Source organism: [Muricauda] lutisoli (nom. illeg.) (assembly GCF_017313105.1).
Classification (GTDB): Bacteria; Bacteroidota; Bacteroidia; order Flavobacteriales; family Flavobacteriaceae; genus Flagellimonas; species Flagellimonas lutisoli.
Window position 1 is genome coordinate 516,850 of record NZ_JAFLND010000001.1, and the last position, 115,343, is coordinate 632,192.

Sequence of the window (115,343 nt, forward strand, 5' to 3'; positions counted from 1 at the left end):
CATTGGAGATTTTAGAAGCCTCAATTAATGGGACAATTTTGGAAGTGAACCATTCGTAACCTGTGGATTTAGGGTAAGGTAACCGATAGTATTCCAAATTGTTGAGTTGTTGGAGTAGCGTGGCGTCCAATTTTCCGGATCGGGCGAGCCTTCCGTCTTCATCATAAGCTAGACCCATTTTATGCGTAATGTAGTTCAATGGCATATTTGCCAATCCAATATCATAGGCAATTCGTTCACCATCTTTTTCAAAAGAAATATTACTGATTCCCCCTAAATTCAGACAAAAATCATATTCATGGAACAACAATTTATCTCCAATTGGAACCAAAGGGGCGCCTTGTCCCTTAAGGGATACATCTTTGCTCCTAAAGTCGCAGATTACCTGTTTGCCCGAGGTGTTTGCCAAAAACTGACCATCGCCCAATTGAAATGTAACGCCATCCTTGGGTCTATGGTGCGAAGTATGCCCATGACTGGCAATAAAATCAACCTCTTCGCCAAGCTCATCAATAAATAATCTGCACTGTTGCCCCAACCAAATCCCATAATCTTTGTGCAATTGTGCATGGTCTTCTTCAGAAAGATGAATCGCATTTTTGAGATATTCCCTCATGTTGTCCGCATAGTCAATTTCTGCGGTTTCGTGGATAGAGAAATTCCATTTTCCATCTTTTTCCCAAATATGGCAATAGGCGATATCCAGTCCATCCAAAGAGGTTCCGGACATTAGCCCCAAAACTTTGTAAGTGCTCATACCTAATAATTTTTGAGACTTTTAAAAATAACGAATTATAGTTTCATGGTTGAAAGGTTTTTAGTTGAATCGGAAGTTTCCCCTGTGCTTTGATTTTGCCGGAGAAGTGCTCAAAGGCGACTTCTTGAAATTCTACAAAATCTTGATAAACCAATACCACATTGGATGATTCCTTTAATTGTAAGATGTCCAAAACGTAAGGGTTTCCGAAAAGATAAATGAGCGTGTTTTTATCTTTGATCAATCTATGAATAGAACCCAATGTGCTCTTATCAATTCCAAATTGGTTTTTTGGTTTTATGGCAGGAGGAATTAGGCTCAGTACAATATTTTGATTGCTGGAGGTTAATGCAGTGTCCAAATCCATCATTTTCACCCCTAACTGAGATGAAATTTGTTCCGAAAAGCTATTTGTTTTGCCCAAGCTCGGCGAAACATTGAAAAAGTCGGAAGATTTTATTTTCGCTACGATTGATGCATCTCCATACAATTCCGTGATGCTTTGCTCTGCAATTTCACGGTTAAGTTTGCTGTGAGCATTGGGCTCAGGTTGATTCAACTGCTTTTTGACGGAAAAAACCTTTTGTTTCAAAGCCCAAACCCTTTCAAAACTCTCTTGAATCCGTTCCTTGGATGAATGGGTCAAAATTTTATCGATACCTTCTTTTACATGTTCGCTAAAACAGAGCACATCCATTCCAGCATTAAAAGCAGCTTGCTCCAAATCACCTTTTTTGGGGAATTTCTTCGAAACCGCATGCATGTTAAGGGCATCCGAGATAACAATCCCGTTAAAACCCAACTCTTTTCTGAGTAGGCCTGAAATAATTTTGGCAGAGGTAGTGGACGGATTGTCTTCATCTAGCTGGGGTAGGAGCAAATGACCTACCATAACGGAGTCAACTCCAGATTCAATCAATTTTTTAAAAGGATAAAGCTCATTTTCCATAAGCTCCTCTTTAGATTTATCGATAATGGGCAATCCCAAATGAGAATCCGTTGTTGTATCGCCATGACCTGGAAAATGCTTTATGGAATTCAGGGTGCCACTGTTCGTCATCCCTTTTAAGAATGCTGTGGCTTTTCCAAATACGCGCTCCCTATCATCGCCAAAGGAGCGATAACCTATTACCGGATTTTCCGGATTGTTGTTGATGTCCACTACTGGTGCCAGATTCCATTGTATCCCCGATCGCCTGCAATCGTTACCGATAGCATTGCCCACTTGATGAATAAGGTTGCCCCCGTTGGTTAAAGCTCCCAGTGTTATGGCATAAGGGTACTGTGCCGTGTTTTCAATGCGCATGGCAAGTCCCCATTCTGCGTCAATTGCCACCAACAAGGGTACACTTGCTGCTTTTTGGTACCGTTCAATAAGTTCGAGTAGACGATCATAGCTTTTTTCGTTGTGTACTATCTTTTTCTTTCCTTCAAAGTTGGTCGCCGCACTCGCCCTACTATGAAAGAAACAGATGGAGCCAACATGACATTCTTTTATGAGTTTCTCCATTTGCTGAATCTCTTCTTCGGTGTCATTAATGAAAACAGCGGGCATAAAAAATTGACCTACTTTTTGCTTTAAGTCCAATGCTTCTTCAGGAAGGGTATATGGGGTGTCGCTATCAATCATTTGATTCTACTGTTTTTTTACCATAGTCCGCCGGGTATTTTAAGTAGCGAAGCACTAAAAATGCGGGCAAGGCCGCTATTACCACCCAAATAAAGAAACCGTCGTATCCAAGCCATTCCTGAATATAACCGCTCAGCATACCGGGCAGCATCATGCCCAAGGCCATAAATCCTGTTGCAATGGCATAATGTGATGTTTTGGAAGCTCCTTCGGCCACATAGATGAGGTACATCATAAATGCGGCAAAGCCGAACCCATAACCAAATTGTTCAATCACTACTGTACCTACCACAGCATAAATACTCGTGGTTTGGGTAATGGCCAACAAAGCGTAAAGGGCATTGGGCAGATTTAGCGATAGCAGCATGGGCAGCATCCATTTTTTAAGGCCGTCCCTGGAAATCAAGATACCGCCCAATATTCCTCCAAGGGATAACATGATTACTCCAACCGTACCATAAATAGTGCCTACAGCTTCAGTGGAATAGGCCAAACCGCCCACCTCTAGCGTGTCCAGAAGAAAAGGAGAGGCCAGTTTTACCAATTGTGATTCTCCCAACCTGTAAGTAAGTATAAAAAGTAAGGCGACCCCAATCTGATGTTTTTTAAAGAAAGTGGCAAATACTTCAAAAAATCCTGCTGGTTTTTCAGCTGATTTTGAGTTTGATTCCTCAAACTTTGGTGCGGTGAAAAAGTTGGAAATGGTTAGGGCAATCATTAAAACTGCTGCGCTTATCATGGTTATGGACCATGCCTTTGTGTTGTCTCCATATTGATTTTCCAAAAAACCGGCAAAAATCACCAAAAGCCCTTGCCCTGTTACCATCGCCAGTCGATAAAAGGTGCTGCGAAGGCCGATGAAGAAGGATTGCTTTTTCTGGGTAAGGCCTATCATATAATAACCATCCGAGGCAATATCGTTAGTGGCAGAAGCAAAAGCCGCCATCCAAAAGAAGGCCAGCGTGATGATGAAGAACGAATTGGACGGCAAAAAGAGTCCGATGCCCAAAAAGGCCACAGAAATCAAAAGTTGCATGCTCAGAAACCATTTTCTCTTGGTGCCTTTTAAATCAACAATAGGGCTCCACAAAGGTTTTATCACCCACGGTAGATAAAGCCAGCTAGTATATAGTCCTATTTCTGCGTTACCAATGCCCAATCGTTTGTACATGATTACGGAAACCGTTACCACCAAAATGTATGGAATGCCTTGGGTGAAGTACAAAAAAGGAATCCATAGCCAAGCGTTTTTATCTTTTGGAGCTACGTTCATTTGGGTTGGTTTAAAAGGTTTGTATAAATACTTTTTCCCTTTTTGAGGTATGCGTGGATTCTAAAAGGTGATACATAGAAAAAGCGGGAGTCATGTTAAAATAGATTCATTTAAGCGAAAAAAAGGCCTACTTATGCACTAAATGTAGGCCTTTTTGCTAGATTAAATTAAACAACTAACAACTTAAAATGAAATATTTTGCTATTCGAAATGGTATCTTACAAAGCCTTCCATTGCCTCGTATTCCGCCATTCCAAGCTGATTGTATCTGTTTGCGGTATCCTTATTTCTTTGTTCGGCACGTTGCCAGAATTCCCTTTTATCGTTTCCTGGGAACATTGCACTGTCCTTTTGGGACTGGTGTTTAAATATGGCATTGATTTTTCTAGCCATATCCTTTGGTCCGATCGGTACGGCCATTTCCATATCTGCAATATCCCATTCTTGCCATGCTCCTCGGTACAGCCATACGTAACAATTTCGAATCCAATCGGAACCTTCATCAAGTAAGCGCTGAATTGCCTTAAAGATTACATCCAAGCAAACCCTGTGGGTTCCATGTGGGTCTGAAAGGTCTCCCGCAGCAAAAATTTGATGGGGTTTTAGTTTGTTTAGAAGGTCATATGTTATTTGTACGTCTTCCTCGGAAAGCGGTTTTTTTCTCACAGCCCCGGTTTCGTAGAACGGAAGGTTCTGAAAATGGGCGTTTTCTTCTGGAACTCCACAGTATCTGCAGGCGGCCAAGGCTTCACCTTTCCGGATGAGACCTTTGAAATTCTGCACTTCTGGGCTGTCCAATTCTCCCGGTTTTTTACTGGCCAGGAACTTGCGCACTTCCTTAAATTTCTTTTGAAGCTCTTTATTGTCTTTTTGGACATCTGTTGCAAAATCGAGGAAACGTATTACTTCATCATCAAATACAGCAATGTTTCCTGAGGTTTGGTATGCCACATGAACATTATGTCCTTGATCGACCAATCGGAGCAATGTACCTCCCATGGAAATCACATCATCATCGGGGTGCGGGCTAAAAATCAAAGATGTTTTTGGGTGAGGTTGGGCTCTTTCAGGTCTTTGGCTATCATCCGCATTTGGTTTGCCCCCTGGCCATCCGGTAATGGTTCGTTGCAGTTGATTGAAAACGGATAGGTTGATTTGCTCTGCGGAACCCACTTCGGCGATGAGACTGCCCATGCCGTGTTCGTTATAATCTTCGTTTGTGAGTTTTAGTATCGCCTTATCCAGTTTTTCTGACAACCAAATTGAGGCAGTCTTAATGAGTTTTTCATCCCAATCGCATTCGGTGACCAACCATGGGGTTTTAACTCTTGTCAGGAATGAAGACGCAGCTCCGTCAAGTACAAAATCACAATTGTTATGGTGTTGCAAAAAAGTTGCTGGTACCGATTCCTTTATCTTACCTTCCACGGCTTGTTGTACAATTGGAGCTTTTCCTTCGCCCCAAGCCATAATTATGATTCTTTTTGCCTCCATAATGGTACCGACCCCCATTGTAATGGCTCTTCTCGGAACGTTTTCTTCTCCAAAGAAATCACTGGCTGCATCAAGCCGGGTTACACGGTCCAAACGAACCAAACGGGTTTTACTATGTAGGGATGAACCTGGTTCGTTAAACCCGATATGACCAGTTCTTCCGATTCCAAGAACTTGTATGTCAATACCTCCAACATTTTGAATTTTCTCTTCATAATCCAGACAATACTTTCTGATTTCCTCTTTGGATAGACTTCCATCTGGAATGTGAACGTTGTGAGGGTCAATATCGATATGATCGAACAGATGTTCATTCATAAAGCGAACATAGCTATGGATGGAATCCGGGGACATTGGAAAATATTCATCCAAATTGAAAGTAACTACATTTTTAAAGCTAAGTCCATTCTCTTTATGGAATTGAACCAAGTAGTCATAAACTTTGGTTGGAGTTGACCCTGTGGCCAATCCAAGAACGGCTTTTTGGCCCTGTTCTTGTTTTTGCTTGATAAGACTGGCTATTTCATTTGCCACATACCAAGATGCGTTTTGTGAATCCTCGTAAATATGAGTGTTGATTTTTTCAAATTTCAAGGTTTCCATGTCGAGAGGCTCGTTTTTTAAAGGATTTTCAGCTAAATCTTGCATGTTTTTGTCAGGTTTAACAAATTTTACAAGGCAAATATAATCAAAAAAGCATAAAAATGCAAAATATTGCAATACATTTGCATTAGTTTGCAAGTTTTAAGAAAAGTTGACATTGCATTTATGCCCAACAGTTTTTTCTGCAATTGTTTTCTACTTTTGAACTTGGAAGAAAAAGATGTTAAATGTTAAAAGAAGAAAGACAACATTCCATTTTAAATGAAGTAGAGTTGCATAACAGGGTGCTCTTGACAGACTTGGCGGAAAAGCTTAATGTTTCAATAGATACCGTAAGGAGGGACGTTAAGGAGTTGGACGACGAAAATCTATTGGTCAAAGTACATGGGGGAGCCGTTTCTTTAGGTTTTGCAAACCATAGTCCACAAAGGAACAACAATGTGTATGCCCTGGACAAAAAAATGGCCATTGCCAAGAAAGTCTTGACCCTTTTGAAGAACAACAGTGTCATTTTAATTGATGGAGGTACCACATGCTTGGAACTGGCTAAATTATTGCCTCCAAACATCAAGCTTACTTGTTTTACGCTGAGTTTGCCCGTAGCAATGGAATTGTTGCGTAAACCTAATGTCGAAACCATTTTTATAGGAGGTACGCTATCAAAGGACTCCCAGATAGCCATGGGACCGAGCACAATAAATGCTTTATCAGAGATTAAGGTGGATTACAGTTTTATTGGAACAGGTTATGTGGATACTGAATTTGGATTGACGGAATTTGATTGGGATGTGGTTCAAACAAAAAAAGCCGTTATCAATGCTTCAAAGAAAACGGTACTTTTATGTATTTCGGAGAAGTTGAATTCCCAACATCGTTTTAAAACATGTTCTTTGAATGTAATCAATACTATGGTCACAGAACTGGAACCATGGGACACCAAGCTTGATGCATTTAAAAACTTGAACGTACAAATATTATAAAGTAGTGGCGGAAAAACACATCAAAATTACCGAGGAACCATCCAATTACAATCGTTTGGATGAAATGGATAGTTTGGAGATTGTTTCCAATATCAATAAAGAGGACAAAAAAATTGCAGAGGCTGTGGAGTTGGTCTTGCCCCAAGTGGCCCAAGTGGTGGATGAAACGGCCAAGCGTTTTGAAAATGGGGGGAGGCTCTTTTATATAGGAGCTGGCACGAGCGGAAGATTGGGTATTCTGGACGCCTCCGAAATACCACCCACTTTTGGAATGCCCCATGACAGGGTGATTGGATTGATAGCCGGGGGAGATCAAGCTATTCGAAAGGCCGTTGAGTTTGCCGAAGATGATACAGAACAAGCATGGAAAGATCTTTTGGAATATAACATAAACGATAACGATGTTTTGGTCGGAATTGCTGCCTCGGGTACAACACCCTATGTCTTAGGGGGAATCGCCGATGCAAAGAAGAATGGTGTTTTAACGGTAGGGATTACCAATAACCCCGGTTCTCCTTTGGCACAGTCTGCGGATATTCCAATCGAAGTAAACGTGGGACCGGAGTTTTTAACGGGAAGTACCCGGATGAAAAGCGGGACCAGTCAAAAATTGGTGCTCAACATGATTTCGACAGCATTGATGATTCGCGTGGGCCGTGTAAAGGGAAACAAAATGGTGAACATGCAACTGAGCAATACTAAATTGGTGGACAGAGGAACTCGATACATTATGGAGGAGCTTGGTCTCGGTTACGAGGAGGCTGAAAAAATACTGAAAAAGTACGGCTCCGTTAAAAAGGCTATTGATGCCCTTAAACAATAATTGGTTGACTTATTTTGGAACAAGTCGGTAAATTCCTTTGCCCTCAACACTAATATAAATATAACCATCGGGGGCTTGGCGGACATTTCGCACCCTTCCTATACCATCCAATAATTTCTCACGATAAATAACCTTGTTATCCTTTAGCTCCAAACGCTCCAAATATTGAAAGGCTAGCGAACCGACCAATAAATTGCCTTTCCATTTAGGGTATTTGTCGGAAGTGACAAATGTCATCCCGGATGGTGCGATCGACGGCGTCCATTGGTGAAGAGGTTGTTCCATGCCGGGCCTGGAGGTTTCATCTGTTATTTCGGTGCCGCTATAATTAATTCCGTAGGTTATTATGGGCCAGCCATAATTTTTGCCTTTTTGTATAATGTTGATTTCATCTCCGCCCCTTGGTCCATGCTCGTGCTCCCATAAAACACCGGTTGTTGGATGTAATGTGAGCCCCTGTGGATTTCTATGGCCATAGCTCCATATCGCTTTTTTGGCACCTGGCTCATTAACAAATGGATTGTCGCTCGGGATGCTACCGTCATCATGAAGCCGATATATTTTTCCGCCATCCCTGGAAATGTCTTGAGGGTTTACATCCCTATCGCCTCTTTCACCAATGGAAAAGAACAGGTATCCGTCTCTGTCAAATTCTATTCTTGATCCAAAATGTTGTCCGCGAGTGGAGTTGGGGGTCGCTTTGTAGAGCACTTCCTTGCCCACAAGTTTGTTGCCGGATAATTTGGCTCTCATTATTGCAGTATTACCTCCCTTGCCCTCTCCTTCCTCAGAAGCGAAGGAGAAATATATCAATCCATTTTTAGCGTAATCAGGATGTAACTCAATATCCATTAAACCACCTTGGCCTCTATTGTATATTTTAGGGGTATTTTCTACTTCAATAGTATTTCCGGATTCGTTAAGTAGCAGTCTACCAGACTTTTCGGAGATTAAAATTGCCTTGTTCGGCAAGAAAACCATACCCCAAGCATTCTGAAGGTTGCCAACCACTAATTCCTCAGTAAAATCAATGGTTTCGGGAGTATTTATCTCGTTGTCTGTGTTTTGAGCGCAGGATGTACTGAGCAGTACAACGAAAAAATATGGTAATAAGAGACTTTTTTGCATAATTTTACGTTGAAATAACATGTTTTATAGATGAACGGTAACTTTTTGGTTATCGGGTGTATTGAATATAATTAGAATTTTATAAGAACAGAAAATTACTATTAAGAATATTAAGGTCCCAAATCTGACGTATTCTTCCAATCAAGACTTAACCCTATGCTCCCACAAAAAACAAGGCATTTGCTATATGTCGTGTTGTTGGTGTTCATATCAATCTTCGGTTCCACGGTATTGGCAAAAACTCATGTTGCCCGGATTCTGACCCATACGGTTTCCGAAAAAGCTGAGTCCGATACCCAGAAGGATTTTTCTGATGCAGCTATTACAGAAGTATCGGTCGAAGAAAATGAAGCCTTTACATCAACGGCTATGTTTGCAACCATCATAAACGGCGCGAACGAAGAAGTGGTGTGTTCCAACGATGGGAGTACCTTGGCAAAATTCTTTTTGTGCGGTACCAGCGATGTTAGAACCCTAACCTTAAGTCAGTCCGGAAGTTCTTATCAATGGCAGCAGCTCGACCCGAACAGTTGTGCACCTACAGTAGTGGATGATTGTCCTACCATTAACAATGCCTGTACATGGAACACCGTTGGAACTGATGCTACTTTTGATTTGTCCACAGCAGGAGAGTTCAGGGTCCGTGTAAATTCAGGTCAGTACTATTATTTTAAGTCCACGCTTAATCCGTTGAACCCTCAACTGATCAAAGAGGATATTATTTGTGGCAATCCTGGTAGGGTGGAAGTAACCAATGTCCCCGCTGGTTATGAATACAGTTTGAACAGCGCTGCAGGTCCTTATCAAGATGACCCATTTTTCGATATTACCGCTTCAGGCGACTATCGCGTTTATGTAAGATTGAAAAATGTTTCAGAGTCTGCCTGTGTATTTCCATCTAATTTGGTGACAGTGGATGATCTTGACATCACCGTAGATGTTACGGCGAATGATATTTTATGTAGTGGTGAACTGGGAAGTATTGATGTTGCCGTATCGGGTGTTCCGGGCTTTTATACCTACCGATTGGTGAAGAATGGTATTACGGTAGATACTTTTGGTCCCAACGGATCGGATAATTACACTTTTGCCAATGTAAGTCCAGGAACCTATAATATTCGAGTGGAAACCAATACTTGTTCCGAGACTATAACTACTGATATTGAGGGCGACCCTATTGTAATAGGTGGGGGGATAAGCCCATTGGCCGTTTCGGCAACGGCGTCCGATAGTTTTGGTTGTGGAGCCTCATCTGTGGATGTAAATGTCACCACAAGTGGTGGCACTGCACCTTACCGATTTAGTGTCGATGGAGGTCCATTTGGTTCAACGTACTCAGGTACGTCCACATTTACCGTTTCAACGGCAGGAACCTATAACATCTTGGTCGAGGATGCCAATGGCTGCCAAAGGACTGCGGCGGTGGATGTTGAAAATATACCACCACCCCTCTTTAACTTTACCGAGGAAGATGCTAATTGTGGTGGTGCCAACGATGGTAGGATCACAGTAAACGTGACCAACGGATATGGTTACGAAATACAATATAGCGTTGATAACGGAGCAACTTTCCAAATCAGCAACACCTTCTCAAATTTGGCCCCGGGCAACTACGATGTGGTATTGCTTTACGAGCAGGATTCTTTTACCTGTACGACCACTCCGCAAGCTGCGACCATAGGTACGCCATCTACAATTACGGCTACCGCAACACCCGATAGCGCCCCGACCTGTATGAACGAAAACGGTGGACAAATCACCATATCTGGAGTTTCAGGTGGAACGGCGCCTTATGAGTACAGTGTGGGAGCTGGCTTTAGTAGTAACCCCGTGTTTCCAAGCCTTGGAGTCGGAACCTACACCCCGATGATCCGTGATGCCAACGGATGTGTACAAGCACTTCCGGATATCGTTTTCAATAGCTTGAATAAACCAACGGATTTGGATTTTACTATTTCCAGTTTGGATTGTATCACGACCACGGCATCTTTGGATTTGAGTGTAACCGGTGGTTCAGGAACATACACCTATGAAATTATTGCCCCAGCAGGTAGCGTTGTGAACAATGGAAACAACAATACGTTCACAGGTTTGGGATTGGGAACCTATACCTTCAGGGTAACCGATGATGAAGGTTGCTCCTATGAAGAAAACTATGCCATCACCGATATCAGCTCTATTGGGGTACAAGGTCAGCAGACCCGTGTGGTAACCTGTGTTGGTGATGCTGATGGTGAAGGTCGATTTTTGGTGGATGGATTCAATTCCACCTACAGCTATAGCATTGATGGCGGACCTGTTTCTACGGGACAAAACAGTAATATTGTTCCATTAACAGGGTTGGCAGCCGGAAGCTACGTGATTTCCGTAACCGATGAAGAAACCAATTGTACCGATACGGCCACATTGGTCATTGAGGAGCCATCGACTGCTTTCGCCATTTCCAGTTTGGATGTAACAGCAATGAGTTGCCAAAATGGTAATACAGGGGCTGTACGCATCAATACCATAGGCGGATGGGGCGGTAACAGATATACCTTGACCCAGCCCGACGGTTCCACAAGGGGACCTAAAAATGGAAGTACGTTCTCCAATCTTTCACAAGATGGTCCTTATCAGGTTAGTGTCACCGATGCCAACGGGTGTACCGTAACGGATAGCTTTACGTTGACCCGTTTGGATGCCCCGACTTTGACCTTGGATACAGGAGCATCAGACTTTTGTTACGATAACTTTACGGCTGCTACACTGGTCGTAAATGCTACGGGAGGTTTGGCTCCGTATCAATACCGAATCAATGGGGGAGCTCTGGGTGCTGGTACTAGTTTTAGTGGTTTAACACCTGGAACTTATACTATCGAGGTCATAGATGCCAATGATTGTAGGGATACCGTGACCGCAACCATAGAGCCACAAGTAATAGCAAATGCTACCACTATACAGGAGTTGGACTGTGCAGGCCCTCCCGGTCAGATTCAGGTGAACATTAGCAATGGTTATACATTATCAGGCGATTATGATATTTACGAAGTCAGTATCAATGGCGCGCCATATACTTCTAATAACAATAACATTTCTGGAAATTCCTTTGTGTACAGTATTCCCAATGATGGCTCCATTATTTCCGATACCACATTCCAGTTTATGATCACCGATGCTAGGGGCTGTACTACGGAAACCAATACAGTGACCATTTCTCCACCGGAGACCATTGCAGGTACCGCTATTGCAACAGATACTCAATGTGGGGACGATTCCAGTGGTGTTGTAGAGCTCATCCCTGACACCACGCAAGGTGTTCCTCCTTATGAATTCAGCAATGACAATGGAGCAACTTTTAGCACACAAAATATATTCTCAGGATACGGAGCGGGAACCCATGGCGGTTTTATTATTCGTGACAGCAGGGGTTGTGTGAGTCCTGCCTACTCCGTGACCATTGGCTCCAGCGACCCTTTGGATGCCACCGCAACACCAACAGATGCCGTTTGTTCCATAGGATCGGTAAATGGCTCCATATCCGCTACAATAAACAATGGGGTTGCCCCCTTCGATTATGTTTTGGTGGATGAATTTGGAGGTATGGTAGCTTCATCAACCGGAACAGCAAGCACAACGGTAACCTTCCCAAACCTGCCATTGGGCAACTATACCGTTATTACAACCGATGCACAAGGGTGTGAGGATAGAGATCAAGTGGTTATCTATCAAAATCAATTGGATTTGATTCCGTTGGATCCAGACCCTGCAGTTTGTTCTGATACCTCGTTTCCGTATCGAGTACAAGCCACCGGGGGATTGGCACCTTATGAATTTAGACTGGTAGGGGAGCCAATTTTTAACCCTGCTACTTCCGGAGGGGATACCTACGATTTTACCGGTCAAGTGGTACCTGGCGTCACCTATTTTGTTGAGGTAAGGGATGCAAATGGCTGTACCTATATTGAAGAAATAGACCCAATAGGACCCAGTAATCCGGTTTCGGTCTCCGCAACATCATTGGCGGCTTCCTGTAATGTAGCCGGAAGTGGTTCCATAGAATACGAAGTTTCCGGAATTTCAGCACCGGGAGATTTTACCATTACGGTTCAGAATACCGATACAGGGGCAATGGTCTCTACACAATCATTCACTGGGGAGGCTATGCCATATACCGGTATAATTACTGGGTTGGCACCAGGAAATTATCAACTAATTGTAAGGGACGATACAAATGGATGTAGTGGAAGTACGCTCGCCTTTATCGATATCAGTTCAGTGTCCATTTCCATTGATAATTTTGTAGAAGCTACCTGTAATGTAGGCGCTTTAGTTACTGTCCGAGGTTTTGGAAGTGCAGCACCCTACAACTATGCTTATGTACCTTCTGGAGACCCAGCGCCAACTTCTTTTGTTTCCGAGACAACTTTTGAGATTCCGGGACCTTACCCAGCGGATTACGATTTTTATGTTCAGGATGCCAATGGATGCACGGCCTATACTACTTTGACTGTTACCCAAGAAGCTGGGGTTCCCGATCCGGTTATTGACGTAGTGAACCAATGTACGGCAACGAGTGGATATCAAATTGATATGGTATCGCCACTTTCAACAGGTTCAGGACTGCCCGATGAGACTTACCAATACGATATTGGAAGCGGTTTTCAAACCGGAACAACTTTTATTGTGCCCAATCCGGGAAGTTATGTAATAACGGTAAGGGATGGCAACGGATGTACCAACACCGTAACTGCAAACGTCTTCGACTTCTTTGCCATTTCGGCTGATGCAACATCATACCCAACCTGTAATGCTGGCGACGGTGAAATTACCGTAAATACTACTGGAGGTAGTGGTAATTTTGAATATCAGCTTAGGGATGCAGGCACTTTGGCCAATATAGGATCCCCTCAGAGTTCCAATATTTTTACAGGTGTAGCCCCAGGCGATTATAATATTTTGGTTACCGATCTGGACTCCAACACCGCACCTTTATGTTCAGATGAAGCCATTGTGAACGTTTCCACGGTAAATTCACCCTTAATTACGGCCACACCAAGTAGCGATGTAACCTGTTTTGGATCTGATGATGGTACCATATCGGTGGAATTACAACCAGGGACAGATACGGATACGCCTATAAACTATGTTTTGTATCAAGGTGCAACAGCTACAATCATAGCGGGACCACAAGGTTCTCCGGTATTTGATGACCTTCAACCAGGTACTTATCAAGTAGAGGCCGTATCCGATAGAGGATGTACGGACCGGTCCGGAAATGTTATCATAGATGAGCCAACACAATTGATGATGAATGCAGTGAACACGGAGTTCAGTTGTAATCCATCAAGCAATCAATTTAGCACGGCCACCATCACGATTTATACCGATGACAATGGCGATGGCACAGGAACACCTACGGGTTCGGGCTCGTATACCTATAGCATGAACGATGGTACCCCTCAATTTGATGGTACCAATTTCCAGACCAGCAATACCTTCGAGGTAATTGATAATGGAACCGATCAAACAATAATTTTGACGGCAAGGGACCAAAACGGATGTGAGCAGACCGCAACGGTGAACATCAATACACCTACGGACATTACTTTTAGTTACAATGTGAATCAAATTACTTGTGATGCTTCCGGAACTGGCGTAAGCCCAGGTTCCATTGATATTATCGTAAATGAAGGACCGGGAAATTACGAAGTCGAAATTCTTCCATTGGGCTCGGAACCTGCCCGAAGTTCAGGTGGCACTGACCGAGTAACCTGGGATATTGCTACACCTGGGGATTACATTTTTGCTGTAACCGATGTTGGCAGTGGTGGTTGTACCTATTTGACTACTACCATCAATATGCCGGAGTACAATAATATCGAAGCTGTTATTGCCGAGGTGGAACCTGTGACCTGTTTCAACGGTTCCGATGGTGTCATCAGTTTGGATATTGCAAATTACAGCGGCACATATAATTATGAGGTGTTCTCCAGGGACAATGCCGGGGTCGAAACGTCTACTGGGATAACGGGTAGTTTTGATACGAACGCTCCGATAAATTCGCCGGAAATTATTGAAAATGTACCAGCAGGTAATTTGGTAGTAAGAATTGAAGCTTTGGATGCTCCATATTGTGATGCAGTGAGCAATGTTACAACGGTGCGCTCTCCTGATAGACCTTTGACCGTGGATGCGGTACAAACATCACCAGTAACATGTAATGTGCCCGGATTCGGTGAGATTACAGCTTCGGGTGATGGAGGATGGGGAACCTACGAGTACCAATTGGTAGCTTCGGATGGTACGGTATTGGTGGATTACCCTAATACCAACCCTGTTTTTGAGAACCTTTCGACCGATACGTATACCGTTAATGTAAGGGATTTGAGGGGATGCGAATCCACTATCAATATTGATTTGCCATTGCCCACACCAATTTCAGCGGATATTCAGGTAGTGAGCCCATTGGCCTGTAATAATGATAACGATGCCATTATCGAAGCATACAATGTGGTTGGCGGACAAGGTCCAGGAAACTATCTGTATCAATTAAACAGAATTACGGACGGTACCAATAGCGGTCTTCAAACAACCACTACCTTTGCAAATTTATCCGCAGGAGCATATACCATTACCATTTTTGATGGATGGAACTGTAGCTTTACTACAGCTCCTATTACAGTCCAAGACCCAGAGATTGTTGTTGCTGAACTGGTTGAGCTTCAGCCCCCGGGATGTGGGGACTTGGGTAGAATGGAGCTCACGGTGACCAACCCGGAACCGGGAGTGGATTATTTTTACCGAAGAGCTGGTACCACAGACCCGTTTATGCCTTTTGGAGCTGGTATGACGAGTGTGGAAATTGCCGCGGACATTACCTTAGATCCCGGACCCTTCCAATATGATGTGCAGAATTCCAACGGTTGTCCGTTCGAGAAATCAAATCAGATTTCATTGGACCCCGCAGCCCCTTTGGTGATTGCATTGGATTTGACCAACGCGACCATCAATTGTGCGGGCGAGGCAACGGGAATTATCCGTTCCGAAGCATTCGGCGGAATCGGAAATTATGTCTACACCTTGGTGAATTCCAACACTATGCCACCAACAGCGGTATCGATAGTGCGTCCTGCCCAAAATTCTGGAATTTTTAGGGAATTGAATCCCGGCACCTATTATGTGTATGCGCAGAGCGGTGGTTGTGAGGCTATTTCCGACCCTATTGTTATAGAACCAAAAGATCCATTGGTGTTGGATTATTTGGAAGCAGTTCCTGTGGTTTGTGCTGGCGACATGAACGGACAGATTATCATAGAGGCCAGTGGAGGTACTGGTCAAATTAGATATTCCATTTCCGATACATTGAGCGAGTTTTTTGAAGCTGATGATCCTGATAACCCCAACAGAAAAACCTTTACAGATTTGGCACCGAGAACCTACGACATCATTATCCAAGATGATTTGGGATGTACGATCACCAGAACCGTGGAGATTACCCAACCCATGGAGTTGGTTGCGGGCGTTGTGGAAACTACCCCTGAAACCTGTATGGGCGATGGGGATGGCACAATGACCATCGAGGTTACTGGTGGAACAGCACCATACTATACCAGTGTGAATTCAGCGGACGATGCCGATTTTGTGCAAAACGATGATTTATTCTTTGACAACCTTCAAGGAGGTGAAACCTATGTTGTGTTCGTTCGTGACGCCAATGGCTGTCAGACCAATATAATCGCTGACATCGGCGTGGGAGTGGATATTGTTGCGGAACCTATTGTGGAATATGGTTGTGAAGGCATTTTTCCCAATAGTACGGTCACCATAAATATTGAAGATAGTTCCCAATTATCCGATTTGTTGTTCTCCCTGGATGTGGACGATGTGATGATGGCGACCGAACAACGTACCTTCGGGGATTTGCCAGCAGGAGAACATACCGTATTTATTTACCATTCCAATGGTTGTGTCACTTTTGTGGAATTTGAAGTTGACGCTTACGAGCCACTGACCTTGGAAGCAACCAAAACGGGCCCTGGGGAGGTTACGGCAGTGGCATCTGGCGGATTCGGTGGTTATGAATATTTCTTCCAAGGTGAATCCTATGGTGAGGTCAACACCTTTAGCATCACACAGGATTCCAACATTAATATTATGGTTCGTGACCAAAACGGTTGTGAGGCAACTTTGGTAATGCCGTTCAATTTTGAGGGAATGCCCGAAATGCCAAACTTCTTTACACCGGATGGCGATAACCTTAACGATTACTGGTATCCTGAAAACCGCGAATACTTCCCCTTTATAGATGTAATTATTTATGATAGGTACGGCAGGGTTGTGGCTCGTTTGGACCAAGTGAAAAAATGGGATGGCACCTATGAAGGTAAACCTTTGCCAACCGGAGACTACTGGTATGTAGTAAATGCAAACGATAACGAAAAACAGCAGTTTGTAGGTCATTTTACGTTGTATCGATAGCAAATCAACACAAACTACGTATACTTTTCAAACTCCAGTAATTCGGTTCTTTTTCATAATCAGCATAATACCAAGAGCAGTGACAGAAAAAGGTGTTTAACTGATTTAAATCATTGTAAACCAGATAATAGTAGGGTAAATTGTGTTGCTTGTGAAAAATGGAGCTCCAAGATCCTTTTCGTAAGGTTATTAACTTAAACATTAAGATCATGAAAAAGCTATTATTGGTTCTTTTTGTGCTGGGGTTGGTAGCACCTATGCAATCTCAAATCATTAAGACAGAGGAATTATCAGAGGTAGTTGTGTATGCCACAAACTACAAGTATCTGAACAGCATTGATACTCAGGAAGAAGCTTCCGTGCCAGTAGAAATGCTTAGACGTAAAGTAGCAGCTTTCGATGTAAAGAACTCAGAGTATTATCAAGATGACTATGATGTTTACAACATTAATTTCTATATCCCAGAGGGTAAGATTTTAGCTGCGTATGACAAGGACGGAAAAATAATCCGTACTGCTGAAAGATTTAAGAACATTAACCTGCCCAATTCTGTGAAAGCAGCTGTCGTGGACAGATTCCCTGAATGGACCATCACCAAGGACACTTATATAACACATTATTACGATAATAAAGGTGTTACCAAAAAGTACAAATTGAAATTGGAAAATGGAGATAAGGTGTTGAGAGTAAAAGTGGATGAAAAAGGTGAATTCCTGTAGCGGGTAAGTTCCTAATGTTCATTAATGAACAATAAAATTAGTTACAATGTCTGTATTAAAAGTTATTGAGATTTTAGGTAATTCTACCGATAGTTTTGAAGATGCCATTCAAAATGTAATAAATGAAGCATCTAAATCGGTAAGGAACATTAAGTCTGTGTATGTCCAAGATATGCAGGTTAGCGTTAAGGAAGGTAAAATTTCAGAATACCGTGTCAATGCCAAAGTTACCTTCGGTATTGTCGGTGAATAAAGTTTTTCTTTCCTAGGAATATGGTCCAAGCAAAGTTTTGTTTTGGACCATATTTTTTTGTAAAAATTTAGAAGTCTATGGGTTTACTCCTTTGAATTAAAGGATTTACGTGTTTTTTCCAATAATTGGATGGCCTCTTCATCCGAAACCTCCCTGAATTGGTTATAAAACTGTCCCACCGCATGAAAGTTATATGGTGTTTCCAAGCAGATTACTTCATCAATATAATTGGAAGACCCCATGTTTTCAATGGCACTTCTTGGGGCAACAGGGATAGTCACGACTACTTTTTTCGGGTGTTTTTTATAGACCATTTGCGCCGTGATCATGATGGTGTTTCCTGTGGCAACACCATCATCCACAATAATTACGGTTTTCCCTTTTAAATCCAAAGGTGAGCTATTCTGGTAATATTGGTTGTATCTTTTTCTTAGTTTTTGCCGTATGATTTCGGTTTCTTCAGCAATATAAGATGGGTCTATTCTGGCAGAATCGCTCAGGATGATATCATCTAAACTTACTGCACCAATCGCATATTCCCTATTATACGGATGGCCTATTTTTTTTGAAAGGGCCACATCTAACGGGGCATGAAGAGATTCTGCAACAATTGCTCCCAAAGGCAGTCCGCCCCTAGGAATAGCAAGGACCACAACATTTTCTTTTTTAAACTGCCGTAATCTATCTGCCAATTGTAGGCCGGCATCTGTTCTATCTTGAAACATTTTCCTTTGTTGTTTTAAACCATTTATCAAACCATTCAGCCGCTATATTAGCCACTGTTTCAAGCTTTCCAGGCTCTCCGAACAGATGGGTTGCCCCAGGGATTATTTCCATTTTCTTTTGGCATTCAAGCTTTTCATAAGCTTTTTGGTTCAGCCAGATTACCTCGGTATCAAGCCCGCCTACCAGCAATAGGGTGGGGGCTTTTACCATATTGAGTTCATCAAGGGCAAGGTCGGGCCTGCCCCCTCGTGAAACTACTGCACTAATGGAGTTTCCAAAATGGGCGGCAGCCCTAAGTGCAGAAGCTGCTCCCGTACTGGCGCCAAAATAGCCCATGGGCAATTTTAAAGTATTATGTTGGTGATAAGCCCATTGGGTGGTTTCGATTAGCCGCTTGGTAAGTTTATTGATATCAAAGCGATTTTGATAAATCCTGTCCTCTTGCTCGGTCAATAGATCAAATAACAATGTGGCTATTCCCTTAGCTTGAAGAATATGGGCCACAAAGTTATTTCTGGTGCTAAATCTGCTGCTTCCGCTCCCATGGGAGAAAATGACCAATCCTTTGGGATTGTCGGGTATGGTAAGGTTGCCCGCTAAGGTGGCATCTGTTACATTGATGTTTATTTCCGGGGTCGTCATTATTTCCTTCGATTTATACGTGTCCTCAATTGATGAAGCTAGGAAGATTCCTTTGGGCGGACAATGACGGGAATCATGTGAAAAAAATCTATGGAGCTGTTAATTAATGGTTTAAATGCTCCCTATGGTTTTCTTGTATATGGGGGAATATTTTAGGATAATTTTTTTCTGGACAGCAGAAAACCTTTGTTGGCCAAAAAACGATAAAAGTTTTAAGTACTCTATGTTTAAATCTTGTCAAAATTTATATTTTTGCAGTCCCTTTTCGGGATGTGGCGCAGTCTGGTAGCGTACACGCATGGGGTGCGTGTGGTCGCTGGTTCGAATCCAGTCATCCCGACGAACCGGTAAAACAAAGTTTTGCCGGTTTTTTTTATCTTATCTTGAACGGGGACATGAATGTAATTTTAGTTAGAGCTAAGCATTCTAAACTCATTTTTGGAAATACCTCATTTCTCTGCAGATTTACATAATCGGATGTTTTTTTCTATGTTTAGAATACCTCGCCTAAGGACTTAAATTTCAAGGTGATTATAAGATGTTGATAACCAGTTGGTCAAATCGAATTGGGCTAACCTGTAATAATGGTAGGAACATCCGTAACTTGGGTACAGGGGATAACGGTTCGGCCTGTTATTTTTGTAGTATATAATTAGCTAAACGATCAAAGTAAAGTAGGATGAAAATGAATGTGAAATGGGTGCTGGCCATTTTTGTTGTTGTTTTTTGGGGTAAATCCTGGGGGCAAGATTCCCCTAAAAGTGTTACGGCAAAATACATCGATCAAGAAATTACTTTGGATGGTGTACTGGACGAACCCATATGGCAAACAACAGAGATAGCTGGGGATTTTCAACAATTTTTTCCATCGGATCAGGTTGCGGCGGAATATCCTACGGAAATTCGCATCCTCTATTCCGATACCCATTTATATGTTGGTATCTATGCGGAAAAACCACCTGGGGATTATGTAGTATCAACTTTAAGAAGGGATTTTGGAGCACTTTCCAATGACAATATTTCATTATTGTTCGATACGTTCAGTGATGGTACTACAGCATATTTTTTTGGGGTGACACCTTATGGCGTACTTCGCGAAGGGTTGGTTTCCGATGGAGGGAATGACTTTAACAATACTTGGGATATTAAATGGCAAGCAGAAGCCACCCGATTTGATGACCACTTTGTTATAGAGATTGCCATACCCTTTACTTCATTGAAATTTGTTGAGGGATCCACAAGCTGGCGTTTTCGTCCTTACCGATGGAATAATCAAGCAAATCAACAGGATACCTGGGTAAAAGTGCCCCAAAATCAAAACTTATCCAGTTTGGCCGATATGGGGGAACTGTACTTTGAAAAACCTTTGGGCCGTTCAAGGACCCCGTTTGCCATAATTCCCTATATAAATGCACTGGCGGAAAAAGACTATGCAGTCGATGATGCCAAAACTAAGTTTAAAACAGGTGGCGATGCCAAAATAGCCATTGGTAACGGTATGAATCTGGATTTGACGTTAAACCCTGATTTTTCAAACGTGGAAGTGGATGATATTTTTACCAATCTAACTCGATTTGAAGTCCGTTTGCCCGAAAAGCGACAGTTTTTCATTGATAATAGTGACCTTTTCGAAAATTTCGGCAATACGTTTAATGAGGCTAGACCATTTTTTTCACGAAGAATAGGATTGGCCCGGGATACATTGGGCAACCTTATTCAAAATGACATTATAGCAGGTGCCAGATTGAGCGGAAAATTGGACAATAATTGGCGTTTAGGTTTTTTAAACATTCAAACCGCTAAAGACGCAATCAACGAAATTCCTTCCAACAACAATATGATGGTGACTTTGCAAAGAAAAATAGGCAAGCGTTCAAACATTGGAGCTTTTTGGGTCAACCGACAGGCTATGGGAAATGATTCTTTTCTTGAACCCGGTGAAGAGTTCAATAGGGTTTTTGGAGTAGATTACAATTTGGCCTCTGCGGATAATATTTGGAACGGGCGGTTCTATCTCCACAAATCATTTCAGCCCAACGACCGTGTGGGAAATTTTTCCTCTCAAGCTACGGTAACCTATAATCCCCGCCATTGGGACATAACACAGGACCTGGTATACATTGACGAAGACTTTACAGCTGATCTTGGTTTTGTGCCACGTACCGACAGATTGAAGTGGGGCACTGGGATCAACTATATAATTTATGACAATTCAAAGGTGTTCAACACGCATTCTCCCGGTTTTTTGGGCATTACTTATTGGAGGCCAAGTCTGGATTACAAAAAAACCGACCATATGTATCGTTTTGGTTGGGAAACGTTCTTTAGAAATCAAGCAAGGGTAGAGGCAAGGTTCTCTAATAACTATATCTATTTGTTAGATCCTTTCGATCCCACTAGAACACCCGGAGCTGCACCCTTACCGGGAGACACTGGATATTACTTTAACCAGTTCAACCTTGCTTACGAATCCAACGCGACAAATGTATTCACGTATAATGCAGAAACAACTTTTGGACGGTTTTTCAATGGTGATATCACCGCTGTAAGGGGAGAGCTTGGTATACGTATACAGCCCAAAGCACAATTCAGTTTGGGTTTTGATTATAACAATATAAGGTTGCCGGGACCTTATGCCGAGGCGGAGATATTTTTCACGACTTTCCGTGCGGAAATCTCCTTTAGCAAAAAGCTTTTTTGGTCAACCTTGGCGCAGTATAGTGATCGCCAAGAAAACCTTGGTATAAACTCCAGGTTGCAATGGCGATTTGCTCAGCTTTCTGATTTATTCCTTGTATACAACGACAATTATTTTACCGGGGATTTTGGTCCCCGTTTCAGATCAATCAACCTAAAACTGACGTACTGGTTGAATTTATAGTGCTAGGTATGATAAACTATTAATATTTAACATATTAAATGGAATTCTATTTATCATTTACTTGAATTGAATAAAGTTTTCTTTGTAATTTGACACAAACACTTAAATAATGGCAAAATATACACTCAATATCAACGGCGAAAACCATGAGGTGGAAGCAGACCCATCAACTCCCATGCTTTGGGTACTTCGTGACCATTTGAACCTTGTGGGAACAAAATATGGATGCGGTATCGCGCAATGCGGTGCATGTACGATCCATTTGGAAGGTACTGCTACCCGCGCCTGTATGCTTACGGTGGCTTCTGTGGGAAATCAACAGGTCACAACTATTGAAGGTTTGTCCGAAGAGGGCGATCACCCCGTACAAAAAGCTTGGTTGGAAGTGGATGTGCCCCAATGTGGATATTGTCAGGCCGGGCAGATTATGACCGCCGCGGCTTTGCTGGACAAAAACCCTAACCCGACCGACAACGAAATTGAGATGGCCATGAACGGCAATATCTGCCGTTGCGGAACCTATACCCGCATCAAAAAAGCTGTGAAATTGGCCGCCAGTTCTAAATAAGAACTGATTTAATCATCTAAAAACTACCACAACATGTCACAACAAAAAAATATCAATACTCTTGGGCGTAGAGCCTTTTTGCGCAACTCCAGTTTGGCAGGAGGCGGACTGATCTTGGGCTTTAGCTGGCTGAATTCCTGTAAACCCAAACAGGTTACTGAAGCAGCGGTCATGGAAATGCCCGAGGAGTGGTTTGAAATCAATGCGTATTTGAAAATCGGAGAAAATGGGGTAGCCACCATTTATTGTCCAAATCCTGAATTTGGACAAGGAGTGATGACTTCCATGCCCATGTTGGTGGCAGAAGAACTGGATATTGCTTGGGAAAAGGTGATGGTAGAGATGGCACCTTATGATGCAGAAATCTATGGTAGACAATTTACAGGGGGCAGTCAAGGGATACGAACAAGATGGGAAGGACTCAGAACAGTGGGTGCTTCGGCCAAGCAAATGCTTAAAGAAGCTGCTGCGAAAAAATGGGGTGTGCCCGTGTCGGAAATATCCACTGCTGATGGGGTGTTGACCCATGATCCCACAGGAAACACATTGGGATATGGAGAAGTGGCTGCTGCAGCTATGGACGTTGCTGTACCTGAAGAAGTTACCTTGAAATCTCCAAAAGAGTTTAAGATAATCAGCAATTCCAAAAAGAATGTTGAAGGCAAAAAAATTGTGACCGGTAAACCCATGTTCGGGGTGGATTATCAATACGAAGGTGCTTTGGTGGCCATGGCTGCCCATCCACCTGCATTTGGGTTAAAATTGAAGTCTTTTGATGCTACGCAGGCCAAATCCATGCCCGGAATTGTGGATGTTTTTCAAATAAAGACCTATGCCGAAGATTACCAACGAAATTTTTTCGATACCAATGCCTTTACGGAATTGGTCGTGGTGGTCGGGAAATCCACATGGGAAGTAATGAACGCCAAAAAGAAATTGGATGTGCAATGGGAGCCTTTTTCCGATTATGAATACACAGCAGATAGATTTGGCAATAAATCTCAGGTAAAAGTTCCCAGTGGTCTCGAAAGTACAGAGGCACATTATGCCAAAATGGAAGAAATGGCTGCAAAACCAGGACAGGTGGTCCGTAAAGATGGAGACCCTGACAGTGCATTTAAAAACGCGGCAAAAGTTATTGAAAGAAGTTATACCTGCCCATTTTTGGCACATAACTGTATGGAGCCTATGAATTTCTTCGCTCATGTTACCGATGATGGCGCAAAATTGGCTGGACCCTTGCAAGCACCCCTATTAATTGAAGGGGCCATTGCAGCAAGTCTGGGCCTTCCTCCAGAAAAGGTGGATATTGAAATGACCCGAATGGGAGGCGGTTTCGGAAGAAGGGCCTATTCACATTACGCCATAGAGGCAGGGCTCATTTCCAAAAAGGTAAAAGCTCCGGTAAAATTGGTCTATTCTCGTGAAGACGATATGACCTTTGGTATTTACAGACCATCTTACCAAGCCACGTACAGAGCCGCTTTGGACGAAAATAATAATTTGGTTGCCTTCCACGTGAAGGCCGGCGGAATACCGGAAACACCCATTTTTGCCGATAGATTTCCGGCAGGGGCAGTAGACAATTATATGGCTGAGCAATGGGAGCACAACTCCAATATCACCATAGGTGCTTTCCGTGCACCAAGGTCAAATTTTATGGCCGGTGTGGAACAGGCCTTCTTGGATGAGGTTGCCGAATTGGCCGGGAAGGACCCGATCTCTTTCAGATTGGAGCTTCTGGATAAGGCAATGACCAATCCGGTAGGGGAAAACAACGATTATGAAGCGGATAGATTGGCCGGTGTATTGGAATTGGTCAGGGACAAATCCGATTGGGGCACCGAAAAACAAGGTGTATTCCGTGGTGTAGCGGCATACTTCTGTCATAATACGTACGCGGCACATGTTATTGATGTGGTCAAGGGCAATGATGGAACCCCTCGAGTGGAAAATGCAGTGTGTGCCATGGATTGTGGTATTGTGGTCAACCCCGATGCCGCTGCGAATATGTGCGAAGGAGGTATTGTGGACGGTGTTGGTAATGCCATGTATGGGGGACTTACTTTTAGAGATGGGGCAACCCAACAGGATAATTTTGACAAGTACCGTATCATTAGGCATAGCGAGGCACCTAAAAACATTGAGGTGCATTTTGTACAGAATGAAATTGACCCTACAGGTTTGGGTGAGCCACCTTTTCCACCAGTGATGGGAGCTTTGGCCAATGCCCTGTACAAAGCAGAGGGAAGACGATTGTACAATCAGCCCTTTATTGCCGATAAGCCACCCATTGTTGGTTAATTGATGGAATACTGTTTTAAGTGACCTTGAGGTGTGTGAAAATTTGTTTTTTGGTCTTTGTGAATTTTGTAAATAATACTGGTTTTAATAGAAAAGCCCGTAATTCTCAACAGTTACCATTTCAGATTGGCTAGGTATTTAGTAGATTTGGGAATAAACCAAACTATCTAGCTGACTCATGACCTCAAAACAACGCTCATTTTATTTTCTTTTTACGTTTTTATTGACTTGTGCAACCTTTGCCCAAGATTTTGAAGCCTTGCAATACCGTACCATTGGACCTGCTCGAGGAGGTAGGGTAACCACCGTCACGGGAACGGCAATGCTTCCCGGTACTTTTTATTTTGGTGCTACAGGTGCCGGTGTATGGAAAACCGAGGACTACGGGACTAGTTGGCACAATGTTTCCGATGGATTTTTTAAAACACCATCTATTGGGGCCATCGAAATTGCTGCCAATGATCCGAATATCATTTATGTAGGTACAGGTTCCGATGGAATTCGCAGTAACATCATTCAAGGGAAAGGCATGTATAAATCCATTGATGCTGGAAAAACATGGGAGCATATCGGATTGGAAAACGCAGGTCAGATCGGTGCCGTTGAAATAGACCCTACCAACAGTAATATTGTTTGGGTGGCGGCTATAGGTAATGCTTTTAAACCCAATAAAGAACGCGGTATATTTAAAACAACCGATGGCGGTAAAACTTGGGAAAAGGTATTATATGTTTCCGAAGAAACCGGTTTTGCCGATTTGGAACTTCTTCCGGGCAATCCCAATGTGGTGTACGCTGCGGCATGGAAAGCACGTCGTACACCTTGGACCATCGATTCTGGAGGAAAGAACAGCGAAGGAGGTATTTATAAATCCATTAACGGTGGAAAAGACTGGGAAAAATTGGAAAAAGGTCTTCCCGAAGGATTGATCGGAAAGATTGATCTGGCCGTATCGCCCATCGACTCCAAAATACTTTATGCCGTTATTGAAGCTCCAGATGAGGATAGAGGACTTTATAAATCCATTGATCAAGGTAAATCCTTCACACATGTTTCAGATGACATAAGGTTGGTGAACCGGCCTTTCTACTATACCAATATTGAATTGGATCCTACCAACCCGGATATTGTCTACTCCAATGCCAATCCTTTGATAAAATCCACGGATGGAGGAAAAACATGGACAAGGATGAGTGTTCCCCATGGGGATAATCACGATATCTGGCTCAATCCGGACAATCCCGATTTGTTGATTCAAAGTAACGATGGAGGTGCCAATGTATCCCACAATGGTGGAAAAACATGGTCAACCCAATACAACCAACCTACAGCTGAAATTTATCAAGTAGCAGTGGATGACCAATACCCATATTGGGTTTATGGAGCGCAGCAAGACAACACTACCTTGGCCATCCCAAGTATGGCCCCAAAGGCAACATCTCCAGCGAACGGAAGTGTAATGATGGCTGTCGGTGGTTGTGAAACAGGTCCCGTAATTCCAATGCCCGGCAATCACTATATTGTTTATAACAACTGTAAGGGTCGCTTTAGCGTGTACAGCAAAAAAACAGGACAAAGTCGTGAGTATTCCATTGGCGCATCCAATATTTATGGGCACAATCCAAAGGATTTAAAATATAGATTCCAGCGTGTGGCCCCCATCCATGTTTCTCCTTTTGACCCTGAAGTGGTGTACATGGGTTCTCAGTTCTTGCACAAAACCAGTAATGGCGGTAAAACATGGGAAATTATTTCTCCAGACTTGACAGAAAATGACCCTGATAAACAAGTAATTTCAGGAAAACCGATCACAAGGGATATTACTGGCGAAGAATATTACAGTACGCTTTATTCCATCCGTGAATCCAAAATAAGCAAAGGTGTTATTTGGACGGGATCTAACGATGGTGTTATTTCCATTACCAAAGATGGTGGTAAAACATGGGAAAATGTTACACCTAAAAAATTACCTAAGGGAGGGAGAGTTGAGTCGATAGAGCCATCTCAATTCAATCCTGAAAAGGCCTACATAGCGGTAGACCGCCATTTGTTGGGAGATACCACACCCTATCTTTATAAAACGGATGATTATGGCAAAAGCTGGGAATTGATCAGTACCGAATCCAACGGGATACCATCCGACCATACCACAAGGGTGTTACGGGAAGACCCGGTACGAGAAGGATTGTTGTATGCAGGTACCGAGTACGGAATGTTCATATCCTTTGATGATGGCGGAACCTGGAAAAAGTTTCAACAGAACCTACCGGTGACCCCCATAACGGATATCACCTTGTTCCGAGGTGATTTGGTGTTGAGTACCATGGGACGTGGGTTCTGGATTTTGGACAATATTACCAGTCTTCAAGATGAAAACATTACGCAGTTGGGAGACACTCCCGTATTGTTCAAGCCGGATGATACATACAGGTATCAAACTCCAAGGGGAGGAGGCGATTTCCCATCGTACCCATCAACCAGTGTAATTATCGATTATTACCTGCCAGCCGATAGCAAAGATGGTGTGAGCCTTCAAATTATGGATGCTCAAGGAAAAGAGGTCGCGACCATTGTGAGCGACTCCACAAAACTGAAATCCACTACTGAAAAAGTTGAGGACATGAGCCTTAGTATGACTTTTGTTTATATGGATGAAAAGTTGGAAACAAAAAAGGGATTGAACCGTTTCAACTGGAACCTGGAACAAAAAGGTGCTTGGGCAAAGAACAAAAGAAGACGCTACAGAAACGGACCCATGGTATTGCCTGGCATGTACACCGCAAAGCTAACGGTCGGTGATCAATCCTTCGAGAAATCTTTCGAAGTCCTAATGGATCCAAAACTCGAAGAGGATGGGGTTTCTTTATCCGATATGAAAGAACAGCAGGAATTTCAGTTTAAAATAATTGATTTGTTGTCCGAAGCAAGGATGCTTCAAGATAAAATAGAGGATAAAATCAAAGAGCTTGAAAAATCAAAGGTCGGAGAAGCCAAAATCAAGCAGTACAAAGATATTTTAAAGGAGCTCAAGAATGATGAAGGCGCCTATCCCGAAGTGGTGATGGTGTCACAGATTTCGTATCTCTACTATATTTTAAGTAGTGCGGATAAGGTTCCGGGCCAAGAGGAAAAGGACCAGTACCAAGCTTTGTTGAACCAGTTTAACCAGCTTAAGGAAAAAGCTTCTGGTATTTAGTTTTGGATTTATTTGCCAATGAATTGGACCCCAAACAAAACTTGCTGCCCAAGGATGGTATTGTAAATTATTTTGGTCCTATGGTAAATCAGAATCAAGCTGATTTTTACTTTGGACAACTCAAAAAGACCATACCCTGGGAGCACGATGTGATCCATATGTTCGGCAAGCGAATCGTGACCAAACGAAAAGTGGCCTGGTATGGGGACAGCCCCTTTGAATATACCTATTCCAAAAGCACTAAAAAGGCATTGTTGTGGACACCTGAGCTAATGGAACTGAAAGAGCTTGCCGAAAAACTCACAGAGGAGACCTATAATTCCTGTTTGCTCAATTTGTATCATTCGGGAGAAGAAGGTATGGGTTGGCACAGCGATGATGAAAAAGAATTGAAACGGAACGGTGCCATAGCTTCTTTGAGTTTTGGGGCCGAGCGAAAATTTGTTTTTAAACACAAAACCACCAAAGAAAAAGTGGAGTTACGTTTGGATCATGGTAGTTTATTGGTAATGAAGGGTACGACCCAAGAGCACTGGCTCCACCGTTTACCACCAACAAAAAAAGTTGGAACACCAAGGATAAACCTTACGTTTAGAACCATTGAAACAAACTGAATTTGGGTACCTTAAACATTTGGTAATTCGATTTGGAGCGTATTCATTGAAATGGTCTCTATATTGCAACTTGTTAAGTTACTTTAAGTCAATGAAAGACCTATTCCTTATCCTTTTCGCCATCGGGTCTTTGCTGCATTCTTATGGACAGACCATAGACGTTATCTCATATAATATCCGGTATGATAATCCAGATGACGCGCCAAATAACTGGGACAATAGGAAGGACTTTTTGATTTCCCAACTCAAATTTTACCATCCCGATGTGTTCGGTATTCAGGAAGGGTTGATTCATCAAGTGAAGGAAATTGATAACGGATTGGAAGAATACGCTTATTTTGGTGTGGGCCGAGACTATGGTGATGAAAGAGGGGAGCATACCGCCGTTTTCTATAATGAACGAATGGTGAAACTTTTGGAAGAATCTACATTTTGGTTATCCACCACATCGGAAAAACCATCTAAAGGGTGGGATGCCGCTCTTCCTCGGACTTGTACTTATGGAATCTTTGAAAACAAAAGTGATGGCGAAAAATTCATGGTCTTCAATACCCATTTCGATCATGTTGGGGTAAAAGCACGTGAAGAAAGTTCCAAGCTTATCCTTAAAAAGATAAACGAATTGAACATTGAAAACTATCCTGTAGTGTTAATGGGCGATTTTAATCTGGAAAGTGATAGTCCGGGCGTACAGGTGATTTTAACCGAAATGGCAGACGCCCATATTGCCGCCGGAGAAAACGCTTTTGGTCCAGAAGGAACTTTTAATGGCTTTGAATTCAATAAACCTGTAGTAAAAAGAATCGATTACATTTTTGTCTCCTATGACTTTGAAGTTTTAAAAAGTGCCATCCTGAGCGATTCCAAAGATACCCGATACCCATCGGACCACTTGCCCGTTTTTGCTCGATTGAAATATTGAAGGAAGTAAATCAACCATGGTCTTTACTTTTATTTTTTAGCTCAGGGGCTTCTTATTATTAGTATTGATTTTAAGTAACTCGAAAAAACCCAAAAACAATGTTAATTTTATAAAGATGTTCGAGGTAATTATTCAGATTGTTAACAGAAATTTTTAACTTGAAAGGGAATTAATCAACATTATGGCAACTTTTACACTTAACATCAACGGAACAAAACAAGAGGTCGATGTAGATCCGTCTACACCAGTCCTCTGGGTTTTACGAGATCACTTGAATTTAGTCGGAACAAAATATGGCTGTGGAATCGCGCAATGCGGAGCCTGCACCATTCATTTGAACGGAACAGCGACAAGAGCTTGTATGCTTACCGTTTCATCCGTAGGGAACTCTGAAATCACAACAATAGAAGGATTATCCGAAGAAGGTGACCACCCGGTCCAAAAAGCTTGGCTGGAAGTGGATGTCCCTCAATGCGGATACTGTCAAGCAGGTCAAATTATGACCGCTTCCGCCCTTTTGGAGAAAAATCCAAATCCAACGGACGAAGAAATTGAAATGGCCATGAATGGCAATATCTGCCGTTGTGGAACGTACACAAGAATCAAAAAAGCCGTGAAACTAGCGGCTAAATCATAATCCATAAAACTAGTATAATGACACTTGTAAAGACAAAAATAGGACGACGCGCCTTTATTAGGAATACAGGATTGGCTAGTGGTGGACTTGTTATTGGGTTTAGCTGGTTAGCTTCTTGTAAAATGACTCCTGAGCAGGTAAAAAGCTTGCCAGATGAGTGGTTTGAACTTAACGGATATCTAAAAGTAGGGGACAATGGTATGGTTACGATCATGTCACCGAACCCAGAAATTGGTCAAAATGTAAAAACTTCCATGCCCATGATCGTGGCTGAAGAGCTCGATACAGCTTGGAAGGATGTGATTGTGGAACAAGCACCACTGAACACCGACATTTTTACACGCCAACTGGCAGGTGGTAGCCAATCCATTCGACAAGGATGGGAAAGTTTGCGAATGGCGGGGGCCACTGCAAGACATATGTTGAAAGAAGCCGCCGCACAAGCTTGGGGCGTTTCTGCAGATGAAATTACCACCAAAGATGGTGTGTTGACCCACGAAGCAAGTGGGAATTCAGCTGGCTATGGAGAAATGGCCTCTGCTGCCACTGGCATTGAAGTGCCCGAAGAGGTGCAGTTAAAAGACAATGGAAACTTTTCCATTATTGGTACGGACAAGAAGAATGTGGATGGTAAAAAAATAGTTACCGGTAAACCACTTTTTGGATTGGATGTGTATAAAGAAGGAATGTTGACAGCCATGATTGTACATCCGCCAGCTTTTGGAATGAAATTCAAAAGCATGAATGCCGAATCGGTAAAATCAATGCCTGGAATAAAAGATGTATTCCATTTTGAGGCGTATCCTGAAGATACAGAAAAAAGGTGGTCGGATGGAGGTGCCATTCCAGAATTGGTGGCGATTGTTGGCGACAGTACATGGGAGTGTATGCAGGCCAAAAAAGCTTTGGATGTAGAATGGGAAGAGGTGTCCAAGTTGGAAAGTACATCATACCACGATCAAGCCCTTGCATCACTTTTGGAAAAACCACAAGAAGAGCCCGCAAGAAAAGATGGGGATGTGGACGCAGCTTTTGCAAAAGCCGCAAAAATCGTTGAAAGTACCTATTCAGCACCCTATTTGGCCCATAATACTATGGAGCCCATGAACTTTTTTGCACATGTTACGCCCGAAAAAGCTGAGTTGCTCGGTCCAATACAAACCCCGGAGTTTTTAGAACAAACTTTGGTGTCCAGGTTGGGAATGCCAGCGGAAAAAATAGATGTAATGATGACCCGTATGGGAGGTGGTTTTGGCCGTCGCTTATATGGAACTTTTGCTGTAGAAGCAGCTGCGATTTCCCAAAAAATGAATGCCCCCGTTAAGTTGGTGTATTCGAGGGAAGATGATATGACACAAGGTACTTATCGTCCATCTTACAAAGTAAGATATAAAGCTGGTTTGGACGAAAACGGAAACCTGATAGCATGGCATGTTCGTGGAGCAGGTACCAATGATGATTTAATTTTCGAAAACCGCTTCCCGGCAGGAGCTGTGGACAACTATTTGGCGGAAAAGCATAGTTTGGAAACCAACGTAACTACGGGAGCTTGGAGAGCGCCACGTTCCAATTTTATCGCCGGTGCCGAACAGGCATTTATGGATGAGGTGGCAGAAGCTGCCGGTAAAGATCCATTGGAATTCCGATTGGAACTTTTTGATAGGGCCATAAATAATCCTGTGGGTGACCCAGAAAGAAACGATTACGATCCAGAACGCTATGCTGGAGTATTGAAGCTTGTTAAAGAAAAAGCCAATTGGGGCTCCGAAACCGGCAAAGCCCGTGGCGTAGCAGCCTATTACTGCCATAATTCCTACGTAGCTCAGGTTCTTGAGTTGGAGGATGGTGGCGACATGCCAAGAGTTGATAAAATAACTTGCGCTGTGGACTGCGGTATCGTGATCAATCCGTTGGCTGCTAAAAACCAGATAGAAGGTGGTATGATCGACGGTATTGGCCACTCAACCTATAGTGCCCTCACCTTTGAAGATGGAAGGCCGGAGCAATCCAATTTTGATACCTACCGTCTCATGCGTCACTCCGAAGCACCCAAAAATATAGAGGTACACTTCGTGGATAATGGCATAGATCCAACGGGTCTGGGAGAGCCTTCTTTGCCACCCGCAATTGGAGCCTTGTCCAATGCGCTGTACAAAGCAACCGGAAGACGTTATTACAAACAACCTTTCATTAATGATAAGCCGCCATTGGTTGGCTAAATCATATCGATTTAAAAATTAGAATTAACAACTGGTCAGTAGATGCTTTTTACTGGCCAGTTTTTATTTGTGTCTTTCACTAATTTTAATTTTCTACAATAAGTATCTGAAAAACAATATTTTATATTAAATAAAAATTTTTATAAAAAAAGTTGCAGTATTGGTTTTTTATTTATGTTTGCCCCATAAATGAGTCCAACTAATTTGGACGCATTGCCTACAAGCTTTGAAAACTTTTTTCATGTTCGGGCTTTTGGGGATAAGAAAGTCTACCCAAAAAGCCGTCTTAAGATTAAGACACCGGATACAAGGGCTGACTTTCGAAGAACTACACCATTTTAACCGTGATTTTTCACGGACTCCTTACTTTGTACCGTATACCGTATTCGAATTTCGTATCTGAGAACCATCAGTTCTACAGACCTCTTTTTAGCTATCTATAATTATAACATTACGAAATTTAAATGAAAACGAAATACATCGATTTAATCGAGCAGACTTATGATTTTCCCCAAGAGGAATTTGAGTTAAAGAACAATACGCTTCATTTCCACGGGATAGACCTTAACGATTTGGTGCAACGCTATGGTACACCCTTAAAGTTCACCTATTTGCCCAAAATATCGGACAACATACAAAGAGCGAAAGGTTGGTTCAACTCAGCTATTAAAAAACACAAATATGCTGGGAAGTACCACTATTGCTACTGCACCAAAAGCTCTCATTTTGAGCATGTACTGAACGAGGCGTTGAAAAACGATATCCACATCGAAACTTCTTCTGCTTTCGATATCAATATTGTGGAGCATTTAAAGAAGGCGGGCAAAATAACAAAGGACACCTATGTGATCTGCAATGGTTTTAAGCGGGATCAATACATTCAAAACATTGCCGGACTGATCAATGGAGGTCATCGCAACTGTATCCCCATTATTGATAATTATGAGGAAATCAACTTGTTGGGCGAAGCCATTGAGGGTAAATTCCAGATCGGAATCCGAATAGCCTCTGAAGAAGAGCCCAAATTTGAGTTTTATACTTCTAGATTGGGTATCGGGTACAAAAACATTGTTCCGTTCTACAACCAGTCCATAAAACCGAACACTCAAGTACAATTGAAGATGCTTCATTTCTTCATTAATACTGGAATTAGGGATACTGCCTACTACTGGAACGAGCTTTTGAAGTGTTTAAAAGTATACATCGCCCTAAAAAAAGTATGCCCAACCTTGGACAGCCTTAACATTGGAGGTGGTTTCCCCATCAAAAACTCACTGGCCTTTGAATATGATTATGAGTACATGGTGGACGAAATTATCCATCAAATAGGTCAGGCATGCGAGGAAGCTGGGGTGGAGGTGCCCAATATCTTCACGGAGTTCGGAAGCTTCACAGTAGGTGAAAGCGGTGGAAACATTTACGAAGTACTTTATCAAAAACAACAGAACGATCGCGAAAAGTGGAACATGATCAACTCATCTTTCATAACCACAATGCCAGATTCTTGGGCCATTAGTAAGCGATTCATCATGTTGGCCATCAACCGTTGGAACGATGAGTACGAACGTGTGCTTTTGGGTGGTCTAACATGTGATAGCGACGATTATTACAATTCGGAGCAGCACATGAACGCCATTTATTTGCCCAAATATAAAAAGGACAAACCCCTGTACATCGGGTTCTTTAACACGGGTGCTTACCAAGAAACCATTGGTGGATTCGGTGGATTACAGCATTGTTTGATTCCCAACCCCCAACATATCCTTATTGATAAGGATGAGGAAGGGAACCTGAACACTCGAGTGTTTGCAGAGCAGCAAACAGCAGGAGAGTTTCTCTCCATACTTGGTTACGGTAACAAAAAATCTGCTGATGTTATGGTAGAAGCCGATGATTTACCAGTGCCTAGCAATAATTGAAAAAGGAAGTATTGAAAAAAATGAAAACAGAAAGAACATATGCCGGTATTCCAAAGGAATACGGCTCGCCCGAAAAGGCAAAAGTAGTATTGTTGCCAGTTCCTTACGATGGCACCAGTACTTGGGGAAAAGGAGCGGATAAAGGTCCGGATGCCTTTTTGGAAGCCTCTGAAAACATGGAGGTATACGATATCGAAACCGATAGCGAAGTTTACAAGCAGGGAGTTTATCTGGCCGATACCCTAGATGGTTTTGAAACACCCGATGCCATGGTAGAAGCGGTACACACGACAGTGAAAGAGTATATTAACCGCAACAAACTTGTGACCATGGTAGGTGGGGAGCATTCCATTTCCATAGGAGCAATCAGAGCCTTTAACGAATGTTTTGAAGATCTCACCGTACTTCAGATTGATGCACATGCCGATTTGCGCAAAGAATACGAAGGCACAAAATATAACCACGCCTGTGCATTGTACGAAGCCAACGAGACAACCAATTTGGTACAAGTCGGTATTAGAAGCATGGATTACAGCGAAACATTGGTGATGGACAAAGATCAAGTGTTTTTTGCCCACGAGATGATTTCCGATGATTTTTGGATGGATTCCGCCCTGGATTTGATGACGGACAACGTTTACATCACTTTTGACCTGGATGCTTTTGACCCCTCTATCTTGCCATCAACGGGAACACCGGAGCCAGGGGGACTTCTTTGGTACGAAACCCTTGATTTTTTGCGCAGGGTTTTTAGAGAAAAGAATGTGGTCGGGTTCGATATTGTGGAGCTATGTCCGAACGATATCGACAGGTCCTCCGATTTCTTGGCAGCAAAGCTTTACTATAAAATGTTGAGCTATAAATTTTCGAACAATCACGAATTTATGGAAGAAGGTTTTGACGATGATGTCGACGACTTTAAAAGATCCAAAAACAACTTAGATGATTACGATGAGTAACAAAGGAGAAATATCACAATTTATACAAAAATACTTTTTGCACTTTAACTCCGCAGCTCTTGTGGATGCCGCTAAAGGTTATGAGGACCAACTGAACAAAGGTTCCAAAATGTTGGTTTCCTTGGCTGGAGCGATGAGCACGGCCGAGCTTGGAAAAATTTTCGCTGAAATCATCCGTACCGATAAGGTCCATATTGTGTCCTGCACGGGAGCCAACTTGGAAGAGGATTTGATGAATCTGGTGGCGCACTCACACTATAAGCGTGTACCCAACTACAGGGATTTGACCCCACAAGAAGAATGGGACCTGTTGGAAAATGGCCTCAACCGTGTTACCGATACCTGTATTCCCGAAGAGGAAGCTTTTAGGAGGTTGCAAAAACACATTTACGACATTTGGAAAGAAGCAGACGAAAAAGGAGAACGCTATTTTCCGCATGAGTTTATGTACAAGTTGTTGCTCTCCGGAGTGTTGGAGCAGTACTACGAAATTGACATCAAGGATTCGTGGATGTACGCTGCTGCAAAGAAAAACTTGCCTATTGTGGTTCCTGGTTGGGAAGATAGCACCATGGGAAATATTTTTGCCAGCTACGTGATCAAAGGCGAATTAAAGGCCAGCACGGTAAAATCTGGTATTGAATACATGACCTTTTTGGCTGATTGGTATGCTAAAAACTCTGAAAATGGTATCGGATTCTTCCAGATCGGAGGAGGTATTGCCGGGGATTTCCCTATCTGCGTGGTACCCATGTTGTATCAGGATTTGGAGCAGACCGACACCCCGTTTTGGAGCTACTTCTGTCAAATCAGCGATTCCACCACAAGTTATGGTTCCTATTCGGGAGCAGTTCCCAATGAGAAAATAACTTGGGGCAAATTGGATATCGACACACCAAAATTCATTGTAGAATCGGATGCTACCATTGTAGCACCTTTGATTTTCGCTTACTTATTAGACATGTAACCATGAGAAAGGGACAAACAACAGTTTTAAAAAGAGTGATCGTTGATTACAAAAAGTTGGATAATACCATGCTCAACCTTCTTGTGGAGAAGTTTCCAGATGGTTACGACGATGATGATATCGTAACCTACAGGAATGCTAGTAACGAAGTCGTGGAGTGTGTTGAGGTAAGGACCGAGGATACCGCTTATTTGGTTAAAGTGAGCAAACGTTTGGTCATGGCAATGGAAGATTTTGACGACTCGGATACCGACGAAAGCGAAAACTCAGATTTGGACACCGAGGAATTGGAAGGTTCCGAGGAAGAATAGATCCACCACCTAACCTATACTAATGGAATCAAAGGCAATGGCTCTTCACTTGGCAAAAAGTATTAATATACCTGCCTGTCGGAGAGCTTTGAACATGGAATTGATTTATGGCGATAGGGATGAACTTTTTTATTCCGATGCATCACGTTACCTTTATATCTTCAGATATGGTGTTGTATCCTTTTTTGGATACAGTGAGGCGGAGATATCGCAACTTTTGATGGAAATCAAGCCATTTTGTGAAGAATGGAGGCAGTCCGATATTACCGAGACCATGGAAATGGAATTGGTCTCCGACCACGAGAAGTCTGTTATAGATCAGGATAAGGTAATACTGTCTAAATCCAATGTGGAAGGTATAAGGCTGGCGTTGTTGCACTTATCGCAATCCGTGGCCTTGGACCATTTTGCGGGGCTATCGGAACAAGCAATGAAAGAGACCCGTCGGCACACTACCTATCTAGAGTTAAATGGAAGGTTGGACATAGGAGGGAAGAAGTTGAAAAAACACATTGCAAAAGTGTTGAACATTAACAACCAGATCTCTGAAAACCTCTATATTTTTGATTCTCACGAAGTGGTATGGGAAGATTTGGAACTCGACCGATTGGATAAAGGTCTAAAACAGATTTTTGATCTAAAGGAACGATACCGAAATATAAAGGAACAGGGCATTGTGATCAAGGAAAACCTAAGTCTGTTCATGAATATTATGGACCATAGGGAGAGCAGTAGGCTCGAATGGATCATTATTATTTTGATTTTGGTCGAGGTTGTTGACTTGTTCATTATGCGATTAATCAGTTAAATACATATAAGTTTTGAGCGATTTTAAAATATTGGGTAGCGAAGAATGGTGCCAATTTGATGATTTGAGAATTCCGGCCATCAAGGCCAGGGTGGATTCTGGAGCAAAAACATCATCTATTCAAGCCAGTAAGATTAAAATTTTTACAAAAGGATTGGAAGAGTGGGTACGTTTTGAGGTCAACCCCGTTCAAGACAATAGAAGTATATCAATTTTATGTCAGGCCAAATTGGTCGATGTACGACATGTAAAGAGTTCGCAAGGCATTTCGGAAGAACGTCCCGTAATCAAGGCCAATGTGAACATTTCGGGCAATATATTCGAAATAGAACTGACTCTTGCGAACAGGGATACCATGGAGTATCGCATGTTGTTGGGCCGTGAGGCTATTAATGGCAGGTATTTGGTGGACCCTTCACAAAGTTTTGTGCAAGGTGGCGATATTACAGATGAAGAATTACAGGAGAAGTATGAACCTTTTACCACTGAGAAAAAGGGTCTTAGAATAGGTCTTTTGGCGAGTAACCCCAACCTTTACAGTAACAAAAGGATAATTGAGGCTGGTGAAATGCGTGGACATAAGGTAGTGTTCCTTAATGTGGAGCACGTTTACATGAAACTCGACGCCGCTACGCCTGAAATCAGGTATCGTGGGGGAAATATGTTGGACAAGTTCGATGCCGTGATTCCAAGAATTAAGCCTGCGGTTACTTTTTATGGATGCGCGCTTTTGCGGCAGTTCGATACCTTGGGTGTGTATTGCTTAAACTCCGCCGATTCCATAGGTAGGTCACGTGACAAGCTTTTTGCCTCCCAACTATTCTCCAAAAACGATATTCATATACCCACAACAGGATTTGCCAAATCCCCAATGGATACCAAGGACCTTATCCGTATGGTAAGTGGCGCCCCATTGATCATTAAGTTGCTAGAGAGTACCCAGGGAAAAGGCGTAGTGTTGGCTGAGACCAATAAAGCCGCAGAGAGTGTGATCAACGCCTTTAAAAGTGTACAGACCAACATTTTGGTGCAAGAGTTCATTAAAGAAGCCAATGGTCACGATATCCGCTGTTTTGTGGTAAATGGTAAAGTAGTGGCCTCCATGCAAAGAACTGCCCAAAAAGGAGAGTTCAGGGCAAACATTCACCAAGGTGGAGCTGCAGCAAAAGTCAAGATAACCCCAGAAGAGCGAAAATTGGCCATTAAATCTGCCAAGGTTTTCAATTTGGATGTAGCAGGGGTCGATTTGATTCGTTCCAATAAGGGACCTTTATTGTTGGAGGTAAACTCTTCACCAGGACTTCAAGGTATTGAGAATACCACGGGAAAAGATATTGCCAATGTAATGATCGAGACCATCGAGAAAAAATTGAAATACAAGCAATAATCTTGAAGGTGTGTTTCAATTATTTGAAATTCAATTGGTTGTCTGTTTTTCAGAAATATTTTCCTACAGAGGGCTCCAAAATCACGAGTATAAATTTAAAATGGGCATCCGTTAACGGATAACGCCCATTTGTTAATTGTACCCTTTCCAAGTCAAGAGACCGTGTTATGTTTGTCTCAGTTAACGAAAAGCAATACAGCTTAGTTAAAACCTTAAATAGGATGGGGTGATTATAGGGTACTTTGTGTTCTTTACCTAATGTCTTATTATTACAAGGTTTACGTTGCTCCAAGGGGTTTTTGAGGTTGAGCCCCTTGGTTGTAACGGTTTTCAAAAATCAAATTTGTTCCCATAAATTTGACCTACTTTTCGGAAAAGAGCCGTTTTTTACGGCTCTTTTTTATTTGAGACTCCTTCAAAAACTATCCGAAGGTCAAGTCATTCACAATTGTTCACATCTTTTAAGAAAACCAGAAAAGTCTAAGGTGTAAGTTTTTGGACAAAAAACCTACTTTTGTAATATAACATTTCAGGAGAAGATTTATGTCAGAACAAGTGGAAAGAATCAAAACATTGATTATAGGATCAGGGCCAGCAGGATATACTGCGGCAATTTATGCCTCAAGGGCAGATTTAAAACCGGTTTTGTATACAGGAATGGAACCTGGTGGTCAGTTGACCACAACCACCGAAGTGGATAACTTTCCAGGGTATCCAGAAGGTATTGATGGGCCAGCCATGATGATGCAGTTGCAACAGCAAGCAGAAAGGTTCGGTACACAGGTTCGAATCGGTATGGTGACCGCCGTGGAATTAAGTGATGAAGTAGGCGGTATACACAAGATTACTGTAGACGATTCAATACAATTGGAAGCAGAAACCGTTATTATTTCCACAGGGGCTTCGGCCAAATATTTGAATATACCAAGTGAGCAGCGTTTAAGAGGTGGTGGTGTATCTGCCTGTGCTGTTTGTGATGGATTTTTCTACAAAGGCCAAGATGTGGCCATTGTTGGAGCAGGGGATACCGCTGCTGAAGAAGCATCTTACTTGGCGAATATTTGTACTAAGGTGACCATGTTGGTGCGTAAAGATTATATGCGTGCTTCCAAAGCCATGCAACATAGGGTAAACAGTATCGATAATATCGAAATCAGATACAATACCGAAGTGGATGAAGTACTAGGTGATCAAGTAGTGGAAGGTGTACGTGTTGTGAACAACGAAACTGGTGAAAAAGAAGAAATCCCAGTAACAGGATTGTTTATAGCCATTGGGCACAAACCCAATACAGATGTCTTTAAAGGACAATTGGACATGGATGAAACAGGTTATATTATCACCCAACCAAAATCCACTAAAACAAACAAACCTGGGGTTTTTGCCAGCGGAGATGCACAGGATAAGATATACAGACAAGCAGTTACCGCTGCTGGAACCGGTTGTATGGCCGCTTTGGATGCAGAACGCTATTTAGCCTCGGTGGAGAGCAAGGAGATGTTGGCATCATAGAAAAATTGATATTATATTACAAAAAAAGGCGCTGTATTCAGCGCCTTTTTTTGTGATTGTTAATCAATCAATCCGCTTGTAATTCTCTGAAAATGTTCTGTTCCCGTCTTCGTCAACCGTAATTTGACTGAACGAATCCTCGTTTAGAATCAGTTCAAAAGTAAAATTGCGCATTGTGTCCAAAGCTTTCATCATATCATCATCACCATATTCTATGACTTCCACTAACGAATTGTCCGTTACTTTGTAAGAGCCATAACCAAATCTTCCGTGGGGGTCATCTGGCACATATCGGGTCCACATAATTTTTTCTTTGGAATACATTTTAACCTGTCTGTAGCCATCCGATTTGTTAATGGTGTCTATTATATTTTCTCCATCATAATTGTAAAAACTTTGTAGTTCCCACGTTCCTACAATTGTTGGACTGTTTGGTTCGTGATTCTTAAAGCTCCCTACGATTAAGAAAACAAAGATGAGTGTGAAAAGTAAAACTGATTTTTTCATAATGCTCTACTTTTTAAATTATTAGAATATTTAAAAGGTATGAATAAAATTTAACAATATTAAATTTATAGCTTTCAAAATCACCTCTCTTTCAATTTTGATATTAAATTTCTAAAATATCCATAATCGTCTTTTGTTTGAAGAACAAAGATGGTGATGTGGCGAATACATTCTTGATGGAAGCTGTTTTAAACAAGCTTGTTTATACAGGAAATTAATTTTTGGACATCTTCTGTTTTATGGTAGGCACTTAAGACAATGCGACTAACTATAGGACCATTTTTATCAGGATAATTGAAATTGGTGAAAACAAACCCATGTTTTCTCAAGGCGGAAGCTAATGTATCATTTTGAAACTCAAAGGTGGGGTGACCATCCATATTATTGAAAAATGATGGTTTTTCCAGTTGGGACTTGAAGAGATGATAGTTGTTTTTCAGTAATTCCAATCGTTCGGAATACATATCGCTTGCCCCTAGAAGCGTTCCCATAAATGCAGGAGAGGTAGGGCTTGCCCCACCGTAAAAAGGTGTGGCTTCCAACATTTGGATATCCTCTTTGTTCCCAAAAACAGCTCCTGCTTGTACGCCCAATGCCTTGCCAAGAGAACAGCAGACCAACAATTTGACAGGTTCCAAATCCTTGAGCATGCTGTAACAACCACTCCCATTGGCACCTACAACGCCAATGCCATGTGAGTCATCTCCGATCAGGACAATCTTGTCCAACGGAAGTTCGCGGAGTCCATCAAAGTCTGGGAACTGTTTGCCGGAAAAGTCGATGGTATCAAATAGCACGACAGGTAGTCGATTTTTATCCAATTCCGCCGCTACATATTGATACAATTCATCCGAACTGGATGCAATTTTTACGCCATTGACCAGAAGCGCTATATGGGCGTGTGGTGCGGCAATAATGGGATGACCTAGTTCCAGTAGATGGTGCACCACCAATTGGGCGGCCAAGTAACCGCTGGACATGGTTAAACAGTCATCACTGCCTACCCAATGGGCCAAATGCCTTTCTGTTTCTCTATATATCTCCAGCGCAATATTCGATTTCCGGGAGGCACCGTAGTGCATTCCGTACTTGGTCACGTTTTTTAAGTACAATTCTTTGAAAGGCCCATAATTTTGCACTCCCAAATAGGAGGTTCCCCCAAAATACAAATGGGGTTTGCCATCAATTAAGATCTCTCTATCGGGTATGCTTTGTATCGGATAGGCCATTAGAGCAATTCTATTCCGCTGCCAGGCAATTTTGGGAATATGACTTTGCCATTGTCCAAAATCTCGACTCCCTTCGCAATATCCCCTTTTAAAAGCATGGCTCCGTCCATATCCACATAATCCAACTGGGGCAACAATTGTGCAATGGCAGAGATGCCCACGGTGGACTCTGTCATACAACCTACCATAAGCTGTAATCCCAACTCCCGTCCTTTTTTTATCATGCGTCGGGCAGGGGTAAGTCCCCCGCACTTGGTCAGTTTAATATTAATGCCGTGAAAATAAGGCCCACATTGTTCCACATCGCTTTCTATAATGCAACTTTCGTCTGCAATTACAGGAAGAACGGATTGCGCCTTTACCTTGGACATTCCTTCCCAGTCATCAGCTTTGAGAGGTTGTTCCAGGAATTCAACTCCCAAATCTTTCAGTAGCGGAGCATTTTTTATGGTTTCCTCTGCGGTCCATGCCGTGTTGGCATCAATCCTAAAAATACTATCGGTGTGCTTTCGCAATTCCCGAACAATGGCAACATCGTCAGGGGTTCCCAATTTGATCTTGTAAAGAGGCCAAGGTTTTTCCTGAAGCTTTGCGACCATTTTTTCGATGGTATCTATACCTATGGTATAGTTGGTCATCGGATATTTTTCGGTGGTAGTGCCCCAAAGCTCGTATAGTGGTTTTCCCTTAAGTTTACCATAGAGGTCGTTTGCGGCCAGGTCCAAGGCGCAAAGGGTGAATTTGTGAAGGTCAAGTGACTCTAAAAACCCATAGAAACTTTCTGGAGAGTCAAAATCATAATTTTCAATTTGATTTCTGACGCCTTCTATTTCGGCCATCATTCCCTCCAAGGTAATTTTATAATAAGGATTGGAGGTAGCCTCGCCATAACCGGTTTTTCCATCCAAAGAGAGACAAACGATCAAGGTATCCTGCTCATCTCGGGATTCTCTGGAAATGGTAAAAGTATGGGCTAATTGAAGCGTGTATTTTTTGAGCGCTATCTGCATAGTTAGTTAGGTATTGCGTCTTGCTAAGATAGGGCTTCGGATAAACATAATAAAGACAAAAGCCCACTGAAAAATCAGTAGGCCTTTGCATATTTAAAGGGAATTGGATTAATATTTACGAACGCTTCCCGAAACGGATTTTTTGGTTTCAACGCTGGCATCGCCGGTGTATTTGATATCCGCTCCGCTGCTAGCATCTGCGACCAAAGACTCCGAAACATTCACGGAGATATCGGCACCGCTGCTGGCGTCTGCGTTACATCTTTTTACTATAAGGTCCTGAGCTTTAATATCGGAGCCGCTACTGGCATCGGCAAATAGTGCATCTGCCTGTCCTGATACCTTGATATCGGCACCGCTACTGGCATCGGCGGAAACTTCGCTCGCCACAACCTCTACATGTAGGTCGGCACCACTACTGGCGTCCAGTTCAATGTTTTCGGCCTTAACCACGTTTTGTGCAATAAGGTCGGCACCACTGGAGCTTTCCAAAGCTGTGATCTCTGGTAAGGTCACGTAAACGTTTTTGGTAGCTCTTCCAATATTTTCAATGGCGTGTATTTTAAGTCTACCATCCTTAACATCCGTTCCAATTAGGTCAATAATGTTTTCGTCGGCCTCAACCGTAATGTTAAAGTCAGAGCCTTGAGTTACGAATACATCTATTCCTTCTGAAGCGGATACGATGTCAAAATCCTCTTTTACATCGCGGCTTTCTTCCACGACTTCGCCGTTACCGGTTTTTCCGTTGCCGAAGTTCATATTCATCATGCATGAGGATGCAAAGAGAGATAGGAGTGCGGTGATTGCTAATCTTGCTAGTGTTGTCATGATTGTTGTTTTATTATTGATTGATTTATGATGTCTACTGAAATTAATCAGTGTAAATGTCTGTTTTTATATATGTGTTTTAAATAATGATCTACTGAATTGACGAATTAGGGGGTTCAATTGTTACTTTTTTCTTTGGCTTTAACCTTTACCCCATCTTCGTTGATTTTCATTTCAAAAGAGTCTTGGTCGTCCTTGATGTCGATATCGATACCATCTTCATTGATGATGATCTTGCCATTACCATCGGATTCCTCATCATCATCTTCGGGGCAATCCAAGCATTTCAACTCTCCGTCATCCTTCATCAACCAGTACTGACCCGCCATACCGCTTCGGTAAAAACCTTGATCGTTGTCGATTCCCCTGCCAATGTATCTGGTAGTGGAGCTGTCAAAATAAACCGTCATGGATTCTGGTACATAAATGGTTATGGTCACCTCCTGGTTTCTGGCTTTGTTCGATGTTTCCGTGGTCAAATATTTGTCCAGTACAATTTCATTGCCATCAATGGTGTAAGCATATTCAATGTTCCTGGCGCGGTCACGAGCTGCCGGTGTTGAACTTCCATCCGCATCTTTTCTAATGTTGATGCTGATGGAGTCTGTATCCGACTTTCTTACTTTAACGTCGACTTCATCAGACATTAAAATACGGTTGTCGTTTTCGTCATAACCAAAGGTCATCCTACCAAAATGGATGTCGTCCCGATTATAATCCATTTCGCCATCCTTCATTGTAATGACCAAAGTATCAGAAGGCATTTCCATTGTTAATTCTGTTCTATCGTTAACGCTTCCGGTATAAGAGAATTCCGCTGCCTGGCGTATACCAAATACGATCAACAGTCCTACGGAAATCAACCAAAGGCCCAACAAGGAGAATTTGGCAATGTTTCCGATGGATTTAAGATTGTTCACCAATATCTTCAAACCTAAATAAAGCAGGAAGAAGAACGGAATACCCACGGCGAAGAACATTAAAATGGATACCACCCATACAGGCGCGCCCGAAGTGTTCACGATCTCGTAAAAATCTATACCGGGCACATGTACCGCATCGAACATACCCACGGTGAATAGACCGAAAAACAATCCTACCAAGGTAGATGCACCGATGATGATCAACAGAATGCCTATGAACTTACCGAATACCTTGAAAAGGAACAGGATAATGTCCCCAATGGTATCAAAAAAGGTCTTGGAGCCGCTTTTGACCTTGTCGCCCACTTTTTCGTAGTCAACATTTTTTACTTTGTCCGCAACATCATCAAACCCCTCTTTAACTTTGCGTTCTATATTGCTGATGTTGACGGGCTCTCCCCGCATATCCAATTTTTGGGAGGTTGTGGCGGCTTCGGGAACCAAGATCCAAAGTAGGATATAGGCAATAAAGCCAAAACCACTGGTAAATACGGCCAACAATATAAATATGAGCCTTATCCAAAGGGCATCGATGCCCAAATAATGTTCCAAACCGGCACAGACACCACCAATGTATTTGTGGTCGATGTCCCTATACAGCTTTTTTGCCCTGTTCGTAGAAGATTCGGCGTGGCTCTTTTTGGGTTCGTCCTCAAAAATATCCTCGTCCACCATGTAATCTTCGGGCTGCCCCATTACTTCGATTACTTGATCAACTTCTTTGTGGGTGATTACCTGTCTCTCGTTCTCCATTTTCTCCAAGAAGAGTTCGGCAATCCTTGCCTCGATATCGGCAATGATCTCGTCGCTTCCCTTGGTACCTGCAAACGACCGTCTAATGGACTCCAGGTACCGTCTCAGCTTGTTATACGCGTCATCGTCTATGTGGAAGAGCGTATTTGCTAGATTTATATTTACTGTCTTGTTCATTTTTTGATTCTATTTTGTGTTGGTTACCAGATTGACTGCATTTCTTAGTTCGTCCCAGGTGCCGTTGAGTTCGTTTAAAAACAATTGCCCCGTTTCTGTAAGAGCGTAATATTTTCGGGGCGGTCCCGATGTGGATTCTTCCCAACGGTAGTTGAGCAATCCAGCATTTTTAAGCCTTGTGAGCAAAGGGTATATGGTACCTTCCACTACTAACATCTTTGCGTCCTTTAAGGCTCCCAGAATTTCTGAGGCATACTTGTCGTCATCCTTTAGGATGGACAGGATGCAATACTCTAGAACCCCCTTGCGCATCTGTGCTTTTGTGTTTTCTATGTTCATAATTTCATGGTTCTATTAAATTAACTGTTCGTTTTTGTTCTTCCAAACTTTGTTTGGTGACGCTTCCACTCCATTCCCCTGAATTGGGCAGGGGAGTGGAAACGGTTCTTTGATTGATGATTGTTTGATGTTTTTCGTTTTTTGATTGATGGTTAAACTCCTTTTTCTTTGATTGATGATGAATATTGCGGAGGTGATTAAACTCCTATAGTTATTTGATGAATTTTATAGTGAACGGGTATTTGAAATATTCCCCCTCATTGGTTCTAATGGTGGCCAAAATGGTAAATACAATGTTTACAACGGCCAGGGCCACCTGCAAAAATCCTGATATGCCTACAGGCCATATAAGTCTTCCTAACCTAAAATCGTCGCTATCGATGTGAATGTTTAGGTTATTGAGGTCGCTCAACCCATGGAACCCGAAAAAGTTCCAATCGAACAAGTCTGGCCAAAATCCAATAAAGAATGGAATGGTGACCAAACCTGCCACGATGGAATAAAGCAACATACTAATTTGAAAATTCAGAGCCTGTTTGCCGTTGTAATCGACAAACGCATGCTCTTTTTTGTTGGCTGTCCATAAGATCAATGGAAGTATAAAGTTTCCAAAAGGAATAAAGTACTTCGAGAACATGGACGCGTGGATGATCGCGGATAAATTTCGTTCGTGTTTGGTGATTGTAGTTGCCATTTTTTGATTGATGTTTTTTGATTGTAAAAGGGTTAACCTATTAGCTTACCATGCAAATATATATCCAAAAGATGGTACTATGCAAAACAAAGTACTATAATTTAACATAAAATTAACAATATCAGGTAACATCTTTTTACCTATTTTTAGGCAGACTTAAATAAAGTATATGGCACTTACACCCAGTAAAATCAATATGTTCACTTTTATGAAGCTCCCTTCGGCATGGTGGTGCGGGGTGCGACTCAAGTATATTGATGATAAAAAAGCAATGACCACGGTAAAACATAAATGGATTAATCAAAATCCATTCAAATCCATGTTTTGGGCCGTTCAAGGGATGGCTGCCGAGCTAAGTACGGGTACATTGGTCATGAACGAAATACAAAAAAGCGGCAAAAAAGTGTCCATGCTCGTAGCGAACAACAAAGCCACTTTTACCAAAAAGGCTACGGGACGCATCAATTTTACCTGTGAGGACGGGGAATTGATCGCCGATGCCATTAACAAAACCGTGGAATCCGGTGAGGGGCAAACCTGCTGGATGAAAGCCGTAGGGGTCAACCAAGATGGGGTGGAGGTGTCCACCTTTCATTTTGAGTGGACCGTGAAAGTCAAGGCGTGATTTTGGTATAGGGTGAAGGTGAAAAAATTATAAATCTTCGTTGCTATAGAATTCAATTTCTTTTTTATAAGGAAATGTTTGTTCAAATATCTTTTCGTTTGTATCATGAAGGTCCTTTTCTAAAAGGGTATAATTGTTTTCAATTTTTTCAAAAATCCTGTAATTGTGCTTTTTGGTTTTTGGGTTTATTATTGAGTATTGTATTATTGTGCTGTGTCTACTCGTGGTAATAATTTGAAGGTTAATATTGTCAGCACCAACTTTTTTCGTAAAGTTTATTGGTCTTATTTTTCTTGAATTAATTTGTTTATTGCCATATACTTTTGTTCTTTCTTCCCAACATTTGAATAAAAGCTTTTCAACTCCATCCACCATCTCTTTAGGACAGTTTTTAATTTTTTCTAAATCTATTATCCTAATTTCAGCATCATAAATAGGGTAATTGGACATGCTTTCAGCTATTAATCTTATTTTATCTGTTTGGATTTGATGGACTAAGACTCTAAGATACCCCGAGCCCATAACTCTCTTAATAGTTTCACTTTGTAAATGATCTAATTTTTTTTGAGCCTCAATTAATTCATTTGCTAAGTCATTATTCTTTTTTTGTTCAGCTATCAATTGACTGTCCTTTTTCTGTGATTCTTTTTGGGCTTGAACCACATCCTCAGTTTTGGTTAAAACTTTTTTTTTGGATTTTTGAAAGTTCGATTTGGAGACTATCGCTTTTTTGGTCTGATTTTTTCCCATCAATATATTGCCATGCAGATACGATTCCTGCTAGTAATGCTACCAATACAATAATAATGGCAACCAAATAGTGTTTTGCTTCCAAAATGGAGTAGTTTTTTCGAAATTAACTATTTTAAAAAGATTTGCTGTCTTTGATAATGAAGTAGTTGTCAACTATTTTGTAACAAAACCTAAAACAAAACAACAGATAAATAAAACAACATTTAAAAAGCAATCAAAAAATGAACGCACACGAAATAGACTACCACATTTACGGCGAGGAAATGCAATATGTGGAAATAGAACTGGATCCACAAGAGGCTGTTGTTGCCGAAGCAGGGACTTTTATGATGATGGACCAGGATATTAAAATGGATACCATCTTTGGGGACGGTTCCAATCAAGATACCAGTGTTTTGGGCAAAGTATTCTCCGCAGGTAAGCGATTGCTCACCGGCGAGAGCCTTTTTATGACCGCTTTCTTGAACGTAGGTCAAGGTAAAAAGTTGGTAAGCTTTGCTTCGCCCTATCCCGGTAAAATTGTTCCCATTGACCTTTCCGAAAAAGGAGGGAAGTTCATCTGCCAAAAAGATGCTTTCCTGTGTGCTGCCAAAGGTGTTTCCATAGGCATCGAATTCTCCAAACGCTTGGGACGTGGTTTTTTTGGTGGAGAGGGTTTTATAATGCAAAAACTGGAAGGTGATGGAATGGCCTTTGTTCATGCCGGTGGGACCATGGCCAAAAAAACATTGGCACCTGGCGAGACATTAAGAGTGGATACCGGTTGTATTGTTGGTTTTTCCCATACCGTGGATTACGATATTGAATTTGTCGGGGGAATCCGAAATTCTGTTTTTGGTGGTGAAGGACTGTTCTTTGCTACGCTTCGAGGACCTGGAACCGTTTATATTCAATCGTTGCCATTTAGCAGGTTGGCCAGCCGTGTTTGGGCCGCTGCACCTCGAGGTGGCGGAAAAGACAAGGGTGAAGGCAGTATTTTGGGTGGTCTTGGGGACTTGTTGGACGGGGATAATAGATTTTAATCGTCAGGAGTCAGGAGTCAGGAGTCAGGAGTCAGGAGCCAGGAGCCAGGAGCCAGGAGCCAGGAGCAGCAGAGCGAGGCTCAATGTCATTCTGAACGAAGTGAAGAATCTCACCCGATATCTCAAATCTGAAATCAGAGATCTGAATTTTAAGTCTGAAAAAATCACTTCTTTTGTGCATATGAATTTCAACGACCTGTTCCATTTTCTGGAAGAATTGCAACAAAACAATAACAAGGAATGGATGGATGCCAATCGTAAATGGTACAAATCCCTTCGGAACGATTTCATTGCTTGGCTTGACGATTTGGATATGACCATGGCCCAGCTCCATGATGATTATTACCCAACTCCTGGTAAAAAGGGCATCAACCGAATCAACAATAATTTGATGTTCCACCCGAACAAGCCCATTTATAAGGATCATTTTGGTGCTGGATTGGACAAAGCGCCCAATTCTGCAGATTTTTATATCGAGATTGGATTAAAACATTGTTTGTTGGCCGGTGGTCGCTGGCGACCCGATTCCAAAACCCTTCGCAGTATCCGCGATGCCATTGATTACAATGGGGAGGAACTCCAGAAGATACTGGACAAGCCGTCCTTTAAAAAAATGTTTGGTGGACTGTACAAAGACGAAAAACTGGTGTCATCTCCCAAGGGCTTTTCCAACGACCATCCACATATAGAATTGCTTCGCAACAAAACCTTTGCTGTGGAGTACGGGTTAACAAAGAAGGATGTGCTTAGCAATGATTTCAAGGAAAAAATCGTTGAAGTTTACAAGGAAATGCTTCCCTTTCGTCAATATTTGAACCAAGCCGTTACCGTTTAATCCAACTCATCTGAAGCCTTGATTAATCGTGCCGACAGGTCAGGGCGTTCCATATCCTTATCATAAGGGAACATGGGCCTCATGATTCTTTTGTGGCCCAAGCGTTCTAGGTCTTGGTCGACCCCTCCAGGAGTCAATGCCATGATCCAGTCGCCTCTCATATTGTAAAGTTCGGGCACCAAATAGCCAATTTTAACCACGATGATGTCGGTTTCGCTCGGGATAAGCCCTAAGTCGGTAAAATCGGATTTCCTGTGATAGGGCTTCCTTTTTTTCGTCACGATAACATGTGCATTATCTACTTTTACCACGACCTCGGTTTCCGCATGTACATCACCCTGTTTAATGGCGGTAACTTCTCCAGTTAACATAAGAGGTGGAGCATACCTATCGTCTATTTCGGCACCAACAGGTGCACTTACTTCTCCACCCACACCGACTTTTATGGCTTCTTCTACCAATTTCGGTCCGGGAATGGATGCATAAATCAACGATTTTCCATCTGCGGCATGGAATTCTTCTCGTTTTAAAAGTTCCGTTAAGGTCCAGGTAACATCGCCAGCACCGCCTGCGGTGGGGTTGTCCCCCATATCACTTAACATAAAAGGTTTTTTATTGCTCGCAAGGGCAAGTTCCAACGCTTCTTCATATGATTTTGTGGGGGCCACGAACTCAAATTTTTCGCGGACATCCCAAAAACTATTGGCCAGTTTTTCTGCTCCTTTGGTTATCTGCTGTTGGTCGTCTCCTGTTACCATGACCACGGCATGGTTTCGCGGTTCATCGGCCCACGCGTAGCCTATCCATATGGCTGCATCGATAACACCTTCTTTTTGCTCCACTTCGGGCACTTTGGCATACAGACTTTTTCCAGGCTCTACTCGGGTACTCGTTTTTTCTCCAGGCAGTAAGATGGGCACTGGAATCCACGCTTTATATTTTGGTTTACCTTTTCCGTTTTCCAATCTGGTGACCAGGTTTTCCACGGCCCGTTTGCGCGATTCCGTGGCATCCTCGTGTGGGGCCATACGGTAACAAGTGATCAAATCGGAGTGTTGTGCCAATCGTTTGGAAACATTTCCGTGCAGGTCCATGGAAGTGGATATCAGTACATCAGTTCCCACCACTTCGCGGATTCTTTTGATTAGATCCCCCTCTGGATCGTCCAGTCCAACCACACTCATGGCGCCATGAATATCAAAAAATAATCCATCGTAAGGCATGTTTTCTTCCAACATTGTCAATGTTTTGCCCACCAATGACTCATAGGCTTCACGGGTAACTGTCCCTCCCGGCAACGATTTTCCCACTAAAGTGGGAACCCACTCGGCCCGTTGCCTCAAAGAAGAATCTGCCTCCATAAACGGGTAACGGTTAAATATGGAATCCCCGATTTTGGGATGAAAGGCTTCTTCATGGGTAAGGGCGGGCGAAAATGTACTGGATTCAATGCCCAGCCCTGCAATGGCTATACGGGGCAGTTTTTTTTCAGTGTTGTTCTTACAGCCTATCAGGATAACAATAAGGAATAGATAAACTAAGGGGTTGCGCATGGTTTGTGGTTTGGTTGGTTTCATCAAAGTATAAATATCGACATTATTGTGATGGTGTCAAAAGAAGTGCTTAATTCAGAATGATAAATGGATAAGGCCTATATTTAGAAAAAACTTATTCATTTTGGCCAACGACAGAATCAGGAACATACAACGGGAACTACTATCGGACAACTGGTATTCCCTTGAAAAAATCACTTTTGAATATTTACGTGACGATGGCATTTGGGAAAAGCAAATTCGCGAGTCTTATGACCGAGGCAATGGTGCAGCCATTCTTTTATATAATATTGAAAAGGGAAAGGTGGTACTAACGAAGCAGTTTCGAATGCCAACCTATGTAAATGGCAATGCCGATGGAATGATGATCGAGGTTTGTGCGGGTCTTTTGGAAAAGGGCAATGCCGAGGAAACCATTAAAATGGAGGTGGAAGAGGAGACAGGCTATAAAATTGACAGGGTTAAAAAGGTTTTTGAATCCTATATGTCACCAGGTTCGGTTACGGAAATACTCCACTTTTTTATCGGGGCTTATGAAGATGGCATGAAAATCGGCGAAGGTGGCGGTGCTGAAGACGAAACAGAGAACATCGAGGTGTTGGAGCTGGATTTTAAAAAAGCCATTGCTATGATGGAATCCGGTGAAATCAAAGATGCGAAAACTATCATGTTACTGCAATATGCCCAAGTTCAAGGGATTTTTGATCAGTAGTTTTCGTACAGTTTTTTTAAGGTAGTGTAGATGGTTTCCCTGATTTTTATGGAGGGTACCCTAAAATGGTTGTTCATAAAACTAAAGATGAGTAGTTTGCCCGATTTCGTTTTTACATACCCGCTTACATTGTAGTTGTTGCCAACAGATCCTGATTTGGCAAAAAGAAAAGCTTCTGTGGTCGGGTCTTCCCATTGTTCAACGGTGCTATCGGGTCCCCACATCGGAAAAATGGCGAATAGGCGTTCTTCCGGAATTTCCCTGTGTAATTTTTGAAGGATCTGTACAAAGGACCTTGGTGTGAACAAATTATATCTGGAAAGCCCCGAACCATCCACCCAGCGAGGTTGGTGTTCCAAATCCTTTAAGTGGTTTTCCAACATATAGCCAATGACTTTTTTAGTGCTCAGTGTATCGGAAATCATACCGGAGGCAGCCAACAATAGTTGTTCGGCCAAAAAGTTATCGCTTTCAAAAAGCATGCGTTTGTAAATGGAGTCCGTCTCAATGCCGTATAAAGTTTGCTTTTCGCCTTCGGGGACATGTGGGGTCAAGAAAATCTCATTTCCCGTGGCAGTTTCCAATAATTGCTTTATTAAACTATCGCTGGTCACATAAGGAACCTCCAAAGTATCTTGTTCCATTGGGGCAATGTAAAATTGATTGTGGAACTCTTCTCGTTTTATGACGGTATCCTTAACGGTAATTTGATTTTTGAAATTCTCGGGAGAAATCTTCAAACTGTCGTTGTTGGAAATGGTGACTACATTGCCGTAAAGTGGTATTGTAGATTTTTCTGGGGAGAAATAGGTGTCGTAATCTTCCCATGCCCAACCAGGTCCATATCGCTCTTCGCTATGGTTTTTGGTATAAAGTGCTATGGTTTCTTGATTTTGCAACCAACGTATTGCTGTACTGTCTTTAAAATAAGGATGCAACCAAGATGGGTCACCGGTTCCTTCTACAAATAACGTATCGTTGGCCACTATGTATTTTAAGGTCGGTATGTTTTTGGGGAGTAGTTTTAGGCCTGTATATAAGGTTGAAATCTTGGTATTGCTGGCAGGAGTAAAATATTTATCGCCATTACGGTTATAGATTTCTTTTTGGGTATTGGCATCCGTTATTACCAGACCATGAAATGAGTTCCCCAGATGATTATTGTTCAATTGGGAGTTGACCATCTTTTTGGTGGAATTACACCCAATCAAAAGAAATGAAATCAATAATAATTTAAAAATCAACAAGTTATATAGGTTCCTGTTTAATGGGTACATATGTGCAGTTCATCGATTTTAACAACAAGTTGTTCAATTTTTAACTGGAAATTGAGCTATGTAAACGGCTTTTTTAGTAATTTTAAAAACAACCTAATACCCAATTTAATCAAATTAGTATGCCTAGAGCTATGTTAGATTACACCAAAACAATCCTTCAAAAGGTGAGTTTTGATGTTAAACTCTTCGCTAGGGAACTCAAGAAAGCTATTTCGAGATTATTACCCAGTGAAGTGAACGAACTTAGAATCTGGTTGCAATTTTTTATTGTGGACAAACCAGAATTACAACCAACATTATTACTATTAAAAGCCTAAAACACTACCGAGAGCCGCTGAAAAGCGGCTCTTTTAATTTTTGGCCAAGGGACTGATGATTTTCACATCCTGAAACGCAATGGCACCACGAACAATACTTGAGATAACTTCTCTCAAAGCATCTGTTATTTGTATTTTCAGTTCACTTTTATGGTAGATCAAACTTATTTCCCTAGCTGGTACGGGGTTTTTAAAAGTTTTGAGGTTTGCTTTTTTGTCCTCTTCCAAATGAAGGGTGTTCAAATACGGCAGCAATGTCATGCCCATCCCTTCGTCGGCTAAACTCACCAAGGTCTCAAAACTTCCGCTTTCTATTTTAAATTGCTCTCCAAGTCTACTTTTTGAAGCTTTGCACAAGTTGATTACCCCTTCACGAAAACAGTGACCGTCTTGCAAAAGCAGGATATCGTTCACATCCAAATGTTCCGTGGTCAATTCAACCTCGGACGCCAATCGATGATTTTTAGGAACATAGCCCACAAAAGGCTCATAATACAAAGGGCGTTCTTTGATGAACTCGATTTCCAACGGAGTGGCCGCTATACCGGCGTCTAAATGTCCGTCCAAAATATTTTTGATCATGGTTTGCGTTGATTGCTCCTTAATGATCAGGTTTACTTTGGGGTATTTTTTAATAAAGGCATTTAAGAACATCGGGAGCAATGTAGGCATTACGGTAGGGATTATGCCAAGCGTATAATCGCCTCCAATGTATCCTTTGTCTTGGTCAACTATATCTTTTATGCGTTCTGCTTCGGCGACAATGTTCTTTGCCTGTGCCACAATTTTTTCACCAACCTCTGTAATGGATATGGGCTTTTTACTCCGATCAAAAATCAGTACGTCCAACTCATCTTCCAGTTTTTGCACCTGCATGCTCAGGGTAGGTTGGGTAACAAAGCTCTTTTCCGCGGCCAGAGTAAAGTTCTTGTGCTCGGCAACGGCTAGCACATATTGAAGTTGGGTAATCGTCATTCAAGTATAAGTTTATGGTATAAAAGTATAAAAAACTATCAGGCTAATCTATAGAAAAAAGGGAATCCTGAAAATGTAAACAGGCATAAAAACAAAAAGCCTGCAAACGGCAGGCTTTCTTTTGATTGATGATTTTTTTTGACTAGAACCGGATATTCATTTCCAAATCCTCATTGCCCACGGTAAACTTCGCACTATTAAATGTGGGTGGACCCATTGCCATATCGTTACCGGACATTCCATAGCTTTCTTTCGGCATTCCATTGGACTGATAATCCATACGGTTGTTTTCATTGGCATCGTGCATTGCCATAATGGCATAATTGCCAGGAGAGACATTGGTAAACGTCAAGGTTACTTTTCCATTTGTAATGGCACTTTGAAGGTTTTGTAGCCCCTGTCCTTTCATAAAGGTATCTTCGGTATGAAGGCCGGCCAATACTTTACCTTCATCGCTGGTTATGTTGTCAATGGTGATCGTAATGTCGATTCCTGGTTTTTCTTGTGCCATGGCGATGATACTCACAAAGAAGAAACTTAATGCTAGTGTTACAGTTTTCATAATGTTTGTTTTTGATGTTTTATATGCTTCAAAATTCATGAAGTAGCTGATCTTATAAAATTTCATCCTACCGAAATGTTGATTTTTTGGAGTGAACTGCAAAGTGAAAATTGCAATTCAATTCGGTTAGAAAAAACTACAATTGGGTATTTCGTTTTGGTTTGGCTCAATGCTGAAGGGGAAATTTGTGGCATCAATCAAAAACGAACGGTCATGAAAATCTTCAGCAATCTAATCACCTTATTACTATGCACGGGAACTGTTTTTTCGCAACAGTCCATAACAGGAAAAGTTACCGATGCCAAAAACAACCCGATCGAAGGGGCCAACATTTATCTGGAAGGTACTTACGATGGTGCTTCTTCGGACCCCAATGGAAACTTTAGTTTCGAGACTACCGAAGAAGGACTTCAAACGCTTATAGTTTCCATGTTATCCTTTGAGCCCCACCGCGAGGCCGGTGACATTGGCTATTTCAAGAATCTGCACATTACATTGATGGAGTCCGTGAATTCGTTGTCGGGAGTTACCTTGACGGCAGGTACTTTTGAGGCAGGGGATAATTCCAAGGTGTCGGTACTGAAACCGCTCGATATTGTTACCACGGCTGGGGCTGCTGGGGATTTTGTGGCCGCTTTGCAGACATTGCCCGGCACCACAACGGTAAATGAGGACGGCCGTTTGTTCGTTAGGGGAGGTACCGCAGGAGAGACACAGGTTTTTATAGATGGGCTGCGCGTTTTTCAACCCTTTAATGCGACACCGAACAACACACCTACCCGTGGTAGGTTTTCGCCCTTTCTTTTTAAGGGGATTTCCTTTAGCACTGGTGGCTATTCGGCCGAATATGGCCAAGCCCTCTCCAGTGTGCTATTGCTGAACACCACGGATGTACCTTTACAAGAGAAAACGGATGTTTCCATAATGAGTGTTGGCGGTGGTGTTGGTCATACAAGAATTTGGGGTGACCAATCGTTGAGCATCAACACGAATTATTTGAATCTTGCCCCATATGAAGCGTTGATTCCCTCTACCCAAGGAGTCCGTTGGAACAGTCCGTACGAATCTGTCTCTGGTGAAGCGGTTTTTAGGAGCCGAGGAGAAAAGAGCATGTTCAAATTGTACACGGGATTCAACCACACCAATTTGGATATTGAACAGGAGGATATCAATTTTGAAGATTATGTACGTTTCCGGCTCAAGAACAATAACCTATACTTTAATTCGTCCTATAAATACTATTTCGCCAACGACTGGAGCTTGACCTCAGGAGCTTCCATAGCTTGGGATTCCAATGATATTGAAATTGAGGAGGACAGGGTGGATATCGGGGAAACATCAATGCACCTTAAGGTAAAGGCCCGCAAAAATTTCAGTAATCGGTATGATTTGAGTTTTGGGGCGGAATATTTCCATACCAATTTTGATGAAACCTTTACCGATACGGATGTGGATGCTTTCAAAAGCGGATATTCTGATGGCCTGTGGGTGGCCTTTGCGGAATCCGATATCTTTTTGAGCAATAAATTCGCTATGAAACTGGGCGTTCGGGCCACCCATAGTAGTTTGTTGGATGGTTTTGAAATGTCACCTCGCGTGTCCTTGGCCTACAAACCAGGAGAAGAAGGCCAGTTTTCCTTGGCTTACGGCGATTTTTACCAGAGGCCGCTCTCCGATGTGGTAAAGTTTGATCAAGACTTGGAGATGGAGAAAGCATCCCACTACATTATTAACTACCAATACATCAACAACGGAAAAACCTTTAGAACCGAGTTTTATTATAAGGACTATGACCGTTTGATCAAATTTGATACGGATGTGCCACAGTTCAATTCAATGTATACGAACTCGGGAGGAGGCTATGCCAAAGGCATCGATGTTTTTTGGAGGGATAGTAAGAGCATTGATAATTTGGATTATTGGTTCTCTTATTCCTTTCTGGACACTGAACGCGACTATCGAAACTTTCCTGAAAAGGCAACTCCGAACTTTGCACCAAAACATAATATTTCATTGGTCACCAAATATTGGGTGGATAAGCTGCGCTCACAGGTTGGACTGTCGTATTCTTATGGATCGGGGAGGCCATATCACAATCCGAACAACCCTGGGTTTATGGAAGAGCGAACCAAATCGTACAATAATTTGAGTTTTAATTGGGCCTACTTGATCGATCAACAAAAGATCTTATACTTCTCCATAAGCAATTTATTGAGCATCATTAACGTCAGTAATTATCAATATACCGATGTCCCGGATGTAAATGGATTCTATGATCGAAGAGCGATCACGCCACCTGCGGATAGCTTTTTCTTTGTTGGGTTCTTTTGGACCATCAGCACCGATGGTAAAAGCAATCAATTGGACAACCTTTAGGTTACTGTTGCATTTTTAGATAGTAGTCCACAGAATGCTTTCCAGATCCATATACAATAAAGAACAGTGTGGCCAATAGCACAATAATGGACAACATAAGATTATTGGTGTTCATTTCGCCGAGAAAATTGGTCAGGATTGCACCAAAGATTATCGGTATCTGGGCAATAGCTGCCCATCGGGTAAGCAGCCCAACAACAATGAGTATACCTCCCACAAAATGGGCAGGAATCAAATAGTGAAGAAAAATCATGCCACCGGGAACCTCTTCGAACGGTTCGGCCAATCGCTCCATTTCTTCATAGTTGGTCATAAATTCAATGCCTTTTACAAAAAGAACAACGCCAAGCAATATGCGGATCAGGTCCAAAATAAGATAGGTATGGGCATTGGCCCATTTGTTGAGGTTTTTGATTAGACCCATGGCGATGAAGTTTAAAGGTTTAGTATATAAGTTACTCATTTATAGGTATATATAAAAGAGAATCCTTACAAAAGTCTATAAAAACCGTAGGAATGGTGTAATATAATGTACAAATGAACTTTAGGAGGCGTTCAAATTCAATTCCATTTGTATATCACTGCGGGCGTAAGGAGAAGCAATATTGGTCATTTCGCTGAATCCCAGTTTTTTGTACAAAGCTATTGCAGGTGCTAACTTTCGGTTGCTCTCCAAAAATATTTTATTGGCACCCAACCGTTTAGCTTGGTTAATGATATGTTGCCCCAATAGTTTTCCAATACCCTTGCCCTGGGCTTTTGGAGAAACTCCCATTTTGGAGAGTTCAAAATCATAACCCTCATATTTGCAGGGTATCAATGCACAGACTCCTACAGGAACATCATCACATAGGGCAACAGCGATATAACCGCCTTTGTCCAAAATATATTCTTTTGGGTTTTGGAGTATAATCCGGTCCATTTCCTCAATTTTAAAATACTTGATGATCCATTCCTCATTCAGGCTCCTAAAGGCATCTTTGTAGGCTTCCGAATAGGGAACAATTCTGTAGGATGAATCCATTTTGAGGAAATTTTGGAGATATCCCGTAAAAATAAACCGAAATACAGAACAATTGGTAAGCTGGAATCCAATTTTTTAGGAGTAAAAGTGACTTATCTTTCAATTTCAACTGCCGTTCAACGAAAAAATTATCTGTTCGACGATAAAATAATTAGATTTACATTAAGTTTAGTGGTAAAATTCTTACAAGTCCCAAATCTTGCGAATGAAAAACTTAAACAAATATCAACCTGTCCCAATCAGGAATATTAACCTACAAATCCCAATCGGCTATGGAGATAAAACTACCCCTGTTTTTTCAAACTACATTTCCGTCCCAATTTGAGCGTTATTTTTTTGCGCTATCGATCATTTTTTTTCTGGGCCTTACCTCACAAGCCCAAGAAGAGAATAATCCCTATGTGAGTTACGACGTCCCATTTCAAAACCTGCTAAAGTTCAACCGGTTTTTGATCAACCCCACCTTTTCTTCCATAAGGGAGGACAAATCTTATATAAACTTCTTTCATCGAAGTCAAAGTGCCGATTTCGAGAACAATCGCCAAAACTATTTTCTGAGCTATAGTGGTAGAATAAATGATAGGGTTGGGCTTGGCTTTAGTTTATATAATCAAAGTGAGGGGGTAATTTCCAATTTGGGCGTTATGGCCAATTACTCCCACGGCATACAGTTAGGGGAGGAAAGTAGCCTGACATTTGGTGTCAATATTCCCTATTATGTAAGTAGTTACGATCCGAGTAGAGCGGTTACCCAAGAAGAAGATCCTTTTTTGAGACAGGCTGAGGAAAGTTCCGTTATATCGTTTCAACCTGGCCTTAACTTGAGCATAGGTAAGTTCGATTTTGGTGTTTTTGCCCAAAATTTGGTGGACTACAATATAAAGTCTGGGAACTCCTTGACCAATTTGAATGAAAAAACCTTCTCTGGTCATATACAGTATGTGTATGAGTTCGAGAATGGCAAAGGTATATTTGAGGATAGCAGGTTAATGCCTTTGGCAAGAGCCCGCTTTAAGGGAAGTGAGGACCCGGTTTTTGGAGGAGGTATAATCCTTGACCTTCCCAAGTTGGGGTGGGTTCAGGGAGGATATGATCAGTTTTACGGAGCATCTGCTGGAACAGGTTTTAATCTAAATCAAAGACTGTCTTTTGGGTATAATTTTGAGAAAAGCCTGAGCAACAGCATTGCCAATCTTGGTGTGACCCACGAAATTTCCATTGCCTACTCTTTTGTGCCCAATCTTTCCAAAAACACCTTCGTTTCCAACGATGATGAAGAGAAAAAGAAGATTGAGAACTCTGCCGTAGCCGATGCAGGTAATAAAACCGAACAAACGGAGCAGAGCAGTAAGTTGGATGTAAAAACCACCTTGCGCCCATCCAACAAAGAAGACAGGGCATATTGGGAGGAGCGTGTAGCTCAACTTCAGGAACAAAAGGAAGATAGTTACGCGGTAATAGATGATTTGCTCTATAAAGTGGATTCCATGAAACAAAGTAGGGAAGCCGATATGGAGAAGCGCTTTGAGATGGTGATGAGACTGGTAAAAAGACATAATGGAGACCAGATTCCAGATATCGAAAGGAAAGCTCAAAAGTTGTACATGGCGGACAGTAAGGATTTAGACTCCCTTTATAATTCAATTGAAGCTTCGACTGCTACAGCTTTGGCAGAAAATACCCAAGTCGTTTCCAAAAAAGTTGAGAAGAAAAATGAAGGTAAATTTCATGGTGGAGCATTTAAGCCCATTGAGAAATATATCAATCTGGAAGGTGTAGGGCAAGGACATTATATTGTGGCCAATGTTTTTAAGAATGAGACATACCTTAAAAACTTTATGAAAGAATTAAAAGGTAAGGGATTGCAGGCACAATATTTTAAAAATCCGGATAACGGACTCAATTATGTTTATTTGGCCAAGTACCAAGAGAACGAGGCTGCATATGCTGCTTACAAATCTCAATTAAAGGGGAAATATCAGGATGAGATTTGGATCATGCATGTTGAAAACCCCAGATACTCCAATTGGGCCGATACGATGTTCCAGGATATTGAATAGATAATCAAGATTCAGTTTCTTTCATATGCTCGGCAATGCCCTGACTCCCTGGGTCCGACCTTTCTTCGAGTTCCGATATTATTTTGTGATGGTCGTCTGCTCGGGTCTGGGAAAGCTTGTAGGTAGCTTGTATGTCCGATATTAAAACCTTAAAGCCAACAACACCTTTTACTTGTCTCAAGGTTTTAGGAGATAGGTTTTTAAGAGAAATAGGTTTTTTGGAGCCCTTTTCATATTTGTCTACCAAACGGTGCATGGATGCCATGGTTTCTTCCTCTGTCAATACTATTAGGGTGCCATATACGTGAACGGCAATATAGTTCCAAGTGGGCACTTCTTCTTCCTTGTACCACGATGAAGATATATAGGCATGTGGACCATTGAAAATGCAAAGTACTTGGGCCTTGTCGTTAAAATATTTCCATTGCGGATTGGCCTTGGCAATGTGGCCCACTAAAATATCATTTCCCTCACCGTCTGTTTCCAGTTCAAGCGGAATGTGGGTTCCCCAAGGCTTATTGTCAACAGTATTGATTAAAATGCCAAAGCTGTTTTGCTGTAAAAAGTTCTTGACTTCAGCAATATCTTGATTGTTATAGTGTATTGGAATGTACATGGAAGTGGAGTTACCTGTGGGAGTATAAAAAGTTTAAAGATAATAAATATGATATGATGTGACTCCGAGGGTTAACAGGCAAAACATCTTCAACCTCAAAAAAAAGGCCCTGATTAGGGCCTATGTAAGTTGTTATGTGGACAAGACTACTCCATTGGTTCCATTTCTTCCTCGGCCTTTTTGGCTTCCATTTCAATTTTCTGAAGCTCCATCACAACTTCTGATGGGTCCCAATAACCATATTCCCTTACAATTTTGCCATCTACAAATTGATAGGTCAAATGTACAGGGATATCTATTTCTTTGTTGTTGGCGGCTAAGGTTCCTTTCCAACCCAACCAACAATTCACCCAAGTTTCGCCATCATCGGTGACGACCATTTCATATTCTGAGTTCTCATTTTGAAAGCTCCTGGACGAATAATTTGCATCTGTTTGTTTGTGATAATCCATAGCTTCGCTGGCAGACATTGGATTTTCACTGACATTGTAAAACGTTTTTGAGGTATCTGCATACATGCTTGTATCGAATGTTTTATTGTTGTAGTTCGATATCAATTGTTTTACTATATCAATTTCTGGTGAGTCCTGCGTATATCGAACAGGACCTTGTTGGCAAGAACTAAATACAAGTACTGCCAATACGCTTAGGAAAAGAATTTTTTTCATTGTTTTTGTGTTATGGTTAATTATTTATAGTGAAAAGCTCAATCAATGTATGACCTAAATTTATAGGTAGGTATACTTAACATCAGGGCATTGAGCACCTTGATCAATGACTACAATTATTGACTTAAAATAATTTTAGGGTAACTGGGGGAATACAACTTGCCTTATCCAATCCTCAAAACACAAATTTCAGTTGCAAGTAAAGGTCTAATTTAACTAGAATAAATGTTGGGCTGTAAAGGGAAATATGCTTTGCATAACCAACTATTAAATATAATAAAAATCTGTAAATGAGTGCCTTAAAAATGTTTCTATTTGCAAAATGAGTGTAAATCAGGATGATTTTCCTACAGAAACATTTCTTGCCTTTCCATTGTTGTAATAGTAAGATCGCGGCCATGGGGTTTACTTGAGCCGTTAATTAAATGTTCAACTTCAAAAAGAAGAAAATTTAAAAACCTGAATCTAGGTTGTTTTGTTCTCTTTTGAAGGGGTTCCCGATACAAACTACAATCCAGTCCCAAATATTTACAGTTCAGTAATCCTTCTTTTAAAAAAGGCTTTCGTCAATTCATCTTTGCGCTATCAATAATCATAAAACAACAGTCATGAAAAAACTAATTTTAACAATGGTGCTCTTGGGGGCCACATTTGTGAATGCACAGGATCGTTATTCCAAAGGAATGGAAAAGGCCTTTGAGCTATGGCAAAGCCAAAAGACAATGGAGGCATCCCATATGTTTGAGCGTATAGCTACGGCAGAGCCCGATAAATGGCTCCCTTACTATTATGTTTCGCAGATCAACACCATCATATCATTTGGAGAAAAGGATGAGGACAAACTGAGCGAACAACTGCAAAAAGCCAAGGAATTTTTGGATGTGGCCAAGACCATTTCACCGAATAATCCCGAGCTTTTGGTTCAAGAAGCACTCATTAACACCGCTTGGATTGCTTTTGACGGTGCAACCTATGGTATGACCCTTTCTCCAAAGAATGCACAATTGTATCAAAAAGCCATGGAATTGTCACCCAACAACCCAAGGGTAATTCTATCTAAAGCGGAGTGGGATATGGGGTCTGCCCGGTACTTCGGTAAGGATACCGCTCCATATTGCCAAGATGTGGAAAGGGCGTTGGAACTTTTTGCTACCTTTAAATCCGAAACACCATTTTATCCGACTTGGGGCGAAGAGAGAGCAAAAGAGATATTGGAAAGCTGTGGTAAATAAGAAATGATGAAACTCCTGATAAGAGAAGTTTTTAGGGCATTGGTAATAGGGGTGGCTATTTTTATAGTGTCCCTAATTATCTACTTTGTTAACGGTTGGGAATTCACTTTTCAGGAACTGTCCAAGGATTTTTGGGAAACCATTGTGTTTTCCACGATAATCTACCTCTGTAATGCCGCTTCTTTTATTATGCTCATGCGGAAATACGACAAAGAGCTGTTCACCCGCAAATACATTGGTTATGGTATCATTGGAAATATCCTGGCATCCATTATCGGAATCTTTTTGGCTCGTTTTGTCTTAAAGGTATGGATATACAAAGTAAGTTTTGGTGCTTTTATTTCGGCTGAAACCCCACGGGATTATTACTCTTCCTTTTTTATTGCAATGATAGTGGCCCTGTTGTTCTATGCGGCTTACTACTACAAGTTTTACAAGGAAAAGCAGGTAAAGGAGCAAAAAATAATCGCAGGTTCGGCATCTGCCCGATTCGATGCCTTAAAAAACCAATTGGACCCTCACTTTTTGTTCAACAGTCTTAATGTTTTGACAAGTTTGATCGATGAAGACCCGCAACAAGCTCAAAACTTTACCACCTCTTTATCCAAAGTATACCGATATGTGCTGGAGCAGAAAAACAAGGACCTGGTCACTGTGGATGAGGAATTGAAGTTTGCCCGAACTTATGTGAGACTTCTTAAAATGCGTTTTGAGGATAGTATCATTTTCGATATTCCCGATCATTGTTCCCAGCCCGAAGCTAAAATAGTACCGCTGTCGCTACAGCTTTTATTGGAAAATGCGGTAAAGCACAATGTGGTAACATCTTCCCGACCATTGCACATTAAAGTTTTTGAAAAGAACGATATGTTGGTGGTGAGCAACAACCTACAGGAAAAGCAAGTAGTGAAAAAGAGTAGTGGGGTAGGGCTACAGAATATAAAACAGCGTTACAATATTTTGACCGACCGCGAAATGGTCATTGAAAAAACAGAAAAGGATTTTAGTGTTTTTATCCCTATGCTTACCCAAAAATACACGGTTCTGGAGACTCAGGAGAGCTATATTGAGGAAAAACGCTATGCGAATGCCAAGGAACGGGTCAAGAATATTAAGGACTTCTACGGCAATCTTATGGCGTATTGCATTGTTATTCCTTTTTTATGGTGGCTCAATTTCCGCACTACGGACTTTTTATGGGCATTTTTTCCAACCATAGGCTGGGGCTTTGGGCTAACCGCGCACGGAATGGCCGCCTTTGGCTATAATCCATTATGGGGCAAACGTTGGGAGGAACGTAAGATCAGGGAACTCATGGATAAGGACGATTTCTAGAGCCAAATTTCCACTCCTTACCCTTCACCCTAGCCACTAACAATTCATCCTACAAAAATTACAGTTCGGGAATTCGTTTTTCATTTTACATGAAAGTATGGGGATATTTGACCTGTAATCAATTATAAAAACGAACAAATCATGGAAAACTTTGAAGAACAACGTTATGCAAGAGCAAAGGAAAGAGTGGAGCGCATCAAGTCTTTTTACTCCAATCTAACTGCCTATTTTCTGGTGATTCCATTGCTCGCTTACTTAAACTTTAGGACAACCGGTTTCCCCTGGTCCATTTTCCCGGCGATTGGATGGGGCCTTGGACTGGTAGGGCATTGGATGACAGCTTACGGGCAGAACCCTATTTTTGGAAAGGAGTGGGAAGAACGTAAGATTCAGGAGCTTATGAGCAATAAAGAATTTTGAGAATGAGTACTTTTAGCTATAACACCACATTAAAAAACAATACCATGGAGTCTTCAGATAAAGAGAACAAATATTTACGGGCCAAGGAGCGTGTGGAAGAGCTCAAAAAATTTTATGGGAACCTTACTTCCTATGTCGTGGTAATTTCGGGATTGGCCCTGATCAACTATTTTACCAACCATTTTGCCTATGCCTGGTTTTTATGGGCTGCTTTTGGCTGGGGTATCGGGATCGTTTTCCATGCCATTAAAACATTCGACCTAAACCCATTTTTTGGCAAACAGTGGGAAAAACGCAAAATAGAAGAGTTTATGCGCGATGATGAACAGAACAACAAATGGAAATAATCATGGAAAATTTTAATAAGGAAAAATATAACAGAGCCAAAAAAAGAGTGGACGAACTCAAGGGCTTTTATATTCATTCGGCCATTTATGTGGTGATAAACACCTTTATTTTGATCAATATTTATCTTAATACAGATAGTTTTTGGCAATGGGAGCATTTTATCACATTGATGGCCTGGGGCATTGGATTGTTGTTCCACGCCTCAAAAACCTTTGGATTCAACCCACTATTGGGCAAGGACTGGGAAGAGCGCCAGATTCAAAAGTATATTGACGAGGACAGAGAGGAAATGAACAAGTTCAAAAAGGATGGAGACAAATAGAAACTTGCTGAGGAGAAATGCTGAAAAGCGAGTTAAAGAACTCAAAGGATATTATAGTCACATCATCATTTTTGTAATCGTAAACGGTATTCTTTACCTCTTAAAAACGGGAGTTTTGAACTCCTTGTTGCCAGAAGCATTTCCAAAGGAATCTTATTATTACGACTGGATCAATGCCAATATTCTGATTTGGGGGTTGATCTTGTTGGTGCATACCTTGATCTTATTCAGGCATAAATTCACTTTCTTTAAAAAGTGGGAGGAGCGCCAAATTCAAAAATACATGGATGAGGATAGGAGCAAGGTTGATAAATATAAGTAGATTCCAAAGAAAATAAATTGACTTTTTACCTTTGAGCACTAACCAAAAACACAAACCATACCCACATGAATGTCCTGATCATTGAAGATGAAAAACCAGCAGCAAGACGGTTGTCCAGATTGCTCGTAGAATTGGAAATTGAAGTCTCAACCATGCTGCATTCGGTTGAAGAATCCATAGTCTGGTTCAAAGAAAATCAGCATCCCGATTTAATCTTTTTGGACATCCAATTATCGGACGGGCTTTCCTTTGAAATTTTTGATGAGGTCGAGGTAAAAAGCGCCATCATTTTTACCACTGCTTATGACGAATATGCACTCCAAGCTTTTAAGCTGAACAGCATCGATTATTTACTTAAACCCATTGAAGAAGAAGAGCTGGAAAGTGCAGTAAAAAAGTATCGGAATTTTAAGCCTGAAAACCGAAAAATCCCCATCGATTTTAACGACATAAAAAAGCTTCTGGTAAACCCTTTGGAACGTGATTACAAAAAACGATTTACAGCTAGGGTTGGGCAACATTTAAAAATTATAAATGCTGATGAGGTGGAATGTTTTTACAGCGAAAACAAAGGAACCTATGCTGCAACCTCCGATGGTAGAAATTATTTGTTGGACACCACTTTGGAACAGTTGGAAGAGGAATTGGAGCCGCAGACATTTTTTAGGGTAAGCCGAAAGTTCTATGTGAACATCAACCATATAGGAGATATCATTTCATACACAAATTCAAGGCTTCAAATCAAACTGAACCGTTTTAACGAGTACGAAGTCATTGTAAGTAGGGAACGTGTTAGAGACTTTAAGTTATGGTTAGAGTAACTGTTTTTAAAAAACTGAATTCCAATTTTTTAGTTAAAATAAAAAACCTACTATAAGTTTTCTTTATAGTGGTTTTTTTAAACCAAAACCTAATTTTCTTCTACCCGATTGTCATCAAAGGCCGAGGGTAGCAGTTTAGGTATCAATTTAATGAAAATTGGAAGAAGGATAGCTCCGCCAGGTAACATAAAAATTGCCAAAGAAGGAATGCTTTTAAAAATATCCAACAACTGATTCTGAACTTTTTTCTTTTCTTCAGCACTTAAATCCTTAACGGTTGACTTGGATAAAAGAGCAACTAATTCTCTGCTCTCGGTAAGTTCTCTTTTCAACCTTTTGCTATTTCTGAGAATGAGTTTACTAACATTTTTTGACATACCATCGTAGAACTGCACAGCTAAATTTTTGTTGCTTAAATAGGCTATTTTATCCTTATTTTTTTCGAAGAAATTTTCTACGAATTGTAGTTCCGATCTCACCTCTTTTTCCGACTTGCCAAGGTCGTTTCCCAAACCAAAAATATAGTCGGTTTCTGTGTAGTCCAAAGTCTTATCTTCCCATATCGTTAAGCAAGCCATATCCAAAAAATAATCCTTCTCGTTTTCGGTAAATTTTTGGGTCAATAGATCGGAATAATTGCCATCAAATTTTGCCTCATCCAGGTCTATATACGTTAACGAAGAACCCAACAATTGAATCAATTTTGCATCCAATTCATGGGTCTCTTTGGAGTTCAGTGCGTGGTATACAATATTAATGGTTACATACTCCAAAAGTTGGGCATGTTCCATAACGTTTTTTTTACCTCTTAGGTAAATTATAAATATGAGTATGTCAACATAAAGCAGCGAATTGGTCAAGCTATTTCCAAGAGCTCTACTGAAAGTATTATCGCTCAAATAAATTCTGGAATCTATTAGTTTCTCCAGCTGTGATTCCGTTTTTGAACCGGTCAATATTTTATTCAAAAAGGAAATCCGACTGACATCCAAAGATTGGTAATACTCAAAAACCTTATTGACGAATGCATCAAAATCCGTCTTTCCCACTTCAAAGGTATAGGTAAAGTACAAGGCAGTAAGAAGGTTGATCTTAGCAATTTCATCTTCACTAAGCGTATGCTCAACGGGTATAAACGAAGGTATGTTCAAGTGAACACCATAAATAAAGCCATTTGCTTTGAGTTGCCTGTACAAGCTGTTAAAGTCCTCGAAGTTTGAAGACTCTTGATCTACAAGGTGACCAAACTTATTGATCCAACCGGAGGCAGAAGGGTTCATTTAAATGAATTAGATGCCAAAGTAAAACAATTTCTCTGACTTTGTTTTTATGCCAAGTGAATCACTTCAACAAAATAGCGTTAAGATAATTTTAACATTTCAAAACCAAACCACCCCCTAAGAGGTTCCGTAGGTAGGGGTGAACGAAACTTAAAAAACAAGTAACATGAAAAAAACAACGAAATATCTATTAGGACTTGGATCCTTGGTAATCGCAGCCACCGTATTGGTATCTGCAGACCACATAGATGCGCCGTCGTCGGCAGGAACTACTGCGGACATTGCCGATTTTTATGCTTTTGAACCCACTGAAGGTTCCGACAACACCGTATTTGTGGTAGATCTTCAATCCGATGTTTTGCCAGAATTGGCGTATGGAACCTTTGACGAGGACGTACTTACCGAAATCAATATTGATTTGGATGGTGATTTGGTAGAGGATCAAGTAATCCAAGCTATTGCAAGAGATGGTAGGATGTACTTCTTTGGACCAATGATGCCTTCGCAAACCGGCCTGAGCAGCGAAGTATATACAGATGCTGCTTTGGGCGATGTGGAGATTTCAGGTGCCACCGCAATTGTAGAAACAACGTCGGATGGCGTATCCCTATTTGCTGGACCACGACAAGACCCGTTCTTTTTCGATTTTTTCCAGTTCAACGCTGTGATTTCTCCTGAGTTGGATTCTGCACCAAAAGGTTTTTTACCTCCAGAGGAGGCTGCGGACACCTTTGATGGAGCCAACACCCTTTCCATTGTAGTGGAAATTCCAAATAGTATGTTGGGGACGCCTACCGCTACCAATGCCCTTGGTCTATCAGTTTATAAGACTTGGGTGACAACAAACAGAAAACAATAAGAAACTTAAAAACGATATTATGAAACTAAGACAATCAATATATATAACTGCTCTAGTACTAAGCTTTGGTCTAGTAATTGGCTGTAGCAATGATGATAACGGAACCTATATGGATGAAGATATGATGATGGGCGATGATATGATGGGCGTTGATTTTACCGGAACATATGCGCAGGTGGATCATCTTGGTCGCCCAGGAATCAATACCACCCTAAGTTATGATATGGAGGGTGAAGCCAGTATTAAAGATGCGCACAATACCACAATTCCTTCGGAAATGAGCGCAGTGTTTCAAATGGGATTTCAGGCCAGATTGGAGCAATACCATGATGTATATGCTTTAAAATTGGGGTTGGATCCTGCAGATGTGGATTACGAAAACAACATTTTAGGATTGGATGCTGCAACCCTGACAACGGTTTTGGCTGCGGATGTTTTGGAAGTTGCGCCAGATCTGCCCACCACATATTTTAACCCAGGTACCGACCTTGATAATGATGGTAACCTACTGGTTCCGGATGGTGATGAAGTGGCCCTTACCGGAAGGCACCCCAATGATGATATTATAGATGTTTCCCTAATTCTATTTTTCGGGGGAATGGAAGGCGACAGGTTTAGTGGTCAGGACTTGGATGATGATGGAATGGCCGATTTACCAAGACTAACATCGGATGGTGTTGGGCTTACGGCCAATATTTCGACTACATTCCCCTATTTGGGAGCACCCGAGTAATTAATTGCTATGAAAGGGACGGGGGAAGGAAATCTTCCTTCCCCTTTTTTTTAATCTAATACAACAACAAGATGAAAACAACAATACAATATATCTTTTTACCAATAGCCTTATTGTTTTTGGCATCATGTCAGCAAAAGGAAAATGAATTTAAAACAGATAAAGAGGATTACGATCGTTTTCTCGCATCAGCACCAGTAAAACCAACCTCAAAATATTTTGACCTTTGGAATGGCAAAATCAAACCCGATAGTACCCAATTGCTCAGCTTGGGGAATGTTGCCGGTGAGTATAGCCGTTTTTTTAAGGCAACGGGCGATATCCAATATTTAAAAGATGCCGAGGAATCCCTGAAAAAGGCAGTGGAAATCGCTGCAGTGGGAAAATCGGGATACCTGAGGGCATTGGCCAGAAATTACATTTCGCAACATAGGTTTAAAGAAGCTTTGGTCCTCGCAAAAGAGGCAAGGGCTTTAGGAAGTGGAGAAAAGGAAACCCAGCGTTTACTTTTTGACCTTCACATGGAACTGGGAAATTACGATTTGGCAAATCAATATTTGGATAGTATCCAGAATATGTCCGACTTTGGTTATTTGATCCGTGTTGCAAAATGGAACGACCATAAAGGGGACTTGGACACTGCAATCCAATTTATGGAAAAGGCCATGGCTAAGGCCGAATCCTCCAAAAATAAAAACCTGTTGTTATGGTCCTATACCAACCTAGCTGATTTTTATGGTCATGCTGGGCGTATTGAAGACTCTTATAAGTTATATCTAAGTGCACTGCAAATAGACCCTCAAAATGCATATGCCAAAAAGGGCATTGCATGGATCGTGTACTCTTATGAGAGAAATGGCGAAGAAGCTCTCCGGATTTTGGACGCTATCATGCAAAAGAACAAGTCACCCGAATATTACCTGTTAAAAGCTGAAGTGGCTTCTTTTTTAAACAACGATATACTTCGAGTTCAAGCATTGGACGATTATTACAAAGTTGTTGCTAGCAATAAAAATTACGGTGACATGTACAATGCTTACAATGTGGATTTTCTGTTAAGTATGGATGTGGAACGAAAAGCTTTCGAGCTGGCACGGGAGGAGGTTCTAAATAGACCTACCCCGGAATCTTATGGCCTGTTTGCCTACAGTTTGCTTCATTTGGGTGAGAAACAAAAAGCGATGCAGGTTATTGAAGATCATGTAATGAATGCCACTTATGAGCCTGCCATTCTTCAGCAAGCTGCCGAAATTTATAAGGCCAATGGAAAAAAAGATAGGGTCAGCGAACTAAAGAATGAACTATTGTCGGCTGCTTACGAGCTCGGTCCAATTAAAGAGGCTCAAATACTAGGCCTTTAGTTTCCCCTTTAAAAGCAAGGTTGATGACCTAGTTGGTCTCAGCTTGGTTGTTGTTTTTAGGTACGCCATGGTTTTACTCCATGGCGTTTTTTATTCTTTGGAGATATCTTGATCGGTGTCTGTTTTTTCCTCCTGCAAAATTTCAATTCCTTTTTGGATGACCAAATTGGTCGGTATGGTTATCCGTTTGCCGTCGTCCGTACGCATAAAAAGATAAAATCCACTAATATCCTCAACTTTTCCGGTCCAATCAAAATCCTTGTCCATTACCCGTATTCTATCGCCCAAACGCAATGGGTGATTGAAAAACAGAATCACACTTGCCGTTAAATTTGAAAGGATGGACCATTGGGCCACAAAACCAACGCCCAAAATGGCCAAAATCGAAGATATAAAAACCGAAAAATCCTTGAAATCAACGCCCCATATCAAAGAAATGCCGATAAAAGCCAGAAGATAAAACAACAAGTTACTCAAGTAAAAAATAACTTTCCTGCTGTTCATGTCAATGGCGCTTGTTTTTCCGAAACGCCGAATAGCTCTTTTGCTCAAAGAGTTCAGAGCAATAACTAAAGCCAAAAGTACAATGGTGGATAAAATCTCGTATTTAAAGGGCATGGGGTCGATCATAACGGTTCTTAGTAAATTTGGATTAACTTATAGTTCTAAACTACGAATAAACCCTTTCATATTTTAAACCATGAAAACAGATTTTGAAGAAAATTCATGGGTGATCAACTATTCACCGGACAATTACTACAACCGAAAATTCTCTTTACAGGAAGATCTGCAGCTCTCTAAAGGAGACAAATCCATTACTTGGGTAAACACCTATGGTTTGGATTATATGGAAGAGTTTAGGCAAATGGTGAACGGTAATAACCTTGACGACTTTTTGTTGCGTCTCCTCTTGAATCAAAAAATGGGAAACAAAGTCATTGTGCTGGAAGACCAACTCTTCATCGCTGCCCGCATACTAAAAACGGAGCATCACAGTATGGAGTCCGAACAAATGTATTTTGTGGTGTCCAAGGATTTTAACTGGTGCATACAAGAAAAGAGGGGCGACCATTTCGATTGGATTCGCCAACGGATATTTGAAAACAAAGGGATTATTAGAAAAAAGCGTGCGGACTATCTGCTCTTTTTCATTCTGGAAACTTTGATTACCAATTACAAAGAGAAATACGAAGATACCGTAGTAATGGAAAATGCCCTGGATGCCATTGTAAAACGTGAACCCACACCAGAATTCATGTTCGAGGTTGAACAAAAAAAGGCGATGATCCAAGATTTCAAAAAAGCATCTCATGGACTCCGGGACATTATAATAAAGCTGGAAAGAGTCGAGGTAAAAGGGTTTCAGACCAAATATTTTAGCGAGCTTAGGGAGCAAATCAATGGTTTGATCGCGGATATTGACTCCGACATAATGGAACTGGAAAGCCAGATCAATCTGTTCTTTAGTGTACAGGGCCATCGTTTGAACGAAGTAATGAAGACCCTCACCATTTTCTCGGTGGTTTTTATTCCGCTCACATTTATGGCGGGCATTTATGGAATGAACTTCGAAAACATGCCCGAATTAAAATCACCCTATGGTTATTTTATACTGTTGGGCGTAATGCTCATTGTGACCATTATCTCCATTATTATTTTTAAACGAAAAAAATGGTTTTAAAACTCTGATTTTATTGCCCTTATGATCAAATCATTCCATGTGTGATTTTCCTGGGTTTTATCCAATGATAAACATCATATTCTTGAAAAAGGTCGCTCGGTAGATTTGTCCCATCAATTTTAAATAACATATGATGAGAAAAAGAATACTAGTAGCAGTAATGGCTGTAATGGGATTAACCAATTTGGCAATGGCCCAAGATGCCCCAGCTGACAACGATGGCAAATGGCAATTTAGATTGAGGGGAATTGTGATTTCTCCTGATGAGAGTGCCGATATCGAAGTTATAGGAGGGGATGTGGACATTTCAACCGCTTTTGTTCCAGAATTCGACATTACCTACTTTTTTGATGATAATTGGTCCTTGGAACTTATTTTGGGTACTGCTAAGCACGATGTTGAAGCTGTGGGTACCGATGCAGGTGATATTGATTTGGGCAGTGTATGGTTATTACCACCAACGCTTACGGCCCAGTATCATTTTACCGGGGGTGATTTTGTTCCATACCTTGGAGCTGGTCCAAATTTAACACTATTCTACGGTGTTGATGAAGGTCCTGTAGCAGATGATGTGGAATATGACACTGCTGTTGGTTTTGCACTTCAGGGTGGTTTCGATTTTATGTTGAATGATAAATGGTTCTTGAACTTTGATGTAAAAAAATTATTCTTGAACACTACTGCCACTGTTGATGCAACGACCGCATTGGGAGCCACTGTGGATGCCGATGTAGACATTAACCCATGGATCTTTGGATTTGGGGTAGGTCTTAAACTTTAATATTCGATTGTTTTTTAGGTAATCTAAGTGTTGAAGGCAGTTTGGTTTATCCGGCTGCCTTCTTTTTTGCCCTAATTTAGGCACCTACGGCACCCAAAGTGTACAATTGTTCCAATGTTGGTGTCTCGCTACCACCTTCGGGCTCTAAGGTAATTCCGAATGCTTCCGATTCGTTGGCGTTTTCCAAGGTGAAGAGCTTGGTGTCTTGCGAAGCAAAATCATCCAACAAACCAATGCTGGTCGGAGTAAGCGGGTTCAACTTTAAGGACCAAACTTGATACGTGAAACCATCGGGTGGTTCGGGCAGTCCTTTTGCATCTATGATTACTTTCTGTTCTTCTTTGTTCCAATAGGCTTTGGCATAGGATTCAGGGGAAACGGTTTGTCCGCCAAGGGCAATTACTGTTATATCTTTATCCCTGATGTCCTCCAATAAACTCTCCGTAGTGGTTACTTCTTCCCGGGTTTCGGATAGTATGTCTTCCAAGCTTTGCTTTTCTTGATTGGTAAGCTCAATCTCGGATTTGAGTTTTGCATTTTCCCTGTACATCCAGAACAATCCAACAGCCAATAAAATGGATGCGGCCCAACCTAAATAATTGCCCCAGGGCGTCCTTTTGGTTTTGGAACCTTCGGGGGTAAATGGGATAACATCATCTATTTCGGCCTTTATTTTTGCAAAACCATCTTGTGGCATTTTGGGTGAAGCAGCTTTTGTCAGCTTAAGAACGGCCTTTTCGATTTCTTCAATTTCTCTCCTGATTTCCGGATACTGTATGGCATAATGTTGCACCTCTAGATTTTCTTCAGGCGATAGCGCTCCAGCAACGTAGAGTTCCAATTTTCCAGAAGCTATGTATTCTTTTACATCTATGCTCATGCCATATTTTTTCTAATGTTGGAAATACAGCTTCTAATTCTTGTTTTTATGGTACCAATGGGCGTATCCAGCTCTTTGGCAGCTTCTTTTTGGGTATAACCCTTAAAGTAAAGCATATCAATTAGCAAAATACACTTTTCCTTGAGTCCTTTCAATAAGGATTGAAGTCCAATAGTGTCCATTTTGCTGTTTAAATCTTCACCACTTTCAAAAATACCTACGAGAGAATCTACAGGAAGGTTCTTTTTTTGGTTTTTATGGGTTTTGGAGCGCACTTCATCGATAGCGGCATTCCTCGCAATATTTAATATCCATGTAAAAAAACGACCTTTCGAGGGGTCGTATTGATCGGATTTCTCCCAGATTTTCACAAAAACATCCTGACAGATTTCTTGGGAGCGCTCCGAATCCTTTACGATTACGTTAATTGCTCCACAAATATTCTCAGCGTACATATTGTACAAGGTCTCAAAAGCGACCGTATCCTTTTGCTGAAATAGTTGTATGAGGTTGTCCAGATGCATTGAAGTTGCTTAAATATATAAAAAAAGAGCTGCTCAAGGCCGCTCTTTTTATAAATCTTAGTCGAGATAGTAACCTTATTCCTGTTCCAATAATACAGATCCTGTAATGGCAACGTCTTCCCAAGTTTTGCTCACACCATCTGAACCTGTGTGCAAAATTTTACAAGCTTCGTTCAAAGAGGCTAAAGCGTCCAAGGCATTCCATTGTTTTAAGTCCATTACTCCAGAAAAGTTCACATGGTTGTCTTCAGTGATTTCATATTCCATTGGAAGTTCGGTAGATACGCCGTTCATACTTAATTGTACGGTACAACTCTTATCATCTTTAAGAGTAAAGGTTCCGGTAATGGATTGGGTCTCCGCCATTTTTTCAAAGAAAAACTCGATGATTTTCGGATCTCTTGTTCCAGTGGGATCATTGGTGAAAAGGCTACTCACCGGAATGGAAAATTCAAGGCCGTTTAAGGTTTCCATTGGGGTTTCACCTGCAGTGTACGTTAGCTCAATATCCTGAAAAGTTCCCCCGACCGGAACTTTATCCGTGGTTTTATAAGCAGTAAACCGAACATCGGTGGAGTCTTCTACAATACTATAGGTTGCAGTAGTGGATTCCTCTTGTTTTTTCTCTTCCTTTTTTGTTTGCTTACAGCTAAAGGCGGCTACCAACAATAGTCCCAATGCGGCAATTTGAATATTTTTCATTTCAGATATTTTTAATTTAGGACTAAGTTAGGCATTATTCAAAGTGCTGTCAATAAAAAAAAGCTGCCCATGGGACAGCTTTTTGTTTTTGATATTTTAAATATCATTGAATGATACCTGTACAGGCAATTCTCGTACCAGCGGCACCCGAAGGTTGTGATGTGTAATCATCGGTTCCTTGATGTACGATTACAGCTTTTCCTAAAATATCTTTTTTCTCGTCGCCGCAGCCAATGCACCATTCATCCGTAGAAAATTCTACAGTGGCACTCCCATCTGCGTCTGCCGTGAAATTACCGATATCCCCTTTGTGATAACCATCTTCGGAACCCCATTTTCCGTGAGGTTCATGGGTAGGGTTCCAGTGTCCTCCTGTTGATTTTCCATCAGGAGAGGAGCAATCGGCCTTTTCGTGCAGGTGAATGGCATGCTCGCCTTCATCGAGTCCTAAAAAGGTCGCTCTCATAATTACTTCGCCACCGTCTTGGGTGAACATAACTTCACCACTTACATTACTATCGCTTTTGGGCTCCATTTCAAAAGTAATGACTTCGGGGTCAATTTTTTCTGCAACTTGTTCAACCGTTTCTTCAACCTCCTCAGTTGTTTCTTCGGCTTCTTTTTTTGCTTGTTTACAGCTAAAAGCTGTTATAAATAGTAGCGCTAACGCTGTTATTTGTACTTTTTTCATTAAAAATGATTTTTTTATGATTAGCTCATAAGTTAGGGATTATATGTGCCCAAGTCAAGCTATTTCCCACTGTATTTCTAGGGCTTCTTTTTGTTGAAGAGCTTTCTTAAATCTGGGTTGTAAAAAACCGCAAATTGTAAACGGTCGTAAACTGCATTGGCAAACTGATTTCTCAAATATCCCAATTGCACACTACTGTTTTCTGTAATATTCACGCCTACAGCCCCGTATAGTCTATTCTGTCCAAACAAATCATCTTGTAAATTGATGAACAATTCATCGTAAAAATTCAAAAAGAAAGTGTTGGTGAGCGGCAAGGTCATCTGAATGCGATAACGTGCCCTGTGCTGTGTCTCGGTGGTTCTACCAAAATCCAAGAAACGCTGCTCCAACCGGTACCTGTGCTCAAATAGGAACTCCCAAACTTTATTCTTTAGAATAAACTGTTCAAAGATCCGATGTTCTTTGGAATTGATTTCACCTTCAAATTCATAAAATGTATTGTCCGTATCAATGTATGCATAGCCTCCAGTGGCTATGGCATTGGGATTAATATGGTAATTGAGCCCCGTTCGCAACAACATTTGGTTAAAATTGCGGGTAGTCTCGTAAAATCGGAACTGGGCTTCGGTGTGTACACTTAACCGTTCTGAAACCTTGTTCATGCCAAAATACATGAACCAAGCTCCCATTTCATCCTCTCCGGGTTGTTGTGCATTTACTGTCAATAATCCAAATAAGACAAATAAGCCTGCTAATCTTTTAATCATTTACTATCCTCTTTAATTGGAGTACTCTTTTCTTCTTTTAGGTACTCGTCCAAAAATTCTAAAATTTTGCTGTATGCTGTGATTTGATTCTCTTTTTTCACAAAGCCATGCCCTTCATCTTCAAAGAGAACATACTCCACAGGAACCCCGTTTTTGCGCACGCCGGCAACGATTTCATCCGATTCTGCCTGCAACACCCTAGGGTCTTGCGAGCCCTGGAGCACAATCAGTGGTTTGGTGACCTTATCCGTATGGAAAAGCGGGGAAATCTGCTTTAACCGAACAGAATCCGCACTGTAAGGGTCTCCCAGCTCTTTGTAAAGGGCATCTTTAAAGGATTCCCACCATGGCGGGATACTTTTAAGTGTTCTTATCCAATTGGTTACCCCGAAGAGGTTGACTCCCACATCAAATTCCTCTGGTGTGTAGGTCAAAGCGGCCATGGTCATATATCCACCGTAAGACCCTCCGATAATTCCGATTTTCTCACCATCGATTTCGGGTTGTTGGGCCAACCAATTTTTTCCTTCCACACAATCTTTAAGGTCTTTGTCCCCATGGTTTAAATCGTCCATTTGGTAAAAGGTTTTACCATATCCGCTGCTTCCTCGGTTGTTCACCGCTAAAACGGCGTACCCATGGTTCACCAAATATTGGATGAACGAGCTAAAGTTTTGGCGCGATTGCCCACCTGGCCCCCCGTGCACCCATACCAAAGCGGGTGCTGGATTCTCCTCGGTTGCTTGGTGGGGTTTGTAGTAAATGGCAGGGATTTCCAATCCATCAAAGGATTTATACCGGATTACTTCGGCCTTAACCAAATCCTGTCCTTGGATTTCGGGATTCAGTACATCGGTCAGCTTTTTTTGCTCCTTGGTTTCCAGATCATAGACATAAAGATTGGATGGCGTTTGTGAACCACCTGCGTAAAAACGCATCATGGTTTCATCGTCAGAAAAGCTAACACTGGTAATATCCATGTTTTCCACTGTGGGCAGATCAATATTTTCTCCTGTGGCCACCTCCATCACTTCGATGGTGTTTTTGGCATCCTCGTTTATGTAGGTCACTTGATAGGTACCATTCTGCGTAAAATAACTTCCTGAAATATCCCAGTCTCGTACTAGGGACTTTTCGTAAGATTCATCGGCAATTGTGTATTTCATCAAATAAGAAAACTCGCTACCATCATCTGTAGTGTAATACAATGCCGAACCATCCGGGGCAAAATCCTGAGGCGAGTTCCCGCTTTGGCTTTTATTTATTTTCATTAATTCATCCGACTCCAAATTGTACAAGAACAGATCACTATCGTTCGTGTTGATGGATTTGCTCAATGCGACATATTTTTCGTCTGGAGAAACAACACCGACATCGTACCCATCATCATTTTGATAAACCATTTCGGGGTCCATTGTTTCCAAATCCATTTTATACAGGTCCATAAACCTGCTATCTCGCTCGTTGGAACCATAAAAGAATGCGGATTTGTCCTCGGACCATTGGTAAAACAGGGAACGAGCCCCCTCTTCGGGAGTCAGATCCTTATGATTGCCATCGGTATCCCTAACAAAAATGTGATAGATTTCATCGCCGTTGTTGTCCATACGAAACAGCATTCGTTCATCATTTGGAAAATAGGAAATGGCGAACACCGAAGAACTGTCGGATTGTGTTACCGGCATCATTTCGCCCCCAGAAGTGGGTATAGTGTACATATTATAAATGCCCGAACGGTTACTCGATACCAGCAATTTGGATTTATCGGGCGAAAAGCTTCCTCCTGCGATGGATTCGTTGTCCATCATTTGGGAAATGCTATAGGTCTTCATCGTATCGGCTACGGAAGGTTCCTTTTTCTCTTCTTTACAGGCCCAGATACTGGTGATCAGGGCAATGGCCAATAATTTTTTCATTGTTCGCTATTTAAGTTCAAAACTTTCGGTCTCCTTAAAAGGGGATAGGTCCAATGATTCAATGGAGGTTCTGTACGATTTCCATTCATCATTAAAGAAGGAATTGGTGCTGTCCAATGCGGTCTTTAGTTCTTCTTCCGCAAACTGGATCATTCTTCTTTCCGTCGCGGTGATTCCAGATTTTCTTGTGTTTACATAGTAAGAAGCATTGCCCAATCGGGACATTACATTAGGTTCTGGGTCATCGGTGATGCCCTGTCTTTTGTCCTCTTTGCCCAAGTACAATGCTACAACGGAATCGATTTGCTTTACAATTTCTTCCGATGCTTTTATATGCTCTTTAAACTTGTCCTTGTCCAGTTCCTTGAGCTCTTTTTTGAATTTATCCGCCAAATTCTTGCTTTCCACTAATTGCTTCACCGCATCTGCGGCTGTTTGGGTATAGCTTTCCAGTTTTTTGCCAGTTTCATAGACTTCGTTGATGGAGGCAAGGTCAACATCCAATCTTGGGTCCGTTTTAACGGTTACCATGGTCGAATCGGATATATTGCCATAAATGGCCTTTACTTTGTAAGTTCCAGGCTTTACCTCGATACCACCACGCTCTCTGTCCCGTTTTTTGATGGTTCTCGAAGGTCTATCGGGACCTTTTTCATCCAAGTTCCAATAAATTCTGTGGAAACCGGCCTTTTCGGGAGTTTTATATTTTAATGTTCTGATAAGCCTATCGCCGTCATAAAATTCAAAAAAGATGGAATCCTTGGTTTTTTCCTTTGAGTTTTCCCCCTCGGCTTTGTCTTCCTCTTCGCTTTCCTCTTTTTTCTTTTCCTTATCCTTCTTTTTGCTTCCTTCTTTAAGGTAGTAGGTGATCATGGCGCCAGATTCCCTATTTTTGCCACTAAAAATGGCATCGCCTCCAAACCTACTTCCGGTTGGTTGCTGATAGGCCGCTAAATAGGCATCGGGGCTTTTGAACAGGCCAATTTCTTTTTGTAAAATGGAGGTATTGCCCGCCAATTTTCTCAATGGACGGATATCATCCAAAACCCATGCGGCCCTTCCAAAGGTTCCGATGACCAAATCCTGCTCTCTAGGATGAATTGCCAAATCCTTAGTGGAAACTGTTGGAAAATCCTTGTTCCATTTTTTCCAATTATTCCCTGCATCCAATGAAAGGTAAAGGCCATCATCTGTACCCAAGAACATTAGGTTGGGGTTTTCTGGGTCTTCAATAATGGATAACGTGTAGCTTTCCACATCGTTTTCATCTACAATACGGGTCCAAGTTTTCCCGTAATCCTTGGTACGGTAGGCGTATGGTGTGTAGTTGAACCTTCTATAATCGTTGGCGATCAAAAGAGCTTCACCTTTCTTGTTTTGCGAAGCTTTAATCTGTGGAATCCAACTTCCAGCGGGTAATCCTTTGATGTTTTTAGTGACCTCAATCCAGGTTTCACCACCATTTTGCGTATAGTGTACACGACCGTCATCGGTTCCGATCCAAAGCATATCCTCTTCAACAGGCGAGGGTTCGATAACAATAATAGTGCAATGGTTTTCTGCTCCTGTGGCATCCATCGTAAGTCCACCACTTTCACTCTGCTTTTGTTTTTCCTTGTCGTTGGTTGTCAGGTCCGGGGAAATTACTTCCCATGTCAATCCTTTATCGGTGGATTTATGCACGAACTGACTTCCAAAATATACCGTGCTGTTATCAAATGGGTCTTGGCCAATGGCAGCGTTCCAGTTAAATCGAAGTTTAGTGTCCGCATCTGGCGGGGTAGGGCGTACAATATAGCCGTTGCCTGTTTTCCAATCGTAACGGCTTACATATCCCTGTTGGCTCATGGCATATCCGTATTGGCTATCATCCTTGTCGGGAACCACATCGAAACCGTCCCCAAAGGCGATTTCTTGCCAATAACTGTTACGGATTCCCTGTGCTTTCCAAACATAGGCGGGTCCTCTCCACGAGCCATTGTCCTGCATGCCGCCATACACATTGTACGGATACTCGTTGTCCGTACTGATGTGGTAGAACTGTGCCACGGGCAAATTACCTATAAAACGCCATGTTTTGCCACCGTTTTTGGTGATGTTTAGACCACCATCGTTACCGTCCAACATAAATTGTCCGTTTTCTGGATGGATCCACCATGCATGATGGTCGGGGTGGACACCATTGTCCACACCATAAGAGGGCATCAATTGAGTAAAGTTTTTACCACCGTCTTCAGACACGTTGATGTAGGTGAAAACTGAATACACACGATTTTCGTTTTGCGGGTCCACATAAATTTCTGAATAGTAAAATGGACGATTTCCAATATCGCTTTTGTCGTTGATCTTCTCCCATGTAAAACCTCCGTCAGTGGATTTGTACAACGCATTTTTCTTAGCCTCTACCAACGCATAGATGATATTGGGCTTGTTACGTGCTATAGCAACACCTATTCTACCCAAATCTCCTTCGGGAAGACCATCTTCTGCGGTGACTTTTTTCCAAGTTTTACCACCATCGTGTGTGATGTGCAGCCCACTACCTTCGCCACCTGAGTTAAAGAACCAGGGTTCTCTTTTATGTTCCCACATGGCAGCAATCAGTTTGTTCGGGTTTTTAGGGTCCATTACCAAATCGGCAACTCCTGTTCTATTATTAACGAACAATACTTTTTCCCAAGTTTCACCTCCATCGGTGGTTTTAAAGACACCTCGTTCGGGATGCTCGCCCCAAGGGGAGCCAATGGCACCTACATACACTACATCGGGGTCTGTTGGGTCGATAACGACCCTATGGATGTGCCTGGTTTTTTCCAATCCCATGGATTTCCAGGTTTTACCCCCGTCCAAGGATTTGTAAATACCATATCCGCCATTGAGGCTGTTTCTTGGGTTGCCTTCCCCTGTCCCCACCCAAATTACCGATGGATTGGATTGTTGAATGGCGACTGCTCCGATGGAAGCCGTTACCTCCTTATCAAAAACAGGTTCCCATTTTATACCGCCGGAAGTAGATTTCCACAACCCGCCCGAAGCCGTTCCGACGAACATTACATCAGGGTTGGAATGGACCACATCAATGGAAGTGACACGACCGCTCATTCCAGCAGGGCCAATGTTTCTTGGTTTTATGTCACGGAGCAGTTCTACATTAAAATCTTGTGCCGTAATACTGGCGGTAATCAGTAATACAAGGTAGAGGATTGATTTTTTCATGAGTTGGTTTTATTTTTTGAGTTTAGCTTTGACCTAAGAAAGGCATACTTGGTATGGTCAGTTTTTGGTCGCCTAAAGATACCAAAAACCCTTGCCTCATTTCTTAATAGGATGTTAATGGAATGTTGTTTAGTTGTCCTTGTATACGACCCCATCTTTCATCACGTATCTTACGTACTTCATTTGAGAAATATTCTCTACAGGATTTCCTTGAACAGCTATGATATCTGCCAAGTATCCTTTTTGAATCATTCCCAATTCATCAAAATGAAGAATGTTTGCGTTCAATGAGGTTGCAGATTGCAAAGCTTTGATGGGTTCCATGCCATAGGCTACCATCAGTTCCAGTTCCCGATAGTTTTCTCCGTGGGCAAATACACCGACATCACCACCAAAAACAATATTAACTCCCGAGTGCAGTGCCAGTTGAAAGGATTTCTTCTTTTTTGCCACTCGTTCAGGATCGGGCTCGGCACCTTTTTTCCAGCCTTTATACTGCTCAATAGCATCTCCTGCAGCAAGGGTTGGGCATAGGGCGACTCCATTTTCTTTCATTAAACCAAATATTTCTGCCGTACCGCCATCACCATGTTCAATGGTTTCCACACCGCCCATAATTGCGTGCCGCATTCCTTCCGGTGTACTGGCATGGGCCACTACATAACGTCCCGCAGTGGTGGCTGCCTCGACCATTGCAGTGATTTCTTCCTGTAAAAAAGTAGGTTGAGAAGGTTCTCCTTTGCCCCAGCGGTAATCGGCATAAATTTTTATGAGGTTGGCACCGTGGCCCAATTGCGTTCTTACTTCTTTGATGGCATTGTCCCTGCCGCTTACAGGAACTGCACCCAAGGGTACCTTGACACCGTCATGAAATCCTTTTGGGCCATATGCCCCGGTTGCTACGATGGCTGGACCTGCCATTAAGGTACGCGGGCCTGGAATAATACCGTCATCAATGGTCTTTTTAAGATATACATCGGTATAACCCGCTCCCTCCGAACCTAAATCGCGCATGGACGTAACACCTGCCATCAACGACTTTTTAGCGTGTACCGCACCTCTGATAGCCCTCTCGGCGTGGGATTCTACCAGAACTTGGTCGTTCCATTCCGTTTCGTTGTAAGGATGCAACAACAAATGGGAGTGACCTTCAATGATACCTGGCATCAGTGTCATGCCCTTTAATTCTTTTTTGGTGTAGGAGCCAACGTTTTTTAGTCCATTTAAAGGACCTGCGTAGGTAATCCGGTTTTCATCTACCGCTACCACCCAAGCTTTATGCAGTTCAGTGCCATCGAAAACCTGTTCGGGCAGCAAAAGGGTCTGTGAACTCAAACTGTTCAGAAATAAGGTCAGAATCAGGGCTAAAATGTATTTTGATTGCATGCTGACGTTGTTTGGGAGTTAATCCATTACGGAGTTGTTCAGTAATTCTTGTAATTCACTTTTCGAAAATACTTGGCTTCCTTTGATCACGCCATAAATTTTCTCGGTATTTTCGATATTTTCCAATGGGTTGGCATCCAAAATGACCAAATCGGATATTTTTCCTTTGGAAATTTTGCCATAGTCTTCGGTTTGGTCCAAGAATTTTGCTCCATTTACGCTAGAAGTTCGCAGTGCATCAAGTGGAGAGATGCCATTGTCTACCATGGCCTGTAATTCCTTGTGCAAAGAAATACCGGGATAGGTGTAGGAATTGAACGCTCCACTGTCCGATCCTGCCAAAAGTTGAACACCTGCCGAATCAATGGATTTGGCAAGTTTGCCAAAAAATGTATCCAATTGCTTTCTGTTTTCCCTGGCCTCTTCGGATGCGTTCAAAGCTGATCGTATCCTGCCTTGATAGGTTTGGATGATACCGCTTCCCATATATTGAAGGTACTCGTCGTTGCTATGGTCTACCTCGTCCAAATAACTTAAAGTATGTCCAATATGAAGTGTGGGAACCACAAAAACATCATTTTCTTTCAACGAATTAAACGTTGTTTGTGCAGTGGTATCCGAATACCCTTCCATAAGAGCGGGCATGGCACCCCAAAAGCCAATTTCACCTTGGTTCAGCTTGTCGGTGATTTCAATCTCATTGCTGGCACATCCTTTCATGATATAGTAAAGGTGCTCAATGCCATCCATTCCCGCATTTATGGTCTCGTCCAAGGTGACGGTAAACGGCATATGTCCTGATACTGTAAATCCTCTTTTCTTGGCTTCTTCGATTGATCTTAGATAGTTATCGCGTGAAATTCTACTGTCATAAATTTTAACAAAATCCACGTTCAAGGATTCCAACGAATCCAAAGCATGTATCACATCTGCTTCGGTCTCTACTTCCAAAGAGCCTGCCCAGCTCCCATTGGGCCCATCAATTTTTGGACCTGCGGTAAAAATAGTGGGGCCCACCAACTCTTCCGAGGCAATTTGATTTTTCCAGTCCATAACAGCATGGGTGAGGTCACCCCCTGCATCACGTACCGTAGTAATACCGTTGGCAATAAAAAGCTTTAAAAAGTTTTTGTTGTTATTGATCAAAGTATCACCACCACGTAAATGGATATGGTTGTCCCAAAATCCGGGTAGTACAAACTTTCCAGAGGCATCAACAGTGGCACCTGCCTTAAAGTCGTTTGAATCCACAGACGCTACGGATTCAATTCTTCCATTGGATATAAATATGTTTTGCTTTTCAATCTTTCCGGTTTCCAAGTGGATGACTTGTGCGTTGGTGATTGCCAAATCATATTGCTGTACAGCTTTCTTTTTACAGCTAACGATAATGAGCAAGAGAAATAAAAGGAGTGGTCGGGTCATTTGAGGTTGAATTTTAATCCTTAAAGATACCTGATTTTTTATTGACCGGGCTTCTGGGTTTTTCCAATTTTTTTAGTGATTTTTATCCAAACACAAATTTTGAAAGAAGCTAAGCCAAGTTGGTTCTATTTATTATTGTTGATTTTATCGGGTGAGGCGATCTTTATCCTTCCCTTTGTGTTGCCGCGTGTTTTTAGACCTACCGTACTGGATGTTTTGGAGTTGGATAATGTAGAGCTGGGTCTCTGTTTTTCCATTTACGGTTTGGTGGCCATGGTTTCTTATGTTCTAGGCGGTCCCCTGGCCGATAAGTACCAACCTCGAAAACTGATTGCCGTTGCTTTGTGGATGACTGCATTGGGCGGGTTTTTGTTTGCTCAATATCCTACGTTATGGGTACTTCAGATCTTGTATGGTTGGTGGGGCTTTACCACTATTTTTCTGTTTTGGGCCCCCATGATAAAGGCCACTAGAATCTGGGGAGGGACCGATTCACAGGGAAAAGCTTTTGGGTTTCTGGATGGTGGTCGGGGACTTACAGGGGCCCTGTTCAGTTTGTTGGGCGTGGTGGTGTTTTCCTTCTTTTTATCCGAATCCCCGGATGTAGCCAACCTTAATGATCGCAAGGAGGCATTCACCTATGTGATCTATTCTGCTTCCATTATCATTATTTTGGTGGGTTTTTTGGTCTGGTTTTTTATGAAAACGGACGAGAACAGTGAAAAAGTGATTCTTGAGCGTATCTCTTGGCGGGATATCAAACAAGTGTTGAAATTACCGTCGGTTTGGTTGCTGATGGTCATTATCCTTTGTGGCTATGTAGGGTATAAAATTACGGACATCATCTCCCAATATGCCGAGGAGGTCATGTTGTACAATCAAGTAGACTCGGCCAAGGTGGGAACCTTATTGCAATTTCTTAGGCCAACTACGGGCATTTTGTTTGGTTTAATTGCCGATCGTTTAAAAATCACCTGGCTATTGGTTGTGAGCTTTGCTTTGGCGCTAGCGGGAGGATTGCTCTTTGCCAGTGGGGTAATTGCACCGACAACAACGCTTTTGTTTTTTATATCGGTAGTTGTTATCGCGGCAGGAGTTTATGGTATTCGAGCGCTCTATTTTGGGGTTATGCACGTTGGTAAAATACCCTTGACCTTGACAGGTACTGCTGTTGGACTAATTTCTTTGATAGGCTACACGCCCGATGTATTCGCTGGCCCAGCCTACGGTATGCTCTTGGATGCCCATCCGGGCCAAGAAATTGGGCATCAAAATGTATTTTGGATGTTAAGTGCCTTCGCTTTAATTGGTGGTGTTGCAGCATTGATATACCATAGAAAATATGGTAAGCAGTGATTATTGCCCTCTATATTTGATGTTTTTTTCTAAAAGCGATACAATTTCCTTGATTCTTCTTTTCCGGGTCTCTTCCCTTTTGGCTTGTTTGAGCCAATAGAGATAGCTCTTTCTTTGACTGTTGGTGAAACTTTTAAAGTTTTTATGGGCTGTTGGGTGATTGTTGAAAGCTTTTTGCAAATCCTCTGGAACCACACCGTTTTCCACATCGTCCAATATGGTCCAGGAACCATTTTGTTTGGCAACTTCAATGGCTTCCAGACCACTTTTGTGCATCAAACCATTAGCTTTTAATTCTTTTATGTGATTCTTGTTGACTCTGCTCCAAGTGCTCTTGGGTTTTCTTGGACAAAAGTATTGTTTGCGCTTTCCATCACCGAGACTTTTAACGGTGCTGTCTATCCATCCATAACAAAGGGCAACTTTTACGGCCTCCTCCCATCGCATACTTTCCTTATGATGCTCGACTTTGTAAAAAATCAAGTGGACACCAGTATAGGTTTCGTGGTTTTCATGAAGCCACTCGCGCCACTCATCATCGTTTTTGAAATAATGCTCGGGATGCTTTTTCAAATTAAATTTTTTGGGTCTCTATGTAGAAGTTTTTGTCAAAATCGACTTGGGTCCCGCCTAATTCCTCGGTTTTCCAAGTAGCATTCGGAAACAGCCATTTTTCCGAACCATCCACAGTTATTTTTATGGGCATATCAAAACCTTCCACAATGTCCACATACCTATAACTGATGGTTTCTCCATCAATTTTATATTCCAATGTGGGAATCATTATAGTGCGTAAGTATTGATCAAAGAAAGCGGATAGATCCTTTCCTGATTTTTCACTCAAATAATTTTCAATTTGTTCGGAAGTGACAGTTTGGTGATAAAAATCCTTATTGATGCCTCTTAATATTTGACGCCATTTTTCATCATCTTCCACTAATTGACGTAAAGTATGGAGCATGTTCGCGCCCTTGTAGTACATATCTCCAGAGCCGCTTTTGTTTACACCGTAAGGACCAATGATTGGGCGGTCGTTTTGAATGTTGGCACGTGTTCCAATTACATATTCAGCGGATGCCTTTTTTCCAAAGTGATAGTCGAGGTACAGATTTTCGGAGTAAGCCGTAAATCCTTCGTGCACCCACATATCGGCAATATCTTTATAGGTGATATTATTGGCAAACCATTCATGTCCCGCTTCGTGGATAATAATAAAATCGAATTGCAGTCCCCAACCCGAGCCCGATAGATCACGGCCCAAGTAACCATTTTCGAACTTGTTGCCGTAGGTTACGGAACTTTGGTGCTCCATGCCCAAATAAGGCACTTCCACCAATTTAAAGCCATCCTCATAAAAAGGGTAGGGGCCGAACCAATGTTCAAAGGCCCTCATCATCATTGGTGTTTGGGCAAATTGCTTTTTGGCCTTCTCCAAATTTTCGGGCAGCACGTAGTAATCCAATTGAAGTGGGCCGTTTTCACCTTGGTAGGTCTCTCCAAAATGGGTGTAATCCCCAATATTTACGTTTACCCCATAATTGTTGATGGGGTTTTTGACCACCCAATTGTAAGTTTTAAAATCCCCTTTTTCTTCTACACTTTCCAATTGCCCGTTGGAGACATCCATCAGCTCTTTTGGAACGGTGGCACTGATGCGCATGCTGTCCACCTCGTCGTACATGTGGTCTTTGTTCGGCCACCATACACTTGCACCGAGTCCTTGGCAAGAGGTGGCTACAAAAGGATTGCCATTAGTATCTTCTTTCCATGAAAACCCCCCGTCCCAAGGAGCTCTAACTGCTTCTCTCGGATATCCTGAATATTTGATTTTCAGTTCGTTGTACGCTCCAGGGACCTGTCTTTTTCTTAGTTTGATGAAATGGGCGTTTCCTTCCGAGGTGAACTTTAGTTTTTTACCGTCTTGTTCAACAGATTCGATCTGCATGGGTTCCTGTAGGTCAATTTGAAGCGTTTTTGCTTCTTTCAGCACCTTGTACCTGACCACATTGTACCCAGAGATAAACTTTTTGGAGGGCTCGACCTTAACATTCAGGTCATAATGGTTCAAATCCCACCACACCCGTTCCTGAGTGATGCTTCCTCGCAGGGAGTCTTGTCTTGTGAATTCTTGCGCATTTATCGCCCAGACTCCAAGTAAAAGAGCAATGATCAGGAGACTATGTTTCATTTATGAATGTTTATTACCTGAAAACTTTGTTTGGAAAAACCACGGGACTTTCATGTCCGTCTTTGCCAACGGCCGCTACACCAAAGAAGTAATTGTCGATTACAATACCTTCCAAGGTATGCTCGCTAACATCGCCGACATACTTGTAATTGTCCCAGGTAGGGGAGGTGGTATCCCTCCAATATATTTTGTAGCCCACGGCACCATCTACTTTGCTCCAGCGCAATTTGGCACTAGGCTCCACAATACCTCCGATTTCCACAGTTTCGGGAGCGGGCGGTGCCCACGCAATGGATGCTAGATTAATGGCGTTTACCGCAGTAAGCTTTTTCGCATATTCAAAATTTACGTGTTCCAAGACATCGCCGTAGGCAATACCATCTTCTGTTCGGATGTCCTGGTGTTGCTGTGTATAATTCTCGTGCGCCTCCATGATGCGAACACCTGCATAGCCGGCATCGTTAAAAGGTCTGTGGTGGCCACCACGTCCAAATCTATCCAAACGGTAAATCATCATAGGGTTCATTTCGGGCATATATGTTTTGGTGGTTTTGTAAATGTAGCGTGCCAACTGACGGGAAATCCCATCGACTTCGCCACCGTAAAAACGCCTTGCCCTACGTTGTTGTTCCGTTTCGGTGGGAGGAACAGGTTCCGAAAAAATCCTGAAATCCCGGTTGCTCACCACACCATCGACCCCTGTGATATTTCCGATCATATCATTATTAAGAATACCTACGATATCCCATCCTTTTTCCTTGGCGTAAGCAGCCATTCCTTTACCACCATAAAGCCCTTGCTCTTCTCCGGAAAGTCCTAAATAAATAATGCTACTTTCAAATTTATATTTGGACAATACCCGTGATGCTTCAATAGTACCTGCCATTCCACTGGCATTATCGTTTGCTCCAGGGGAGTCTGATGTGAAGTTGGTAGGGTTGCTGACGCGGGAGTCGATATCCCCGCTCATAATAATAAAGCGATTCGGAAATTTGGTTCCGCGTTGAATGGCAACAACATTCACGATTTCCACATCTTTCACGATTCGCGCATTATCACCCTCTTCAATCAAGTTCTTTTGATAGAAAACCTCGAGACAATCGTTACAGTCTGCCGATATTTTTTCGAATTCCGATTTGATCCATCTTCTAGCAGCGCCAATTCCCCGTGTTTGTGAAACGGTATCGCTCAAGGTGTGTCTTGTGCCGAAGTTGACCAGCGTGGTCACATCACTTTCAATACGTTCAGCGGAAACTGAATTGATAATATCATAAATCCTTGTATCGGTTTGCGCTTGTGAAAATGAAATAAAAAGAAATGTAAATAGTAGGGGGAAGTAATTCTTCATAATTAGTTTGAGTTGAGTTTTCCTTGAAAATTAGAGCTATAAAAATAGGAAAAACTACCCAAAGCTTCTTTGCTTATGTATCGGAAGTATGTTAAAAACCTAAATATTTAGTTCTGTAAAAAGGTAACTTTCTCGATTTCTCCGTTTTCCACTTCATAAATGGCAACTGCTCTAAAGATAGCACCATTTATGGTCACGGATTCTTCATCGATAACCTTGTTTCCCAAAACGATCCTGTTTTTTATTTCACAATGCAGATCAGGGGTGTTTTCAAAAAAAACAGCATATTGTTCCTTTAGCTTGGGGTTTCCTTTTACATTGAGCTTATGCGGAAATTGATAGAGTTCAACGTCTTGGGCGTAGGTGTTGGAAAATGCCTCGACATCCCTTTGATTGTAGGCATCCAATTGTTCTTGTACAATGCTTTCCGCATCGGTCAGCGGGCCATCTGGAAAAATAAAGGTCATTGATGAGATAAGTCCATTTTCAACTTGATAAATGGCTACTTGGTGCCCGTCCCTACCGTCAACTTTGGTAACTTCCTCATCGATAACCATATTTCCCAGGACTATTCGGTTAACTACTTCGACGCTCGATGATTTCACATTTTCAAAAAAACGCTCGTAGTTCTCCTTCATTTTGTCGTTTCCCTGATACATTTTCTCATTGGGAAAACGGCTTACCTGTACATTATCCGTAAAGCAGGACACAAAACCATCCAAATCTTGCCTGTTAAAGAAATCTACTTGTTTTTGAATAATTTTTGAGGGTGATCCTTCGGCAACAAAAGCCAATCGCTTTTGGTTTGGACTGATGGCTATTCGGCTGATGTTGTTGATTTCTTCTTGGGGAAACTCTATGATGGTTTCCCAATCGGCATCGGAACCGATATCTTTGGTTAAAAGTTTTTTACCGGCTCCGGTTATGATGGTGTTTTCATCCAACCAACAAATATCTTCTTCTTTGCCGTAGGTATGGGTTATTTTTTTTGATTCACCCGTAATCGGATCCAGTGATAAAATCTCCCACTCATTTTTCTTTTTGCCAATAAAGCTGACCAAGTTTGAATTGGGTATGTTGTACAAAGACCGTCCTACATTTTGATATACGGTGTTTTGTGTATGTTCTTCTAAGTCCAAAACCACAAGGTCCATCCGATTATCCACCAACACCGTGGCAACAATTACTTGATCATCGAACCAAACATGGTATCCTATCTTTAAATCTGATATTGGGGTTGATTCGCTGGTTTCAACATCATATTCATAAAGGCGTTGAAGGCCATCCACATCCAAACGAATGGCGGAAACTGCATTTTTTCCAGGAATGCGGAGGGGGGAATATTCACTTCCCGCCGTGGTATAGGTCAACCAAGATGAGGTACTTCCCTCATTTACATTAAATTGGAGTATGTCTGTTTGGTCTTCTCTTGTAGAAGCAAACAAAACATGATTGTCGTCCCAAAAGGAAGGTTGATTGTCGTAACCCGGATTGTTAGAGATATTTTTGGGATTGCTCAAAAGAGGTTTTCCATTATTCATTTCCAAATCAAAAAGGTAGACCTCTGTTTCGGTCTGGGCCCATCCTTGGCCGAATGCCAAAAAAAAGCAAATAATGAAAAACCCTCGTATCATGGTTTTGTAAAACGTTTTAATAATTGCCTAACTCTTGCGGTGTTTTCCACATGGTATTTGGCCTGTGTTTTTTTGAGTCCGACTTTAACGGTAACTGCCGAATCTGGAAGTTCTTGGAACATAAACTCATCTGTCCAATCATCGCCAATGGCAAAAACAAAGTCATAATCGTCTTCACTTAACATACGAGTGGCAGCCCTTCCTTTGTTCACGTTGCTGCTTTTTATTTCCATTACTTTGTTCCCGTTCAATACACTAATATCGTCATTACCGATCAAACTACGCAACACAGTGTTGAGCTCCGTGGCTCTTTTTGCACCAAAATCAGGGTCGGTATTTCGGTAATGCCAAGCTAGGGAATAGTTTTTTTCCTCAATGAATGATCCGGGGGTTCTGTCCACAAAGGATTCCAATACTGGTCGGATTTTGCTCATCCATTCTCCTTTTACCTGTTCCAGTAACTTAAAATCTTCACCGTTTCGGGAGATCCACACGCCGTGCTCCACGATCATATTGTATTTTTTGGGCAAGAACCAACGGGCAAAGGTTTGTTTGTCCCTTCCGCTTATCAAAAATACGGTAGTGTCTTCTTGCTGGTTCAGTTCATCCAAGAGTTCGTAAAGCTCTTCATCGGGAGAAGCTTGTTGTGGGTCTTTGTGAAATCCAGCCAGGGTGCCATCATAATCCAAGAACAACAACCGTTTTTTGGATTTTGAATATTCTTGTTGGATGGACAATAATATTTCGGATGACATTTTCTCGGAAATAAAGGCTTTGCCGAGGTCCCTGTTTTCTTTCAAAGCGCTCATAAACTCGTTTGCCCAAACCTCCACGTTGTAGCGTTCCAATCTTTTTTGCAGAAAGGTATTTCTGGAAACTTGCTCTTCCATGGGCATATTAAAGGCCCTTTTAAGAGTATCCGCTTGTTGTTCAAAATTGTTCGGATTGATCAATAACGCTTCATTCATTTCGTAAGCGGAACCTGCCATTTCGCTTAAAATAAGCACCCCTGATTTATCGGTTCGGGTAGCAATATATTCCTTGGCAACCAAATTCATTCCATCTCGCAAGGGGGTAAGCCATGCAATATCGCTGGAGGTGTACAGGTCGATCAAGCTTTCAAAGGGCAAGGAGCGATAGAAATACCAAATGGGTGTCCAGTTTACGGTAGACAATTCTCCGTTGATACGACCCACCAATTCATCGACCTCTCTTTTCAACAGTTGATATTGAGGCACATTGGAACGGGAGGGTACGGCCAAGATGATCAATCGAACCTTTTCCTTGTATTCTGGGTATTTTTGAAGGAAATACTCAAAAGCATTGATGCGCTTTGCGATTCCCTTACTGTAATCCAATCGGTCTATGGAAAGGATGAGCTTGGTATCGGGTGCGGATGCTTTGTGGTTGTCCAAACGGACCTGTAAATCACTGCGCTCTTCCTTGCTTTTGGAATCGTGCAGCACAGCGGCATCCCTGAACTTTTTGTAATCGATTCCCATAGGAAAGGAATCAACCTTGATGACCCTATTGTCGAGGTAAATCTCGTTGAAGCTCACATCCAGTCCTATCAGCCTTCGGACGGAGCTTAAGAAATGTCTTTCGTAGTCGTAGGTATGGAAACCAATAAGGTCTGAGCCCAGCAATCCTTCCAAAATTTCTTCACGCCAGGGCAGGGTCCGGAAAATTTCGAAAGACGGGAATGGGATGTGCAAAAAGAAACCGATGGTGGTATCGGGTCGTTTTTCGCGTACCATTTGTGGTACCAGCATCAGTTGGTAATCATGGACCCAAATAGTGTCATTGTCATCCGAATTCTCGATGATGGCATCTGCAAACTTCTGGTTTACCGCTTTGTAGGTATCCCAATAGTTGAGTTCGAATTCAGAATACTTCAAAAAATAGTGGAACAGGGGCCAAATGGTACGGTTACTGAAACCGTAGTAAAATCCATCAATTTCATCCGAATTCAGTTTTACTTTGGCACAGCCATGCTCTTTTAGGGCTCTATCAATATCATCCTCTAGTTCTTCCGGGGTATCTTCATCCGTTAATCCGGACCAACCTATCCATAGACTTTCGCCACCACTGTGAACGGATTTCATCCCTGTGGCCAGACCTCCAACACTTGGTATTGCATTGATTGTTCCATTGCTAATTTGTAATTGAACGGGTAGTCGATTTGAGATTATGATAGTTTTGCCCATAAAAGGATGATTTTTGACGTATTTTAATTTTTTGTTTCTTTAAAATTCGGGAAATTCGAGCGCAAAACCAATTCATTCTAACCCTTTTGAGAATTTTTGACCTATGGACAATTTGAATTACGGAATTATAGGAAATTGCAGGAGTGCGGCATTGATTTCCAAAGAAGGCTCCATAGACTGGTGCTGTTTGCCTCAATTTGACTCTACTTCGATATTTGCAAAATTGCTCGATGAGCAAAAAGGAGGGAGTTTTGAAGTACATCCAAAAGGGGATTATGCCATTGAACAGGAATATTATCGCAATACCGCTATTTTAATCACACGCTTTACGGAAGGCGATAATATTTTTGAGGTGCACGATTTTATGCCCAGGCACCATAAAATGAACGGTAAGTATAAGGCACAACCCGAAATTATCCGTTATGTGAAATATATTTCGGGAGAGCCGAAGTTTTCGGTAAAATACGATCCCAAATTGGAATACGGGTTGGGAGCGACCAAGCATTTCGTAAAGGAGGATTTTATTGCCAGCCTTACCCATAAATTAAAATACGACACCCTTTTCATGTACACATCTTTTGATAAGAAAGGTGTTTTAGAGGGCGATGAGTTTATTTTGAAGGAAGATGGCTATTTTTTGATTTGTTACAATGAAAAAATATTGAAGCCTACTACCGATACTATGGGGTTGGAACTGGAGCGTACCAAGGTGTACTGGTTGGATTGGGCTGCGAAAACACCCAACTATCAGAAGTTTAAAGACGATATAATAAGAAGTGCCATAACGCTTAAAATGTTGACTTACGACAAAACAGGAGCTGTTTTGGCCGCAGCGACCACATCGCTTCCTGAAACCATTGGCGAAGTCAGAAACTGGGATTACCGTTTTTGTTGGATCAGGGATGCTTCCATGGTGATCAAGGTGGTTTCCGAACTTGGACATAAGAACTCAGCCAAGCGTTACCTTCAGTTTATTATTGATTTGATGCCCGACAAGGATGAAAAACTCCAGATCATGTATGGCATCAATAAGGAAAAAACATTAACAGAGAGAACCTTGAACCATTTTGATGGGTACAAAGGCTCCAAGCCTGTTCGTGTTGGCAATGCTGCATATAAACAACGTCAAAACGATATTTATGGCATTTTGATGGATGTGATTTACGAGCAGTTGAAAAACTTCAGCAACGATATTGAAAACGTGGAAGAGCTATGGAGCATTACCAAGGGTATTGTATGGATAGTGGGTAAACACTGGGAGGAGCCCGATAAAGGTATTTGGGAGTTCCGCGGTGAGGACAAACACTTTACCTTTTCAAAGGTTTTGTGTTGGGTAGCCTTGGACCGTGCGATAAAAGTGGCCAAAATGTTTGGTAAAACAAGAAAACTGGAACGTTGGACGGCCCTTGAGCAAGAAATAAAAGAAGATATCCATAAAAACGCATGGAACAATGATATCAATGCATTTGTTCAAAGCTACGGATCCCGTCATTTGGATGCTTCGGTACTTTTAATGGAGCCATACGGTTTTATCCATGCCAGGGACCCTAAATATGTTAGCACGGTAAAAGCCATAGAGGAAGGTCTAAGTAATGATGGCCTTTTATATCGATATAAAAATGAAGATGACTTTGGACTGCCATCTTCTTCTTTTACGATTTGTACCTTTTGGTTTATCAACGCATTGTTCAAAATTGGTGAGGAAGAAAAGGCCCTGGAGCGTTTTGAACGCTTGTTGAGCTATAGTAACCATTTGGGACTTTTTAGTGAGGACATCGATTTTAAGACCAAAAGGTTGTTGGGGAATTTTCCACAGGCCTATTCACACTTGGCACTAATTGAATGTGCTATTAATTTCTCCAAAAAGCAAGGGGACGAAAAAATATTGGAATCCATAGGTTAACAAAAAAACGCCCCAGGTAGGGGCGTTTTCAAATCCTAGTGGGTTTTCATCCCAACATTTATTTGAATTAGTCAAAGGTATACCCGTTATCTGCTGCAACTTTGTCGGCTATCTGCGTTCTAAGTTTCACAACATTGGGTTGATTTGTATACTTGGTAAAGCGTTTCAGTCCCATCAACATCATACGTTGTTCATCGCCTTCGGCAAAAGAAACTATAGCTTCCTTTCCTTTTTGTTGGATGATGTCGACCGCCCTGTACAAATACAGTTTGGACATGGCGATTTGCGCAGCCTGAGCTTCTTCACCAAAGCGTTTTGCATTTTTCTCAGTTCTTAGGATAGCTGATTCCGCCATATAAATTTGAATCAAAATATCGGAAGCGGCCATCAACAACATTTGATGTTTTTCCAAATCCGGTCCAAATTTTTGAACAGCGCTACCGGCCACCATCAAGAATACTTTTTTCAATCTGGCTATCAGGTCCTTTTCTTCGGAAAGCAGTTCGGAAAAATCCGGTGTATCAAAAGACGGAATGCCCATTAGTTCTTCTCCCACAGCAGTTGCAGGGCCTAAAAGGTCTACGTGGCCTTTCATGGCTTTCTTTACCAACATTCCTACGGAAAGCATACGGTTGATTTCATTGGTGCCTTCATAAATCCTGGAAATACGAGCATCTCTCCAGGCAGATTCCATTGGGGTATCGGCGCTAAAGCCCATTCCTCCGAATACTTGTATACCTTCATCCGTGGTATGCTGAACGTGTTCGGAAACTGCCACTTTTAAAATGGAACATTCAATAGCGTATTCTTCTACGCCTTTGAGCTCTGCTTCTTGGTGAGAGTTGCCACTTGCTTCGCGAATGGCAATTCTGTCCTCGATGTTTTTGGCTGCACGGTAGCAAGCAGCTTCATCCACATAAGCGTTGGTGGTCATATCTGCAATTTTTGCTTTAATGGCACCAAAGTTTATGATTGGTGTTTTAAATTGAACACGTTCGTTGGCATATTTGGTAGCCTCACCAATAACTCTTCTTTGAGCTTCCAAACATGCGGCTGCCAATTTAATCCTGCCCACATTTAGTGCGTTCATGGCTATTTTGAATCCGTTTCCTCGCTCAGAGAGCATATTTTCAACAGGTACTTTGGTATCGTTGAAAAATACCTGACGGGTAGAAGAGGAGTGGATTCCCAATTTTTTTTCTTCTTCACCGAGGGAAATTCCATTTGCCGAGTCGTTTTCGACAATAAAACCGGTAATATTTTTATCATCTTCGATTCTGGCAAAAACAATGAACAGGTTGCAGAAACCAGCGTTGGATATCCACATTTTCTGTCCTGTTATGCTGTAGTATTTACCATCGTCGGAGAGCACTGCTTTTGTTTTACCAGAGTTTGCATCTGACCCAGCTCCTGGCTCTGTCAAACAATACGCACCAAACCATTCTCCTGTGGCTAGTTTCGGCACATATTTTTGTTTTTGCTCTTCGGTTCCGTATAACGTAATGGGCAAGGTTCCAATTCCCGTATGGGCTCCAAAAGCGGTACTAAAGGACCCCGTGGCTCCTGAAATATAGTCACAGACCAACATGGTGGAAACGAATCCCATGCCCATACCACCATAAGCTTCGGGAACTGCCACACTGAGCAAGCCAAGTTCTCCTGCCTTTTTCATGCATTCTTCTGTGTATGCGTAATCTTTTTTCTCGAAACGCTCCCAATGTGCCCAAAGCTCTCGGTCTACAAATTCCTTGGTGCTATCGCGCATCATTTTTTGTTCCTCGTTGAGGTCCTCAAGGGTGAACACGTCCTCACATTTGGTCTCCTTGACCAAAAATTGACCTCCTCTCAATATGTCTTTTTCTTTTGTATCGCTCATGATATTTTTTGTTTAGTAATTTTTAGTTTAGGAATTCGAATATACCTGCGGCACCTTGCCCAGTACCCACGCACATAGTGACCATGCCGTATTTGCCTTTCATATCGCGCTTTCTCATTTCATCAAAAAGCTGAACGGACAGTTTTGCTCCAGTACATCCGAGAGGGTGTCCAAGTGCTATGGCACCTCCGTTCACGTTTACGATATCTTGGTTAAGGTCAAGTTCGCGGATAACGGCCAAGGACTGTGATGCAAAAGCTTCGTTCAGTTCAATAAGGTCTATCTGGTCTTGTTTCATCCCAGCTTGCTTTAAAGCTTTTGGGATTGCTTTTACAGGTCCAATCCCCATTATCCTTGGTTCCACGCCAGCTGCAGCATAGTTTACCAAACGGGCAACCGGCTCCAGGTTCAATTCTTTCACCATTTCCTCACTCATTACCATTACAAAAGCAGCACCATCACTCATTTGTGAAGAATTCCCTGCAGTTACACTACCTCCTTCGGCAAAAACCGGTCGCAACTTATTCAAGGTTGGAATGTTGGTTCCTTTTCTCGGGCCTTCATCTTTATTGACGGTGTATGTTTTGGTTTCTTTTTTCCCTGCCTCGTTCACAAAGGTGTGTTCCACCTCAATGGGAACAATTTGATCTTGAAAGCGGTCCTCTTCTTGGGCTTTCAAAGCTTTCATATGGGAATTAAATGCAAATTCGTCCTGATCTTCGCGGGACACCTTGAATTGTTTGGCAACGGCTTCCGCTGTAAGCCCCATGCCCCAATAGTAATCTTCGTGACCTTCTTTGGCCGTGGCGTAATCCGGGGTTGGTTTATAACCACCCATTGGAATGTAACTCATACTTTCGGCACCACCGGCGATAATACAATCGGCCATTCCAGACTGTATTTTTGCTGTGGCAATTCCTATGGTTTCCAGTCCTGAGGCACAATAACGGTTAACGGTAACGCCGGGCACATCTTCTATCTCAAGTCCCATTAAGGATATGAGCCTTCCCATGTTCAGACCTTGTTCGGCTTCGGGCATGGCATTTCCAACGATAACGTCATCAATACGTTTTTTGTCCAGTTGAGGTAGCTCGTTCATCATGTATTCGATGGTTTCGGCTGCCAGTTCGTCTGGTCGCTTAAACCTGAAGAGGCCTTTTGGTGCTTTGCCCACGGCCGTTCTATATCCTTTTACTATATATGCTGTTTTCATCTTTCTTTGGATTCTTTGTTTATCGGATTTTTGGAGAGTCGGTTTGCTTTATCGATCAATCGATACATCTAACGTTCCAAATCATCTAATTTCTAAGTGGTTTTCCTGTTTTCAACATGTGCTGGATACGTTCCAAAGTCTTTCTTTCGGTACATAGCGATAGAAATGCTTCTCTTTCCAAATCCAATAAATATTGTTCAGTTACCATTGTCGCTTCAGAAAGGTCACCTCCTGCCATTACGTAGGCCAGTTTATCGGCAATCTTTTTGTCGTGCTCCGAAATGTAATGTCCGGCTTCCATGGAGTCCGTTCCCACCAAGAACATACCCAGGGCCTGTTTTCCTAGTACCTTCACATCTTTTCGCTTCACAGGCTTAGTATAACCTGCATCCGCCATTAGTTTGGCATAGGCCTTTGCCGTTGCGATCTGACGGTCTTTATTGACCACGACCACATCTTTTCCTTTTTGAAGGATGCCCAAGTCGTAGGCCTCATAGGCCGAAGTTGAAACTTTGGCCATTCCGATAGTAAGGAAATACTCCTGTAGTACATTGAGTTCCACATCGTTTTTTCTAAACGTGTCCGAAGCGCGGAGAGCCATTTCTTTGGAACCACCTCCACCAGGAATCACACCAACGCCGAATTCCACCAAACCGATGTAGGTTTCGGCCGCGGCCACCACTTTATCGGCATGGAGCGAAAGTTCACAACCGCCGCCCAAGCACATACCGTGCGGGGCAGAAACTGTTGGGATGGATGAATATCGCATACGCATCATAGTGTCCTGGAACATTTTGATGGCCATGTTCAGCTCATCATATTCTTGTTCCACAGCCATCATAAAGATCATTCCGATATTGGCACCAACAGAGAAATTCGCGGCTTGGTTACCAATGACCAATCCTGCAAAATCCTTTTCGGCCAGATCTACAGCTTTGTTCAAACCAGCTAGTACATCCCCGCCGATAGTGTTCATTTTGGATTGAAATTCACAGTTAAGGATTCCATCACCTAAATCTTCGATAACAACACCGCTGTTTTTGAAGACTTCTTTGGTTTTTCTGATGTTGTCCAAAATAATAAAGGCATCCTGACCTGGAACTTTTTCCATGGTCTTTTTAGGAATATCATAGAAGTAGGTATTCCCTTCTTTTACCGTGTAGAACGAATCAATTCCCGCTTCTTTCATTTCGGACACCCATGGGGCAGCTTCCAAACCTTCAGCCTTGATAAGTTCAAGACCTTTGTCGAGTCCTACGGCATCCCAAATTTGGAACGGTCCGTGCTCCCAACCGAAGCCGGCCTTCATGGCATCATCTATTTTATATAATTCATCAGTAATTTCAGGAATACGATGGGTAACATAGGCGAAAAGTGCTCCGAAGCTCTTTCTGTAGAATTCTCCAGCCTTGTCTTTGCCATCCACCAATACAGGGAAACGGTCAATTACCTTATCTATGGTCTTTGTGAGCTCTAAAGTGGCAAATTTGGCGCTCTTTTTCGAGCGGTAGTCCATGGTATCCAAATCCAATGTCAGGATTTCGCTTTTGCCATCGTCGCCTTTAATTTTTTTGTAAAATCCTTGTCCAGTTTTACTGCCCAGCCATTTGTTGTCCATCATGGTTTGGATGAAATCGGGCAATTGGAAGAGTTCATGGCGCTCGTCGTCCTTACAGTTTTCACTGATTCCGTTGGCCACATGTACAAGGGTATCCAGTCCTACCACATCCACGGTACGGAAAGTGGCGGATTTGGGTCTTCCGATAACGGGACCTGTCAATTTATCGACTTCCTCGACCGTCATTCCCATTTCTTTTACCGTGTGTAACAAACTTTGAATACTGAAGATTCCAATACGGTTACCTATAAAAGCAGGAGTATCTTTGGCAACCACCGAGGTTTTGCCCAAGTATTGCTCACCATATCCGTTCAGGAACTCCAAAACCTCAGTGGAGGTTTCTGGACCAGGTATAATTTCGAAAAGTTTTAAGTATCGGGCCGGGTTGAAAAAGTGCGTACCACAGAAGTGTTTCTGGAAATCATCGCTTCTCCCTTCGCTCATAAATCGGATGGGGATACCTGAGGTGTTCGAAGTGATCAACGTACCGGGGGAGCGGTGTTTGTCCAAATTCTCAAACACCTGCTTCTTGATGTCCAAACGTTCCACTACCACTTCAATGATCCAATCTACTTCGGCCACTTTGGAAATGTCATCTTCCAAGTTTCCTGTGCTGATGCGATCAGCGAATTTTTTGTGATAAATGGGGGAGGGTTTGGACTTTAATGCAGATGCGAGCGATTCGTTCACCAAACGATTGCGGACCGCTTTGTCTTCCAAGGTAAGCCCTTGGGCTTTTTCCTTGTCGGTCAGTTCGCGTGGAACTATATCCAATAAAAGAACTTCGACCCCAATATTCGCAAAATGGCATGCAATGCCACTTCCCATTATTCCGGAACCGATTACGGCAACTTTGTTTATATGCCTTTTCATGTGCGATTTATAAATTAATTATTAGTTGTTTTTGTATAGATTTTTTTATCTGTAATCAGCTTGTTGATGGTTTCTATGATCCTAAAGAAACCCACCAAATCTTCTTGTGTGGTATTTTCTTTTACCACTTCGTTGAAACGCAGCACCACTTCTTTGGACTCCTCACGTTTTTCCAAACCCAGTGGTGTTAAATAAATCAGGACTCCACGTCCATCCTTAGGATTACGTTTACGTTGAATGTAACCTCTTTGTTCAATATTTTTTAAGATTCTTGACAAACTAGTTGCTTCCATTCCCATTTTTGGTCCTAAGGTGGTACTTGGTGTACCTCCTTTTGGGTCAATACTTAATAAGGTAAATCCAATGGCCATTGTAAGCCCGTAGTTTTTCGCTTCCTCATTGTACATTTTACTAACAGCCTGCCAGGTGGCCCTAAGGGCGTAATCAATGGTCAAATCTTTCATAGAACTGGTTTGGTGTTCTCAAATATATAAAAATTTATTATGCATGCATAATAAATTTCAGATTAAATAGCAGCAAAAAAAAGCCTGCAACTTGCAGGCTTTATATTTTGATGAAATGGACAGATCAATGACCGTAAATATCATTGTAAAGGGATGTGTATTTTTCCTTGACAATTTTTCGTTTAAGTTTCATGGTAGGGGTGAGGTGGCCTTCTTCCACGCTCCATACGTCGGGGGTAAGTCTAAACTGCTTGACCTTTTCCCATTTGGCAAATTCTTGATTGGCCCAATCCACTTCCTCTTGCATGCGCGCAATTACTTTCTCATTTTTAACTATTTCGGCATTGGATCCTAAATTAAGATCATGGCGTTTACCCCACTCCTTTACAAATTCGAAGTTGGGTTGAATCAAAGCGGCAGGCATTTTTTCACCTTCTCCAACAACCATGATTTGCTCTATGAACCGGGATTGCTTAAAGCGGTTCTCCAACAATTGTGGAGCAACATATTTTCCACCGGATGTCTTGAACATTTCCTTTTTACGATCCGTAATGCGTAAAAATCCTTCTGCATCGATCTCACCTATGTCACCCGTATGAAAATATTCGCCTGTCATTACTTGAGCAGTTCTTTCAGGGTCTTTATAATAGCCCATCATTACGTTGGGTCCTTTGCATAGGATTTCTCCGTCTTCTGCTATTTTTACTTCGACCCTATCTATAATTTTACCTACAGTTCCAATTTTCCAGCCTCTATTCCGTTGGTCGTTTACTGCAATCACAGGTGAAGTTTCTGTAAGTCCATAACCTTCCATCACTGGCATATCAGCCGCACCAAAAATGCGTGCCAATCTGGGTTGGAGCGCAGCACTGCCGGAAACCATTACAGATAAGTTTCCACCAAGACCTTCCTTCCATTTACTGAAAATCAATTTTCTGGCAAGTCCTAATTTTTTTCCGTACCACCAACCATTTGCACCATAAGGTTCAAATTTAAGTCCCACTTCTACGGCCCAGAAGAACAGTTTCTTTTTTATGCCCGTGAGCGCAGCTCCTTTGGCAATGATGGCGTCGTATACTTTTTCCAATAAACGAGGCACCACGGTCATTACATTGGGCTTTACCTCCTTAATATTATCACTGATTTTGTCCAGACCTTCGGCAAAGTAAATTTGGATTCCGCAATATTGATAGAGATAAAGGATCATTCTCTCGAAAATATGGCAGACGGGCAAAAAGCTTAATGCAACTCCTCCGGATTCAAAAGGGACCCTTTCTTCACTCGAAACCACATTGGATACAATATTATCGTGCGAAAGCATTACTCCCTTTGGTTTACCTGTTGTGCCAGAGGTGTATATCAACGTGGCCAAGTCTTCAGCCTTGACGTTAGCTTTCAATTTTTCAACTTCTTCTTGATTTGATGTGTCAGCTCCCGATTCCAACAATTCTTTCCAATTTTTACAATTTTCAAGTTCATTGAAGGAATAAACTTCCTCAAGCTTTTTAATCTTGGAACTTACGGCAAGTACTTTTTCCAGCACCTCTTCGCAGGAAACAAAGCAATATTTGGCCTCGGAATGGTTAAGGATATACTCATAATCCTCCTCTGAAATAGTAGGGTATATGGGAACTGTTTGTGCGCCGATTTGAAGGACTCCGATATCCATGATGTTCCATTCAGTACGATTGGTCATGGAAATAATGGCAATCTTATCGTTTGGTTTAACACCCATGGTTAACAAAGCCCTGCTTACCGCATTTGCTTGGTTAATGTACTCCTTTGTGGATGTGCCGATCCATTTGCCGTCACTTTTGGTGACCAATGATTTTTCTAAGGGGTATTTTTCAAGCTGATAGTATGGGAAATCAAATAATCGGGTAACAGTTTGCATAGTAAGTTTTATGTAAAGCGGTTGCAAATTAGCAAATCAGACCTTAACAATGAAACAGATTTAACAATTACATGGGGTAAATTTTACAAAATTCCCAATAAAATACCTCCGACTCTTTATGATTTTATTAATCTTCGAGTTTTTCCAACCATTCCCTGGCATTTACAAAAGCTTGTAACCAAGGAGTTACCGTATCGGTTCTATCTTTTGGATAGTGGGCCCAGTTCCATGGGAAGGTGGAACGCTCTATGTGCGGCATTGTCACCAAGTGTCTGCCTGTTTTATCGCAAAGCATGGCAGTGTTGTAATCACTTCCGTTTGGATTGGCCGGGTAGCCCTCGTATCCATATTTTGCCACAATATGATATTGCTCCTCCGTATGTGGTAGACTGAATTTACCCTCACCATGACTGATCCAAACACCCAAGGTGGTCCCGGCCATGCCGGAAAGCATCACTGAATTGTTTTCTTGGATCTTTACTGAGGTGAAGTTGCTCTCGTGCTTATGGGAATCGTTATAGGTCATTCTACCATGGGTTCCGTGTTCAGGGTTGATAAGGTCCAACTCCATGAACAATTGGCATCCGTTGCAAATCCCTACGGATAAGGTATCGGGCCTCGCAAAGAAATCCTTTAAAGCCTTATTGGCCTTTTCGTTGTACTTAAAAGCACCTGCCCAGCCTTTGGCGCTCCCCAATACATCGGAGTTGGAGAAGCCACCTACCGCACCGATGAACTGGATATCTTCCAAGGTCTCCCTACCTGTAATAAGGTCGGTCATGTGTACATCTTTCACATCAAAGCCGGCCAAGAACATCGCATTGGCCATTTCACGCTCGGAATTACTTCCTTTTTCGCGAAGAATGGCTGCTTTGGGTCTTTTTGAGGTCGGAACTTCCGGTAGAGCACCATTAAATTCGGTTGGGAAACTATATTGCAAGGGCTGCTCCTTGTAGTTGTCATAGCGGTCCTTGGCCAAACCATTAGCGGTTTGCTTGCTGTCCAAAAGGTAAGATGTCTTGAACCAGGTATCACGCAAGGAGATAATGTTCAATCCTATTTCAACACCATTGTTTTTGATTTTCAAGGTGCTTTCTGATGTTGGAGTACCTATTTTGGAAAATTCAACCCCTGCAGCTTTCAATTTATTTTCTACTGAAGCATCTTTGGCTTGGAACACCACGCCAATATTTTCAGAGAACAATAGTTTGATGATGTCCTGTTCGTTCAAACTGGATAAATCCAAGTTGGCGCCCAAATCGTTGTCTGCAAAGCAAAGTTCCAACAAGGTGGTGATCAAACCACCTGATGCCACATCGTGACCTGCCAATATCTGACCATCTTTGATGAGCTCTTGCAAGGTGTTGAAAGCAGTTTTAAAGTAGCCCGTATCCAAAACGGAAGGAGCTTCGTCCCCAATGCCGTTCAAAATCTGTGCAAAGGAAGAACCACCCAATTTGTGGTTATCTTTGGAAAGGTTGATGTAGTAAATATCACCGCCATCTTTCTGTAAAACAGGCTCCACCACTTGGTTGATGTTGTTGCAACTGGCTGCGGCGGAGATAATAACCGTCCCTGGAGACAGTACTTCACCATCCTTATATTTTTGTTTCATGGAAAGCGAATCCTTTCCAGTGGGCACATTGATGCCCAAATCTATCGCAAATTCCGACAAGGACTCCACAGCCGAATACAAACGGGCATCTTCACCTTCATTTCTGCAAGGCCACATCCAGTTAGCTGATAGGGATACGGATTTTAGACCATCTTTCAGCGGTGCCCAAACTATATTGGTCAGCGATTCCGCTACGCTGTTCCTACTACCCGCAACAGGGTCTATCAAAGCCGAGATGGGGGAGTGGCCAATACTGGTGGCAATGCCTTCCTTTCCTTTAAAATCGAGGGCCATTACGCCACAATTGTTCAAGGGCAATTGTAAGGGTCCTGCACATTGTTGCTTTGCAACGCGTCCGCCAACACATCGGTCCACTTTATTGGTCAACCAATCTTTGCAGGCAACCGCTTCCAATTGCAGTACTTGCTCTAAATAGTCGTGGAAATCTTCCAAGGAATAAGCAAGTGCTGGATACTTCTGTTGGGCGGTCTTATCCTCCATAATAGTTTTGGGAGAGCTTCCGAACATATCGGAAAGTTCCAGGTTCATCGGGGTTTCACCCGTTTTGCCAGAAGTAAATTTGAAGGTGTGGTCGCCAGTAACTTCACCCACATTGTACATTGGGGATCGTTCACGGGCCGAAACTCGATTCAATAGATCCAAATCTTTTTCTCCGATGACCAATCCCATTCGTTCTTGCGACTCGTTTCCGATCAACTCCTTCTTGGAAAGCGTAGGGTCTCCAACGGGCAACTTGTCCGTATCTATGGTACCCCCGGTTTCTTCCACCAATTCCGACAAACAGTTGAGGTGTCCACCAGCTCCATGATCGTGAATGGAAACGATAGGATTGTCATGACTTTCAAACAATCCGCGAACGGCATTTGAAGCTCGTTTTTGCATTTCGGGGTTGGAGCGTTGTACCGCATTCAACTCAATGGCAGAACTGAATTCACCCGTATCCGCACTGGATACGGCAGCTCCGCCCATTCCAATACGGTAGTTGTCACCACCTAGAACGACTATTCTGTCTCCTTTATGTGGAGTATCTTTTAGAGCTTGGTCCTTTTTTCCGTAACCAATACCTCCGGCCATCATAATTACTTTGTCAAAGCCCAATTTTCTTGCTTCTTCCTCATGCTCAAAGGTCAGAACTGAGCCAGCGATCAAGGGTTGACCGAATTTATTTCCAAAATCGGATGCACCGTTTGACGCTTTGATCAAGATGTCCATCGGAGTCTGGTACAACCAATCCCTTTCTTTCATTCCTTTTTCCCATGGACGGTTTTCCTCCAAGCGAGAGTAGGAAGTCATGTAAACGGCTGTTCCCGCCAACGGCAAGGATCCTTTTCCTCCGGCCAAACGGTCCCTGATTTCACCCCCTGACCCTGTCGCAGCGCCGTTGAATGGCTCCACAGTGGTTGGGAAGTTATGGGTTTCCGCTTTTAACGAAAGCACCGAATCAAACTCTTTTTCTTCATAAAAGTCCGGCTTGTCCGCACTTTTAGGCGCAAACTGGACCGCTTTTGGTCCTTTAATAAAAGCAACATTGTCCTTATATGCCGAAACAATATCATTGGGGTTGGCTTCGGATGTCTTTTTGATCAGTTTGAATAGGGAAGAGGGTTTTTCTTCTCCATCGATCACAAAAATTCCATTGAAAATTTTATGTCTGCAATGCTCGGAATTCACTTGACTGAAACCAAATACTTCGGAATCCGTCAACTTACGGTCCAATTTTTTGGCCAATCCTTCTAAGTATTCCACTTCTTCAACGCTCAACGCCAATCCTTCCTTTTCGTTATAAGCAGCAATGTCATCAATCTCTTGGATGGCCTCTGGAACAATATCTATAGTGAATATATCCTGTCCCAAAGACCTGTATTTTTGCGAAAGCATTGGGTCAAAATCATTAAAATCCTCTTCAACGGCATGGAATTCCTCGATTCGGATAATTCCTGTAATGCCCATATTTTGGGTGATTTCTGTGGCGTTGGTACTCCAAGGAGTCACCATGGCGGCACGGGGCCCAACAAAAAAGGCGTCGAGTGACGCCGCTTCAATCTTAGGCTGGTTGCCAAACAACCATGTCAGTTTGTTAGTGTCTTCCTGAGCGATTTCCTGAGCGGTTTGGACGGCAAAAACCTTGGTCGCCTTGTCCCCAAAAAAATGGATCATACAATCTTTGCGTTGAACGGTTTAAGAAAGTGCAAATTTACGATTTTGTAACGTAATCCATCCTACAGAAAAGGTGTTTTGTTAACGAAGTGCTGTTGATAGCGCATTCATCCATCCAAAAGAGGGATAGGTCAATTCTGTATCCTATATAAAATTCTTCTTTCTTAGGTTTGAATCCATATGAAACCCATTAAAAAATCAAACCATCAGGGCCAATGGGTAAAAGCTATCCTGGTTGTCTTGGTCTATATCGTTATTGTACTTCTGTTGGACGATGAACAGGAGTGGCGTAATTTTCTGAAGCACTTTCTAAAAAATATGGTCAGGAGTATTTTTTAACGATTGGACTCCGAATCGCACTTCGACCACACCTGGTAAGCCTTCGGAATGACAGCTTAGGGCGTACAGGATGATTTTTTTAACCAAAAAGACGGTTCTCTACTATTCTTTATGGTCAAACAATCCAACATACCAAAGTTTGGCACGAATTGAAGTTGTTTTCCTATCTTAGAAGATTCATAGCTAACTTAAAACCAACCTTATGAAAACAACTAAAATCCTGTTGTCCGGGATTATGCTGTTCGCCGGAGTAGCCACTTCAACAGCACAGAAAAAGTATTCCAAAAGCCAAGTCAAAAAACTTAAAGCCGAGGTAGAGGCCATTGTTGAAGCCAATAAAAAGCAGACACAGGTCATGGTGGACAAAATTTTCAGTTTTGCCGAACTGGGCTTTCAAGAAGAGGAAAGTTCCAAATACCTTACTGGCATCTTGGAAGAGAATGGGTTTACCATAGAGCATTCCATTTCCAATATCCCGACAGCATGGTTCGCAACTTGGAGCAATGGGGAAGGGCCTGTTATTGCATTGGGCAGTGATGTGGATTGTATTCCAAAAGCATCTCAATACCCTGGTGTGGCCTACCACAAACCTATTGTAGAGGGTGCGCCTGGTCATGGAGAAGGCCATAACTCCGGGATTCCATTGAATATCACATCCGCTTTGGCCGTTAAAGAGGTGATGGAAAAAGAGGGCATTGGGGGCACCTTGATTCTTTGGCCTGGAATTGCCGAGGAATTGGTGGCTGCCAAAGCATGGTATGTGCGCGATGGTCTTTTTGATGATATTGATATGTGCATTTTTACCCATGTGAGCAGTAATTTGAGTGTTTCTTGGGGACCTACCCGAGGAACTGGACTGATTTCCGTGGAATATATGTTTGAAGGTGAAGCCGCGCATTCTGCTGGAGCTCCTTGGAGGGGCCGAAGTGCCTTGGATGCCGCAGAACTTATGAATGTGGGATGGAATTACAAGAGGGAGCACTTGCACCCATTAAAACGTTCCCATTCCATTTTTACAGATGCAGGAGACCAACCCAATGTGGTACCCTCCAAAGCTGGAATTTGGTTCTACTTCAGGGATGTGACTTATGAGGGCATCATGGAAATGTACGCAGAGGCCAACGATATTGCCAAGGGTGCGGCCATGATGACCGGAACTACAATGACATCCCGTGTGTTGGGGACGGCGTGGCCAAGACACTACAACAAAGTGATTGCCGAGACCATGTATGAAAATATTAAGGAAGTAGGACTCCCGGAATGGACCGAGGCGGACCAAAAGCTTGCTAAAGCGGTTCAAACTCAGGTTGAATCCAGAAAAATAGAAGGTTTGCCTACCGAATTGTCCGAAATAGGCATGCCAGTTTTGGAACCTGTTAGCGGTGGTTCTGATGATATCGGAGATATTTCTTGGAAAGTACCAACGGTTACGATGCGTTTTCCATCCAACATACCTGGCTTACCTGGTCACCACTGGGCGAACGCTATCGCCATGGCTACTCCAATAGCTCACAAAGGAGCAACCGCAGGGGCAAAAGCCGAGGCTATGACCATTATGGATTTCTTGTTGAAACCAGAACTATTGACCCAAGCTTGGGATTATTTCAACAATGAGCAGACCAAGGAAACAAAATATGAACCAATGATTTCTGCAGATGACATGCCTCCAACCTTCTTGAACAAGGATAAGCAGGATATGTTCCGACCAGCTTTGGAAGCGTTCTACTATGATGAAACCAAGTATGATACCTATTTGGAACAACTAGGTGTAGAATATCCTACCATAAAGGAATAAGGAGCATACTTTAAGATAAGTTGGAACCCTGAAGGTCTAAAGATTTTCAGGGTTTTTTCTTCAATAATGCCATGTAAAACCCATCAAAACCTGTTTCCGAAGCAAATACGTTTCGCTCTCTAACAAATTCAAAATCCTTTCCACTTTCGGATTCCAAGAACTTTTTGACCTGTTCCGAATTTTCTTGAGGCAGAATGGAGCAGGTGGCATAGACCATTTGCCCTCCTTTTTTCACCATTTTACTGTAGTTCTGAAGAATATCTTGCTGAACTACCATGATCCGGTCTACAAATTCGGGTTCCAGTTTCCATTTGGAGTCAGGGTTTCGTTTGATCACCCCCAAACCTGAACAGGGGGCATCGAGTAATACGCGATCGGCACTATTGTGAAGTTTTTTGATCACTTTGGTGGAATCGATCACTCTGGTCTCTACATTGTGTACACCATTTCTTCTGGCCCGTTTCTTTAGTTTTTTCAATTTACTTTCATAAATATCCAAAGCGATCAATTGTCCTTTGTTCTGCATTTGAGAAGCTAGGTGAAGGGTTTTTCCACCCGCACCCGCACAAGCATCTACCACACGTTGTCCCGGTTCCACTTCCAAAAATGGAGCAACTAACTGGGAAGAGGCATCCTGGACTTCGAACAATCCATCTTTAAAGGCTTGGGTCACAAAAACATTTTTCCGTTCAACAAGCTTCAAAGCATCGGGATAACCTTCAATAAATTCGGTGGCGATATCCTCTTTGGCCAAAAATGATTTTAGTTGTGGCTTAGGTACTTTGAGTGTATTGGTTCTTAAAATTACGTCTGCTTGTTGATTTTGGGCGGCAATTTCTTTGGTCCAAAGTTCGTTGCCCAACGATTTTTCCCCGAGTTCATCCATCCAATCGGGAATCGACTCCCTGAACTTTCGGATTTTGGATAACTCATCGAACCTACCTTTAATGCGACGTTCGGGGGTACCTTCCAACTGTTTCCAATCCGGAATTCGGATACCTCGCAATACGCACCAAACACCGAACAGTCGAAACAAATGGGGTTTGCTGTAAGGTTCGTGCACTTCAGCTATTTCGGAATACAGGCGTTTCCATCGAACAATATCATAGGTGGTCTCGGCTATAAACCCACGATCGCGAGAACCCCAGCGTTTATCGTAGCGCAATACCTTTTCAATCACCTTATCGGCATATTCACCCTCGTTAAAAATCATGTGAAGGGCATCAATTACGGCAAATACCAAGTTTCTGTGTAAACGCATCATATAAAATAAGGTTGCAAAGGTATGATTTCTCCTTACTTTTGAAGAAAATAAATACAATGAGGTCAATCCTTTCACTTTTAGTTGTTCTTGTTTTGTTTTCTTGTGCCGAAGAACCTAAAAAACAACCCTTTCAATCTGTGGGAATAACCCCAGTTTTTGAGGACGCTGTAAGTATTAGGGCAATTACATTTTTAGATAGTAGAACATTGGCCTTTGCGGGTAGCAATGGGATTTATGGCACGGTGGATGTGAGCTCAAATCAGGTGAGGTCGAGTACACAATATTATGATTCCATTACCCCTAGTTTTAGGGCAGTCGGAGGAACTGCTGAGGATTTTTTCATGCTTTCCGTGGAAAGTCCTGCATTATTGTACAAAACCGGTGACCAAGGAAAAATGGAATTGGTATATACCGAAGCGGGTGAGGGCCTTTTTTATGATAGTCTTGCTTTTTGGAACAATACCGAGGGTATTGCTGTTGGCGATACTGTAGATGGATGTCTCTCGATTATAATTACTAGGGATGGCGGTAATTCCTGGACCAAACTTTCTTGTTCGGATTTGCCAGAAGGTATTGAAGGTGAAGGTGCTTTTGCAGCCAGTAATAGTAATATTGCCGTACAAGGGAATAAAGTTTGGATCGGTACCACGGAGGGAAGGATTTATTTTTCCAGTGATAAAGGGTTGACTTGGGAAATACAGCAAACCCCTATAATTTCGGATAAACCGACACAGGGAATCTATTCCATAGATTTTTTTGATGAAAATCTTGGGTTTGCGATAGGAGGGGATTACACCGAACCTGAGTCCAACAAAGCCAATAAGATTAAAACGGTTGATGGGGGCAAAACTTGGGAGTTGATTGCCGATGGCCTTGAACCTGGTTATAAAAGTTGCGTACAGTTTGTTCCCAATTCCGACGGAGAAGCATTGGTAGCTATTGGATTTACAGGAATTTCCTATTCTTCGGATGGTGGTACGAACTGGAAACAGCTCAGTGAAGAACCTTTTTTTACGCTTCGCTTTTTGAACGATTCCACGGCTTTTGCTGCGGGAAGCAAGAGAATCGCAAAGTTGGATTTTAAATAAAAAAAGCGGTGATCTACTCACCGCTTTTTGAACTAACTAAAAACTAATCAATCAAAAACTAAACGTTCACGACCACATAGTGCCTTCCTCTTCTTTTGTACCATATGCCACGGTATCGGTATAACCTTCTCCCATTTCTGTAAAATACTTTGCTGCCTTTGGGCAAGGTTCTTATTTTAACTCCCCTTGGTGCAGCCGTAACCACATATTTTTTCCCATGGGCTTTGTACCAAATGCCATCAGCTAAGTAATAGTTTGTTCTTTTGTGAACTATCACTCTGGGTTTGGATACTGTTCTTACCACGGTTCCATGTTTTGGATAAACCTTTACCACCGTTCTTGTTTGTGCTGATGCTCCAATTATGGTTCCCAAAAATGCAGCGATGACCATAAACACTTTCATTCGTTTCATAACATTGGATTTTTATGGGTTTCTGATGGTAAGACTGTGGTTTTCAGGAAAGGTTTAATCAAAAAAAGAAGCCCGGAGGCTTCTTTTCATTTTTTGTTGATTCCACACGGGTTATCTTCCTCCACGCCGTTTACGGAACTGTTGGATCATCTGTCTTTTAAAATCCTCTTCGGCCTTGACCAATAACAGTACTTTTTTGGCAGGAATCACTGTTCGTAATCTGGTCAAAAATTCCCGATCTGCTTCTTGCTTGTCAGATTGGAGGGCAAGAAGGTGGTCCAATAACATTTCCGACTCGTTAGTAGAAAGCTCTTGCGCACGAACGATGTTGGCGTGCAGTTCCGCGCGTTCCTTTCTACGGATATCCTCCATGGTTTCCTCGTGTGCGTTGTATATGGGCCAAAATTGTTGGGCCTCTTCGCTGGTCAATCCTACTTGTTCGGTAATAAAGGCTACTTTAAGCGTTTTAATACGATTACGCCCAGGCCCTTGGCCATGCATCAAAAAGATACCGAACAACAGGGAACAAAGTATAAGTGCTCTCTTATTCATAATCAATGTCTTCTAAATTTAATTCTTCAATGTCATCGACATTCTCATCCAAATATTCCATGATGATGTCCTCTTCCAAATCATCACCGAGTATATCGTTCAACTCTATTTCCTCCAAAGAAACCACCTCTGCAATCTCATAAGAAGTCATTTCCAAATCGGTATTCTCAAAATAAGCCTCTATTTCCGCGTTTGCCAAATCATCAAAAGTCAGGGGTTCCGGATTTGATTCCCTGGTAAGACTGAACATCACTATGAAAATTGCGGCTGTGGCAGCTATACTGTAGTAAAAACGTCTATTGATCTTCAATGGAATAACCTTGGGTTCTTTTGTATTGATTTTGGATAGAACAGTTGGTGTTACTTCATCAAAATAGCCATTGGGAACCGCAAAGCCATCGGTTTTGGGAATTATGGAGCCAGCTTCGTTCGTCTCTTCTTTTCGGATTCGGTCCATAAGCCGATCGTTAAAGCTCTCGAAGTAGCCTTCTGGTGTATTGAAACTATTTTCTTTGTCCTTTTCCATCGTTTTGTTTTGACTGCTTAACTCATCAAAGGTTTAATTTTCTTTAAGATACGCTTCTATTTTTTTAACCGCCAAATGGTAGGATGTCTTTAATGCACCTACGGAAGTATCCAGTGCCTCGGAAATATCGTTGTATTTCATTTCCTGAAAATACTTCATGGTGAAAACCAGTTTCTGTTTGTCGGGCAAGGTTGCCAAGGCTTTTTGTAGTTTGAGTTGGATTTCATCTCCTTCAAAATACACATCAGCTTGAAGGTTTTCTACCATTTTATCCTTCAATTCTTGGTCGCTAATGCCCATTTTCCGTGATTTTTGCTTTAAAAATGTCAAGGATTCGTTGGTGGCAATACGGTACATCCAAGAATAAAGTTTACTCTCCCCTTTAAACTTCTCAATGTTCCTATATATTTTGATAAATGTATTCTGAAGCACATCATCCGTATCGTCGTGGTCGAGGACAATCCTTCTGATATGCCAATACAAACGTTCCTTGTAAGTGTTCACCAACACCTCAAAGGCTTTTGAGCGACTTTCTTCCCGTTGTAGTTCTTGGACTAAGGTTTCCTCGGCGATCAATGTTTCTGTTGTTTGATGCTTTGACTAAGGTACGGGGAAAAGGTTTAATTTTTATTGGTAAAGGGTAAAGGATAAAGGTTGAAGGGTGAAGGGTGAAGGGTTGGTATGACCCGCAGCCGAGAAATCTTTTCCTCCGGATTCCGGGAGTCAGAAATCCAAATATCCATTGATCCAACAATCTATCAAGTGAATGATTGCATCTCTACAAGCTTCTTATAATTTTTGGCGGATTTCATCAACTCTTCGTGGTTTCCCTGTTCCACGATTTCTCCTTTGCTCATCACCACAATGGTATCGGCGTTCTGGATAGTGGACAGTCGGTGTGCAATAACGATGGAGGTGCGATTTTGCATCATTTTCTCCAAGGCATCCTGAACCAATCGCTCACTTTCGGTGTCTAGAGCAGAGGTTGCCTCATCCAAAATCATAATGGGCGGGTTTTTAAGCACTGCCCGTGCGATTGATAAGCGTTGTTTTTGTCCTCCACTCAATTTATTTCCGCTATCACCAATATTGGTGTCGTAGCCATTGGGTAAATCCATGATAAAATCGTGTGCATTGGCGACTTTGGCAGCTTCCATAATTTCGTCCATTGTGGCATTTTCCTTACCTAAAGCTATATTACTCTTCACAGAATCGTTAAAGAGAATGGAGTCTTGCGTAACCAGCCCCATCAATCCACGGAGTGATTTTTTGGTAATGTTTTTGATGTTGGTCCCATCAATCAGGATCTCCCCTTTATTGACATCGTAGAACCGGGTTACCAAATTGGCCACGGTACTCTTACCACTACCTGATTGACCGACCAGGGCCACTGTCTTGCCTTTGTCAACCTTTAGGTTGAAGTTTTTCAGTACGTAATCGTCTTCATACTTGAATCCTACTTCTT

At 42.0% G+C, this 115,343-nt stretch carries 94 protein-coding genes and 1 tRNA gene (2 of these 95 only partly in view); 44 read left to right on the top strand and 51 right to left on the bottom strand.

Annotated elements, in window-relative coordinates; translation table 11 throughout:
• The 4 genes from J0X13_RS02520 to nagB form a co-directional block, all read right to left on the bottom strand.
• Positions 1-757, bottom strand: the 5' portion of a protein-coding gene (locus J0X13_RS02520; RefSeq protein WP_207069898.1) for an anhydro-N-acetylmuramic acid kinase. It extends 332 nt beyond the left edge of the window; 757 of the gene's 1,089 nt are visible here — the first part of the coding sequence; its start codon is at positions 755-757; the stop codon falls past the left edge of the window.
• 43 nt (positions 758-800) lie between these two features.
• A complete protein-coding gene (locus J0X13_RS02525; protein ID WP_207069899.1) occupies positions 801-2,387 on the bottom strand; it encodes a glycoside hydrolase family 3 protein in 1,587 nt (528 codons plus the stop codon).
• Positions 2,380-3,660, bottom strand: coding sequence for an MFS transporter (locus J0X13_RS02530; RefSeq protein ID WP_207069900.1), 1,281 nt, complete (start codon positions 3,658-3,660; stop codon positions 2,380-2,382). Before J0X13_RS02530 ends, J0X13_RS02525 begins: the two co-directional genes overlap by 8 nt.
• 201 nt (positions 3,661-3,861) lie before the next feature.
• Positions 3,862-5,802 (bottom strand): glucosamine-6-phosphate deaminase, encoded by a 1,941-nt coding sequence (gene nagB / locus J0X13_RS02535; RefSeq protein ID WP_207069901.1) that lies wholly within the window; start codon positions 5,800-5,802, stop codon positions 3,862-3,864.
• 182 nt (positions 5,803-5,984) lie between these two features.
• Here nagB and J0X13_RS02540 point away from each other — a divergent pair, with 182 nt between their 5' ends.
• Positions 5,985-6,737 (top strand): DeoR/GlpR family DNA-binding transcription regulator, encoded by a 753-nt coding sequence (locus J0X13_RS02540; RefSeq protein WP_207069902.1) that lies wholly within the window; start codon positions 5,985-5,987, stop codon positions 6,735-6,737.
• Between the two features lie 4 nt (positions 6,738-6,741).
• The gene (gene murQ, locus J0X13_RS02545) at positions 6,742-7,560 is read left to right on the top strand and encodes an N-acetylmuramic acid 6-phosphate etherase (RefSeq protein ID WP_207069903.1); all 819 of its coding nucleotides are present in this window, start codon (positions 6,742-6,744) and stop codon (positions 7,558-7,560) included.
• 9 nt (positions 7,561-7,569) lie between these two features.
• On the opposite strand, the gene J0X13_RS02550 is transcribed toward murQ, so the two are convergent.
• Positions 7,570-8,688: a PQQ-dependent sugar dehydrogenase gene (locus J0X13_RS02550; RefSeq protein WP_207069904.1), complete on the bottom strand. Its 1,119-nt coding sequence runs from the start codon at positions 8,686-8,688 to the stop codon at positions 7,570-7,572.
• A 156-nt stretch (positions 8,689-8,844) separates the two neighbouring features.
• On the opposite strand from J0X13_RS02550, the gene J0X13_RS02555 reads away from it, so the two are divergent.
• The 3 genes from J0X13_RS02555 (at position 8,845) to J0X13_RS02565 (ending at position 18,120) form a co-directional block, all read left to right on the top strand.
• Positions 8,845-17,148 carry a T9SS type B sorting domain-containing protein gene (locus J0X13_RS02555; protein WP_207069905.1) on the top strand — a complete coding sequence of 2,768 codons (8,304 nt, stop codon included), beginning with the start codon at positions 8,845-8,847 and terminating at the stop codon, positions 17,146-17,148.
• Between the two features lie 209 nt (positions 17,149-17,357).
• Positions 17,358-17,867 carry a nicotinate-nucleotide adenylyltransferase gene (locus tag J0X13_RS02560; protein ID WP_207069906.1) on the top strand — a complete coding sequence of 170 codons (510 nt, stop codon included), beginning with the start codon at positions 17,358-17,360 and terminating at the stop codon, positions 17,865-17,867.
• A 46-nt stretch (positions 17,868-17,913) separates the two neighbouring features.
• Positions 17,914-18,120, top strand: coding sequence for a dodecin family protein (locus tag J0X13_RS02565; RefSeq protein WP_207027406.1), 207 nt, complete (start codon positions 17,914-17,916; stop codon positions 18,118-18,120).
• A gap of 83 nt (positions 18,121-18,203) precedes the next feature.
• Here J0X13_RS02565 and J0X13_RS02570 read toward each other — a convergent pair whose 3' ends face one another.
• Positions 18,204-18,845 (bottom strand): phosphoribosyltransferase, encoded by a 642-nt coding sequence (locus J0X13_RS02570; RefSeq protein WP_207069907.1) that lies wholly within the window; start codon positions 18,843-18,845, stop codon positions 18,204-18,206.
• A complete protein-coding gene (locus tag J0X13_RS02575; protein ID WP_207069908.1) occupies positions 18,832-19,488 on the bottom strand; it encodes a dienelactone hydrolase family protein in 657 nt (218 codons plus the stop codon). Before J0X13_RS02575 ends, J0X13_RS02570 begins: the two co-directional genes overlap by 14 nt.
• A gap of 266 nt (positions 19,489-19,754) precedes the next feature.
• Between J0X13_RS02575 and J0X13_RS02580 the strand changes: the two genes are divergently transcribed.
• The 16 genes from J0X13_RS02580 (at position 19,755) to trxB (ending at position 40,692) form a co-directional block, all read left to right on the top strand.
• A tRNA-Pro gene (locus tag J0X13_RS02580) sits at positions 19,755-19,828 on the top strand.
• 339 nt (positions 19,829-20,167) lie between these two features.
• Positions 20,168-22,369 (top strand): DUF5916 domain-containing protein, encoded by a 2,202-nt coding sequence (locus J0X13_RS02585; protein WP_242535598.1) that lies wholly within the window; start codon positions 20,168-20,170, stop codon positions 22,367-22,369.
• Between the two features lie 109 nt (positions 22,370-22,478).
• Positions 22,479-22,937: a (2Fe-2S)-binding protein gene (locus J0X13_RS02590; protein WP_207069909.1), complete on the top strand. Its 459-nt coding sequence runs from the start codon at positions 22,479-22,481 to the stop codon at positions 22,935-22,937.
• 33 nt (positions 22,938-22,970) lie between these two features.
• Positions 22,971-25,241, top strand: a complete 2,271-nt coding sequence (locus J0X13_RS02595; RefSeq protein ID WP_207069910.1) for a xanthine dehydrogenase family protein molybdopterin-binding subunit — start codon at positions 22,971-22,973, stop codon at positions 25,239-25,241.
• 178 nt (positions 25,242-25,419) lie between these two features.
• Positions 25,420-28,437, top strand: a complete 3,018-nt coding sequence (locus tag J0X13_RS02600; protein ID WP_207069911.1) for a VPS10 domain-containing protein — start codon at positions 25,420-25,422, stop codon at positions 28,435-28,437.
• A 2-nt stretch (positions 28,438-28,439) separates the two neighbouring features.
• Positions 28,440-29,051 (top strand): alpha-ketoglutarate-dependent dioxygenase AlkB family protein, encoded by a 612-nt coding sequence (locus J0X13_RS02605; protein WP_207069912.1) that lies wholly within the window; start codon positions 28,440-28,442, stop codon positions 29,049-29,051.
• Positions 29,052-29,142: 91 nt separating this feature from the next.
• Positions 29,143-29,973, top strand: coding sequence for an endonuclease/exonuclease/phosphatase family protein (locus tag J0X13_RS02610; RefSeq protein ID WP_207069913.1), 831 nt, complete (start codon positions 29,143-29,145; stop codon positions 29,971-29,973).
• A gap of 181 nt (positions 29,974-30,154) precedes the next feature.
• On the top strand, positions 30,155-30,610 hold the full coding sequence (locus J0X13_RS02615; protein WP_207027195.1) for a (2Fe-2S)-binding protein: 456 nt from the start codon (positions 30,155-30,157) through the stop codon (positions 30,608-30,610).
• A 17-nt stretch (positions 30,611-30,627) separates the two neighbouring features.
• Positions 30,628-32,829, top strand: coding sequence for a xanthine dehydrogenase family protein molybdopterin-binding subunit (locus tag J0X13_RS02620; RefSeq protein ID WP_207069914.1), 2,202 nt, complete (start codon positions 30,628-30,630; stop codon positions 32,827-32,829).
• A 464-nt stretch (positions 32,830-33,293) separates the two neighbouring features.
• Positions 33,294-34,748: an arginine decarboxylase gene (locus J0X13_RS02625; protein WP_207069915.1), complete on the top strand. Its 1,455-nt coding sequence runs from the start codon at positions 33,294-33,296 to the stop codon at positions 34,746-34,748.
• A gap of 20 nt (positions 34,749-34,768) precedes the next feature.
• The gene (gene speB, locus J0X13_RS02630) at positions 34,769-35,707 is read left to right on the top strand and encodes an agmatinase (RefSeq protein ID WP_207069916.1); all 939 of its coding nucleotides are present in this window, start codon (positions 34,769-34,771) and stop codon (positions 35,705-35,707) included.
• Complete coding sequence (locus tag J0X13_RS02635; RefSeq protein WP_207028015.1) at positions 35,700-36,674, top strand: deoxyhypusine synthase family protein; 975 nt, start codon at positions 35,700-35,702, stop codon at positions 36,672-36,674. Before speB ends, J0X13_RS02635 begins: the two co-directional genes overlap by 8 nt.
• A gap of 2 nt (positions 36,675-36,676) precedes the next feature.
• Positions 36,677-36,985: a hypothetical protein gene (locus J0X13_RS02640; protein WP_207069917.1), complete on the top strand. Its 309-nt coding sequence runs from the start codon at positions 36,677-36,679 to the stop codon at positions 36,983-36,985.
• 22 nt (positions 36,986-37,007) lie between these two features.
• Complete coding sequence (locus tag J0X13_RS02645) at positions 37,008-37,793, top strand: RMD1 family protein (RefSeq protein ID WP_207069918.1); 786 nt, start codon at positions 37,008-37,010, stop codon at positions 37,791-37,793.
• Positions 37,794-37,806: 13 nt separating this feature from the next.
• The gene (gene rimK / locus J0X13_RS02650; protein ID WP_207069919.1) at positions 37,807-39,180 is read left to right on the top strand and encodes a 30S ribosomal protein S6--L-glutamate ligase; all 1,374 of its coding nucleotides are present in this window, start codon (positions 37,807-37,809) and stop codon (positions 39,178-39,180) included.
• 543 nt (positions 39,181-39,723) lie between these two features.
• Positions 39,724-40,692, top strand: coding sequence for a thioredoxin-disulfide reductase (gene trxB / locus J0X13_RS02655; RefSeq protein WP_207069920.1), 969 nt, complete (start codon positions 39,724-39,726; stop codon positions 40,690-40,692).
• A gap of 63 nt (positions 40,693-40,755) precedes the next feature.
• Here trxB and J0X13_RS02660 read toward each other — a convergent pair whose 3' ends face one another.
• From J0X13_RS02660 to J0X13_RS02690, 7 genes are all read right to left on the bottom strand, one after another.
• Positions 40,756-41,199 (bottom strand): hypothetical protein, encoded by a 444-nt coding sequence (locus tag J0X13_RS02660; protein WP_207069921.1) that lies wholly within the window; start codon positions 41,197-41,199, stop codon positions 40,756-40,758.
• 188 nt (positions 41,200-41,387) lie between these two features.
• Entirely contained in the window at positions 41,388-42,428 is a 1,041-nt protein-coding gene (locus J0X13_RS02665) for a PLP-dependent aminotransferase family protein (protein ID WP_207069922.1), read from the bottom strand.
• Complete coding sequence (locus tag J0X13_RS02670; RefSeq protein WP_207069923.1) at positions 42,428-43,438, bottom strand: dipeptide epimerase; 1,011 nt, start codon at positions 43,436-43,438, stop codon at positions 42,428-42,430. Before J0X13_RS02670 ends, J0X13_RS02665 begins: the two co-directional genes overlap by 1 nt.
• 108 nt (positions 43,439-43,546) lie before the next feature.
• Positions 43,547-44,269 carry a head GIN domain-containing protein gene (locus J0X13_RS02675; RefSeq protein ID WP_207069924.1) on the bottom strand — a complete coding sequence of 241 codons (723 nt, stop codon included), beginning with the start codon at positions 44,267-44,269 and terminating at the stop codon, positions 43,547-43,549.
• Between the two features lie 116 nt (positions 44,270-44,385).
• A complete protein-coding gene (locus tag J0X13_RS02680) occupies positions 44,386-46,122 on the bottom strand; it encodes a PspC domain-containing protein (protein WP_207069925.1) in 1,737 nt (578 codons plus the stop codon).
• Positions 46,123-46,131: 9 nt separating this feature from the next.
• Complete coding sequence (locus J0X13_RS02685) at positions 46,132-46,461, bottom strand: PadR family transcriptional regulator (protein WP_014031488.1); 330 nt, start codon at positions 46,459-46,461, stop codon at positions 46,132-46,134.
• 211 nt (positions 46,462-46,672) lie between these two features.
• Positions 46,673-47,155: a DUF4870 domain-containing protein gene (locus J0X13_RS02690; protein WP_127141525.1), complete on the bottom strand. Its 483-nt coding sequence runs from the start codon at positions 47,153-47,155 to the stop codon at positions 46,673-46,675.
• 169 nt (positions 47,156-47,324) lie between these two features.
• Between J0X13_RS02690 and J0X13_RS02695 the strand changes: the two genes are divergently transcribed.
• Positions 47,325-47,780, top strand: a complete 456-nt coding sequence (locus J0X13_RS02695; RefSeq protein ID WP_207069926.1) for a DUF4442 domain-containing protein — start codon at positions 47,325-47,327, stop codon at positions 47,778-47,780.
• A gap of 27 nt (positions 47,781-47,807) precedes the next feature.
• Here J0X13_RS02695 and J0X13_RS02700 read toward each other — a convergent pair whose 3' ends face one another.
• On the bottom strand, positions 47,808-48,530 hold the full coding sequence (locus tag J0X13_RS02700) for a hypothetical protein (RefSeq protein ID WP_207069927.1): 723 nt from the start codon (positions 48,528-48,530) through the stop codon (positions 47,808-47,810).
• Between the two features lie 224 nt (positions 48,531-48,754).
• On the opposite strand from J0X13_RS02700, the gene J0X13_RS02705 reads away from it, so the two are divergent.
• Positions 48,755-49,555 carry a TIGR00266 family protein gene (locus J0X13_RS02705; RefSeq protein ID WP_207069928.1) on the top strand — a complete coding sequence of 267 codons (801 nt, stop codon included), beginning with the start codon at positions 48,755-48,757 and terminating at the stop codon, positions 49,553-49,555.
• A complete protein-coding gene (locus J0X13_RS02710) occupies positions 49,497-50,390 on the top strand; it encodes a DUF2461 domain-containing protein (protein ID WP_313786245.1) in 894 nt (297 codons plus the stop codon). Before J0X13_RS02705 ends, J0X13_RS02710 begins: the two co-directional genes overlap by 59 nt.
• On the opposite strand, the gene J0X13_RS02715 is transcribed toward J0X13_RS02710, so the two are convergent.
• Complete coding sequence (locus J0X13_RS02715) at positions 50,387-51,943, bottom strand: M81 family metallopeptidase (RefSeq protein ID WP_207069929.1); 1,557 nt, start codon at positions 51,941-51,943, stop codon at positions 50,387-50,389. The genes J0X13_RS02710 and J0X13_RS02715 overlap by 4 nt on opposite strands.
• A 124-nt stretch (positions 51,944-52,067) precedes the next feature.
• Here J0X13_RS02715 and J0X13_RS02720 point away from each other — a divergent pair, with 124 nt between their 5' ends.
• On the top strand, positions 52,068-52,655 hold the full coding sequence (locus J0X13_RS02720) for an NUDIX domain-containing protein (protein ID WP_207069930.1): 588 nt from the start codon (positions 52,068-52,070) through the stop codon (positions 52,653-52,655).
• Here the strand turns inward: J0X13_RS02720 and J0X13_RS02725 are convergent.
• Positions 52,649-53,839: a D-alanyl-D-alanine carboxypeptidase gene (locus J0X13_RS02725; RefSeq protein ID WP_242535599.1), complete on the bottom strand. Its 1,191-nt coding sequence runs from the start codon at positions 53,837-53,839 to the stop codon at positions 52,649-52,651. The two genes, J0X13_RS02720 and J0X13_RS02725, sit on opposite strands and share 7 nt — an antisense overlap.
• A 212-nt stretch (positions 53,840-54,051) precedes the next feature.
• Here J0X13_RS02725 and J0X13_RS02730 point away from each other — a divergent pair, with 212 nt between their 5' ends.
• On the top strand, positions 54,052-54,249 hold the full coding sequence (locus J0X13_RS02730) for a hypothetical protein (protein ID WP_207027162.1): 198 nt from the start codon (positions 54,052-54,054) through the stop codon (positions 54,247-54,249).
• A 33-nt stretch (positions 54,250-54,282) separates the two neighbouring features.
• Here the strand turns inward: J0X13_RS02730 and J0X13_RS02735 are convergent, their stop codons facing one another.
• The gene (locus J0X13_RS02735) at positions 54,283-55,224 is read right to left on the bottom strand and encodes a LysR substrate-binding domain-containing protein (protein WP_207069932.1); all 942 of its coding nucleotides are present in this window, start codon (positions 55,222-55,224) and stop codon (positions 54,283-54,285) included.
• Positions 55,225-55,366: 142 nt separating this feature from the next.
• Positions 55,367-55,786 (bottom strand): DUF2141 domain-containing protein, encoded by a 420-nt coding sequence (locus tag J0X13_RS02740; protein ID WP_207069933.1) that lies wholly within the window; start codon positions 55,784-55,786, stop codon positions 55,367-55,369.
• A gap of 213 nt (positions 55,787-55,999) precedes the next feature.
• Here J0X13_RS02740 and J0X13_RS02745 point away from each other — a divergent pair, with 213 nt between their 5' ends.
• Positions 56,000-58,162 (top strand): TonB-dependent receptor, encoded by a 2,163-nt coding sequence (locus J0X13_RS02745; protein WP_207069934.1) that lies wholly within the window; start codon positions 56,000-56,002, stop codon positions 58,160-58,162.
• A gap of 1 nt (position 58,163) precedes the next feature.
• Here the strand turns inward: J0X13_RS02745 and J0X13_RS02750 are convergent, their stop codons facing one another.
• Complete coding sequence (locus J0X13_RS02750) at positions 58,164-58,586, bottom strand: DoxX family protein (protein WP_207069935.1); 423 nt, start codon at positions 58,584-58,586, stop codon at positions 58,164-58,166.
• 120 nt (positions 58,587-58,706) lie between these two features.
• Positions 58,707-59,186 (bottom strand): GNAT family N-acetyltransferase, encoded by a 480-nt coding sequence (locus tag J0X13_RS02755; protein WP_207069936.1) that lies wholly within the window; start codon positions 59,184-59,186, stop codon positions 58,707-58,709.
• Between the two features lie 272 nt (positions 59,187-59,458).
• Here J0X13_RS02755 and J0X13_RS02760 point away from each other — a divergent pair, with 272 nt between their 5' ends.
• On the top strand, positions 59,459-61,246 hold the full coding sequence (locus J0X13_RS02760) for a PorP/SprF family type IX secretion system membrane protein (protein ID WP_207069937.1): 1,788 nt from the start codon (positions 59,459-59,461) through the stop codon (positions 61,244-61,246).
• Positions 61,247-61,250: 4 nt separating this feature from the next.
• Here the strand turns inward: J0X13_RS02760 and J0X13_RS02765 are convergent, their stop codons facing one another.
• Both J0X13_RS02765 and J0X13_RS02770 read right to left on the bottom strand, forming a co-directional pair.
• On the bottom strand, positions 61,251-61,862 hold the full coding sequence (locus J0X13_RS02765) for an FMN-binding negative transcriptional regulator (protein WP_207069938.1): 612 nt from the start codon (positions 61,860-61,862) through the stop codon (positions 61,251-61,253).
• Positions 61,863-62,008: 146 nt separating this feature from the next.
• Positions 62,009-62,530 carry a nuclear transport factor 2 family protein gene (locus tag J0X13_RS02770; protein ID WP_207069939.1) on the bottom strand — a complete coding sequence of 174 codons (522 nt, stop codon included), beginning with the start codon at positions 62,528-62,530 and terminating at the stop codon, positions 62,009-62,011.
• 608 nt (positions 62,531-63,138) lie between these two features.
• Between J0X13_RS02770 and J0X13_RS02775 the strand changes: the two genes are divergently transcribed.
• From J0X13_RS02775 to J0X13_RS02805, 7 genes are all read left to right on the top strand, one after another.
• On the top strand, positions 63,139-63,762 hold the full coding sequence (locus J0X13_RS02775) for a tetratricopeptide repeat protein (protein ID WP_207069940.1): 624 nt from the start codon (positions 63,139-63,141) through the stop codon (positions 63,760-63,762).
• Between the two features lie 6 nt (positions 63,763-63,768).
• Positions 63,769-65,097: a 2TM domain-containing protein gene (locus J0X13_RS02780; protein ID WP_207069941.1), complete on the top strand. Its 1,329-nt coding sequence runs from the start codon at positions 63,769-63,771 to the stop codon at positions 65,095-65,097.
• Positions 65,098-65,238: 141 nt separating this feature from the next.
• Positions 65,239-65,517: a 2TM domain-containing protein gene (locus J0X13_RS02785; RefSeq protein WP_207069942.1), complete on the top strand. Its 279-nt coding sequence runs from the start codon at positions 65,239-65,241 to the stop codon at positions 65,515-65,517.
• 2 nt (positions 65,518-65,519) lie between these two features.
• Entirely contained in the window at positions 65,520-65,864 is a 345-nt protein-coding gene (locus J0X13_RS02790) for a 2TM domain-containing protein (protein ID WP_207069943.1), read from the top strand.
• 2 nt (positions 65,865-65,866) lie between these two features.
• Positions 65,867-66,187, top strand: coding sequence for a 2TM domain-containing protein (locus tag J0X13_RS02795; protein ID WP_207069944.1), 321 nt, complete (start codon positions 65,867-65,869; stop codon positions 66,185-66,187).
• The gene (locus tag J0X13_RS02800; protein WP_207069945.1) at positions 66,174-66,509 is read left to right on the top strand and encodes a 2TM domain-containing protein; all 336 of its coding nucleotides are present in this window, start codon (positions 66,174-66,176) and stop codon (positions 66,507-66,509) included. The genes J0X13_RS02795 and J0X13_RS02800 overlap by 14 nt, the downstream gene beginning before the upstream one ends.
• Positions 66,510-66,574: 65 nt before the next feature.
• Positions 66,575-67,330, top strand: coding sequence for a LytR/AlgR family response regulator transcription factor (locus J0X13_RS02805; RefSeq protein WP_207069946.1), 756 nt, complete (start codon positions 66,575-66,577; stop codon positions 67,328-67,330).
• An 89-nt stretch (positions 67,331-67,419) separates the two neighbouring features.
• Here the strand turns inward: J0X13_RS02805 and J0X13_RS02810 are convergent, their stop codons facing one another.
• Positions 67,420-68,610, bottom strand: a complete 1,191-nt coding sequence (locus tag J0X13_RS02810; protein WP_207069947.1) for an LETM1-related biofilm-associated protein — start codon at positions 68,608-68,610, stop codon at positions 67,420-67,422.
• Positions 68,611-68,776: 166 nt separating this feature from the next.
• Between J0X13_RS02810 and J0X13_RS02815 the strand changes: the two genes are divergently transcribed.
• The 3 genes from J0X13_RS02815 (at position 68,777) to J0X13_RS02825 (ending at position 71,563) form a co-directional block, all read left to right on the top strand.
• Complete coding sequence (locus J0X13_RS02815) at positions 68,777-69,469, top strand: DUF4331 family protein (RefSeq protein ID WP_207069948.1); 693 nt, start codon at positions 68,777-68,779, stop codon at positions 69,467-69,469.
• A 19-nt stretch (positions 69,470-69,488) separates the two neighbouring features.
• Positions 69,489-70,202, top strand: a complete 714-nt coding sequence (locus tag J0X13_RS02820) for a DUF4331 family protein (RefSeq protein ID WP_207069949.1) — start codon at positions 69,489-69,491, stop codon at positions 70,200-70,202.
• A gap of 71 nt (positions 70,203-70,273) precedes the next feature.
• Complete coding sequence (locus J0X13_RS02825; RefSeq protein ID WP_207069950.1) at positions 70,274-71,563, top strand: tetratricopeptide repeat protein; 1,290 nt, start codon at positions 70,274-70,276, stop codon at positions 71,561-71,563.
• Positions 71,564-71,653: 90 nt separating this feature from the next.
• Here the strand turns inward: J0X13_RS02825 and J0X13_RS02830 are convergent, their stop codons facing one another.
• On the bottom strand, positions 71,654-72,193 hold the full coding sequence (locus J0X13_RS02830) for a mechanosensitive ion channel family protein (RefSeq protein ID WP_207069951.1): 540 nt from the start codon (positions 72,191-72,193) through the stop codon (positions 71,654-71,656).
• 70 nt (positions 72,194-72,263) lie between these two features.
• Between J0X13_RS02830 and J0X13_RS02835 the strand changes: the two genes are divergently transcribed.
• Both J0X13_RS02835 and J0X13_RS02840 read left to right on the top strand, forming a co-directional pair.
• Positions 72,264-73,244, top strand: a complete 981-nt coding sequence (locus J0X13_RS02835) for a CorA family divalent cation transporter (RefSeq protein WP_207069952.1) — start codon at positions 72,264-72,266, stop codon at positions 73,242-73,244.
• Positions 73,245-73,377: 133 nt separating this feature from the next.
• Positions 73,378-74,025, top strand: a complete 648-nt coding sequence (locus tag J0X13_RS02840) for an OmpW/AlkL family protein (protein ID WP_242535600.1) — start codon at positions 73,378-73,380, stop codon at positions 74,023-74,025.
• 76 nt (positions 74,026-74,101) lie between these two features.
• Here the strand turns inward: J0X13_RS02840 and J0X13_RS02845 are convergent, their stop codons facing one another.
• The 9 genes from J0X13_RS02845 to J0X13_RS02885 all read right to left on the bottom strand — a co-directional run bounded on the left by J0X13_RS02845 (position 74,102) and on the right by J0X13_RS02885 (position 85,535).
• A complete protein-coding gene (locus tag J0X13_RS02845) occupies positions 74,102-74,899 on the bottom strand; it encodes an anti-sigma factor (RefSeq protein WP_207070793.1) in 798 nt (265 codons plus the stop codon).
• A gap of 2 nt (positions 74,900-74,901) precedes the next feature.
• The gene (locus tag J0X13_RS02850; protein WP_207069953.1) at positions 74,902-75,429 is read right to left on the bottom strand and encodes an RNA polymerase sigma factor; all 528 of its coding nucleotides are present in this window, start codon (positions 75,427-75,429) and stop codon (positions 74,902-74,904) included.
• 75 nt (positions 75,430-75,504) lie between these two features.
• Positions 75,505-76,131, bottom strand: coding sequence for a hypothetical protein (locus J0X13_RS02855; RefSeq protein ID WP_207069954.1), 627 nt, complete (start codon positions 76,129-76,131; stop codon positions 75,505-75,507).
• 103 nt (positions 76,132-76,234) lie between these two features.
• The gene (locus J0X13_RS02860; RefSeq protein WP_207027116.1) at positions 76,235-76,822 is read right to left on the bottom strand and encodes a superoxide dismutase family protein; all 588 of its coding nucleotides are present in this window, start codon (positions 76,820-76,822) and stop codon (positions 76,235-76,237) included.
• 77 nt (positions 76,823-76,899) lie between these two features.
• Positions 76,900-77,592 (bottom strand): DUF2490 domain-containing protein, encoded by a 693-nt coding sequence (locus J0X13_RS02865; protein ID WP_207069955.1) that lies wholly within the window; start codon positions 77,590-77,592, stop codon positions 76,900-76,902.
• Positions 77,589-79,508 carry a S9 family peptidase gene (locus tag J0X13_RS02870; RefSeq protein ID WP_207069956.1) on the bottom strand — a complete coding sequence of 640 codons (1,920 nt, stop codon included), beginning with the start codon at positions 79,506-79,508 and terminating at the stop codon, positions 77,589-77,591. The genes J0X13_RS02865 and J0X13_RS02870 overlap by 4 nt, the downstream gene beginning before the upstream one ends.
• A gap of 6 nt (positions 79,509-79,514) precedes the next feature.
• Entirely contained in the window at positions 79,515-82,724 is a 3,210-nt protein-coding gene (locus J0X13_RS02875) for a WD40/YVTN/BNR-like repeat-containing protein (RefSeq protein WP_207069957.1), read from the bottom strand.
• Between the two features lie 129 nt (positions 82,725-82,853).
• The gene (locus J0X13_RS02880) at positions 82,854-84,110 is read right to left on the bottom strand and encodes a metal-dependent hydrolase family protein (RefSeq protein WP_242535602.1); all 1,257 of its coding nucleotides are present in this window, start codon (positions 84,108-84,110) and stop codon (positions 82,854-82,856) included.
• 18 nt (positions 84,111-84,128) lie between these two features.
• On the bottom strand, positions 84,129-85,535 hold the full coding sequence (locus tag J0X13_RS02885; protein WP_207069958.1) for an amidohydrolase family protein: 1,407 nt from the start codon (positions 85,533-85,535) through the stop codon (positions 84,129-84,131).
• 99 nt (positions 85,536-85,634) lie between these two features.
• Here J0X13_RS02885 and J0X13_RS02890 point away from each other — a divergent pair, with 99 nt between their 5' ends.
• Positions 85,635-86,891 (top strand): MFS transporter, encoded by a 1,257-nt coding sequence (locus J0X13_RS02890; RefSeq protein WP_207069959.1) that lies wholly within the window; start codon positions 85,635-85,637, stop codon positions 86,889-86,891.
• Here the strand turns inward: J0X13_RS02890 and J0X13_RS02895 are convergent, their stop codons facing one another.
• The 5 genes from J0X13_RS02895 to J0X13_RS02915 form a co-directional block, all read right to left on the bottom strand.
• The gene (locus J0X13_RS02895; RefSeq protein WP_207069960.1) at positions 86,892-87,464 is read right to left on the bottom strand and encodes a YdeI/OmpD-associated family protein; all 573 of its coding nucleotides are present in this window, start codon (positions 87,462-87,464) and stop codon (positions 86,892-86,894) included.
• 1 nt (position 87,465) lies between these two features.
• Positions 87,466-89,079 carry a M1 family metallopeptidase gene (locus tag J0X13_RS02900; RefSeq protein WP_207069961.1) on the bottom strand — a complete coding sequence of 538 codons (1,614 nt, stop codon included), beginning with the start codon at positions 89,077-89,079 and terminating at the stop codon, positions 87,466-87,468.
• A gap of 13 nt (positions 89,080-89,092) precedes the next feature.
• A complete protein-coding gene (locus J0X13_RS02905) occupies positions 89,093-90,427 on the bottom strand; it encodes a M28 family metallopeptidase (RefSeq protein WP_207069962.1) in 1,335 nt (444 codons plus the stop codon).
• Between the two features lie 107 nt (positions 90,428-90,534).
• Positions 90,535-92,061, bottom strand: a complete 1,527-nt coding sequence (locus tag J0X13_RS02910; RefSeq protein WP_207069963.1) for a nuclear transport factor 2 family protein — start codon at positions 92,059-92,061, stop codon at positions 90,535-90,537.
• Positions 92,058-94,268 (bottom strand): bifunctional alpha,alpha-trehalose-phosphate synthase (UDP-forming)/trehalose-phosphatase, encoded by a 2,211-nt coding sequence (locus J0X13_RS02915; RefSeq protein WP_207069964.1) that lies wholly within the window; start codon positions 94,266-94,268, stop codon positions 92,058-92,060. The genes J0X13_RS02910 and J0X13_RS02915 overlap by 4 nt, the downstream gene beginning before the upstream one ends.
• A 103-nt stretch (positions 94,269-94,371) precedes the next feature.
• Here J0X13_RS02915 and J0X13_RS02920 point away from each other — a divergent pair, with 103 nt between their 5' ends.
• Entirely contained in the window at positions 94,372-96,171 is a 1,800-nt protein-coding gene (locus J0X13_RS02920) for a glycoside hydrolase family 15 protein (RefSeq protein ID WP_207069965.1), read from the top strand.
• 67 nt (positions 96,172-96,238) lie between these two features.
• On the opposite strand, the gene J0X13_RS02925 is transcribed toward J0X13_RS02920, so the two are convergent.
• From J0X13_RS02925 to purL, 6 genes are all read right to left on the bottom strand, one after another.
• A complete protein-coding gene (locus J0X13_RS02925) occupies positions 96,239-98,047 on the bottom strand; it encodes an acyl-CoA dehydrogenase FadE (protein ID WP_207069966.1) in 1,809 nt (602 codons plus the stop codon).
• Positions 98,048-98,069: 22 nt separating this feature from the next.
• Positions 98,070-99,260, bottom strand: coding sequence for an acetyl-CoA C-acyltransferase (locus tag J0X13_RS02930; protein ID WP_207069967.1), 1,191 nt, complete (start codon positions 99,258-99,260; stop codon positions 98,070-98,072).
• Between the two features lie 85 nt (positions 99,261-99,345).
• Positions 99,346-101,751 carry a 3-hydroxyacyl-CoA dehydrogenase/enoyl-CoA hydratase family protein gene (locus J0X13_RS02935; protein ID WP_207069968.1) on the bottom strand — a complete coding sequence of 802 codons (2,406 nt, stop codon included), beginning with the start codon at positions 101,749-101,751 and terminating at the stop codon, positions 99,346-99,348.
• 14 nt (positions 101,752-101,765) lie between these two features.
• Positions 101,766-102,215: a MarR family winged helix-turn-helix transcriptional regulator gene (locus tag J0X13_RS02940; protein WP_207027079.1), complete on the bottom strand. Its 450-nt coding sequence runs from the start codon at positions 102,213-102,215 to the stop codon at positions 101,766-101,768.
• A gap of 124 nt (positions 102,216-102,339) precedes the next feature.
• The gene (locus tag J0X13_RS02945) at positions 102,340-104,109 is read right to left on the bottom strand and encodes an AMP-dependent synthetase/ligase (protein WP_207069969.1); all 1,770 of its coding nucleotides are present in this window, start codon (positions 104,107-104,109) and stop codon (positions 102,340-102,342) included.
• A 127-nt stretch (positions 104,110-104,236) separates the two neighbouring features.
• Positions 104,237-107,902, bottom strand: coding sequence for a phosphoribosylformylglycinamidine synthase (gene purL, locus J0X13_RS02950; RefSeq protein ID WP_207069970.1), 3,666 nt, complete (start codon positions 107,900-107,902; stop codon positions 104,237-104,239).
• 541 nt (positions 107,903-108,443) lie between these two features.
• Here purL and J0X13_RS02955 point away from each other — a divergent pair.
• Positions 108,444-110,036, top strand: coding sequence for an amidohydrolase (locus J0X13_RS02955; protein ID WP_207069971.1), 1,593 nt, complete (start codon positions 108,444-108,446; stop codon positions 110,034-110,036).
• 46 nt (positions 110,037-110,082) lie between these two features.
• Here the strand turns inward: J0X13_RS02955 and J0X13_RS02960 are convergent, their stop codons facing one another.
• Positions 110,083-111,297, bottom strand: coding sequence for an RsmB/NOP family class I SAM-dependent RNA methyltransferase (locus tag J0X13_RS02960; RefSeq protein WP_207070795.1), 1,215 nt, complete (start codon positions 111,295-111,297; stop codon positions 110,083-110,085).
• Between the two features lie 59 nt (positions 111,298-111,356).
• Between J0X13_RS02960 and J0X13_RS02965 the strand changes: the two genes are divergently transcribed.
• Positions 111,357-112,388, top strand: a complete 1,032-nt coding sequence (locus tag J0X13_RS02965) for a WD40/YVTN/BNR-like repeat-containing protein (protein WP_207069972.1) — start codon at positions 111,357-111,359, stop codon at positions 112,386-112,388.
• A gap of 58 nt (positions 112,389-112,446) precedes the next feature.
• Here J0X13_RS02965 and J0X13_RS02970 read toward each other — a convergent pair whose 3' ends face one another.
• The 5 genes from J0X13_RS02970 to J0X13_RS02990 form a co-directional block, all read right to left on the bottom strand.
• Positions 112,447-112,800 carry a DUF6515 family protein gene (locus tag J0X13_RS02970; protein ID WP_207069973.1) on the bottom strand — a complete coding sequence of 118 codons (354 nt, stop codon included), beginning with the start codon at positions 112,798-112,800 and terminating at the stop codon, positions 112,447-112,449.
• Between the two features lie 111 nt (positions 112,801-112,911).
• A complete protein-coding gene (locus tag J0X13_RS02975) occupies positions 112,912-113,352 on the bottom strand; it encodes a hypothetical protein (RefSeq protein WP_207069974.1) in 441 nt (146 codons plus the stop codon).
• A complete protein-coding gene (locus J0X13_RS02980) occupies positions 113,345-113,878 on the bottom strand; it encodes a hypothetical protein (protein WP_207069975.1) in 534 nt (177 codons plus the stop codon). Before J0X13_RS02980 ends, J0X13_RS02975 begins: the two co-directional genes overlap by 8 nt.
• A 33-nt stretch (positions 113,879-113,911) precedes the next feature.
• Positions 113,912-114,454, bottom strand: coding sequence for an RNA polymerase sigma factor (locus J0X13_RS02985; RefSeq protein ID WP_207069976.1), 543 nt, complete (start codon positions 114,452-114,454; stop codon positions 113,912-113,914).
• Between the two features lie 182 nt (positions 114,455-114,636).
• A protein-coding gene (locus J0X13_RS02990; RefSeq protein ID WP_207069977.1) for an ABC transporter ATP-binding protein crosses the window boundary here: on the bottom strand, positions 114,637-115,343 show its end. The gene runs 1,117 nt beyond the window's last position; the window shows 707 of its 1,824 coding nt (coding positions 1,118-1,824); the start codon falls outside the window, past its right edge; its stop codon occupies positions 114,637-114,639.

Excerpts from the sequence above, each read along its gene's own strand:
- J0X13_RS02525 (WP_207069899.1), bottom strand. The coding sequence starts at position 2,387 with ATGATTGATAGCGACACCCCATATACCCTTCCTGAAGAAGCATTGGAC.
- J0X13_RS02530 (WP_207069900.1), bottom strand. The coding sequence starts at position 3,660 with ATGAACGTAGCTCCAAAAGATAAAAACGCTTGGCTATGGATTCCTTTT.
- nagB (WP_207069901.1), bottom strand. The coding sequence starts at position 5,802 with ATGCAAGATTTAGCTGAAAATCCTTTAAAAAACGAGCCTCTCGACATG.
- J0X13_RS02540 (WP_207069902.1), top strand. The coding sequence starts at position 5,985 with ATGTTAAAAGAAGAAAGACAACATTCCATTTTAAATGAAGTAGAGTTG.
- J0X13_RS02550 (WP_207069904.1), bottom strand. The coding sequence starts at position 8,688 with ATGCAAAAAAGTCTCTTATTACCATATTTTTTCGTTGTACTGCTCAGT.
- J0X13_RS02555 (WP_207069905.1), top strand. The coding sequence starts at position 8,845 with ATGCTCCCACAAAAAACAAGGCATTTGCTATATGTCGTGTTGTTGGTG.
- J0X13_RS02560 (WP_207069906.1), top strand. The coding sequence starts at position 17,358 with ATGAAAAAGCTATTATTGGTTCTTTTTGTGCTGGGGTTGGTAGCACCT.
- J0X13_RS02565 (WP_207027406.1), top strand. The coding sequence starts at position 17,914 with ATGTCTGTATTAAAAGTTATTGAGATTTTAGGTAATTCTACCGATAGT.
- J0X13_RS02570 (WP_207069907.1), bottom strand. The coding sequence starts at position 18,845 with ATGTTTCAAGATAGAACAGATGCCGGCCTACAATTGGCAGATAGATTA.
- J0X13_RS02575 (WP_207069908.1), bottom strand. The coding sequence starts at position 19,488 with ATGACGACCCCGGAAATAAACATCAATGTAACAGATGCCACCTTAGCG.
- J0X13_RS02585 (WP_242535598.1), top strand. The coding sequence starts at position 20,168 with ATGAAAATGAATGTGAAATGGGTGCTGGCCATTTTTGTTGTTGTTTTT.
- J0X13_RS02590 (WP_207069909.1), top strand. The coding sequence starts at position 22,479 with ATGGCAAAATATACACTCAATATCAACGGCGAAAACCATGAGGTGGAA.
- J0X13_RS02595 (WP_207069910.1), top strand. The coding sequence starts at position 22,971 with ATGTCACAACAAAAAAATATCAATACTCTTGGGCGTAGAGCCTTTTTG.
- J0X13_RS02600 (WP_207069911.1), top strand. The coding sequence starts at position 25,420 with ATGACCTCAAAACAACGCTCATTTTATTTTCTTTTTACGTTTTTATTG.
- J0X13_RS02610 (WP_207069913.1), top strand. The coding sequence starts at position 29,143 with ATGAAAGACCTATTCCTTATCCTTTTCGCCATCGGGTCTTTGCTGCAT.
- J0X13_RS02615 (WP_207027195.1), top strand. The coding sequence starts at position 30,155 with ATGGCAACTTTTACACTTAACATCAACGGAACAAAACAAGAGGTCGAT.
- J0X13_RS02620 (WP_207069914.1), top strand. The coding sequence starts at position 30,628 with ATGACACTTGTAAAGACAAAAATAGGACGACGCGCCTTTATTAGGAAT.
- J0X13_RS02625 (WP_207069915.1), top strand. The coding sequence starts at position 33,294 with ATGAAAACGAAATACATCGATTTAATCGAGCAGACTTATGATTTTCCC.
- speB (WP_207069916.1), top strand. The coding sequence starts at position 34,769 with ATGAAAACAGAAAGAACATATGCCGGTATTCCAAAGGAATACGGCTCG.
- J0X13_RS02635 (WP_207028015.1), top strand. The coding sequence starts at position 35,700 with ATGAGTAACAAAGGAGAAATATCACAATTTATACAAAAATACTTTTTG.
- J0X13_RS02640 (WP_207069917.1), top strand. The coding sequence starts at position 36,677 with ATGAGAAAGGGACAAACAACAGTTTTAAAAAGAGTGATCGTTGATTAC.
- J0X13_RS02645 (WP_207069918.1), top strand. The coding sequence starts at position 37,008 with ATGGAATCAAAGGCAATGGCTCTTCACTTGGCAAAAAGTATTAATATA.
- trxB (WP_207069920.1), top strand. The coding sequence starts at position 39,724 with ATGTCAGAACAAGTGGAAAGAATCAAAACATTGATTATAGGATCAGGG.
- J0X13_RS02660 (WP_207069921.1), bottom strand. The coding sequence starts at position 41,199 with ATGAAAAAATCAGTTTTACTTTTCACACTCATCTTTGTTTTCTTAATC.
- J0X13_RS02665 (WP_207069922.1), bottom strand. The coding sequence starts at position 42,428 with ATGGCCTATCCGATACAAAGCATACCCGATAGAGAGATCTTAATTGAT.
- J0X13_RS02670 (WP_207069923.1), bottom strand. The coding sequence starts at position 43,438 with ATGCAGATAGCGCTCAAAAAATACACGCTTCAATTAGCCCATACTTTT.
- J0X13_RS02675 (WP_207069924.1), bottom strand. The coding sequence starts at position 44,269 with ATGACAACACTAGCAAGATTAGCAATCACCGCACTCCTATCTCTCTTT.
- J0X13_RS02680 (WP_207069925.1), bottom strand. The coding sequence starts at position 46,122 with ATGAACAAGACAGTAAATATAAATCTAGCAAATACGCTCTTCCACATA.
- J0X13_RS02685 (WP_014031488.1), bottom strand. The coding sequence starts at position 46,461 with ATGAACATAGAAAACACAAAAGCACAGATGCGCAAGGGGGTTCTAGAG.
- J0X13_RS02690 (WP_127141525.1), bottom strand. The coding sequence starts at position 47,155 with ATGGCAACTACAATCACCAAACACGAACGAAATTTATCCGCGATCATC.
- J0X13_RS02695 (WP_207069926.1), top strand. The coding sequence starts at position 47,325 with ATGGCACTTACACCCAGTAAAATCAATATGTTCACTTTTATGAAGCTC.
- J0X13_RS02700 (WP_207069927.1), bottom strand. The coding sequence starts at position 48,530 with ATGGGAAAAAATCAGACCAAAAAAGCGATAGTCTCCAAATCGAACTTT.
- J0X13_RS02705 (WP_207069928.1), top strand. The coding sequence starts at position 48,755 with ATGAACGCACACGAAATAGACTACCACATTTACGGCGAGGAAATGCAA.
- J0X13_RS02715 (WP_207069929.1), bottom strand. The coding sequence starts at position 51,943 with ATGCGCAACCCCTTAGTTTATCTATTCCTTATTGTTATCCTGATAGGC.
- J0X13_RS02725 (WP_242535599.1), bottom strand. The coding sequence starts at position 53,839 with ATGGTCAACTCCCAATTGAACAATAATCATCTGGGGAACTCATTTCAT.
- J0X13_RS02730 (WP_207027162.1), top strand. The coding sequence starts at position 54,052 with ATGCCTAGAGCTATGTTAGATTACACCAAAACAATCCTTCAAAAGGTG.
- J0X13_RS02735 (WP_207069932.1), bottom strand. The coding sequence starts at position 55,224 with ATGACGATTACCCAACTTCAATATGTGCTAGCCGTTGCCGAGCACAAG.
- J0X13_RS02740 (WP_207069933.1), bottom strand. The coding sequence starts at position 55,786 with ATGAAAACTGTAACACTAGCATTAAGTTTCTTCTTTGTGAGTATCATC.
- J0X13_RS02745 (WP_207069934.1), top strand. The coding sequence starts at position 56,000 with ATGAAAATCTTCAGCAATCTAATCACCTTATTACTATGCACGGGAACT.
- J0X13_RS02750 (WP_207069935.1), bottom strand. The coding sequence starts at position 58,586 with ATGGGTCTAATCAAAAACCTCAACAAATGGGCCAATGCCCATACCTAT.
- J0X13_RS02755 (WP_207069936.1), bottom strand. The coding sequence starts at position 59,186 with ATGGATTCATCCTACAGAATTGTTCCCTATTCGGAAGCCTACAAAGAT.
- J0X13_RS02760 (WP_207069937.1), top strand. The coding sequence starts at position 59,459 with ATGGAGATAAAACTACCCCTGTTTTTTCAAACTACATTTCCGTCCCAA.
- J0X13_RS02765 (WP_207069938.1), bottom strand. The coding sequence starts at position 61,862 with ATGTACATTCCAATACACTATAACAATCAAGATATTGCTGAAGTCAAG.
- J0X13_RS02770 (WP_207069939.1), bottom strand. The coding sequence starts at position 62,530 with ATGAAAAAAATTCTTTTCCTAAGCGTATTGGCAGTACTTGTATTTAGT.
- J0X13_RS02775 (WP_207069940.1), top strand. The coding sequence starts at position 63,139 with ATGAAAAAACTAATTTTAACAATGGTGCTCTTGGGGGCCACATTTGTG.
- J0X13_RS02780 (WP_207069941.1), top strand. The coding sequence starts at position 63,769 with ATGAAACTCCTGATAAGAGAAGTTTTTAGGGCATTGGTAATAGGGGTG.
- J0X13_RS02785 (WP_207069942.1), top strand. The coding sequence starts at position 65,239 with ATGGAAAACTTTGAAGAACAACGTTATGCAAGAGCAAAGGAAAGAGTG.
- J0X13_RS02790 (WP_207069943.1), top strand. The coding sequence starts at position 65,520 with ATGAGTACTTTTAGCTATAACACCACATTAAAAAACAATACCATGGAG.
- J0X13_RS02795 (WP_207069944.1), top strand. The coding sequence starts at position 65,867 with ATGGAAAATTTTAATAAGGAAAAATATAACAGAGCCAAAAAAAGAGTG.
- J0X13_RS02800 (WP_207069945.1), top strand. The coding sequence starts at position 66,174 with ATGGAGACAAATAGAAACTTGCTGAGGAGAAATGCTGAAAAGCGAGTT.
- J0X13_RS02805 (WP_207069946.1), top strand. The coding sequence starts at position 66,575 with ATGAATGTCCTGATCATTGAAGATGAAAAACCAGCAGCAAGACGGTTG.
- J0X13_RS02810 (WP_207069947.1), bottom strand. The coding sequence starts at position 68,610 with ATGAACCCTTCTGCCTCCGGTTGGATCAATAAGTTTGGTCACCTTGTA.
- J0X13_RS02815 (WP_207069948.1), top strand. The coding sequence starts at position 68,777 with ATGAAAAAAACAACGAAATATCTATTAGGACTTGGATCCTTGGTAATC.
- J0X13_RS02820 (WP_207069949.1), top strand. The coding sequence starts at position 69,489 with ATGAAACTAAGACAATCAATATATATAACTGCTCTAGTACTAAGCTTT.
- J0X13_RS02825 (WP_207069950.1), top strand. The coding sequence starts at position 70,274 with ATGAAAACAACAATACAATATATCTTTTTACCAATAGCCTTATTGTTT.
- J0X13_RS02830 (WP_207069951.1), bottom strand. The coding sequence starts at position 72,193 with ATGATCGACCCCATGCCCTTTAAATACGAGATTTTATCCACCATTGTA.
- J0X13_RS02835 (WP_207069952.1), top strand. The coding sequence starts at position 72,264 with ATGAAAACAGATTTTGAAGAAAATTCATGGGTGATCAACTATTCACCG.
- J0X13_RS02840 (WP_242535600.1), top strand. The coding sequence starts at position 73,378 with ATGAGAAAAAGAATACTAGTAGCAGTAATGGCTGTAATGGGATTAACC.
- J0X13_RS02850 (WP_207069953.1), bottom strand. The coding sequence starts at position 75,429 with ATGCATCTGGACAACCTCATACAACTATTTCAGCAAAAGGATACGGTC.
- J0X13_RS02855 (WP_207069954.1), bottom strand. The coding sequence starts at position 76,131 with ATGAAAAATATTCAAATTGCCGCATTGGGACTATTGTTGGTAGCCGCC.
- J0X13_RS02860 (WP_207027116.1), bottom strand. The coding sequence starts at position 76,822 with ATGAAAAAAGTACAAATAACAGCGTTAGCGCTACTATTTATAACAGCT.
- J0X13_RS02865 (WP_207069955.1), bottom strand. The coding sequence starts at position 77,592 with ATGATTAAAAGATTAGCAGGCTTATTTGTCTTATTTGGATTATTGACA.
- J0X13_RS02870 (WP_207069956.1), bottom strand. The coding sequence starts at position 79,508 with ATGAAAAAATTATTGGCCATTGCCCTGATCACCAGTATCTGGGCCTGT.
- J0X13_RS02875 (WP_207069957.1), bottom strand. The coding sequence starts at position 82,724 with ATGAAAAAATCAATCCTCTACCTTGTATTACTGATTACCGCCAGTATT.
- J0X13_RS02880 (WP_242535602.1), bottom strand. The coding sequence starts at position 84,110 with ATGCAATCAAAATACATTTTAGCCCTGATTCTGACCTTATTTCTGAAC.
- J0X13_RS02885 (WP_207069958.1), bottom strand. The coding sequence starts at position 85,535 with ATGACCCGACCACTCCTTTTATTTCTCTTGCTCATTATCGTTAGCTGT.
- J0X13_RS02900 (WP_207069961.1), bottom strand. The coding sequence starts at position 89,079 with ATGAAACATAGTCTCCTGATCATTGCTCTTTTACTTGGAGTCTGGGCG.
- J0X13_RS02905 (WP_207069962.1), bottom strand. The coding sequence starts at position 90,427 with ATGAAGAATTACTTCCCCCTACTATTTACATTTCTTTTTATTTCATTT.
- J0X13_RS02910 (WP_207069963.1), bottom strand. The coding sequence starts at position 92,061 with ATGATACGAGGGTTTTTCATTATTTGCTTTTTTTTGGCATTCGGCCAA.
- J0X13_RS02915 (WP_207069964.1), bottom strand. The coding sequence starts at position 94,268 with ATGGGCAAAACTATCATAATCTCAAATCGACTACCCGTTCAATTACAA.
- J0X13_RS02920 (WP_207069965.1), top strand. The coding sequence starts at position 94,372 with ATGGACAATTTGAATTACGGAATTATAGGAAATTGCAGGAGTGCGGCA.
- J0X13_RS02925 (WP_207069966.1), bottom strand. The coding sequence starts at position 98,047 with ATGAGCGATACAAAAGAAAAAGACATATTGAGAGGAGGTCAATTTTTG.
- J0X13_RS02930 (WP_207069967.1), bottom strand. The coding sequence starts at position 99,260 with ATGAAAACAGCATATATAGTAAAAGGATATAGAACGGCCGTGGGCAAA.
- J0X13_RS02935 (WP_207069968.1), bottom strand. The coding sequence starts at position 101,751 with ATGAAAAGGCATATAAACAAAGTTGCCGTAATCGGTTCCGGAATAATG.
- J0X13_RS02940 (WP_207027079.1), bottom strand. The coding sequence starts at position 102,215 with ATGAAAGATTTGACCATTGATTACGCCCTTAGGGCCACCTGGCAGGCT.
- J0X13_RS02945 (WP_207069969.1), bottom strand. The coding sequence starts at position 104,109 with ATGCAAACTGTTACCCGATTATTTGATTTCCCATACTATCAGCTTGAA.
- purL (WP_207069970.1), bottom strand. The coding sequence starts at position 107,902 with ATGATCCATTTTTTTGGGGACAAGGCGACCAAGGTTTTTGCCGTCCAA.
- J0X13_RS02955 (WP_207069971.1), top strand. The coding sequence starts at position 108,444 with ATGAAAACAACTAAAATCCTGTTGTCCGGGATTATGCTGTTCGCCGGA.
- J0X13_RS02960 (WP_207070795.1), bottom strand. The coding sequence starts at position 111,297 with ATGCGTTTACACAGAAACTTGGTATTTGCCGTAATTGATGCCCTTCAC.
- J0X13_RS02965 (WP_207069972.1), top strand. The coding sequence starts at position 111,357 with ATGAGGTCAATCCTTTCACTTTTAGTTGTTCTTGTTTTGTTTTCTTGT.
- J0X13_RS02970 (WP_207069973.1), bottom strand. The coding sequence starts at position 112,800 with ATGAAACGAATGAAAGTGTTTATGGTCATCGCTGCATTTTTGGGAACC.
- J0X13_RS02975 (WP_207069974.1), bottom strand. The coding sequence starts at position 113,352 with ATGAATAAGAGAGCACTTATACTTTGTTCCCTGTTGTTCGGTATCTTT.
- J0X13_RS02980 (WP_207069975.1), bottom strand. The coding sequence starts at position 113,878 with ATGGAAAAGGACAAAGAAAATAGTTTCAATACACCAGAAGGCTACTTC.